The sequence below is a fragment of the Mucilaginibacter sp. GW821-FHT07H05 genome (assembly GCF_059418485.1).
The window spans coordinates 288,358-403,700 of record NZ_JBWKPY010000004.1 but is presented as its reverse complement, the minus strand read 5'-3'; the positions used below and the strand labels follow the sequence as shown (position 1 = coordinate 403,700).

Sequence of the window (115,343 nt, the reverse complement as noted above, 5' to 3'; positions counted from 1 at the left end):
CGGTTGAACTGGCCGATTTCGATCTGAATAAAAAGATCATAGACCGCTGTATTGCTAACGGCGTTATTACCGATTGGTTTTTGCATTGCAGTAATTCCATGCGCATTGCGCCGCCGCTGGTGATCACCGAAGCGCAGATTGTGGCGGCTTGTGGCGTGATATTGGAAGCTATTGAATATTATTCGCCGGTATAATTTTATCTAATTGATTTCAATCGGGCATTTCATCATTAAAAACGGTAAATTTGCTGCCGGAAACTGATCGTTTGATGCCCCATATGCGTTTTATCATATTGTGTTTTTTTTGCTTGAACTTATGCCTGCAAGCCTTTGCCCGGCAGGATACAGCGGCAATAAAACCACGCCGTGATACCATCCACACAGGCGGTATGAACGTGATCGATTCGGTAGCCGCCGTAATGGCCGCCCGTCAAAAATTTGTGGACGATTCCCTGTCCATGCAGTTTATCCGCTACCCCGATTCTACCCGTGTAAACCAAATGGCGCGGGCCATCATGAATGATAGCTCCCTGTTTTACAAAGGCTATGGTTTTTTGGATATCCAGCTTGCCAATAAAAGCGTGGTAAAAGAGGGTACCGACCGCATGAAGCGCGACCCCTGGACCATCGGCGTCATCATCTGCCTGTTGTTATATGCAGGCATCCTTAATTTTGTAATGGATAAGGATATTGATATCGTTTTCCGTTCGTTTTATAACAAGCGGTCAGTGCAATCGGGTAAAGAGGAAAGTCTGCTCAATTCGCGCGCGTTTTTAGCGCTGTTTATCCTGTTTGGCTTAATATCCGGTCTGTTTATTTACCAGGTATCCGTAGCCAAGAACAGGTATTACCCTATATCGGGCTTCCAGTTGTTTGCATTTCTATCGGTTATTATTGTGGTGTTGTTTGCATTAAAATTGCTGGTATTAAGGGCAATCGGCTTTATTTTTAACGTAAATAAAATAGTAGGCGAATACATATCCATCCTATACCTCACTTATTTTAATATCGCCTTTGTATTTTTGCCTTTAACGCTGTGTTTCTGTTTGTTACCGGCACAACTTACCCCGGTTATTTTAATAGTGGCGCTTATTTTAACTATCGTAATTTTTGTTTGGCAGTATCTGCGCAGCAGTGTAAATATTATTTCGAATTTTAGATTTCATAAATTTTATTTATTTATCTATCTTTGTGCCCTCGAAATTTGCCCTGTTTTAATACTAATAAAGGCACTGAATATATAGGACTTAGGTAATAGTTAGAACGATTATAAGTTGGAAGATAGAAAGAAAAAGGTTAAAAGCATATTGGTTACTTTGCCCAAGCCGGAAAATGACAAGAACCCTTATGCCGAACTGGCTAAAAAATACAATCTGAAGATTGATTTTAGGTCGTTTATCCACGTAGAGGGTGTACCTGCAAACGTTTTCCGTAAAGAGAAGATTAACCTGGCCGATTTTAGCGCGGTGATTTTTACCAGCCGTAACTCTGCCGATCATTTTTTCCGTATTTGCGAGGAAATGCGCTTTGAAGTACCGGTAGAGATGAAATACTTCTGCCTGACAGAGAATATCGCGCTTTACCTGCAAAAGTATATTCAGTACCGTAAACGTAAGATCTTCTTCGGGAAGCAAACCGCCGCCGATTTGGCCGAGGTGCTGAAAAAGCATCATGCCGAAAAGTTCCTGTACCCATGTTCGGATGTGGCTGCCGAAGAAACCCAGAAATTTTTGCTGGATAACGGCTACAACTTTACCCCCGCGGTTTTATTCCGCACCGTTTGCAGCGACCTGAGCGACCTGGCCGAGGTGTTTTACGACATTATCGCCTTCTTTAGTCCGTCAAGCATCCAATCGTTATATAAAAACTTCCCTGATTTTCAACAGAATAATACCCGTTTGGCTGCCTTTGGCGCTACTACCCACAAGGCATTGCTGGAAGCCGGACTGATACTGGATATACCCGCCCCAACGCCCAACGCACCATCCATGACGATGGCTATTGAGCAGTATATTAAGCAGGTAAATAAATAACAAAAGGTACCGGGCATTTAAAAACCACCCTGTTTTTTTTATAGATATTTTAACATAGCCGAAACTTTATTTCGGCTATGTTCGTATTAAGACTATCCGGGGCTTTACACGCCGCGGTTAATAATAAATGGGTGATAAATAGGTGCCAGGGGCAATAAAATGTTATTTATTTTGTTCTTTACAACAATTTCAAGCCTTTTATCAAAACATTTTTATAATTTAATTACTCAAAATTTAATATATTCGGGGGCTAATTGATGCTATTGCATATTTAACCGATTTGATTTAACGATGAAGCAGATATATTTTCTATTGGCTATACTGGCTTGTGCGGTTGTTTTTGGCTGTAAATCTTCAGGAGATGGCAGCAGGGGAGAGTTAAGGCCCCCGGCACGAAGAGCCTTTCGTGCAGAGATACCTTACGGCATGGTTTATATCCCCGGCGGCTCTTTTTTGCAGGGACAAACAGATCAGGATGTAACGTTTGCACAAATTACCCAAAACAAACAGGTTACCGTTGCTCCGTTTTTTATGGACCAAACAGAGATAACCAATGCACAGTACAAAATGTTTGTGAATTGGGTACGCGACTCTATCGCTATCACCAATTATTTAAATGATGATAAATACTATATAAAGCCCAAAGGCGCTGCTGCCGCGGCAGCCAATACCAGCGGCCGTAAATATATAGACTGGGCCAAGGTGAGGCAAATACCGATATGGCCAAGCCGCAAAGGTAAACCCAACCAAAACGGTGCTAAGTTGCAGGGTATGTATTACCAGGGTGATGACCGTGTGTTTGACCGCGACGAAGTGGATATACGCCTGCTGAAATACAACTACTCTACCCTGATATTACGCGATGCCGCTAACTGGCGTAACGATAAAACCAAAAAACGTTCGGACTTTATTTTGCGCGATACCGTGCCGGTTTACCCGGATACACTGGTATGGCTCAGCGATTTCTCTTACGCGGCTAACGAACCGATGGTACAGGGCTACTTCTCGCACCCGGCTTTCCGTAATTACCCGGTAGTTGGTGTAACCTGGAGGCAGGCAAGGGCCTTTAACATCTGGCGCTCACGTTATAACGATGCTTATAAAGATAAAATAGGGCAGGATCACCGCCAGCCTTACGGTTTACCTACCGAAACAGAATTTGAGTACGCTGCCCGTGGCGGGCGTATCGGTACCGATTACCCTTGGGGCGGTCCTTATATTAAAAATGCCAAAGGGTGTTTAATGGCCAACTTTAAGCCCGGCCGTGGTAACTATACCGACGATGGTGGTACTTATACGGTAAACGTACGTTCGTATTTCCCTAACGATTACGGCCTGTATAATATGGCAGGTAACGTAGCCGAATGGACACAATCGGCGTATGACGAATCGGCATCATCATTTGTGCACGATCTGGCGCCTACATTTAACTATGAGGCTAAAGCTACCGATCCCGAAGTGTTGAAACGTAAAGTGGTAAAAGGCGGATCATGGAAAGATATCGGCTATTTTCTGCAAAACTCATCCCGCACTTTTGAATATCAGGATTCGGCTAAATCATACATCGGTTTCCGTAGTGTAACCAGTTACCTGGGCCGCGATATTAAAGACAAGCGCTAACCGCACAATTAATAATTAATTAACTAAAATCTTTTTATAGAACTATCAAATTTACTATGGCTGGTAAGAAAAAACCTTTCGGAATTGGTAATGTCATCTCAATTGGTGCTACAGTGGTAATTATTGGACTGTTGTTCAAAATTCAACACTGGAATTACGCATCAACATTTATTACTGTAGGCTTGGGTACCGAGGCGCTTTTGTTCCTCATTCTGGGTTTACAAAGAGAAGACAAAGAGGTGGATTGGGTGAGGGTTTATCCTGAACTTGACGAAAACTTTAAGGGCGATCTGCCTGCTGCTACCGCAAAAGGCGGTGCCGGCACGGGGCAAAATACGGCTGCTTTGGATAAGATGCTGGCTGATGCCAAGATCGGTCCCGAACTGATAGGCAGCTTAGGCGAAGGCTTACGTACCTTTAGCGATAAAGTAGCTAATATTTCAAAAGTTGCCGATGCAAGCGTAGCTACCGGCGAGTTTACGGCAAGTATGAAGGCGGCAAGCGCCGGCTATCAGAATTTAAGTGTTTCGTTTGAGAAAGCCTCAGCTAACCTGAACGAAATGGCTAATTCTAATGTAGATTCAAAAGCTTACCATGATCAGGTGAATAACCTGGCTAAAAACCTGTCGGCATTGAACGCGGTATACGAACTGGAATTGCAGGATTCAAGTGCGCATCTTAAATCAATGAACAAGTTTTATTCAAACCTGTCATTAACCATGCAAAACTTTAATGAATCTATGGAAGATTCAAAACAGTTTAAGGAGGAAGTGGGCCGCTTAGCTAAAAACCTGGCGTCTTTAAATTCGGTGTATGGCAATATGCTTACAGCAATGAATCAGCCACGCACCTGATCAGTTTAATTTTTATAATTATAACAGTACAAAAGAAATTATAGCAGATGGCCGGAGGTAAAGAAACCCCAAGACAGCGAATGATCGGTATTTTGTATCTGGTACTTTTAGGCCTCATCGCTTTAAGTATACCGGATAGCTTGATGGATGCCTTTAGGAATATTACTAATAGCTTAGATAAATCCCGGACAAACGTTACAACCAGCATTAACGATACTTATACCGCGTTTGAGAGTACAAAACTCAAAGAGCAGCGTGAGAGGGCTTTGCCTTATTGGAACAAGGCACATGAGGCCAGCAAAGTTGCCGATGAACTGAATGCGTATATTGAGGATTTAAAGAAAAAATTAATTGCCGAAGGCGGCGGTATAGATACGGCTATTAACGATGTAAGCGCACGTGATAACCTTGATATATCTCCAAGGATAATGATCACTCAAAAAAATGCCGATGTTTTAAGACAAAAGATTGATGAAACCCGGGAGAAATTATTGAGTTTGTTAGGTAAGGACAGTAAAGGTGTCAACTTTTCTTTAAACGCGGTCGATCCAAGCAGTAATCATACAGGGGCTAAAAAGAACTGGCAAGAGGCTTATTTTGGCGATGGCATACCATTAGGCGCTACATTAACCACGTTGGCTAAAATACAAGCTGATAATAAAAATGCTGAAAGTGAAGTTGTTAAAAGACTATTAGGTAAAGTTGACCAGGCCGTAGTTAACCTCGACCAATTTAAGGCTGTTGTTGTGGCGCCAAGCAGCTATATTTTAGCGGGCCAGCCTTATACCGCCGAGGTGTTTTTAACGGCTTACGATTCGAAATCGAACCCTACTATTACAGTTGATGGCCGGTCGGTACCAGTAAAAGATGGTAAAGGCCAGTTTTCATCAACTTACGGCGAAGGTATGCACGAGTTTAGGGCTACTGTTACTGTAAAAGGAACAGACGGTCAATTGAAAACCTATACTTCCGATCCGCAGAAACTAATGGTGGCCCGTCCATCGGCAGTTGTATCGGCTGATAAAATGAACGTATTGTACATTGGTGTGCCCAACCCTATATCGGTATCGGCGCCAGGTGTACCTAAAGAAAGCATAAAAGCAAGCATGACATCGGGCGAACTATCCGGCTCGGGCGGCCATTATGTAGCTACGGTAAAATCAATCGGCACCACAAAAATTACCGTAACGGGCGATAAAGGCCAGGTATTAGGTTCCATGGAATTCCGTACCAAGCGTATCCCTCCGCCAAAGGCAGTATTTGCAAACAAAAGTGGTGGTGTTACCAGCGCTGCCAACATTAAAGCGCAGGAGCGTATATTTGCTAAATTAGATGGGTTTGATTTTGATGCCAAGTTTAGCATTACACATTATACACTGATCATTATTAAACCACGCCAGGAACCTTTTATTAAAACAGGTTCGGGCAATATTTTATCACCTGATATGCGTGCGGCCTTAAACGGGTTAACCCCGGGATCAACCGTAGTGTTCAGAGATATTACTGCTGTTGGTCCGGATGGGATCCAGCAGGAGATTGATCCAATTGTATTATCAGCTAATTAAGAGCGATATGAAAAAGAAACTTTTAATTATTTTACTTTGTGCGCTTACGGTTGGGGCTTTTGCCCAAAAGCGCCCGGTAAAAAAACCTGCCGCTAAAAAGGGTGCAAATGTTACTACCCCTAAAAATGCAGGGGGCGCCGCTAACCAGGGTGCAGCTAACGGCGGTAAGGGTGCCGTACCACCTGTGCAGCAGCCATCAGTAACGGATACTACAAAGAAGCAAGCCGCGCTGCCCGCCAAACCTTTTGACAGGCCACTGGATGGTTATTACAAAAAAACCAATATTCTGAGCGCTAAGGTTACGCCTTATGCCCCTCTGCGTGAGTCGGATGTGGTGTTCTCTAAGCGCCTGTGGCAGGAAATAGACCTGCGCGAAAAGATGAATACCTATATGGCATCGCCAAAATCAAGACTGATTGATGTATTGATGGATGCTATTGCCGCTGGCGAATTAACCGCTTACGATCCGAACCCAACCAAGGAAGATCCGGGAGGCGACGGTTTTTCGAAACCTTTAACCCCGGGCGAAGCTAAAGCACGCTTGGCCGATAGTTCATTAGTTACTAAAGTGGATACCGCCGGTAACGTATTAAGCAGCAACCGTGTGGCTGGCGAATTTAACCCGGATAGCATTGTTAGGTTCAGGATAAAGGAAGACTGGATGTTTGATAAACAACGTTCGGTTTTTGAGCCGCGTATTATAGGTATTGCACCACTAATTAAGCCAAAGGCAGGCGCCGGTATGGAACTTGACCCTCTGCCTGCTTTCTGGATATATTTCCCCGAAGCACGCCAGGTATTGGCTACCAAGGAAGTGGTAAACCGCGATAACGACGCCACCGGCCTTAGCTACGACGACGTATTTATGAAACGCATATTTACCGCCTATGTGGTAAAACAATCTAACAACAAAGACGAGCGTATAAAAGATTACGCCCAGGGTATTGATAAGCTTTACGAATCGCAGCGTATTAAGAAAACGCTGATGGATTGGGAGCTTGACCTGTGGCAGTATTAATAATTTGAGACCAGTACTTATAAACTTATATGTTAGCCCCCGCAACTGCGGGGGCTTTTTTGTGTTGGGTATGCTGTGCATCAAGTCATGCCGAACTTGTTTCGGCACCCCACAGGACAGGTAAATTGTTAAAGTGACTTTGCAAATGGGGTGCCGAAACAAGTTCGGCATGACCTATTATTGTTGATTCGCGTTCTGCGCTGCAAAATAATCGCGGATGGCTTTGGCTTGTTTCAGGTTCACTATTTCCAGCAACTCATCGTGCGTAGCTTCTTTGATCTTTTTTACCGATTTAAAGTACTTCAATAATTTGTCTGCGGTTACCTTGCCAATGCCGGGGATAATATGCAATTCGGTAACCAGTGTGCCTTTGTCGCGCTTTTTACGGTGGGCGGTAATCCCAAACCGGTGGGCCTCATCGCGCAGCTGCTGAATGATCTTCAACGTCTCCGATTTTTTATCGAGGTACATGGGGTACTGGTCGCCGGGATAAAAGAGTTCTTCCAGCCGTTTGGCTATGCCGATAACAGTTACCTGTTTTTCTATACCCAGCAGTTTCAGGCTTTTTAAAGCCGATGAAAGCTGGCCCTTACCGCCGTCGATGATGATTAACTGGGGCAGCTCTGTTCCTTCATCCAGCATGCGCCTGTAGCGGCGGAAAACGGCCTCTTCCATGGTGGCAAAGTCGTTAGGGCCTTCCACGGTTTTTACATTGAAAAAGCGGTAGTCTTTTTTAGATGGCCTGGCATTTTTAAATACCACAATAGCCGATACCGGGTATTTGCCCTGGAAGTTAGAGTTATCAAAACACTCGATATGCCGCGGTAGCTGGTTCATCCGCAAATCCTTCATCATCTGCGTAAGCAAACGGTCTATACGCACATCGGGGTTTAGTTTTTCGTACTGATCAATGCGTTCGGTTTTAAAGAAGATCACATTTTTTTGCGATAGGTCCAGCAGTTTCTTCTTCTCGCCCAGTTTAGGTACCGTAAACTTAATAGCCGGGTCGTCCAGTTCCAGATCAAACGGCACCACTATTTCTTTCGATGTACTGTTAAACCGCGTCCTGAACTCGGTAATGGCAAAGCTCAGCAGTTCGGCATCGCTTTCATCCAGCTTCTTTTTTAGTTCGATGGTTTGGGTTTGGGTAATGGTGCCGTTCATCACCTTCAGGAAGTTAACAAAGGCATATTTTTCCTCGGATGCTATGCTGAAAACATCCACATCCGTAATAGACGAATTAACTACCGTCGACTTACTTTGGTAGTTTTCCAGTACATCAAACTTGGTTTTTAGCCGGTGTGCCAGTTCAAAATCAAGGTTAGCTACTGCCGTCTCTATCTCGTTTTTTAAAGCCCGCACTACCGAACCTGTTTTACCATTCAGTATATTGGTGATCTCTTCCAGGTTATGGTTATAATCTTCCTCGCTCTGATAGTTTTGGCAGGGGCCTTTGCAATTGCCTAATTGATACTCCAGGCAAACTTTAAACTTGCCGGCATCAATATTTTGCCGGGTTAAGGGTAAATTGCAGGTGCGCAGTGGGTAGGTTTCGCGGATGAGGCTTAAGATGGTATGCATCATCCCAACAGACCCGTATGGCCCCAGGTATTTTGATCCATCGCGGATGATTTTTCGTGTCCAGAAAATGCGCGGGAAATTCTCGTTTTTGATGATGATCCAGGGATAGGTTTTATCATCCTTCAGGTTGATATTATACCGCGGCTGATGCTTTTTAATCAAGCTGTTTTCCAGCAGCCAGGCATCAATCTCGGTATCAACCAGCGTAAAAGTGATATTACGTATTTTAGATACCAGCATCCGCGTTTTGCCGTTCACCTGGGTATCCTTAATAAAATAGGATGCCACACGGTTGCGCAGATCTTTGGCTTTACCAATATATATCAGCTCGTTATTGCTGTCCCAATACTGGTAAACCCCCGGTTTATGAGGTATTTTCTTTAATGCTTCCCTGTAATCGAACATATGTATCGAGTCATTAGGTCATTAGGTCATTGAGTCATTAAGACAGATACAAAAAAATGACTCAATGACCCAATGACTCAATGACCTTCGTCAGAATCCTAATTTCTTATCAGCCGTGGCGGGTGCTTGTACCTGCTGGTTGTAAACGCTGCAATCGGTAATGATATCCAGGTTTGCCGGTTTCACAAAGTCAACATTCTTTTTAATACCCAGGGCTGTGTTGCCATACACTTTTTGCATATATAAGGCAAATATAGGCAAGGCCGAATTAGCGCCTTCGCCCAGGTTGATGTTATTAAAGTGGATATCGCGGTCTTCGCAGCCCGTCCAGACACCGGTAACCAATTGCGGTGTAATGCCAATAAACCAACCGTCTGAGTTATCATTTGTAGTACCTGTTTTACCGCCTATTGGGTTGGTTAAGCCATATTTGCCACGTAGTCTTCGTCCTGTTCCCTCTTCAATTACACCCTTTAGCATATAGCTCATTACATAGGCCGTTTGTGGGTTGAGTACCTGTTTAACAGCATTGTGGTGAGTATAGATTACGTTGCCGTTTTTATCTTCGATTCTTAATAAGTAAGTAGGTTGCGTCCATATGCCCTGGTTGGCAAAAATGCCATATGCACCGGTCATATCAAAAACGCTGGCATCGAAAGACCCCAGACAAATAGATGGCACCGCCGGAACGTTTGTAGTGATTCCTGCTTTTTTTATCAGTTCGGCGACGGGTAACGGGCCAACCTCTTTCATTACGTGAGCGGTTACCCAGTTTTGTGAATTTGCCAGGGCTGTACGTAATGTGATCATGCCGGCTATTGTTCCGGTTGGTGCTGACCTTGGGGCCCAGGACTGTCCATCGTAATAAATGGTATCGGGTACATTGTTTACCTGCATACAGGGCGAATCGCCCATATCAATAGCCTTGGTATAAGTAAAAGGCTTGGCTGTTGAACCTACCTGCCGTGCACCCTGCCTAACCTGATCATACTTTAAATGTTCGAAATTAATACCACCTACCCATGCTTTTATGTGGCCGGTAGTTGGGTCCATACTCATCAGGGCATTGCGCAGCAGTAACTTATAATATATGATGGAGTCGATAGGCTTCATAATGGTATCTGTTTTGCCCTTCCACGTAAATATTTCCAGCGAAGTTGGCGTGTTGAAATCCTCCATTATTTCCTCTTCGGATTTTCCCTGTGCTTCCAACATCTGGTAACGATCGGATCTTTTTATCGCATTATCAACCAGGTGCTTAAAAGTAGGGACGCGTTTATATACGTTTACCCCTTTCCATTGCTGGTTAAACTGTTTCTGCAGATCGCGCATGTACTTGGCTTGCGCTTCCTCGGCATATTGCTGCATATCTGCATTAATGGTAGTATATATTTTCAGGCCGTCGATATCAAGATTGTAAGGTGTACCGTCCGACTTGGTATAGCCACCATCAGTCAGGATCTTTTGAATATCTTTTTTAATGGTTTGACGGAAATAAGGCGCTAAACCCTCGTTATGGTCAATCCTGTGGAAATTAAGGCCTAATGGTTTGGCTTTAAAAGTATTGGCCTGTTCGTCGCTCAAATACCCTTCGGCGGCCATTCGGCCTAATATAAAGTTACGACGGGTTAAGGATTTGTCGGGGTGCCTCACCGGCGAATACAGGGCAGGTGCGTTTACCATTCCTACTAATACAGCAGCCTGGTCTGGCGTTAATTTATCAGGCGTGGTATGGAAGTAAGTAAGCGCGGCCGATTTAATACCAAATGTGTTATAATCGCCAAAACTTACGGTGTTGAAATACATGGCAATAATCTCTTCCTTAGTATAATGGCGCTCTAATTTTACCGCGGTAATCCATTCCTGCAATTTTTGCACTAAACGTTTCATCTTATTATGTGAGCGTTCCGAGAAAAGGTTAAGGGCCAGTTGTTGGGTAATGGTACTGCCGCCTTGTTTTTTACCTATCATATTATATAATACAATAGTGAATACCCTGCTAAAATCAATACCCGAATGATTGTAGAAACGGCTATCCTCGGTAGCCACCAACGCGTCAACCAGGCATTTTGGTAATTGCTTATAAGTTACCGGCGAGCGGTTTTGATAATAGTAGCTGCCCAGTGGGGTATGCCCATCGTCGGATATAATTTCGGATGCCTGATTGCTTTTGGGGTTTTCTAATTGTTGAAAGGTGGGCATTTCGCCAAAAAGGCCGAAGCCAACAGCCACAAACAACAGGATAACAATGGCAAAGCCGCCGATTACAATTTTCCAGATGGTGCGGTTATATCTTCTTATATCTTGGGAGCTAAGCCCCGAGGCTGACTTTTGGCCTTTCTTAACAATCATGTTCTAATAATTTTTTTGATAGAAGTCAATATAGCTGTCTAACGTTTTTTTGTCCGCTAATTTATCCAGATTTTCCTGTGTTATGATAAAAAAGCTGTATTTATCTGCGGGTACCTTCATTATTTGCGGCATCAGCGGGATAATAGCCCTCGCGTAGTCCTCTACAGTACCGATACTGTAAAACCGGCCTACGTATATCAGCTGGTTATCGGCCCCTGCATTTTTTAGCTGATGCAATATAGCGCCGCCCTTAAAATTAGCCCGGTTAAACTGCCCGATACCAAAACGCGATGACGATAAATTAGTTGTGCCGCTGGCCACATTCACCACAAAATAATAGTTGGTGCTATCCCGTAGGGAGAATATACTTTTTACAACCGGCGGAGTTACTGCTGCGGAAGTGTTGTTAGCCGGTTGCTGAGCTGTGGGCAAATTAGCAGCAGGCGGAGGTATAACCTGCACCTGTTGATTTTGTCCTGCAGGTTTTTGCTGTGGCTGATTTTGTACCGGCGCCTTTGCCATAACCTGTTGCGGTACGGTAGCGGGGATAAAGGGTTCTTCGGATGGGTCGGTATCCATCAGCACAAATTCGCGGGCCGACATTTTTACTTTGTTGGCCTCTATATATACAATATGCTGGTTGATGAGTGGAGTGATCAGCCTGTCGTCGGGGTATTTGGTGGTTATGGCCAGCAATTCATCCCGGAAGGGGGCAAACTTTTCCTGGTGGCCGTTGGATATGGCGCGCAGGTAAGATAACTGCGCGGCCAGTTTTTGGTTGGGATAGATCTGTAGCAGACTATCGGCTTTGGCTATTACTTCTTTATACTTACGTTTAGCATACAGATCATACACTTGATTATATAAGGCGTTAAATCCGGCGTCCTTATCATCTATCCGGCGGTTATAATCCGGGTCGAGGATCACTTTGGCATATAAGCTGTCCGGGTAATTTTTCAGCAGCAGGTTTTTATATTCATCGGCTTTAGCCGGGTTGTTGGTTTCGGTATATAGGCGGTAAAGGTTATAATATACAGCGGGCTTGTTCGGGTCGTCCGGGTAACGGCTCAGCAGGGTTTGGTAAGCCTCAATAGCCTCGTTTTTATCATCCAGTATATCGCGGTAAAAACCGGCGATATCGGCATAGGCGTTATATATACGCTTATTGCTTTGCTCCAGCTTTTGCGCGTTAAGCGGTAAATTTTGCACCAGGCTTTGGCGATAATTACCGGCCGATATTTCGTCGGTGTTTTTCTGTATTTGTTTGGGCACGGCGTCGGGGTCGGTATTCTGACTCAGGTTTGATGTATTAGCAGTCATATCGCCGCTGATATGTTTGCTGCGCCTCCAGTTATCTTCCAGCTTACGGTTACCCCAAACGCGTTTAAAATCGGTAAAACCCTGACTAATGGATGCCGGGTTATAAAAGTAAAAAGTACTGCCACCCGATGTACTTCTGTTAGCAACGCTGGTATTATTATAGTTGTTATTCAATGGATCGGGCGCCTGGTTGCTGGCGGCTGCCTGTAATTGCAGGGTATGGCGGGCTACCATTTCATCAATACGGGCATTACGGTCGGCCTCGTCCAGTTTGGCCAGTGTTTGCAGGGTATCCTCGTGCCCGATGATCTGCAGCCTGTCGGCCAGTATTTGCAGGTTATTACTTTTCTTCTGGATCTGCGTATAATTAGGATAATTGGGCGATAGGTTAAGCAGTGTACTATCGTAATACTTTTTAGCCTTTACATAATCGCCTTTGTTTTTAAAGTTAATATCGGCCATACGCAGGTAGGAGAGGCCTTTTTGGTTTTGATTTTTATTACTGTAGCGGACAGACAGCTGCAGGTTTTTAATGGCATTATCTATGTCGTTGTCTGCAAGGTATAGCAAAGCTATCTGGTAATAGATCTGATCGATAAAGTCCTGGTTTTTATCATCGCGCAGCAAACGCCTTAACCTGTCCATCCGGCTCAGACTGCGGCCTGCGCGGTTATCCTCTAAACGGATGCGGTTCAGATCGGCGTTAAAAGCCATCTCGAACGACGCGTTACTTTTTACCACCCTGCTATAATTAAGGTAGGCATCCTGCGGTTCGTTGTTTAACTCCTGTAATTGCGCCAGTATAAATGTCCAGCGCAGGCGCTGCTGTTTAGTGTTGGCATATTTAACGGCCAGCTTGGCCATGGGTTCAGCTTCGATATATTCGCCCATGTTCATGTGGTATTGCAGGGCGGTAGCATAAACATCGGCAGTAATATTCTTTTTAGGATTAACGTTTTTCAGGGCCGAATCGATCACCTCCTTAGCCTGGGGCAATTGGTTAAGGTATAATAACGAGCGCGCCTGCCAAACCCGCGCTTCCTGCACCAGCTGCTTTTGTTTTGGGAACGAAAGCGTTACATACCTGAAAAACTCCACCGAATTAAAGTAACGGCCATATAAATGGTTGGCCTTGCCTAACACCAGGTAGGCATCGCCAATATAATGGCTTTGTTCTTTTACGCTGATAATGGTATTGGCTTTGGTAATGGCGGCATCCAGTTCTTTATCGGTTGTTGTTGCGCTATGGGCAGCGGTATCCTGGTAAACGCTCAGCAATTCGTTATAGGCATCAATGTACCCGGCCTCGTAATTTTCCTGCTTTTGGCGCAGCAGTTCGTTGGCGTTAAACAGGATATTATAATGCGCGGTCAGGTTTTGCAGGCTCCGGTTAAGGCCGCTCTCTTTTTCAAGCGAACAGCCGGATGCGAGCAGCAATGCTAAAAATATAAACCCTGAAAGTTTTACACTATATATGGTTGCACCTTGCCTCAAAGCCAAAATCGGAATTTTATAAAAGTATTGCTAATTTACTAAATACTAATACAACGGTTTGCATAAATTTGCACATGATTAAAAATGAACCGGATAATTTAGGCAAACAAGGCAGTACCTATGCCAAGTTTACCGGACTGGCTTTCCAGATGATCGCTATTATTGGTATAATGGCTTATGCCGGTTATAAAATTGATGAGTCGGCGGCGCATAAAACCAAGTGGGTTACAGCGGCAATGTCGCTTGCCGGTGTGTTTATTTCCCTGTACCTTGTTATCAGATCTGTAAAAAATTGAAACTCTCCCGCATCATCTTCGGCTATCTTGTATTTGCATTGTTGATAGCCATACCGCCCGCCGTATTAATATACTTGGGCGAAACAGCATATATTATTACCCGGTTTTGGTTATTATTTGGGTATTTATCGGTTTTTACGTTGCTGGTTATTGTGACTGTAATAGTAGCGGGGCAAAAAAGCAGTGAGTTTGTAGCGCCCGCTTTTTTGGCCTCAACCACGGTTAAGATACTGGGAACGCTGTTTTTTGTGCTGATTTTTTTGCGAAAAAACCACGTAAATAAGTTCGCTTTCGCGGCCGATTTTTTTTATGTATATTTCTTAAATACGGCCTTTGAAGTTTATGGTTTGTTGCGTAACTTGCGCAACCAAAATTTAAGGTAGAAAACTTCATTTAGATGTATAACGGCTCGATTTTGAACTTAAAAAATTTTAAACTTTCGCTCTTTTCTGCGTTTTTTATACTGTTGACGGCATTTCCGGCCATCGGATTTTCCCAGGAAAACACCGCTGAGGCACCCAAAAAAGAGGTTGATACCAAGGATATCATTTTCGAACACATTGGCGATTCACACTCGTGGACGATTTTAGGCGAACATTCCTTACCCTTACCTATTATTTTATATACTGATAAGGGGCTGGAAATATTTTCTTCGGCAAAAATAAAAGCGGAAGAAGGGCATGGCGAAGAAGCCGCGCTGCACACCTACCAGGGCGCACATTATACTTATGCTTTAGAGAAAGATAAAGTGAAAGTGGTTGATGCCGCCGGTAAAGTAGATGAAGCAGCTACTAAAAAAGTGTGGGATTTTTCTATCACCCGTAACGTAGCCAGTATGTGGATGGGTATGATCATCCTGATCATTGTATTTGGCAGTGTATCATCGGCTTATAAAAAACGTGTTGGTAAAGCGCCAAAAGGTTTGCAATCGTTTTTAGAGCCAATTATCCTGTTTGTGCGCGATGATGTGGCTATCCCTAACATCGGCGTAAAGCATACTAAATACATGCCGTTACTGCTTACCATCTTCTTCTTTATATTGATCAATAACCTGTTGGGTTTGATCCCGATCTTCCCCGGTGGTTTTAACCTTACAGGTAATATCGCGGTAACGCTTACCCTATCGTTCATCGTATTAATTGTAATTAACGTTAGCGGTAATAAATATTATTGGAAGCATATTTTTGCGCCGCATATCCCGCTATGGTTATATCCTATTATGGTTCCGGTGGAGATTATCGGTATCATTTCAAAGCCTTTTGCTTTAATGATCCGTTTGTTTGCTAACATTACGGCAGGCCACATTATTGTATTAAGCTTAATATCCCTGATATACATCTTTAAAACCACCTGGATGGCCACCGTATCGGTACCGTTTGTAGTGTTTATGGATTGTATTGAATTACTGGTAGCGTTTTTACAGGCGTTTATTTTTACCATGCTTACCGCGCTGTTCATCGGGATGGCGGTTGATGAGCATCATTAATTTTTTGAATTATTAATTATCTATATATACACGTTTTAAATTAACAAACAATGATTGGAATGATCGGAATGATTGCAGAAGCTGCAACAACAGCTGCTGTTAACTTGAGCAAACTTGGTGCAATTGGTGCTGGTTTAGCAGTTATCGGTGCTGGTATCGGTATCGGCCAAATCGGTGGCAAAGCTGTTGAAGGTATTGCCCGTCAGCCAGAAGCTGCTTCTAAGATCCAAACTAACATGATCATTGCTGCAGCCCTTGTAGAAGGTGTGGCTCTGTTTGCTGTGGTAGTTGCATTGATGTAATCTGCGGATTACGCAAAAAAACAAAAGCATGACACCGGAGCGATTGGCCCCGGGTCATGTTTTTAAAAATTGAAATTGAATTTTTAATATATCTATATCATAATCATATGGACATTGTTCAACCCGCGGTAGGTTTAATTTTTTGGACACTTATATCCTTTTTGATACTATTGGTTATTTTACGTGCATTTGCATGGAAACCAATTTTAAGTGCAGTTACCGAGCGCGAGCGTTCTATTGAGGAAGCCCTGTCTAAAGCAGAAGCAGCTAAAGAAGAAATGTCGCGTTTAACTAACGAGAACGAAGCTTTGTTAAAACAAGCCCGTGCCGAGCGCGATATCATTTTAGCCGAAGCCAAGCAACTGAAAGACCAGATAGTAGGCGAAGCAAAAGACGCTGCCCAAAAAGAAGGTGCACGCATGATAGAAAATGCACGCTTAGAGATTAACAACCAGAAAGCGATTGCTATGGCTGATGTGAAAAACCAGGTAGCCAGCCTTTCTATTGAAATTGCTGAAAAGATATTACGCAAACAATTTGAGGATGCCCACAAGCAGGATCAACTGGTGAGCGATCTATTAAAAGAAGTGAAATTGAAATAGAGATTTGAGATATCAGATTTGAGATTTGAGACAGAAGATACACTGTTTGACAAATAATCTCACATCTCATATCTCGCATCTCACATCTAATAAAAGAGAATGTCTGAATTAACAGTTGCCACCAGGTACGCCAAATCACTGATAGATCTTGCACAGGAGCAAAAAGCCCTGGAGCCGGTGAAAGAGGATATGTCGCTTTTTGTACAAACCCTTAAAGCCAGTACAGAGCTTCAGGCGGTTTTGCGCAACCCTATTATAGCGCATGGTAAAAAGAAAAGTATCCTGCATGCTATTTTTGGCGAGAAGGTAAGTAAGGTTACCATATCATTTTTTGATATTATGGTAAACAAAAGCCGTGCGCAGATTCTGTTCCCAACCGCGCTGGAGTTTGTTAACCAGTATAACGTAATCAAACACATTATTAACGCTACAGTGGTAAGCGCTGCGCCTTTATCGGCCGAGAACTTGCAGGCACTGACAGCAGAGGTAAAGGAAATTACCGGCGGCAATGTAGTAATGCATGCCAAGGTTGATCCTAACCTGATAGGTGGCTTTGTATTGACCATTGGCGACCGCCAGATTGATACCAGCGTAAGCACCAGCCTGAAAACAATTAAGAAAGATTTTGCCCAAAGGGTAGTACAATAAATTAAAACTAACACTAAATAAAATTAACAAATGGTAGAGGTTAGACCAGACGAAGTATCGGCAATCCTGCGTCAGCAATTGTCGGGCTTTCAGTCAGCAACTGAGTTAGAAGAAGTAGGTACTGTATTGCAGGTAGGCGATGGTATTGCCCGCGTTTACGGATTAACAAAAGTACAATCAGGTGAGCTGGTTGAGTTTGATAATGCATTACAAGGCATCGTATTAAACCTGGAAGAAGATAACGTGGGTGTGGTATTGCTGGGCGCATCTGATGGCGTTAAAGAAGGCGATACTGTTAAACGTACCAATAAAATTGCCTCGATTAAAGTAGGCGAAGGTATGCTGGGCCGTGTGGTAAACACACTGGGCGAGCCTATTGACGGTAAAGGACCAATTGTTGGCGAAACTTATGAAATGCCTTTAGAGCGTAAAGCCCCGGGTGTTATCTATCGCCAGCCGGTAACCGAGCCACTACAAACCGGTATCAAAGCTATCGACGCGATGATCCCTATTGGCCGTGGCCAGCGCGAGCTGGTAATTGGCGACCGCCAAACTGGTAAAACAGCGGTTTGTATCGATACCATCATCAACCAAAAAGAGTTTTACAATGCAGGCGAGCCTGTAATTTGTATATATGTTGCCTGCGGTCAAAAAGCATCAACAGTTGCGAACATCGTTCGTACGCTGACTGAGAACGGCGCTATGGCTTACTCTATTGTAGTAGCCGCTAACGCGTCTGACCCTGCACCAACCCAGTTCTTCGCGCCTTTCGCGGGTGCTGCTATTGGCGAGTACTTCCGTGATACTGGTCGCCCGGCGCTGATCATTTATGACGATTTGTCTAAACAAGCGGTAGCTTACCGTGAGGTGTCGTTATTATTACGTCGTCCACCGGGCCGCGAGGCTTACCCTGGTGACGTGTTTTACCTGCACAGCCGTTTATTAGAGCGTGCCGCTAAGATCAACTCAAACGATTCTATCGCGCAGGCGATGAACGATTTGCCTGAGTCGATCAAGCATTTGGTAAAAGGTGGTGGTTCGTTAACCGCTTTGCCTATTATTGAAACACAAGCGGGTGACGTATCTGCCTATATCCCAACCAACGTAATCTCGATCACCGATGGCCAGATCTTCTTAGAGTCGAACCTGTTTAACGCGGGTGTTCGTCCGGCTATTAACGTAGGTATCTCGGTATCACGTGTAGGTGGTAACGCGCAGATTAAATCGATGAAAAAGGTAGCAGGTACTTTGAAACTTGACCAGGCGCAATACCGCGAGTTAGAGGCTTTCTCTAAATTCGGTTCAGATCTGGATGCTTCAACCAAGAACGTAATTGACAAAGGTCAGCGTAATGTGGAGATCCTGAAACAAGGCCAGTACTCACCGGTATCGGTTGAAAAACAGGTAGCTATTGTTTACGCCGGTACTAAAAACCTGATGCGTAACGTGCCTGTAAACAAGATCAAGGCATTTGAGGCTGAATATACCAGCCAGCTTGAACTGCGCCACCCTGAAGTATTAGCAGGATTAAAAGCAGGTAAACTGGACGACAACATCACCGGCATACTGGAAACAGTAGCTAAGGAATTGTCTGGGAAATATTAATGTGCGGATATGCAGATGTGCAAATGTGCAGATGCGTATCTTCATGAATTAATTAACAAATAAGTCAATTTGCATATTTGCACATAAGCACATTTGCACATTTAAAATATGGCTAATTTAAAAGAAGTAAGAAACAGGATCTCGTCGGTAAGCTCAACGCAGCAGATCACCAAGGCTATGAAAATGGTTTCGGCTGCTAAGTTAAAGCGTGCCACCAACGCCATCGTAGCTTTGCGCCCTTATGCTACCAAGCTAAAGGAACTGCTGGGTAATTTATCAGCCAGTTTAGAAGATGGTTCATCGCCGTTTTTGCAGGATCGCGAGCCGGTGAGTGTGCTGGTAGTAGTTGTAACATCAAACCGTGGTTTGGCCGGCGCTTTTAACGCTAACGCGATAAAAACCGCCAATAACCTGATAGCTGAAAAATACAGCAAGCAGTTAGCTGCGGGCAATGTATCTATCGTAGCTATCGGTAAAAAATCGCAGGAGTTTTACGAGCGTCGTAAGTACAATGTAATTGGCAACAATAACGATGTATACCTTGATCTGAATTTCATCAACGTATCTAAAATTACCGAAAGCATTATGGATGGCTTTTTAAAAGGCCAGTACGATCGTGTTGAACTGGTGTATAACCAATTCCGTAACGCGGCCATGCAGATCCTGACTTCCGAGCAATTACTGCCTGTACCTAAAACAATAGCTACAGCAAACAAGGATGCTAAACCTGCTAATACGATAGATTACATCCTGGAGCCATCGCAACAGGAGATTGTAGAGCAGCTGATCCCTAAAAACATCAAGATCCAGGTTTATAAAGCCGTTCTGGACTCATACGCGTCTGAACACGGCGCCCGTATGACCGCCATGGACAAAGCAACCGAAAACGCGGGCGATTTGTTAAAAGCCCTTAAACTGGCTTACAACCAGGCCCGCCAGGCAGCCATCACTACCGAGTTAACGGAAATTGTGAGCGGCGCGGCAGCTTTATCAAACGGATAATATTTGCTAAGTTATTACAAAGCCCTGTCTGCAAAGGCGGGGCTTTTTTTGTTTGCCTATTTTTTGTCATTGCGAGGAGCGGCGGAGGATATATGGTGGGGCGACGTGGCAATCTCGTAGCTTTGCAACTGTAAACTTACTACGAGATTGCCACGCTATCGCTCGCAATGACAATCCTATTTCATCCCTTCCAGCACCTTCTTCATCCCATCCAGTACCATGCCCCAGTTCTTTTTCATGTGCTCAACGCCGGCTTCGTTCTCAATACCATCCTGGGTAATGGTAACTTTGGAGCCATCGCCATGGGGTTCAACTTCGTAGTAAACGTTCACGTAGTTTTCGGGCTTGTCGGGTTTGCCGCTCATACCGCTCCAGTAGGTGGTGTGCAGGCGCTTAAAGGGGATCACATCCATAATCTGGCCCTTATCCTTATAGGCTTTACCCTCCCATTCGCCGGTATAGGTAATGTCGCTGCCCAGTTTCCAGTCGGATGTTACGGTGGTGCCAAACAGGTATTGTTTGATCAGGGCCGGATCGGTAAAGGCCTGCCATACCATAGGGACTGACGCGTTAATATTTTTAGTGACGGTTACACTTAATTTGCCTGACATAATATTGGTTGTTGGTATATATGAGTAACCCGTAAGCCTGTAAATAGTTTATATATTTCGTCCCCACCTGAAGGACTGAACGTTCACTCCTATCTTTTTATGCCCCGGCAGGGGCTACCTGTTTGTAGCATTTCATCGAAGGAACGTCACAGCTCCGTAGGTGCTGCCCTTAATTACGATGGATGTATAGTTCCATATTGGGTAGCCTCTACGAGGCATTTTCGCTTTCTTGTTACTTACTACAAACAGGTAGCTCCTCCGAGGCAAAAGAACTTCTGGACGCGCAGAAAGGGGGTTAACACGACTTAACATAATTCAATTTTATAATTTATTAAGTAATTAATAATCAGATATTTAATTACTTTTCGGGGTTAACATAAAATGACTTAAAAGTCACTATCAGATAGACTCTGTTACAACCAAACTTTCACCTTTCCTACCCTTAATCTATTGTAACAACACATTTTACAATTGCTTAGGGTTACATTTCGCTTTTCTGATGTATCAATTAAAAAATAAGAAACACATCCTCAAAAATAAAAGCCGGCCGGCAATAAACCAGGGGTGATTTAGAAACCACTTAAAACTAACATCATGAAAACAAAAATTTTAATGGCGCTGCTGGCCGGCTCCACATTGTTTGCCGCGTGCAAAGGTTCCGGATCTTCATCAACTGCTGATGATAGCGTGGCAAGGGAAGCTATTGATAGCCCCAAGATCATCAAAACCGCCGATATGCGCTTCAAGGTAAAGGATGTACAAAAGGCTGCCGAACAAATATCCAAACTAACGCAGGAGTGCGGCGGTATGGTTGTGCATCACGATATGCAGACTAAAATTACCGATAAGCGCGATATCGTTATGCCTAACGATTCGGTTAAGAAGCTGATCGTCTATAACACTACAGCCGACCTGGTGCTGAAGGTACCATCCGAATATGCCGAGCTTTTTATGGACTCGTTAAACCGGCTTAGCATTTTTGTTGATCAGCGGAAACTGGAGATAGAAGACCGCACACTGGATTACCTGTCGCAAAAGCTAAAAGTGCAAAACCGGGAATCATCTGTAAAGCTGCGAAGTAAAGTTAAATTAACACAACATGTTGCCGATAGTATCCTAATGTTGAAGGATGATGTGGTTGACCGAAAGATCAGTAACCTGCGCACTAATGATGCAGCCAGGTTCAGCACACTAACTTTAACACTATATCAAAACAACGCGGTAAGTAAGGAAGTGGTTGCCAGTGATGACCTGTCTGACTATAACAGCGCGCTAAGTACGCGGCTGGGCATGGCCTTAGCCAATGGCTGGAATTTCTTTGCACAAATGGTGATCGGATTGCTGAATTTATGGGCCTTTATTATTGCCGGAGCGGTTATTTGGGGCGTTATTATCCTGTACCGGCGTAAAAAACTGGCGATTAATAAAACAGATGTATAAAATGTTTAAACAAATGCCACTTATTAATTAAACATTTTTATTTTTGCACAAACAAAATACAAACAAAAATGAGCCACTCAGCAGAAAACGCAAACGACACCACCCATTACGTTCAGTTAACTTTATTTACCGTTGTTGGTTTAATTGGTGTGTACTTCCGTTTCCTTGGCGATTCGTTTATGTACACCAGTATTTCAAACGTGATCCTGGTAATCGCTATCATCTTTACCTTGCGTACCGTATTCCGTATTATGAAATAAGCGGCTGTTTACAGCATTAAAATATAAAAGCGTCCTGGTTTACCGGGACGCTTTTTTTGTACCATATTTTGTCATTTCGAACGAACCTGCGGGGGGTATAGGTTGGGGTGAGGAGAAATCTTGTACGATTTACCTATCGCGCGTAGAAGATTTCTCTTTCGCCCCATCACACAATCCCACCCCTGCTCTATCGAAATGACATCGTGGTCCCGAAATAAACAATCGAACAACTACGGCCTGTATTTCGATCCGTTCAATATCTTCTGCGGGTCATCAATGGCCATTAACTGGGGCAGGGTAACATCGCTGTTCCGTTTCATATATTCGCGCACAATTTGCCAGCCGGTCCAAATCCCCAGTTTAGGTGCCGACTCATTGCGTTCGCCTAAGCCGGGGGTAAAGGGGGCTTCGCCTACAAATTTCTGTGTTTTCTGGTCGTCACTTTCATACAGCAGGTTTTCTTCCAGAAAATATCCCCATATATTCGATTTAAAATCCTCGCACCATTTTAACTGGGCGGCAGTATAGCCAATTTTGGTAGTATCGGCTACATCGGGGAGCACCTGGTCCATAAAATACATGATCTTGCCGTTGTAGATCATCTTATCCAGCAGGGTTTTGTCTTTTTCAGGCTCGGGGTACATATCCTCGCGCACAATGGCTTCAACTACACGCGGCGTAATATTATCGGGTGTAAACCTGCGGCTAATATAGCGGGGCAACACTTTAATTAATGACGGATAAAATTTTGAATCGGCGCCCAAAAACATATCCAGCCCTATAGCAAAATAGCCATCGCCGATACTTTTTTGCACCTGGAAACCCGAGAAATAAGCATAAACTTTTGGCAGTTCTTTTTTAGGGAAGTAATACTTAATGCGGCGGAAAGCATCGGTCAGTTCGGCCTCCTGTTTATCCATATTGGGGTAAACAGCATCTACCTCGTGCTTTACATCTTTATATGCCTTATTGTTTAATACCGTGCGCAGCTTAGGAAAATATGCCGAGTCTTTGATACTACCAAGCGGCAATATGCGTTCAATAAAATCCTGGTAAAAGTTGCCGTATTTGCGTTGCAGGTACAAAGCCTGGGTAGCCATCGGTTTTTTGGTCATGTCGTCAAGGTCATGATCAAACCTTTCTATCTTTACCTCAACGGGGATATTGCTTACGTCAACTTTTTTACTGTGCGTGCAGGATGATAACAGGATGCAGGTTATAAAAATTAAGTAAATTTGTTTTGATTTGCAGGTAACCGTTGTCATATTTATGCTTTCGGCAAATTTATAGTTTTTGGACTGTATTATTTACAGTTCAGCATCAACCATATATAATGAAAATAGCTTTAGCGCAACTTAACTACCATGTCGGCAATTTTGAATCGAACACGAACAAAATTATCGATACCATAAAAAAAGCCAGAGAGGCAGGCGCCGACCTGGTGGTGTTTGCCGAACTGTGTATCTGCGGCTATCCATCGCGCGATTTCCTGGAGTTTGACGAATATATTGCCCTGGGCGAAGCCTGTGCGCTGCAAATCGCTGCCGAGTGTACCGATATTGCCTGTATCATCGGCATCCCGTCAGAAAATAATAATATCGAAGGTAAAGATCTGAACAACTCGGCCTATTTTATTGCTGATGGAAAGATCGCCGCCGTGGTAAATAAAGCATTGCTGCCCAATTATGATGTGTTTGATGAGTACCGCTACTTTGAACCATCCACTTCATTTAAATGTATCGATTTTAAGGGGCACCGTATAGCGCTTACCATTTGTGAGGACCTGTGGAATACCATCGAAAACCCGCTGTATGTAACCCGCCCGATGGATCAGTTGATTAAGGAAAAGCCTGATGTGATGATCAACATTGCCGCTTCGCCTTTTGCTTATAATCACGATGAGGAACGTATTGCCATCTTAAGCGATAATGCCCGCCGCTATAATTTGCCCCTGTTTTACGTGAACCATGTAGGCGCCCAAACCGAACTGATATTTGACGGCGGATCGCTGGTGTTTGATAACCAGGGTAATATGGCCGATGAGCTGCCGTATTTTGAAGAAGCCCTTACTTATTATAACCTGAAAAACGATGCCACGATAGAATTGCAGCAGCCGGCCACCATCAGGCAAAGCCGCCAAAGCGATATCGAACAGATCTATAATGGGCTGATTTTAGGCATCCGCGATTACTTTTACAAATCAGGTTTTAAGAGCGCTATTTTAGGGTTATCGGGCGGGATAGATTCGGCCGTGGTTTGTGCCCTGGCAGCCGACGCTTTAGGTCCGCAGAATGTAATGGCGGTATTATTGCCTTCGCGTTTCTCAACCGATCATTCTATTACCGATGCGGAAGTATTGGTACGTAACCTGGGTTGCAAATCGGAGATTGTGCCGATACGTCAAATTGCCGATTCGTTTGAGGCGGCCCTGCATCCGCAGTTCCAGGGATTGCCCTTTAATATCGCCGAAGAAAATATCCAGTCGCGCAGCCGTGCCGTGGTGCTGATGGCGATGTGCAATAAATTTGGATACATACTGCTTAATACATCTAACAAAAGCGAGGCGGCGGTGGGCTACGGTACCTTATACGGCGATATGTGCGGCGGAATCTCTGTACTGGGCGATGTTTACAAGATACAGGTTTACCAGCTGGCGCATTATATTAACCGCCATAAAGAGATCATCCCCATCAACTCCATTGTAAAACCACCATCGGCCGAGTTAAGGCCCGATCAAAAAGATAGCGACTCGCTGCCCGAGTATGACATATTGGATAGCATCCTGAAGGAATATGTTGAGAACCGCTTATCATCAACCGAAATTATTAAAATGGGGTATGATGAACAGGTGGTGCGCCGTGTGATACGCCTGGTAAACCTGGCCGAGCATAAGCGCTATCAAACCCCGCCCATCCTTCGGGTATCGCCCAAGGCATTTGGCATGGGCCGAAGGATGCCTATTGTGGGGAAATATTTGTCGTAAATACCCCTCCCAACCCTCCCCGAGGGGGAGGGCTTTCGACTTAAAAGTCCCCGCAGGGTCTCTCGGAGAGGACCCTGCGCACGTATGCAAAGTTGCCATCCCAGCCCACCGCCCCGCAGGGTCCTCTCCGAGAGACCCTGCGAAAACATGAAGTTTTCAAAGTCCTCTCCTTTGGAGAGGATTTAGGTGAGGCTTAAAACTAAACTTTTTCTCTTCTGTTGCATCTAATATTAATTAGAGAGGAGTGAAAAAAGATGAAAAAATGGATCGTTGGCAGCCTGCTCGTATTAGTGGTCTGCCTTTTAGCTGCTTGTTCGTCCTATAATTATTATTCCGTGGGGAGCAGCAGCAGTGTCAGCAAGTACAGCACTTTTGCCTGGCTGCCGCCTTTAAACAATACCAAAAACCCGTATTATGATAACGACCTGGCCGATCAGAAGATCAAAGATCAGGCTACAGCCGATTTGGAAAGCAAGGGTTTAAGGCTAAAAGCTAACCGGCCAGATTTGTTAGTGCGTTATACCATTGTGGTTGATAATAAAGTGAAAACCTACAACGAACCGGTTTATAGTTATAACTATGGTGGTTTTTATCCCAGGTATGGGTATTATCGCGGCGGGCGCGCGTTTTATTACGGTTGGCGGGGTGCATACCCGGTTTATGTAGGGAATGATGTTTACCAGGTGCCTTATAAAGAAGGGACGCTGATTATTGACCTGGTTGACCGCGTTAGCCACAAGGTAATATGGCGCGGTTATGGTGTAGGTGAGGTAGGCAACCCCGAGCGTGCTATTAATGATTTGCCTGAAGTTGTTGATGGGATACTGAATAAATTACAGGTGAATAAAACCGGGCGATAATAAAACCGGCTAAAAAGAAAAGTCTCTTGTTACAATGTAGCGAGAGACTTTTCTTTTTTCAACTGCCTGAGCGCTAAAAGCATAGCAGCGATGAGGAGGAGTACGACCCAGGAATCGATAGGACAATCGGACGAGACATCATCAGGATCGGCGCCGCCGCAGGGGTTCACATCAATTTGGGCAAAGGCGGTCCCCGCCATCAAAAATAATAAGCCCGCCAATAATACTAACCGCTTTGTTCTCATCCTCACCATTTCCTTATATTTTTGTAAACTTAGATTGTCCGACGATACTTTTGCCGGTTTTATTATTGAGTACGATGACCAGGTATACGCCCGGCATTAAATCCCTTACGCTGCCCTGCCATACCTGGCGGGCCGAATTAAATTCCCTGACCAGCCTGCCGCTGGTGCTGACAATACGGATGGTATAAGAAGGCAGGGCCGTGCCGCTGACCATATTCACCGCGATGCTGATATCCCCGTCGGTAGGGATAGGATAAATATTAACCGCTGTTGCGGAAGCGATATAATAAGTAATATCCACAATAGCCGAATAAGAGATCTCATGATTATAATCATCCTGCTTGATCCGGTACTTATAGATCCCGGTAGCGGGGTTCTTATCCAGAAACCCATAACTGCCCGAACCATCGGACTGCAGGCTGCCGATGGGATCATAAGTTTTACCGCCATCAATGCTGCGTTCTACGGTAAAGGTTAAACCGTTCTCGTCATTTTGGGTGGTCCATTTCAGCTGGATGCCGCCGGTGGCCTTAGCCCCGGTAAAGCTTAATAAACGGTAATTGTAAACCTGTTTTAAAACCAGCTTAAAGCGCTTGTTGCCAAAAGTGGCGGCAATACCCTTATCCATAGTAAAGGCATAATCAGGATTAGCCCTGACCTCCACCGAATCATTTTTATAAGCATCCTTTAACCAGATCTGGTACAGGGCGGGGATGTTCTGCAAATCGGTTAAGGACAATTTATAGGACCCGGAACTGACGGCATCAACCAGCAGGGGGATCTCCGGTGTTTTTTTAATCAGGGGCTGATAGTTGATCGACAGGTTAAAGCCATCCTGCGACAGGCTGGACAAGCTTTCCAGGGCGCCGTTGCCGCCCAGGTCGGTGGCGTCCTCAGTCTCATCATAATCAGCTTTGGCGGCCGACCGGAAGCCGAGGATGATATCATCATAGTTTAAACTGTCCTTCACCAGCTTCAGCTTTAAATAGCGGCTGGGTTCGGTATTGGTCACGGGGAGCCCCAGCAATAAACTGCTGCCGGTGTTCTGGGAAGAGATCTTACAAGCCTCGGTAAAGTTTAAGGCATTGGTACTGCTGGAAGCCTGGACAAAAAAGCCCTGCCCGCTGGCGATGACATTAGAGGCATTACTGGTACCGCTGCCGGCGCCCTGCACATAGGAGCCATACTGCCCGGTCACGGGGTCAAACTCATAAATGGTGGCCTTCACACCGGTCGAGGCGGCATAAACGGCCGTCCAGCTGATGGACGAAGGATAAGGGTTGCCCACCAGGTTTAAGCCGTTGGTGCTGGTATTGGCCGACAGGGTGCTGTTGGATAAAGAGATGGCCGGGGTTTTCCAGTATTTGACGGTGATGGGCCCCTGGTTTAACGTACCGGTGTTGGAAAAGATCACGCTTTCGGGGGCGACATAAGGGGCGGTAGTTTTAGCGGTAGTATTGGTCACTTTATCCCCCCGGAAGTAAAACAGGAAACCGGTACCGGGATACAGGTAATAAGCGGTGGCATCGCTTAAAACGGTAACAGAGGTACCCGTCCCCAAAGCATTGATACCCCTGAAGTTACCGTTGGTAAAAGAGCTGCCGGTTACATGATCATCCTGGTATAAATACAGCGTCGGGTTCCCGGCGGAGGTGGTAATGGTAGGGCTGCTGGTAGCGCCGGTGACAATGGCGTTGTTAGCGATATAATTGAGGTTATAATAATTGGCCGAACCGTTATTGGCATTCCAAACCGGGGATGACATGACGCGGTAATTGCGGTAGGTATAATTCCCCCTGGTGTTGTTATAACTACTGCCGCCTGTTACATAACGTTGCGCTACATAGGTGCCTGTTAAACTCGATGTGCTGGGGATAGCGGCAATGGTACCCGTCCCGCTGGCATCAGACATTAAGGTGAAAGTACCCAGGTTATTTACAATGGTGCTGGCCCCCAAAGTTAATACCGCCGTTGATGCTATGGAAGATGAAGACCCGCTGGCTAGCTTTAATGTACCGCCAGAAACGGTTACGCTGGCCCCGCTTGTTAAATTAAGGCCAGTATTTAATGTTAAAGTTTTGCCCGAATTAATACTAATGGTTGGCGAACTGGCAGAAGTAAAGGTAATACCGCCAATGGTAGCATCCGAATTGATTACCGGCGCGTTAGTATACGTTCCGGTAAACCGGACAACTGTTGTACTGGTAGGGGAAAAGCCACCGCCGCCATTTAATAAGGTATAATTACCCGCGTTTCCGATGTTCGAATTGCTCGCTCCGGTCCAGTTTTCGGTAGTTACTATGGTAAACGCGTTACCGGTAACGTTATAAGTATTATAATTTGTATTGTAGGGATTAGGTATCAACGCCGGCTGGCCCTGTCCGCTTGCAAAACTGCAGGTAAATGTGGTTGCCCCGCCGGTAACTACCGTATAATCGGCAACCAACCAATAGTAATAAGTTGCATTGGTAATGGTTTCATTTACAGTGGCCACAAAATATCCGCCGCCGCTAACGCTGACACTTGATGAGGTATATAAGGGCGTTCCACCGGGAAAAACATTGGCGGTAGACCTGTAGATCCTGGCATTTGAAAAATAGCTGTTTTCGCTGCCCGATGTTTTTATATTAAAAGTAACAAAGTTGAGCGATCCGCTCACTTGTATGCTAAATCCGTATAGTACAATGTCGGTTCTTCCGTAATATAAAGAGCCCGTTGTTATGCCGTTGGTTGATGTGCTGTTGGCCCCGGTTACTGTAGCGGTAGATATGGCCAGCGAAAACGTGGTGCCATTCATATTGCTGCCTACGGCAATGTTAGACGCCGTGGGACTGCTTTGTACAACCGAGTTGGTTTTGGTAGTAGAGAAACTGAATTGCGATGTTGCAGGCAACGAGCCATAATAGCCCGAATTAAAATCGCATACGATAAAATAATAAACGGGTGAAGCATTATTACTGAACGATTCGCTTAAACCTGAAATGGCTATACCCGAAGACGCGTCGTATCCGAACGATACGGTAGCGCCCGATATCAGTGTGGCTGTGCCGGTAGAAAACGTACTGGAACTGGACCGGTAGATTTTCCCGTTGTTAAAATACGATTGCGCAGCCCCGCTGTTATAAGTGTTATATAAATTAAATCCGCTATAGGTGGCTGTACCTTGTACAGTGATCCCAAACCCAAATAAAACGATACCGGTTTGGCCGGGATATAAAGACCCTTGGGTGATACCATTGCCCGATGAATTTGCAGCAGTAAAGGTTATTATCGGATTGGAAAATGTAAATGTAGTGCCGGTAATATTTGATGTAGGCGCTAAGTTTGTACTGGTTGGGGCCGATTGTACAATAGCATTAGTTTGCGATGTGCTGAAACTAAGCGTGAGGTTAGCGGGTAATGTTCCGCTTGTTTGATTAAAATCGGCCACGACAAAATAATAGACCGTTGTACTTGTGATGGATTCGGACAGGCCGGAGATGGTTACGCCCGGTGTGTGCGACCCGTTGAATGCAACAGTTGCCGTTACCTGTGTGGCGGTACCAATGGAAAACGTGCTTGAGGTTGAGCGGTACAATTTCCCGTTGCCCAGGTAACCATTCAAAGCGCTTTGTGTGCTTGATGAATTCAAATTAAACCCGCTTACCGTTGTATTTACATTAGATGACAGGCCAAATCCAAATAACACAACCCCGGTTTGGGAGGCTATGATAGTACCCGAAGTAATGCCGTTGCCGCTTGTATTAGCGCTTGTAAAAGTATATACCGGGTTTTGAAAAGTAAACGTGGTGCCGCTGATGTTTGACGGTGCGGCTATGTTGGCCACATTAGGCACCGATTGTACAATGGCATTGGTTTGTGACGTGCTGAAGCTGAGTTGCAGATTAGCCGGGAGTACACCCGATGTTTGATTAAAATCGGCTACTAAAAAATAATATACGGGGGTTGTGGTAATGGATTCGGACAGGCCGGATATGGCTACCCCCGGCGCATGCTGATAAGTACTGAATGCAATGGTGGCCCCGCTTACCAGGGTAGCCGTGCCTACCGAAAAAGTACTTGATGTGGAGCGGTAAAGCTTGCCATTGCCCAGGTAATTGGACAAATAACTTTGGGTACTTGACGAATTGATATTAAAGCCGCTCACCGTTGTAGTAACGTTTGCAGATATACCAAACCCAAACAGCACTACATCTGTTTGTGACGCCGTTATATTACCGGTAGTAATACCATTACCGGCGGCGTTGGCGCTTGTTATGGTATAAGTAGGGTTGTTTATGGTATAATTAGTCCCCGTAAAGTTACCGGGTGTACCGCTATAAGCATTATAAGGATTACTGCGGATAGCCGAAACAAATGTAAATTGTATGGTGCTGGGTAATGTGATATAAGATGGTATGCCCGAAAGGTCGCCTACAATAAAATAAGTATAACTGGTATTATTTAGCGTTTCGTTAAGCCCGGTAATATCTATATAAGTACCAAGTGTACCCAGGCTTTGCACCAGGGTGGCGCCTGTAAAAGACACACCGCCGGCGGTTGACCGGTATAGATATGCATTACCAACAAAGGCCTGGGATGCATTAAGGACAATTTCATTCACCTTTGCGGTTGACCCCGTTGCTGTAATGGTAAAGCCAAATAACACAGCGGTTTGGCCGCTTACTAAAGGACTGGCAGCAACACCGTTTACCGCGGTATTATTGGCGCTTGTAACAACTACGGTTTGCCCATAGCAATTGCAACTAACAATCAAAAAACTGCTCAGCAATAGTAGTGGAAGAATGTAGTTTTGGAGACGTTTCTTCACTTAATTAGGTTATTTTTCAGGAATATATATTGCAAATATATATTTCCATATAAAAATAGTAATAAATAATCATATTTGTTACATAATACCTTTCAGGACGAAATGGGTAATTATTAACAATTTATGAAAGCCCGGGAGACGGGGAGTGAAAGATAGTAACGCTTTTATGCTGCGATGAGTGGCTTTTTTTCTTTTTTCAACTGCCTGAATGCTAAAAGCATAGCAGCGATGAGGAGGAGCACGACCCAGGAATCGATAGGACAATCGGACGAGACATCATCAGGATCGGCGCCGCCGCAGGGGTTCACATCAATTTGGGCAAAGGCGGTCCCCGCCATCAAAAATAATAAGCCCGCCAATAATACTAACCGCTTTGTTCTCATCCTCACCATTTCCTTATATTTTTGTAAACTTAGATTGTCCGACGATACTTTTGCCGGTTTTATTATTGAGTACGATGACCAGGTATACGCCCGGCATTAAATCCCTTACGCTGCCCTGCCATACCTGGCGGGCCGAATTAAATTCCCTGACCAGCCTGCCGCTGGTGCTGACAATACGGATGGTATAAGAAGGCAGGGCCGTGCCGCTGACCATATTCACCGCGATGCTGATATCCCCGTCGGTAGGGATAGGATAAATATTAACCGCTGTTGCGGAAGCGATATAATAAGTAATATCCACAATAGCCGAATAAGAGATCTCATGATTATAATCATCCTGCTTGATCCGGTACTTATAGATCCCGGTAGCGGGGTTCTTATCCAGAAACCCATAACTGCCCGAACCATCGGACTGCAGGCTGCCGATGGGATCATAAGTTTTACCGCCATCAATGCTGCGTTCTACGGTAAAGGTTAAACCGTTCTCTTCATTTTGGGTGGTCCATTTCAGCTGGATGCCGCCGGTGGCCTTAGCCCCGGTAAAGCTTAATAAACGGTAATTGTAAACCTGTTTTAAAACCAGCTTAAAGCGCTTGTTGCCAAAAGTGGCGGCAATACCCTTATCCATAGTAAAGGCATAATCAGGATTAGCCCTGACCTCCACCGAATCATTTTTATAAGCATCCTTTAACCAGATCTGGTACAGGGCGGGGATGTTCTGCAAATCGGTTAAGGACAATTTATAGGACCCGGAACTGACGGCATCAACCAGCAGGGGGATCTCCGGTGTTTTTTTAATCAGGGGCTGATAGTTGATCGACAGGTTAAAGCCATCCTGCGACAGGCTGGACAAGCTTTCCAGGGCGCCGTTGCCGCCCAGGTCGGTGGCGTCCTCAGTCTCATCATAATCAGCTTTGGCGGCCGACCGGAAGCCGAGGATGATATCATCATAGTTTAAACTGTCCTTCACCAGCTTCAGCTTTAAATAGCGGCTGGGTTCGGTATTGGTCACGGGGAGCCCCAGCAATAAACTGCTGCCGGTGTTCTGGGAAGAGATCTTACAAGCCTCGGTAAAGTTTAAGGCATTGGTACTGCTGGAAGCCTGGACAAAAAAGCCCTGCCCGCTGGCGATGACATTAGAGGCATTACTGGTACCGCTGCCGGCGCCCTGCACATAGGAGCCATACTGCCCGGTCACGGGGTCAAACTCATAAATGGTGGCCTTCACACCGGTCGAGGCGGCATAAACGGCCGTCCAGCTGATGGACGAAGGATAAGGGTTGCCCACCAGGTTTAAGCCGTTGGTGCTGGTATTGGCCGACAGGGTGCTGTTGGATAAAGAGATGGCCGGGGTTTTCCAGTATTTGACGGTGATGGGCCCCTGGTTTAACGTACCGGTGTTGGAAAAGATCACGCTTTCGGGGGCGACATAAGGGGCGGTAGTTTTAGCGGTAGTATTGGTCACTTTATCCCCCCGGAAGTAAAACAGGAAACCGGTACCGGGATACAGGTAATAAGCGGTGGCATCGCTTAAAACGGTAACAGAGGTACCCGTCCCCAAAGCATTGATACCCCTGAAGTTACCGTTGGTAAAAGAGCTGCCGGTTACATGATCATCCTGGTATAAATACAGCGTCGGGTTCCCGGCGGAGGTGGTAATGGTCGGGCTGCTGGTAGCGCCGGTGACAATGGCGCTGTTAGCGATATAATTGAGGTTATAATAATTGGCCGACCCGTTATTGGCGTTCCAAACCGGGGAGGACATGACGCGGTAATTGCGGTAGGTATAATTCCCCCTGGTGCTGTTATAACTGCTGCCGCCTGTTACGTAGCGTTCGGCAGTTACGTTGCCGGTAATTGCAGCATCAATAGTACCTGTCGAAGTTTGATCTAACCGGGATACAGATGCCGTACTTGTTGCCGACGATTTTAACGTGAGCTTATTATTAGTAGCTAAGGTTGCATTTTGCAAGTTTAATGTTGTATACAAATTAAGCGTGGGGTTGGTACTGGCTAAAGTTAAAGTAGTAGCCTTAGCGCCCTTAATAATACTTAGCGTTCCCAATTTTGTGGTAACGCCGCTACCAATAGTAAATGTTTTACTGGCAGTCCCGGTAAAGGCTATCGTTCCATCGGCCGCAAGGCTGTTTGCAACAGTCAGATTACCATCATTAATGGTTAACGATTTACTGCTTTCAATAACTAACCCGTTCAATGTCAGATCGGTGTTGGCCGGACTTATTGGCGAATTGGTAGCCGTATTAGGTATTAATAAATACGAATTGTTTGGCGGGGCCGAGGGGGGGGTACCATTTGGCCCGTTTGCCGAGCTATACCGGTAAGCATCATAGTACCAATTGGTTTTTAAGGTATAATCGGTACTGTTGCCCAGCCATTTGTAAGCAATATGCTCGGTAAAAGTCTGCCCGTTATAGGTAGTTGTTAATGATGTATTTCCTCCGTTAAGGTTATCGTACGTTACCGCGGCATTTTGAAGATAATAGGATACATCTGCAGTATTGCTAAAATCTGAGTTGAGATCAAGGACTACAAAATAATATACATTGGTACTGGGATAAGTAGCGCTGTAGGTAGGGATGGATATGGTATTGGTTTGTGTGCCTGAACTTGTTGGGGTTAAAGTTAAAATCAAATCATCCGAGGTTGTAGAAAAAACATTATCGGCAGATTTATAAATTTTAATTGAACTAAAGTAAGTAGAAAAGTTACCCGAGCTTAAAGAAATTTTAAGCTGGGTCAGCGTATAGATGCCTCTTGCCGACAAATAAAAGCCCAGGGCAATTACGCCTTGCTGGCCCTCGGCCAAATCAGCATTGGTTATCCCATTAGCCGATCCGTTCACAGTAGCATCCGATGAAAAGGAAATATTCTCTTTATAAGCTTTAATATCATCAAACTGAAAATTTGAAGCGGTGCGCCTTTCGTCCATTTCCAGTACCGAATAAGTGTAGGTGCTTAATCCACCGTTAAAGTTTACATTTCCGCCGGTTTGGGTGCTTGTTGTACTATAAGTGGTATAAGTATCTATAAATAACCTGTATTTCCCCGAAATAATCAGCACTTTAATAATGTAAGGGGTGTTAGGGCTAACCGTATACGAAAAAACATCCCTTGTATAACTGCTGCTCTCTTTCGATTTAAAGTACAGGGTGTTACCCGATTGGAAAAAATAAAGGCCCAGGCTGCTTGAACTGGCCGATGGGGTTGTGGTATTGGTAGCTAACCAATAACGCCAGCCACCTTTACCGGATGCTACGCCACTTGAACTATAATCCACAATATCCGATCCTGAACTTGCAGTTGAGTACTGATAAATGAAATCAAATTCCCAGTTAGATCCGTCATCCAAATTAGTGCCGTTTGGTAAGGCCTGGCAATAAATAGCATTGTTATAGGGGGTTGCCCGGTTTACAGACCTGAGTGACCCGTTGCCATGTAAGGGTGAGGTTGTAGATGTGGTAATGCTTTCGTGCCCGGAGGTAGCGTCGCGTTGTGTAAAGCTGTGAAGCGAGTTATCGTCAAATACGTTACTGTAAAAATAAGTGGGCGATCCTTGTTGAGTTTCCTGTCCGAAGGCAGATTCGGCGGATGCCAAAAATCCGGCAAAAAACAGAAAGGGAAGAAGATAGCGCAGTAACCGTTTTTCCAAAATTAAAGAAATTTATTTAAGCCATGCAATAATTATGCGGCATATATAGTTTAGCGCATAAAATTAATAATAAATAATGAAAAAAGCTGAATTTATGTGCCAGAGGCTCAAATAGACTAATTTTTTACTTAAATAACTGAAGGTAAAACATTTGACAGATGTGGATACGAGCTGATTTTCCACAGTATGGGAATTAATTACCCCGAAAGTTTAACTAAAAAGAAAAATCAATAAGCGGCTTTATTATTAATAATAATATCTTTTTGGGTGAAGGTTTTAACAAATACTTCCACCGGGTTTAATATAGCTTCCCCATTACTTTCGGCGGCAAAAAACTTGCCGTTGTCTTTCACAAAAACCGAATATTTCCCCACCGGCAGATTAATATGGTACCGGCCTGTAGTATCGCTTTTGGTATGGGCAATTAAACGCGTTTTTATAGCATCAAAAACAGGGCTGGTACCTTGCGTTTGGCTCACCGAAGTGGGCTCGTAAATGTAGATATCCCGGCTAACGCCGCGTCCTTTGCTGATGGGCCTTCCCGGCGATGGCATTTGATTACCGCGTACCAGGTAAATATACCCCGAAAGCCCCTGGCTTACAGGCTGGGCAGATTTTAAGCCCGAACATGCAAAAAGAAAAATAACCAGGCCCGGTATCATGTATTTGTATTTCATATATATTTATAAACTATAACATTAACTAACGTAAACCCGTGGTAATAAATATTTATAATCCATTAAATTTACAAACTTGTTTAAAAATAACGGATAGATAAGAATTGGGTATGGGTAAACTTTTCCGCGCTTGCTTTAGTGTTTGTATGATTTTGGTGCTGGGCGCGGGGATGGCCAATGCACAGCAATTGCTGGTTAGCAATGCCAAAAAGCTGGAGCTGCAAAACCTTTCGGTACAGATGGATGAGGCCTATAAAACCAATTACCAGTCGGCTGTAGCCATGGCGAAACTGAAAGGCTGGCCATTGTACCGGAAAGAGCAGAACGGGACATTGATCTCGCTGCAAGGGGTTACACCTATGGGCTTCCCCATTTATTTACGTACAGATAATAATACCACCGCGGCCGCTACAACCGGCACCAACACGGTACAGCCCGGCGGCTTGTTAGGCCTAAACCTTACGGGATCAACCGCGGCACTGAATAATAAACTGGCTATTTGGGACGGCGGCTGGGTGTTAACCAATCACCAGGAATTTGCAGGGAAAACAATCAGTATTAAAGATGCCAACTCGCTGGTAATAGAACATGCTACCCACGTAGCGGGCACTATGCTGGCAAAAGGCGTATACGCCCCCGCAAAAGGCATGGCTTACGGCGCAACTACGCTTTCATCGTACGATTTTAATAATGATATAGCAGAAATGACCGCGGCGGCAAGCGGCTTGTTGCTGAGTAACCACTCTTACGGTGGCGTATCGGGCTGGAGCTTTAACGACAGCCAAAACCGGTGGGAATGGTATGGCCTGCCTGGCGATACTGAAGATTACACCTTCGGATTTTATGATACGCGAACCCAATCGTGGGACAAGATCGCTTATAACGCGCCTTATTACCTCATTGTAGAATCGTCCGGCAACAGCCGTACCGAAAACGGCCCGGCTGTGGGATCTGATTACTGGGGTTACCGCAGCCGTACCGATCAAACCATTGTTGATAAAGGGGCGCGCCCGGCCGGCATCAGCAGTAACGATACTTATGATGTATTAAACTCCACCGCTAACGCTAAAAATAGTTTAACGGTAGGCGCGGTTAACCCATTACCGTACGGCCCTACCAGTCGCACAGATGTAGTGGTTGCCCCATTCAGCAGCTGGGGGCCAACAGATGACGGCCGTGTTAAACCTGATATTGTAGGTATGGGCGTTAACGTATTATCAACAGATAACGCCAGTACTACGGCCTATACCACACTTTCGGGTACATCCATGGCGGCGCCTAATGTTACGGGCTCGTTATACCTTTTGCAGGAATATTACCAGCAGAAGAACTCCGGCAATTTTATGAAATCGGCCACGCTGAAAGGCCTGGTTTGCCATACGGCTTTTGATGCCGGCAATGTTGGCCCCGATTACGTATACGGCTGGGGATTGCTGGATATGAAGAAAGCCGCGCAGGCCATTACCGATAACGGCGCCAAAAGTATGATCAGGGAAAACACGTTGACGCAGGGCCAAACGCAAACCGTTAATGTGATCGCATCGGGCAACGGCGACCTGATGGCTACCATTGCCTGGACCGATCCGCAGGGTACGCCAACATCCGGCACAACGATTAACGACCGTACACCCAAACTGGTGAACGACCTGGATATCCGCGTAAGCGATGGTACTACCACTTTCAGGCCCTGGGTGCTGGACCCGGCCAACCCAAGCGTGGCCGCCACTACAGGCGATAATATCCGCGATAATGTAGAGCAGATCTATATACCGGGCGCAATCCCGGGCAAGGCTTATACCATTACCATAACGCATAAAGGGACGCTAACATCGGCGCCGCAAAATTACGCGCTGATTGTTACCGGGATAGGCGGTGCGGCCTATTGCGCGTCGGCGCCGGCATCAAGTGCCGATTCGCGCATCAATAACATCACCTTATCTAACCTGAATAATACCCCGGCGGCAGGCTGCACCAGCTATAGCGATTATACCGCCACCACCGTAACCCTGGAGCAGGGCAAAACCTACCCGCTGAGTATTACAGCCGGCACCTGCGGCGGCAATTTTAATAAAATAGCCAAAATTTATATTGATTATAATGCCGACGGTACCTTTGACCCCGTAACTGAGCTGGCAGCCACTACAACTGTAATAAGTGCTACAGGCACCTATACGGGTACTATCAGCGTGCCGGGCAGTGTGCTGGCCGGTAACTATAGCCTGATGCGCGTAGTGCTCAGCGAAACCAGCGATGCCACTACCATTACCCCCTGCGGTACTTATGCCAAAGGCGAAACACAGGATTACCGCGTACTTTTCACCAAAACAACGGCCGATGCAGGGCTGGTATCGGTAAGCAGTAGTACACCCGGCGGGGCTTGCGCGGGCCAAACCAATGTAACCGTGCGGATCAAGAATTTTGGCAGCGCCAACATCAGTAATATCCCGGTAACGGTTACGATAACCAATCCCGATAATTCGGTTGTTACGCTGAATGAAACCTATGCTTTTACGCTGCCCCCGGCCGCCGAAGACGACTTTATATTGCAGGGGACTTTCAATACCTTATCGGGCGCTACTTACCGTATTACCGCCACTACCAACCTCAGCGGCGACCCAGTTATAGCTAATAACTCGGTTACGACAAATATTGTAACCGGTACCCCGGCCGCAGCTACGGCTTTGCAGGCCTATTATTGCGATGATACCAAAAAATACATCCTTACGGGCAACAGCGATGGCGGCATTTTATGGTACAAAACCGCTGCCGACTTGCTACCTATCACCGCAGGATCACCGGCTTATACCTTGCAGGCGCCTGCAAATAATACCTTCTACGCCGGCGTGAATGATTTAAAAGGCACCGTTGGCCCGGCCACTAAAAATGTTTATACGGCAGGGGGATATAACCAGTTTACACCATCGGTTAATGTAACTACTACCGTCCCGGTAATTTTGGAGAGCGCCAGGCTGTATATCGGTAATTCGGGTAAGATCACCTTTACGGTGAATAATACCAACGGGCAAACCGTATCCAGCGCTACCATTAACGCGATAGCTACCCGTACCACGCCGGGCGCCGGCGCGCAGGTTGACGATCCGAACGACCAGGGCCGGGTGTATACCCTAAACCTGCTGTTCCCTACGGCCGGGAACTACACCGTTACCGCTAATTACGAGAACGGCGCTACCCTATACCGCAACAACGGCGGGGTAAGCGGTTATCCCTATAGTTTGGGCGGCGCGTTTACCATAACAAAGAATAATGCCACATCGCCCACTACGCCGAGCGATACCGCCTACTATAAAAACTTTTACTACTTTTTTTATAATACCCAGATAAAAAGTGCCGGTTGCGCATCAACAGCGCGGATCCCTGTAAGCCTTGCCAAGCCGGTGATCACCCAAAAAGATACCGTGCTCAGCTCCAATTTTAGCAATGGTAACCAGTGGTATTTTAACGATAGTCTTATTGTTGGCGCCACCGGGCAAACCTATATAGCTACCAGGAGTGGTAACTATAAAGTTGGCGTAACGCTCGGTACAGGCTGTACCGTTTTCTCGGATGCATACCGCTATGCGCTGGTGGCCCTGCATCCGGATAAATCAGACATTGGACTGGCGGTATTCCCGGTACCTGCCACTACCAAAATAAACGTGGTATTTAAAGCCCCGGCCGATAACAGTTTAACCCTTTCGCTGGTGAATAACGCCGGGCAAACGGTATACTCCGAAAAGCAATCTATAACGGCGGGCAACTTTAGCACCATTATGGATGTAAGCCGGCAAATTACCGGTACCTATATTTTACAGGTTACCCTGGGCGGTAAGGTTTACGGGCATAAGATATTGATAGTGCGATAGACGAGGATTTAGTGGAGATTTAACCACAGAGTGCACAGCGGTTGCACGGAGTACACAGAGCTTTGCAATTAAGATAACTCCGTGTTCTCTGTGATGCTCTCTCTGTGACCTCCGTGGTTAAATAGTCATCGTTGACAGCCTATTTAAAAATATACTTCAACCCAATCCCCGGCGCCAGGTCAAAATACGGGCCGTGGCCAAACTCCAGCCGTGGGTTCAGGTCAACGCTGATACCGATGGGCGATTCGGGGAAGATGTATTCGGCACCGACAATACCATCTGCGCCAAGCAATAAGGTGTTATTAAATTTAGGGTTGGTATTATTACCCACGCTGCCAATATGCGCGCCAAAACCGTAATAAAGTTTCAGCTTGTCTACATCAAAAATAGGCATATGCCTTTCCCACAGGCCGGTAAAAACAACACCGTGACTGCGCAGACCGATGATGCCTTCCAACGCGTCGGTTTTATCAATAAAATACTTAGCCGATGGGCCGTATTCGTAACTGAATTTCAGGCCGGCTGCTACCGTGTAATCCTGCGCCTGCGATGATTTGCTGAAGAATAAAAATGAACTGATTAAAAATAAAAGTATCGTGCTTTTTTTCATGATTAGGGTTGATGTGTAATTAATCCTTATGGCAGCATTAACGTTTGTTTTTGTGTTTTATGATGTTGGATGTGGTGATTTAACCACAAAGGGCACAAAGTTTTTTTCACAAAGGACACAAAGCAGGCTAATGGAATTATCATCAATCTTATTACAAAACAAAGCTTTGTGCGCTTAGTGTTCCTTTTCTTTGTGTACTTTGTGGTTAAATATCCAACCAGTAAAATTTAACAGAAATAGATTAAATTAGAAGCCAAATTATAACCCTATGCAGTGCAATATCCCCCGCAAATACTATTTATTAACGGTACTTATTTTATTAACCGGCATTGTTTTACCCGGCTGTGTACGCGGCCAGTTAGGGAAGGATAACAGCGACCAGTATTATAACGGTATGGTAGTTTGCGCCTACCCCGACGCGGCAAAGGTTGGGCTGGAGATACTGAAAAAAGGAGGCAACGCGGTTGATGCTGCCGTGGCTGTGCAGTTTGCCCTGGCGGTAACCCTGCCACAGGCCGGCAACATAGGTGGCGGCGGTTTTATGGTATACCGGTCGGCCAAGGGGAAAACCAATACGCTCGATTTCAGGGAAAAGGCACCGGCCGGGGCCAGCGCCAATATGTATTTAGATTCGGTGGGGAATGTGATCCCTGATATGAGTTTGGCTACGCACCAGGCATCGGGCGTGCCGGGTAGTGTGGATGGCATGGTGGCGGCGCACCGTAAATATGGCAAGCTAAACTGGGCCGAACTGGTTGAACCTGCCATTAAACTGGCCCGCGATGGTTTTAAAGTAACCAAACACCTGGCCGACGACCTGAACCGTAACGCCGCCGATTTTCAAAAAAGAAATCCCGGTAAAAAGTACTTTTTAAAAAATACCCCCTGGCAGGAAGGAGATATACTGGTACAGGATGACCTGGGCAAAACGCTGGAACTGATACGCGATAAGGGGCGCAAGGGTTTTTACGATGGCGTGGTGGCCGATCAGCTGATTGCCGAAATGCAAACCGGCAAGGGGATGATCACCAAAACCGACCTGAAAAACTATCATTCGGTTTGGCGCAAACCCATCACAGGCGAATATAAGGGCTACAAGATCATCACTATGCCGCCGCCATCAAGCGGGGGGATTGCCTTGCTGCAATTGCTGCATTCGGTAGCGAACTACCCGCTAAACCAGTGGGGCTTTAATAAAGACTCAACCGTGCAGGTAATTGTTGAGGCCGAGCGCCGGGTATATGCCGACCGCTCAAAATACCTGGGCGACCCTGACTTTTATAAAGTGCCTGTAGATAGCCTGCTGAAACCGGCTTATATCGATGCGCGGATGAAAAGCTTTGACTGGGCCGCAGCCACACCAAGCAGCAGCATACAGCCCGGCAGCTTTGCGGGATATGAAAGCGACCAAACCACTCATTTTTCTATTGTAGACCGCGAGGGCAACGCCGTTTCTATCACCACCACGCTAAACGGATCGTTCGGATCGAAGATCATCGTTGGCGGCGCGGGCTTTTTACTGAATAACGAGATGGACGATTTTAGCTCGAAACCGGGCGTACCAAATATGTATGGCCTGGTAGGGGGAAAGGCCAATAGCATACAGCCAGGTAAAAGGATGCTGTCGTCCATGACGCCAACCATTGTTGAAAAGGATGGCAAACTGTTTATGGTAGTAGGCACGCCGGGCGGATCGACCATTATCACATCGGTTTTCCAGACCATACTAAATGTGATTGAGTTTAACAAAAGCATGCAAAGCGCGGTAAATGCCAAAAGGTTTCATCACCAGTGGCTGCCCGATGTGGTAAATGCCGAAAAAGAGGCGCTGGATAGTTTAACGGTTGATAAGCTAACCAAAAAAGGTTATAAAATAACCGTGGGCGGCGGCATAGGCCGGGTAGATGCCATATTGGTAACTAAATGGGGTTACCTGCAGGGCGGTGCCGATCCGCGTGGCGATGATACTAAACTGGGGTGGTAAAGTTAAAGCCCTGTTACTGTTATTCGTCCTCCATTGGCTGAAGCTAAGGGCAATGAAATAAGAATAGCAATTCATTGCCGTCCTGTTTATGGGGCGGATTAAGTAAATAAGCAAGCGGGTTTTAGCCCAAACTATAGTATTACAATAGGGATAGTATACTGATGAAAATAATTTCTAATTTTGAAAGGTATGCCGGCAAACATTAAACACCAGGAAACGATAGACTATTTTTTAAAAATAGTTTGGCAAACTGTTGCTAACCGCTACAACCAGTTAGTAACCGAGTTTGGTATTACCCAATCTATTGGTTACCTGCTGATCAATATTGATGAGAAAGAGGGTAACACGGTATCGGAAGTGGCGGCATTGCTGGGATTAAAATCAACCAGCCTGTCGCGTATGCTTAGTCAGCTGGAAAAGATGGACCTGATCTACCGCGAATCGAACAAAGGCGATAAGCGCTCGGTTAAAATATACCTGACCGAATTGGGTAAGGAAAAACGCCACCTGGCCCGCGGCCTGGTAAAGCAATTTAACAACTATCTGAACGATCATATCTCCGAAAAAGATAAAGACCACCTCATCAGCACACTTAAAAAGATCAACACACTTACCCTGAATTACAAGCCTGAATAGGCAGGTAAAGCCGAAAGGTTAAGGGTAAAGCTTTCAGATGTATCATATCACGGTATGCGATAACTATAAATTACCGGGTTTGAAATATCTCTCCCTCAAAAAACGTTTTAAGGCTGATAAAGTCGGGGTTTTATCATCGTTTAACAGGTTTATATGTTAAAAAATGTTAACCTGCTGATTTTGCCATTTAAAAGAATAAATTTGCCGTTTGAAATAAATGACCAGGGTATTGATTATTTGTTTATGTGTGCTGGCGTTCGCGGGATGTAAAAAATCTACCGAGGGCGCTAAGCAGGCGCAGGTACAGGCCGAAATTGATGATAAGTTGATTAAAGATTATATCGCTAAGAATAATCTGACGGCAACTAAAGTAATGATAGGCTCGCAGGATACTACCGGTGTATGGTACATTAACACAGTAACCGGTACCGAAAACGCGCTGTTCACTAACTCATCGCTATTAACGGTGGGGTATACAGGCAGGGTGCTGGGCACCAGTACTGCTTTTACACAAACCAATACCTATCATCCATCCTACCATTTGGGGGATATGATAAAAGGCTGGCAATATGGTATCACTAAATCGCAAATAAGAAAGGGCGGAAAAATACGCCTGCTGATAGCTTCGAGATATGCTTACGGGCCGTATGACCAGCCCACTTTGGGGATACCCGCAAACTCGGTGCTTGATTTTGATATTGAACTTTTTGATGTAACGAACTAATTTTAAATGAAACAAATACTTTTTACGCTCCTGTTTTTTTGTGTTGCCGGTTTATACTCATGCCGTAAAAGCAACGATATTGATATTAAGCAATACGATGAGCAGCAAATACAGGCTTACATCAGCGCTAACGGACTTACCGATATGAAGCGCGATCTATCGAGCGGTGATACTACCGGCATGTATTATAAAATACTTACGCAAGGCACCGGCAAGGTTGTTGATTATCCGGATATTGTAGCGCTTGTATTTACTGTTAAAAGTTTCGACGGGCAGTTTATAGCTACCGATACTATTGTGAACCATGTGTATAACTTCCTGGGGCATATTAACAAAAACAATTTGCCAAATGGTGTTCAGTTAGCCCTGATCAATATATTAAAAAACAAAGGCGGCCGTATGCGCCTGTTGGTGCCATCTCATTTAGGTTATGGTTCTGCAGGTTTTGGATCGGGCAGCAGCGATGGTAATAACAGGATAAAAGGCAACCAGGGTTTAGATTACTATATCAACCTGATTGATGACCAGCCTAAGTATGATGATTTAACGGTTAAAAACTATATTACCGCTAATAATTTAACCGGGTATACCAAAACCGCATCGGGTTTGTGGTATAAGATCCTGCAAACAGGTTCGGGTGCAGCTATAGGTGCATCGGCACTGGTAACCATACAATACACCGGTAGTTTATTAAACGGTTTAAATACCTCAGATCAGTATAATTCAAGTGATGCCAGTACAGGTACCACAATTGATTTAGGTAATGATACCCGGGCAGGCCTGGTTGAAGGATTGCAGTTAACCACTCCAGGAGCTAAATTATCGCTGATTATGCCATCAAGATTGGCTTACGGTTATAACACTTATGGTGATAGCAGTATCCCGATTTTTAGCTGTATGAGATATGATGTTAATGTAATATCGGTACAATAATTATTTAGCCAATGCGGCTGTAAAAGCTTTAAGACAACGGTCGCGTGCAAAAGCGCGATCAATAATGGGTTTTGGATACTTGCTGAAGTCGGCATATTCCGGAACCCATTTTTTTATATACTCCAGTTTAGGATCAAACTTTTTGGTTTGCAATTCGGGGTTAAATATCCTGAAGTACGGTGCGGCATCGGTACCACTGCCGGCGGCCCATTGCCAGCCGCCTACATTACTGGCCATTTCATAATCCAGCAATTTGCGGGCAAAATAGCGTTCGCCCCAGCGCCAGTCAATTAACAGGTCCTTACTTAAAAAACTGGCTACGATCATCCGTACCCGGTTATGCATAAAACCGGTTTCGTTCAGTTCGCGCATGCCGGCATCAATAATGGGGTAGCCGGTTTGCCCGTTACACCAGGCTTCAAGCAGGTCTTCGTCATTCGCCCATTTAATCCGGTCATACTCCGGGCGAAAGGCATGGTCTATGGTTTTTGGAAAATGATCCAGTATCATCATATAAAACTCGCGCCATATCAATTCGTTCAACCAGGTTTTCTCTTTGTGGAGGTAGGCTTTACGTGCCGCCCCGCGGATACTGATGGTGCCAAAACGCAAATGCAGGCCAATATGCGAAGTGCCTTTTATGGCGGGAAAGTTGCGCTTTTCGGCATAATCGGATATTACATCCTCGTAATATTGATCGGGGAAGAGCCTGTCGCTTTTTTCAAAGCCCATCTCTTTTAATAATGGGATGGCCTGATGCTCAGTTTTATAAAGGTTGTGCAGATACTTGCTAACCGGGTACGCCTTTAAATAAAAGGGGGTAAGTTTGCTATACCATTTACGCATATAAGGCGTGTAAATGGTATAAGGCAGCCCATTATCCTTGGTAACCTCATTCTTTTCAAATATTACCTGGTCTTTATAGGTATTAAAGGGGATCTGTTTTTCTTTTAGCAGTTTGCGGATGTTTTCATCGCGGGTTTTGGCGTAAGGCTCGTAATCATGATTGGTGTAAACGGATGCTACTTCGTAATCCTTCAGTATTTGTTTCCAGGCCTGTTCGGCATCATTATAAAGTATAAGCAGGGTACTGCCATGCTTTTGCAATTGGGTTTGCAAATCCTCAATTACCTGGTAAATAAAGGTAACCCGCGCGTCATCTTTATCCTCCAGCTTATCCAATATATTTTTATCGAAAATGAACAGGCCCAGTACCGGGTGGTCGCCTTTAAGGGCATGGTACAGTCCCGCGTTGTCATCCAACCGCAAATCGCGCCTGAACCAGAATATGCTAATTGGGGTGTTAACCATAAATCTCTTTCAAGGCCCCCTCAATATCCGGGTACTTAAATTGAAAACCCGCCTGTTCAATTTTTGCAGTATCAACTTTTGTGCTTCCTAAAACAATAGTTGCCATTTCGCCTAATAGTAGTTTCAGTAAAAAAGCCGGCACATTAGGCAGCCATAAGGGCTTTTTTAGTTGCCGGGCAATGGCTTTGGTTAACTGTTGGTTAGTTACAGGCACAGGGGCCGCCATATTATAAATGCCGGTCAGTTCCTGGTGCTCAATGCCATATAAATACATGTCTGATACATCCTGGTGATGGATCCAGGACAGCCATTGCCTGCCACTGCCTAAGGCCGCTCCTGCACCCAGTTTTACAGGCATGGCTATTTTAGTTAAGGCCCCGCCATCTTTGGTTAAAGCAACGCCGGTACGGAATATTAAAATATCCAACCCTAATGCCCTGCCTGCGGTAACCGCTTGTTCCCAGGCAACGCAGCACTCGCCCATAAAATCGTGGGCGGGCAAACTGTCCTCATGCATCAATTCATCACCCCTATCGCTGTAATAGCCAATTCCCGATGCCGATATTACCTTTTTTACCTGATGAGGCTTTTGCTTAAGCAGATCATAAATAAGCGCGATAGATTTGGTCCGGCTTTCTATGATCAGTTTTTTACGGGCATCCGTCCAGCGGCTATCGGCAATCCCGGCGCCCGCCAGGTGAAGGATGATATCTATCCCATCAATGCACTTTTCATCAATAATGCCTTGCTCAATATCCCATAAAAAGGTTTTTACTTGAGGATCATGACCCGGCTTCCGGCTAAGGTGACTAACCGAATAACCTTTATCCAACAATAATTGGGTAAGCTCAGTACCTAACAAGCCCGAGCCGCCGGTAATAAGAATATGCTTTTTGGGGTGCTGCATGCGGATGGAGTGAATATGCAAATGTGCGTATATGTAAATGTGCAAATGATTAAAAATGTGAGTAGCACCAGCACTTATGCAGCTATGTTACCATACAAATGATCAGTATGCAAGTAACATTTGCATATACGCACATTTGCATATTAGCTTACCTTAACCTGTCTGCCGATTTTACCAGCTTCTCGTCCTTTTGAATAGATTTTACGGCCAGTATCATCAGCACAATGCTCAGGCTTGATAAAAATATACCGATACCGAAATTGCTTGGTTTCATTTCAAAGCCGCCGGTAGCGGTTTTAACCGCCTGCGACAGCCAAAAGCTGTAGCCTATAATAATTAATATAGCGCCATAGCACAGGTTAATTTGCTGCTTGCGGTTTTTGTACAGAAATATAATCACCAACGGTACCAGACCAACAATGACAGTAACTATGCTTAGCATAGTAAAAGGGGTGGTTAAGGTTTGCGCTCCGTTCACATCCTGGTAAATGCCGGTAACTTTTATGGTTGATGGAACATTATTAAGGTAGATGCCGTGTGCCACCGGGAACAGGAAAAGGGCCAGTATAACCAGTGCAGCGAAGAGCAGGTAAATGCTTTGTATTCTTTGTAACATATGATATGCGTGGTGTTGTGAAAAATTATTTGAAACAAAGATAGGATTGTTTGACAAATTACGGATAGGCAATAGCCAGCGGAATGTTAACTTTACACCGTGACCGATCATCAGCGTTATTTTATTGAACTGGCCTATAATGGCACCAATTACCACGGCTGGCAAATACAGCCCAACGCGGTAACCGTGCAGGAATTGCTGAACAAAGCGCTATCCACCATTTTGCGCCAGCCCATAGAAACCACCGGCTGCGGGCGGACGGATACGGGAGTGCATGCTACACAATTCTATGCGCATGTAACCCCCCAGCCCCCTGAAGGGGGAGCGAATATACTAACTCCCCCTTTAGGGGGCCGGGGGGCTGGAGTTAACGCCTTGCTCCCCCACGATATCGCTATCAAACGCATTATTCCCGTACATCCCGACGCGCATGCCCGGTTTGATGCCACGCTACGATCATACGAGTATCACCTGCATTTTCAGAAAGATCCGTTTAAGCATGGTTTTTCGTGGTTGCAGCGTGATGTGCCTGATCTGGATCTGATGAACCAGGCGGCGGAGATACTGATGGAGTATACCGATTTTAGCTGCTTCAGTAAATCTAACACGCAGGTGTTCACCAATAATTGTAAAATTAGTCGCGCCGAATGGGTTAAGCAGGGCGATGGCATGGTATTCCATATCAGCGCCGACAGGTTTTTGCGCAACATGGTGCGGGCTATAGTGGGCACACTGTTAATGGTAGGCCGCAAGGAAATTGAACCCGAAGCGGTGCGCGCTATTATCGAAAGCAAGAACCGCAGCAACGCAGGGACATCGGTACCCGCCTGCGGCTTGTATTTAACAGAGGTGAAGTATCCATTCCCCCTAACCCCCTAAAGGGGGAATAAGAAAAGGATGGTGCGAAAATAATTACGATATTCGAAAACTTAAAAATAAACCTCTTGCTCCCCCTTCAGGGGGCTGGGGGGTAGGTATTATGTCTCAGGTAACAGGAAAAGCGATAGACTGGAGTTTGCTGAAAAGGGTGATGCATTATGTAACACCTTACCGGGGTATTTTTATCCTGTCGGCTTTCCTGACTGTTTTTTTAGCGGTGGTAGCGCTGGTACAGCCCATCCTGATGCAGAAGGCGGTAGACGATTATATTGTGGTGAGCAACTATAACGGCCTGCTGTTTATTGTATGCCTGATGCTGGCACAACTGGTGGTGCAAACCATTGCGCAGTATTACCAAACTTTCCTCACCAATTCATTAGGCGAATCCGTTATCCGCGACCTGCGGATAGATATATTTAACCATATCACCAGTATGCGGCTACGGTATTTTGATAAAACGCCTATCGGGATGCTCATCACCCGTACCGTGTCTGATCTGGAAACTATTGCCGATATCTTTTCAGAAGGGCTGATCTCTATTATTGGCGACATGCTTTTGGTGATAGCCATTATAGTTTGTATGCTGCTGAAAGACTGGAAGCTGGCGCTGATCACACTGATCCCCATGCCATTGCTGATACTATCTACCTATATTTTTAAGGAGGCTATTAAATCGTCCTTCCAGGATGTGCGTACCCATGTGGCGCAGCTGAATACTTTTTTGGCCGAACATATTTCGGGCATCAGCATTATCCAGTATTTTGCCCGCGAAGACCAGGAAATGCGCAAGTTTAAAGGCGTTAACGAAAAATACCGCGATGCCAATATCCGCTCAAACTGGTACTATTCTATCTTCTTCCCGGTGGTGGAGATCCTGTTTTCCATTTGTATCGGTCTGCTGGTTTGGTATGGCTGCAAACGCATCCTGTCCGATCAGCAATTGAACAGTCTTTCGGCAACGGGCCATGTTACTGCGGGTACAGTGCTGGCATTTATCAGCTTGTTAAACTTATTGTTCAGGCCTATCCGGCAACTGGCCGATAAATTTAACACCCTGCAAATGGGCATGGTAGGCGCCGACCGTATTTTTAAAGTATTAGATACCGATGATGTGGCCCCCAATAATGGCAAGCTACAAAGCGAAATAAAAGGCGATATCCAATTTAAACATGTTTGGTTTGCCTATAACGATGAAAACTGGGTGCTAAAGGATATCAATTTCCACATCCGACCCGGCGAAACGCTGGCATTGGTAGGGGCCACGGGTGCCGGCAAATCATCAACCATCAATATCCTGAACCGGTTTTACGAAATAGGCAAAGGCGAAGTAACGGTTGATGGCATTAATATTGACGATTACGAGGTAGGTTACCTGCGCTCGCGCATTGCGACGGTGATACAGGACGTGTTCCTGTTTTCGGATACCATTGCCAATAATATCAGCCTGAATAACCCTGCCATTACCCGCCAGGAAATTATACAAGCCGCTACCGATGTAGGCGCGCACGATTTTATTATGCGCTTACCCGGCGGTTACGATTATAATGTGATGGAACGGGGCGCAACGCTTTCGGCCGGACAAGCGCAACTCATCTCCTTTATCCGCGCACTGGTTTATAACCCGGCTATTTTGGTGCTGGATGAAGCTACCTCATCCGTAGATACCGAAACCGAGGTGCTGATACAAAACGCCATTAATAAGCTGATGCAGGGCCGCACGGCTATCGTTATTGCCCACCGCCTCTCTACCATCCAAAGCGCCGATCGCATTATTGTGCTGGATCATGGCGAGATTATGGAAAGCGGCACCCACCAGGAATTACTGCGTATTGAAGACGGCTACTACCGCAAGCTGTACGATCTGCAATTTAATTCGGCGGGGATATCGAGATAGTCTTAAGTCCGAAGTCTTGAGTCAAAAGTCTTAAGACTTAGAACTCAAGACTTTCGACTCAAGACTTCGGACTCAAGACTTAGAACTATCCTTCACCGGGTGAACAGGCTGTTCTTCATTCTCACGCCTTTTCGCTACATTTTCCTGCTGCGGTTCATCGGCATGATATTCTTTGTCCTGTTTTTTCACTACGCTTTTGTGGCCCTCGTCATGTGGCCTGTCGGTTGGGGTATCCGCGGGTGATGGTTTGTCGGGGTTGTTTGCTGGCTTTGTCATGGTAGGATAACAGATGGCGGGGGATATGGTTTTAGACCCCTGCTTTAACTAAGTATCGTCCTTGCGAGTTGTTAAATCCCGGCGAGACTTTAAAGGTGCAGTGACAGAGGGGGGGCTGTCACCCTGAGCTTGTCGAAGGGTGTGTGCGTAGGCCTGCTCACCATGATTCGACAAGCTCACCATGAGACCCTGCGTGTTTGTTTTTTTGATTCCCCTCTTGAGAGGGGGCGCGTTGGAAAGTGTAGTGGCAGGGGTGTGTCCTAACCGGATTGCATATCGCCGAAAGGACACACCCCTCCACCCCTCTCAAGAGGGGAATCGCACAAGCCCCGCTTTCCCAACGTCATATCACCTTTAAAGTCCGTAGGATTTGATAACTCGCAATGACGGGGTGCGGAGTGTTACTTTTTCAATCCCAATATCGAAAAATCACTCTTCGCTTTTACAATCACATTGCTCAGCATTCCCAAACCGGTAATATCCATTTCTACCAGATCACCGGGTTGCAGCCATTGGGTAGGGTAGTTAGGATCGTTTAGTAAACCGGTGCCGTTCAGTTCCAGGAAACAGCCGGTACCAACCGTGCCCGAGCCAATTACATCGCCGGGTAAAACATCGCAGCCATAGGCGCAACGCTCAATAATCTCGGCAAATGTCCAGTCCATATCGGCCATATTACCGCTGGATACCTGCTTGCCGTTAACCGAGCAGTTCATTTTTAAATTATAAGCATTGCCGGTATGGCCATCTTTAGCGGGGACTTTGTATCGCTCCAGTTCATCGGGCGTTACCAGCCAGGGGCCAATCACCGTACTGAAATCCTTGCCTTTTGCGGGGCCAAGGTTTAGCAGCATTTCTTCCATTTGCAGGGTTCGGGCGCTCATATCGTTCATGATCATGTACCCGGCTATGTATTCGTCGGCTTCGGCAGCGGTAAAGTTGCGGCCTTTTTTACCAATCACTACAGCCACCTCCAGTTCAAAATCCAGTTTTTGGAAATGGTCGGGCATGCATTCAATCTCGCCGGTACCTTGTATAGCGTTATGGTTGGTAAAATAAAATATCGGGTACTGGTCAAATTCGGCAATCATATCTACCTTACGGTTCCGTCGCGCAGCAGCCACATGCTGGCGAAAAGCATAGCCATCGCGGCAAGAGGTAGGGTGCGGCACGGGCGCCAGCAGTTCAAAAAATAGTTCTTCCTTAGCTTCCAGCTTGCCCGACAGGATCTCGGCATTGATCTTCTTCGCGCGGTCCATCAGTTCAACGCCGCCCCATAAAAACTCGTTCATGTTATCGGGGATCAGCTTATCGCAGGAGTTGAGGTTGTAGATATGTTTGTTGGCATAGATGCCCAGGTGTTCGCGGTCTTCGGTTTTGTAGGATACTAATTTCATAGGATCTGTAAGATTGGTTAATCAAAGCTAAACATTTTAATATATCGTGCACCAAATTATTATGCTTGCATATTAAAATTATATAGTTTAATTTTGGGTATGATCCTGCGCATTGTACAAGGCTTTTATACTTCTATGGGGCTAACCTCCATGAGCGGCGCAGCCTTGTTCCGCAATGCCATGCTTTCAAAAAATATCCTCGCCCAGTATTAAGTTTTGTTAAAATAGTTAAAGAGGTTAAAACAGGTACCTGTGATACCGAAACTCTTTATCCTTCCAAACGTTTAAACTATACCAATTTACAATACCTTCTTTAACGTTTTTAACTAAAACACCATGCCTATCTATCATACATTAGGCCAAATCCCGCATAAAAGGCATACGGTTTTCCGCAAGCCCGATGGGGGATTGTACGCCGAAGAACTGGTATCAACCGAGGGCTTTTCCAGTTTGTATTCGCTGGTATATCATTGTTATCCGCCAACCATTGTAAAAACTTTAGGCGAGCCCTATTCGGTCGAGCCCAGGATAGCCCGGGCCAAACACCTGAAGCATACCAGCCTCATCGGTTTCAACATCAAGCCTGCCGATGATTACCTGGAAAGCCGCAAGGCCGTGCTGGTGAACAACGATCTGCATATCTCGCTGGCCGCACCGCGCAAAAGCATGACGGATTATTTCTTCAAAAATGCGCAGGCCGACGAGGTGATCTTCATCCACGTAGGTTCAGGCACGCTTAAAACGGGTTTCGGCGATATCAAATTTGGCTATGGCGATTACCTGGTGATTCCGCGCGGTACCATTTATCAAATGGAGTTTGATAGTGAGGATAACCGCCTGTTCATCGTAGAAAGCTTCGGTCCCATCCGTACACCCAAGCGTTACCGCAACCAGTTTGGCCAGCTAATGGAGCACTCGCCTTATTGCGAGCGCGATATCAGGCGACCGGCCAACCTGCAAACCCGAGATGAGAAAGGCGATTTCAAGATCCTTATCAAAAAACAGGGTTTGATCTATCCATACATATACGGCACGCACCCGTTCGATTTCATCGGCTGGGATGGCTTCCATTACCCATGGGCATTTTCTATTCACGATTTTGAACCGATAACAGGCCGCCTGCATCAACCACCGCCTGTCCACCAAACCTTCGACGGGCATAACTTTGTGCTATGCAGCTTTGTGCCGCGTAAGTTTGATTACCACCCCGATTCTATCCCTGCGCCATATAACCACAGCAATGTAGACAGCGATGAGGTATTGTATTATGTAGATGGTGATTTTATGAGCCGTAAAAACGTAGTGAAAGGGCAGATCACATTGCATCCGGCCGGTATTCCGCACGGACCGCACCCGGGTACGGTAGAAAAATCGATAGGTAAGGAAGCCACTGAAGAACTGGCCGTAATGATAGACCCGTTCCACCCGCTGCAGTTAACCGAAGAAGCGGTTGGGATTGAGGATGAAGAATATTATCATAGTTGGGCGGAAGGGCTCTAACACACATTGTCATTGCGAGGAGCGTAGCGACGTGGCAATCTCGTCGCACGTTTACATACTACGAGATTGCCACGCTATCGCTCGCAATGACATACTAAAAAAGACAAACAATGGACACACTAATAGCAGAGAAAAAAACACAAGCCACTGATTTTTTACCCTTAAACGGTACCGATTATGTGGAATTTTATGTGGGTAACGCCAAGCAGGCCGCACACTTTTATAAAACAGCGTTCGGTTTTCAAAACCTGGCCTATGCGGGTCCGGAAACCGGCGTGCGCGACAGGGCATCATACGTATTACAACAGGGCAAGATCAGGCTGGTACTGACCACACCGCTGCACTCGGACCACCCCATTGCCGAGCATATTAAAAAGCACGGTGATGGCGTAAAAGTGTTAGCCATTTGGGTAGACGATGCTTATGATGCATTTGAACAAACTACTAATCGCGGCGCAACACCTTATCAGCAACCGCAAACATTGAGCGATGAGAACGGCGAAGTACGCACCAGCGGCATCCAGTTATATGGCGAGACGGTACACCTGTTCATCGAACGTAAAAACTATAAGGGCGTGTTTTTGCCCGGCTATCAAAAATTAGAGAATAATTATAACCCGGCAGATACCGGCTTGCTTTATGTTGACCATTGCGTAGGTAACGTAGGCTGGCATAAAATGAATAGGTGGGTGAATTTTTATGAGGAGGTGATGGGTTTTAAAAATATCCTGACCTTCGACGATAAAATGATCTCGACCGAGTATTCGGCGCTGATGAGTAAGGTAATGAGTAATGGCAACGGTTATGTAAAGTTCCCGATAAACGAACCGGCCGAAGGTAAAAAGAAAAGCCAGATTGAAGAATACCTGGAGTTTTACGAGGGCGAAGGGGTACAGCATTTAGCCCTGGCTACCGGCGATATTGTGAAAACCGTAACCGATTTGCAAAGCCGCGGCGTGGAGTTTTTAACCGTGCCGACTACTTATTATGACGAACTAACAGACCGTGTAGGTAAAATTGATGAAGACCTTGAACCGCTTAAAAAATTAGGTATATTGGTTGACCGTGATGACGAAGGTTACCTGCTGCAGATCTTCACCAAACCGGTTGAGGACAGGCCTACGGTGTTCTTCGAGATCATCCAGCGTAAGGGCGCGCGTTCATTTGGCGCGGGTAATTTTAAAGCACTGTTTGAAGCTATTGAGCGCGAACAGGAACTAAGGGGTAATTTATAAGCCCCCTAACCCCCTAAAGGGGGAACAGAATAGAACTATTAACTGATCTATTATACCCAAAGCCGGGTAGCAATACCCGGCTTTATTATTTGCAAACTATTAACTGATCTATATCTGAGAGAGCCGGGCTTGTACCGGCTTTTTTTGTGATTGATTTTTAATGTGTGTATATTTACTTTATAAGCTAAAGTGATTTGCGATGAAAATTAAAGAAGAATTCCATCATTTAATAGATAGTATAGAAGATGAGGAGACTCTAAAAGCGTATTACCAACTTGTCCAAAATTTAAATGATAATCAAAATGGTGAATTATGGAATAAATTGACCGATGAACAAAAACAGGATCTTTTATTATCGTACGAAGAAAGTTTCGATCCCGCTAATATGGTTTCGCATGAGCAGGTTAAAGAAAGCCATAAAAAATGGTTAGAGAAGTGATCTGGAGCAAACGCGCCTGGAATAACTTTAATTTTATTATAAATTACCTTGAAAGAGAATGGGGCGAAAGTGTAACTCGGGAATTTGTTAAAAAAGTCTATTATATTATTGATCTGATAGAGCAGAACCCGGAACTTGGAAAATTAGAATTAACCGGAAAACGAATCAGAGGATTTGTAGTAACAAAGCATAACACATTATTTTATAGGATTGATAAGAGGGGAATAAGTATTCTTAATCTTTTCGATAATAGGCAAGGACCCGCAAAACGAAAATATTAGCGGATAACATGAACCTCACCCAAGCTCTCGATCACCTCAAGCAACACTCCTCGGCGCAATACCTGGCCGGTATGGCCCGCTTTGGTATCGATAGCTCAAAGGCATTGGGCGTAAAACTTCCTGAAATACGGAAGCTGGCCAAAATTATTAAAAAAGACCATGCCCTGGCCCAGGAACTTTGGGACAGCGGTATGCATGAAGCCCGGCTACTGGCAGGTATGGTTGCCGATCCGGCTAAACTCACCCCGCAGCAAATGGATAAGTGGGCAAACCAGTTTTATTCCTGGGATATCTGCGATCAGGCTTGCAGTAATTTGTTCGATCGTGCGCCCTTTGTAATGGATAAGATCTTCGAATACAGCACATCCGAACGTGAATTTGTAAAACGGGCAGCTTTTGTGCTCATGGCCGGATATGCCGTGCATCATAAAAAAGCGGCTGATGATGTATTCCTGTCCTTTCTGCCCATAATTGAGCGGGAAGCCTGGGACAACCGTAATTTTGTAAAGAAAGCCGTAAACTGGGCCTTGCGCCAGATAGGGAAGCGGAATACACTTTTACGCCACGCGGCCATTCAATGCGCCGAACGGATATTGGAGCAGGATAACAAAGCCGCTAAATGGATTGCCAAGGATGCCTTGCGGGAATTAAGCCCCCACGCCTAAAGCGGGCTGAATTTCATCCCCCTTATAGGGTGATTTTCGCACATTTCAGTTGGCGTTATCATCAAAAAAAGTATTGATTTTTAGCTTTCATTCCGCTAAATATTATATTTGATCATCACCTAATCAATCAAACATGAAAAAACTGATCCTCCTTGCATTTTTAGCTATGGCATTTGCTGGTTATGCGCAAACGGCGCCTGCAAAAACCAATCCACAATACGATGCTGCATTAGCTAAAAAACTGGGTGCCGACGATTATGGCATGCATAAATACGTAATGGCGTTCCTGAAAACCGGTCCGACTAAAATTACAGACAAGGCTAAGATGGCCGAACTGCAAAAAGCCCATCTGAAAAATATTATCAAACTGGCTGATGAAGGTAAACTGGTGGTTGCCGGTCCGTTTTTAAACCCGGGCGAGGTGGAAGGCATTTTTATTTTTAATGTGGCAACGATTGAAGAAGCTAAAACGCTAACCGAAACCGACCCGGCTATAAAAGCCGGAATACTGATTATGGAATTACGCCCGTTCTATTGCTCGGCCGCGCTGCAGGAAGTAGGCGGCATCCACAAAAAGTTAGAGAAAAAGAGCGTTGCTGATATGTAAACGGTTGTCATTCTGAGCGGAGTGAAGAATGACAAGTTGTTTTGGATATAAACCTGATATAAAATGGAAAAATTCGATCCCCGTGTTGATGCTTATATTGCCAAATCGCCGGCGTACGCGCAACCCATACTAACCCATATCCGACAATTAATCCACCAGGCATCGCCTGCGATAGTGGAAGTTATGAAATGGAGCTGCCCGCATTTTGACTATAATGGCGGTCCGTTTGTAGGCATGGCGGCTTTTAAGGAACACATGGGCCTTAACTTTTGGAAGAGCGGTTTAATGGATGATCCGCAAGGGTTGTTTGCTGAAGCCGGGACTTCGGCGGGTAGCATCGGGAAGATCAAATCATTGGCTGATCTGCCGGCTGACGATGTGTTGCTGGCGTATTTCCGCAACGCCATGGAATTGAACGATAAAGGCATTAAAGTATCCACCAAAAAGGAAGCCACCGATAAAAAGGAATTGGAAGTCCCGGCAGATTTGATCGAAGCTTTTAAGACTAACACCACCGCCATGCAGCACTTCGAAAAGTTTAGTCCATCAGCTAAAAAAGAATATCTGGAATGGCTGTATGATGCCAAAAGCGCCGATACCCGCGCCAAACGTTTAGCTACTATGATGGAATGGGTATCTGAAGGGAAGACGAGGCATTGGAAGTATAAGAAGTAGTGAATTATTAATAAAGCCGGAATTGGAGGCGAGGGAAATATATTTGACAATCTCATTAAATATAATTGATTATTTTGGCAGATATATTAATTGACGAACATGCTCGAACAGCTCGACCTGCTTAACCTGATGGTTTTGGACATTGAAACAGTGCCGCAATACAGCACGCACGACCAATTGCCCGAACACATGCAGAAACTGTGGGATGCCAAAACACAATACCAGCGCAAGGAAGAAACGTCCGAAAGCTTTTACGAGCGGGCCGGCATCTGGGCCGAGTTTGGCAAGATCGTTTGCATATCGATAGGCAAATTCACAAAGGACATCCCTACAGGGTTCAAGGTAAAATCATTTGCCGGGCACGATGAGCGCGAGTTGCTGGTAAAGTTTGCCCTGATGTTGAAAAGCCAGCCGCAAAACCTGGTACTATGTGCCCATAACGGCAAAGAATTTGATTTTCCGTACATCTGCCGGCGTATGCTAATCCATGGCATTAAGCTGCCGGTACAATTACAAATTGCGGGCAAAAAACCCTGGGAGGTAAACCATATTGATACGATGGAGTTATGGAAATTCGGCGATTATAAAAGCTATACGTCGCTGAGTTTATTGACCGCGATATTTGATATCCCAACCCCAAAAGATGATATCGACGGCAGCCAGGTGGGCCATGTATATTGGAACGAAGATCAACTGGAGCGCATTAGCACTTATTGCCAAAAGGATGTGATAGCCACCGCCCAGCTATTAAGGCGCTTCCGCGGACAGGATCTGATAGCCGACGATAACATCACCATAGTTGAATCCTGATGCTGAAAGCCGAAAACTTAAAGATAGCCTTTAAAACCCGGGATGGTTTGTTTGAAGCCGTAAAAGGTATTTCATTTCAATTGAACAAAGGCGAAACGCTGGGCATTGTGGGCGAGTCGGGTTCGGGTAAATCGGTTACCTCGCTGGCGCTGATGCGGCTGCATGATGAAAAGAATACGGTGATCAGCGGCCGGATCCTGCTGGATGATATCGACCTGCTGAACCTGAGCGAAAAGGAAATGCGCACGCTGCGCGGCAATCGCATAGCCATGATCTTCCAGGAGCCCATGACATCGCTTAACCCGGTAATTACCTGCGGCAAACAGGTTACCGAAGCCATACAGTTACATTTAGGTTTTGATAAAAAAGCCGCCAAAGCAGCAGCCATCGCACTGTTTAACGAAGTGCAGCTGCCCCGGCCCGAAGCTATATTTGACAGCTACCCGCACCAGTTATCGGGCGGGCAAAAACAACGGGTAATGATTGCCATGGCCCTATCCTGCAATCCCGAACTGCTGATAGCCGATGAACCCACCACCGCGCTGGACGTTACCGTGCAGAAAACCATTATAGAGTTATTGCATAAGCTAAAGGCCGAGCGCAACATGAGCCTCATCTTTATCTCGCATGATTTGGGTGTGATCAGCGAAATTGCCGATCGGGTGGCGGTTATGTATAAAGGCGAGATTGTGGAGCAATGTACCGTAAAACAAATATTTAACAGTCCAAAGCATCCCTATACCAAAGGCTTGCTGGCCTGCCGCCCATCGCCCGATCAGCATTTAAAGAAACTGCCCATTGTAGCCGATTTTTTGCAGGAGGGAGGCGACGCTACCGGTATCACCATTGGCAAAATCAGGGAACGTTATGCCTACGTCCCGGCCGAAATAGCCAACCGAAAAAAGGAACTATATAGTCAGTTGCCTTTATTAAGCGTAAAGAACCTTAACACCTGGTTCCCGGTGGGCGGCGGCTTGTTTGGGAATGGCAAGCAAGTGGTAAAAGCTGTAAATGGGGTCAGTTTTGATGTTTTCCCCGGCGAAACATTGGGTTTGGCGGGCGAATCCGGCTGTGGGAAAACCACTTTGGGGCGCAGTATTTTGCGTTTGATAGAGCCTACTTCGGGAGAGGTTAGTTTTGATCAAACCGATCTGCGTAAGCTAAACACCACCGGCATGCGGCAAATGCGCCGCGATGTACAGATCATTTTTCAGGACCCTTATTCGTCGCTTAATCCCCGGCTTACCGTAGGCGATTCGCTGATGGAGCCCTTGCAGGTGCACCACCTGTATAACAATAATACCGAACGCAAGCAAAAAGTACTGCAACTGCTGGATCGTGTTAATCTAAACCCCGATCATTTTAACCGCTACCCGCACGAGTTTTCGGGCGGGCAGCGGCAGCGTATCGTAATAGCCCGCGCGCTTGCCCTGCAGCCCCGTTTTATCATTTGCGATGAATCGGTATCGGCCCTGGATGTATCTGTGCAGGCACAGGTTTTAAACCTGCTGCGCGAGTTGCAGCAGGAATTGAAACTGACGTATATATTTATCTCGCATGACCTGTCGGTCATTAAACACATCAGCGACCGGATCATGATCATGAACAAGGGGCAGATAGAAGAGATCGGCGATGCTGATGAAGTTTATAACCGCCCACAAAAAGATTATACTAAACGATTGATAGCCGCGATACCGGGAAGCAACCCGAGCGTTTAAAGAGTAATAACCCATGAATAGTTATTTTAGGGTAGCCCCTGGCCGGGGCAATATGGCTTCTGTTACGTTTTCTACAAACAGGTAGTTCCTCTGGGACATAGAACCTGGCTTACCCATCTATATTCAATGATGCTTCTGTGCCCCAGAGGGACTACCTGTTTGTAGCATGGGAAGAAAAAAATGGAATTGTCCCCAGCGGAGACTACCCTTATAAACTCATATCCGTAATGTCTTTTCATGGGCCATTACTGTCTAAAGGGGAATGAAATTAAAATCGTTCTGTCCCACTTATCAATGAATGCCTAACAATAAGGCTAAAACAAATTCATTAACTTCGCGCATGAATTTTAATAAAGCCGACCTGCAAAGGGAGGTAAGCTACAAAACATCGCGCAGCGGCGGCAAGGGCGGGCAAAATGTAAACAAGGTATCTACCAAGGTAGAGCTGTTATTCCCGATAGAAAGCTCCGGGTTATTTACAGATGAGGAAAAAGCCCTGCTGGTTAATAAACTGCAAACCCGTTTTAATAAAGATGGTTACCTGCAAATTATATGCGACGAGGAACGCAGTCAGCTTTTAAACAAAGAGATTGCTTTGGAGCGCCTGGTACGGGTATTAACCCAGGCCCTGGTGGTGCCTAAAGCGCGTAAAAAGATAAAGATATCTAAAGCGAAAAAGGCCGCGAGGTTAGATAGCAAGAAACTGCATTCGGCCAAAAAAGAATCGCGCAGAAAAGGGTTTGATTTTTAATTAAACCGGTACAAGGCCGTTATCGACCCCCATTGGTGCGATTTGATCATCTCTTTAGTCTCTTTGGTATGGAACGTCATCGCGAAGCTGAAAACCCAGTGGTTAGCCGCATAAGCGCCCCCAATTTCATTACTCAATACCAATGGCTGCCTGTTAGATGTAACCTGCAGCGGGGCATCGCTATGCGCATTAAATAAGCTGCCCTGTATGGTAGCATCGTAAGCTACATAATTTAAAATGGGTTTGTAATAAGCAAAAAGTTCGTGCGGGTGCAATAGCTTTTTAGGGTTAAGCCGACTAACGGTACTTTGGGTACTTACCGAGTTGAAAAGCTGGTTAAAATTACCCGCGCGCAGCATCAGGCCCGCGCCCGCGCCGCTAAAGCCGTTGCCCAGTTCGCCATGGCTGGTGAAAGATAAGTCGATACCATTGCTACGGGTAAGCAGCCTGTTATATTCGGCCGATAGGTTAAGCTCGGCGCCATCATGGACCTGGTATTCCCAACCTGTAGGTTTATAAAAGCCAATCCAATTATGCACGGTGGTTTGCACACCCTGACCGGCGGCACCCGGACCAACAACCCCTATTTGCGCACCTAATTTCAGGTTGCTTTCGTTACTGTATAAAAAGTTCAGCGTTGCGCCGGCATATAAATACCCTGCAAACGGACGATCGATATATACCGGTGCCGGGATATTGCCGCCTTGCGGGTTAAAGATCTTTTGCCCGGCCTCGAAACCTAAAACCTTGTTTTTTAATTTGGCTGTATCCTTATCGCTGATTTTTAAAGCGTGGCGGAAGTAAACAAAAATACCATCGGTATAATACCTGTCCGAACCCTGTGCCAGGTACGAATCGTTATCGGATTGTATCCCTATCTCGTTTTTATGTGATTGCGCGAACGACTGATATACAGCGGCAAGACTGATGAACAGGCAAAAAAGTTTTATTTTCATTTATAATTTTAAGCAGGTGTAAAAATAAAAAAAGCCCCGGTATTTAGGGGCTTTACAGGTTTTATTGTCGCTTAAACAATAGTTTCTGGCTTCAAATCATCCTTAACCGTCAATACCAGCGCGTCGGCAACCAGTTCATCCAGCAGGGCCAGGTCAATTACCTCGCGCATTTCTTTTACGTAGTGGAAACGCAGGTCCTTAATATAATCTTCCTTAATTTCAAGGATATCCTTCTGGTTCGACCGGCACAGGATGATATCGGTAATATTTGCCCGTTTGGCAGCCAGGATCTTCTCTTTTATACCACCCACAGGCAATACGCGGCCACGCAGGGTGATCTCGCCGGTCATGGCTAAATGCGGCCTGAGCTTGCGCTGGGTAAAGGCTGATGTTAAAGCGGTAAGCATGGTAATACCGGCAGATGGCCCATCTTTAGGAGTGGCGCCGGCAGGTACGTGTATATGCACATCCCATTGGTCAAACAACCTTGGGTCGATATTGAAATAGCTGGCATGGGCGCGCAGGTAGGCTAAAGCGATAGTAGCCGATTCCTTCATCACATCGCCCAGGTTACCGGTTAGCGTTAAACGGCCTTTGCCGGGGCTCAGGCTCGATTCTATAAACAGGATATCGCCGCCAACCGATGTCCAGGCCAGGCCTGTTACTACACCGGCTACGTCGTTACCTTCGTACAGGTCTTTATCAAAAACAGCGGCGCCCAGTATCCGTTCTACATCCTTTTTGCTTACGGTTGGGTTGTACTCCTCTTTCATGGCTATGTTTTTAGCCACACCGCGGATCACCGATCCTATTTGCTTATCTAAAGCCCGTACGCCCGATTCGCGGGTGTAATCCTCTATCACCTTTTCTATCACGTCGTTTTTCAGCGTAACATCCTTGGTTTTTATACCGTGGGCTTCGCGCTGTTTGGGCACAAGGTGCTGTTTGGCGATCTCTATTTTCTCTTCAATTGTATAGCCGTTTACCTCGATGATCTCCATCCGGTCGATCAGGGCAGGCTGTATGGTGCTTAATGAGTTGGCAGTGGCGATGAACATTACGTTACTCAGATCGAAATCCATCTCTACATAATGATCATAAAAAGTGCTGTTCTGCTCAGGGTCTAAAACCTCCAGCAGGGCCGACGATGGGTCGCCACGGAAATCGTTGCCTACCTTATCAATCTCATCCAAAATAAACACCGGGTTAGCGGCCCCTGCTTTTTTAATCGACTGGATAATACGGCCTGGCATAGCGCCAATATAAGTTTTACGGTGCCCGCGGATCTCGGCTTCATCGCGGATGCCGCCCAATGCCATGCGCACATATTTGCGGTTTAACGCTTTGGCTATGGATTTACCCAACGAGGTTTTACCCACACCCGGAGGGCCAACAAGGCACAGGATAGGGGCCTTCATATTGTGTTTAAGCTTTAGTACGGCCAGGTATTCTATAATACGCTGCTTTACTTTATCAAGCCCGAAATGGTCCTTATCCAATACTTTTTGCGCCCGTTTCAGGTCGAAATTATCTTTGGTAAATTCGTTCCATGGCAAATCGAGCAGTAGTTCCAGATAATTGATCTGTACCGAATAATCGGCAGCAGCGGGGTTCATCCGTACCAGTTTTTCCAATTCCTTGCCGAAATGCGTTTTCAGGTCCTGCCCCCATTTCTTTTTCTGCGCGCGTTCGCGCAGGTTCTCAATTTCCAGGTCGGGGGTATTACCACCCAACTCTTCCTGAATGGTTTTTAGCTGCTGATTTAAAAAATAATCGCGCTGCTGCTTATCCAGATCGGTACGTACACGGCTTTGGATCTGGTTTTTCAGTTCCAGCATCTGTATTTCGGTGGTCAGGTGTTCCAGCACCATTTTAGCGCGTTCGCGCAGATCGGCGGTTTCCAGCATTTTTTGCTTGGCCGTCATATCCGCGTTCATGTTCGACGAGATAAAGTTGATGAGGAATGAAGTGCTTTCAATATTGCGGATAGCAATGCCGGCCTCGCTGGGGATATTGGGCGATAGCTGTATAATGCTCATAGCCATATCCTTAACCGACGATATGATGGCCTTAAACTCTTTATCTTCAGCAGGTTTAATTTCCTTAAAAGGCTCTATGGTAGCTTTAATATAGGGTTCGCTCTGTACCTCGTCCTGTAAAATAAAACGCTTTTTTCCTTGTAATATCACCGTGGTATTACCATCAGGCATCTTCAGCATTTTAATGATCAGGGCGGTAGTGCCTACCCGGTTCAGCTGGTCAAAAACGGGATCTTCAATATTTACATCCTGTTGGGAAACCACACCTATCAGTCGGTCCTTTTTATTAGCCTCGCGTATCAGGCGGATGGATTTATCGCGGCCAACGGTAATAGGCATCACAACACCCGGAAATAAAACAGTATTGCGTAAGGGCAGTATCGGCAAAACAGAAGGCATCTGTTCGTTATTCATTTCCTCTTCATCCTCTGACGACATCAGCGGGAAGAATTCAGAATCCTCATTTATGATTGGTAAAGCAGATTTAAAATCAAATGGATCAAAGCTCATCAAGTACACCTTTATGGTAAAAACGTCAAAATGTCAGCCTGTAATATTACAAACCAACCAAAATAGCAGCTATAAATACATACTGCTTTTGCACCGATATGTTTCAATCTGTATGCCAACTTACCATTTATACTTTATTTATTAGCGGATAAAAATATAAATAGCTGATTGATTGTGATTTATATTAATCAGACTTGATATTGCCAAAAAATATGAAGATAATTGGGAATGTTAAAAAGTCATGGCGAATATTTGAGTGTTTAGGCGAAAAATATTTTAAATTAAAACATTAACTCGATATAATAATTTGATACAATATAAGTTATTACTATACTATTTTGTTTAGACGAGTCGGCACTTGATGAAAATATCGGTCATACTTTCTTACTTAATCATTTCAGCCATACGCCCGGCAGTAGCGCAAAACGCTTATGTTAATTTAGGCCGGCAGGCCCTGATGGACGGCGATTTCAGAACGGCTGTAACCCACCTGGAAAAAGCATGCGTGGTTGATTCTACCAACAGCAATGCTTTATGGATGCTGGGCTATTCCTACTATCATAACGAGGCCTATAAAAAAGCTATCTCAGCGTATTCAAGGGTAATAGCCTTAAAGCCAGTTGATTATATGGCTTATTACTATCGTGCAAGGGCTAAAGCCTACCTGGCTAAAGACGCGCAGGCCACCGCTGCCGATAAAGACAAATGCATGCTGGGCGCGATAGTTGACTTTACCAAGGCTATTGAAATTGAGCCTACAGATATGAAAATATATCAAAACCGGGCTATTGCTTACCGCGAATACGGTGTGTTTAAATTGCAGAGCAGCAAACCAAACGATAAAATACGGGGCATAAATTCCCTGAAAGCCTCTATAGCCGACCTGGAAAAAGTATTGAACACAGATCCGTCGCGTTCTGATATCGAAGGACTACTATCCTTATCTAAAGAGAAACTGGCCAGCGCCCAGGGCCATCACTAATTAAAAACTCCCTTTACCGAATAAATATTTTTGCCCAGTAAACGCACTTTTTGCGATTTTTCTATCTGGTAAACAGAATCGGGGAAATAGGTAAGTTTTTCCACATTCTCATACAACAGGTTTTTGGTATGATTGAAGATCAGGATCCACTTGATCCGCCCGCTATTTCTGCCGATCAGGATGCGCCGTGTTTTTAACTCGGGCATTTTGGCTTCATACACTACGATGTCCTTACCGGTGCTTACGCTGTAGCTTGCCCGCCAGGCCGGTTTGTTAATGTCCGAATTGATAAACAATTCTAACTCCCGCCCCCAATTATCAATCTTAACCTTTTTAGTTTGCGTTACGCCGTTGTGCGTTACCGTTTTGATGATCGACCCGTGATTAGCGCTTAAACGTGCCGAATCGCTCCTGAAATAACCTTTGATATCAAAATACTGCAGGCTGTTTTTGGTTTCCTTCACCTCGGGTTTGCACGATGACAGCGCTATTACGATCGCTGTCATCATGATCATCCAATAGCCTCCAAACAGATGACGGCGGGAACAAAGGGTTTTAAACCAATACATCGCCTGTCATTTCCGGCGGGATAGCAACGCCTAACATTGTCAATACAGTTGGGGCAATATCGCCCAGCTTGCCATCTTTAACCTTGGTAACGTCTTTATCAATAATAATACAAGGCACCAGGTTGGTGGTATGCGCCGTATTTGGCGATCCATCCTCGTTAATCATATAATCAGCATTACCATGGTCGGCTATGATGATGAAGGAATAGCCGTTTTTAAGGCCCGTCTCCACAACCGCCTGCGTACAGGCATCAACGGTTTCGGCAGCCTTAACCACCGCGCTGTAAACGCCTGTATGGCCCACCATATCGGTATTGGCAAAGTTAAGGCAGATAAAATCGGCCCAGCGGCTTTCCAGTTCGGGTAAAATGGCGTCGCGGATCCCTTCGGCGCTCATTTCGGGTTGCAGATCGTAAGTGGCAACCTTGGGCGATGGCACCAGCAGGCGCTTCTCATTAGCAAATTCTTTTTCACGGCCACCCGAGAAGAAGAAGGTTACGTGCGGATATTTCTCGGTTTCGGCAATGCGGATCTGGTTTTTACCGGCATCCTGTAATATTTCGCCTATGGTTTTAACCAGGTCATCCTTATGGAATACCACATCAACGTTTTTAAAGGTCTCGTCATAGGTAGTCATGGTGATATAACGCAGGTTAAGCGGGTGCATGTTTTGCTCGGGAAATGCCTTTTGCGTTAAGGCCATGGTGATCTCGCGGCCGCGGTCGGTACGGAAGTTGAAGCAAAGCACCACATCTCCGTCTTTTATTAAAGCCAGGGGCTGTCCGTGCGCGTCGGTTTTTACTATTGGCTCAATAAACTCGTCGGTTACACCGGCCGAGTAGGAGTGGCTGATGGCGGTGAGTATATTATCGGTATGTTCGCCAACGCCGTTCACCAGCAGATCGTAAGCTTTTTTAACCCGTTCCCAGCGGTTATCGCGGTCCATTGCAAAGTAGCGGCCAATAACTGATGCTATTTTTACCGGGGTTTGGCTCACATAATCCTGCAGGTCGGTCATAAAACCAATGCCCGAGTTAGGGTCGGTATCCCGCCCATCTAAAAAGGCGTGGATAAATACCTTGTTCAGGCCGTATTCTACAGCGCTATCGCATAAACCTTTTATGTGTTTAATATGGGAGTGCACGCCACCATCGGATACCAGCCCTATAAAGTGGACTGCCTTATCATTGGCCCTTGCATATTCAAAAGCATCCTGTATTACCTGGTTAGATGAAAATTCCTTATCCTCAACCGCTTTATGGATGCGGCCCAGTTCCTGGTAAACTACGCGGCCGGCGCCCAGGTTCATATGGCCAACTTCCGAGTTGCCCATTTGTCCGTCGGGTAAACCAACGGCCATGCCCGATGCCTGTAGTTTACTGTTTGGATATTGCGCCAGCATCGATTTAAAAAACGGCGTATTGGCGTTATAGATAGCGTTTGATTGGTCCTGGCGGCCGTATCCCCAGCCATCCAGTATAAGTAATGCAACTTTTTTTTCGTTTTTCACAATGCAAATATAAAACCAGCGTTGTAACATTGTGAATTATTAAATTAATAAACGTACTTTATTTGCTTAACGGTCAGTATCGTCTTTGTTTTAAGTGCCATGATTAAATTATTTACGTTGTTGTTCCTTTTTATTCCGTTTGCCAAAGCCGGTATTGATGCAAACGGGCCGATTGATAATGCCGCCGGGCTATTAAAGACCGGTAATATCCGCGAATTGGCAAAAATGTTTGCCTCCACAGTGGAGATCACCATCCTGAACGAGGAAAATATTTACTCGGCCACCCAGGCCGAACTGGTTTTGCAGAATTTTTTTAAAAGCAACCCGGTAAAATCGCTCACTATTGTACACCGGGTAACTTCCAACCCCAATATCCGTTACGCGGTACTATCGCTGGTAACCGCTACTGCTACCTATCGCACATCCGTATCCCTGAAATTGGTTAACGGCCAGTTTTTGCTGAACGAGATTAAGATAGAGAATGAGAAAAAGGAGTAAAAACCATTTACCTATTGTTTGGCTAAAGCCTTGTTATTAATATCTTTATCCGTTGGCCAACGGCAATCAGCCGGATTTGGTTGAATAAAACCGATGTTTTAAATTCATTGCCGCCCCATTTATGGGACGGACGAAATAGAAACTTCAGCGGGCTTTAGCCTAATATTGCTTTTACGATAAATACTCATGAAATACACCTGCCTCTTCCTCATCATAACCTTATTCATCGCTTGCCATTCATCAGATAAAAAGATGAATCGTATAAAAGCAAAAACCAACCTGCTTAAGCCAAATAACATCAATAAGTTGGTGATAGTCAATCACGTTAAGTTAAAAAGGATATCCGGCAATTTTATTTCATTTAAGGCATACCTAACGGGATTAGAGGATACCGACCCGGCCGCGATACCTTACGCACTGGATTATATTAAAACCTGCCTGCCCGTTAATTTGGCCGAAAGGGACTCGGTAATGTTGCTTTTTAATGTGAAGTTTTTTAAGATCGCCAATGGGTTGACAGATTCATTGGAAATGAAGTATGCTTCGATAGTTAAACTAATGGATACTGATTCTAATTCGGTTAAGCTGAAGGTATTTCAAAAAAATCTGAAAAATTGCGGTATCGGCATTTTTAGCACCGAAGGCAATTATTATCTGGATGTATTACCTGATTATTTTTACAACAATTTTAAAAACCGGGTGTCGCCGGGGGTGAGGGCATACCTGGAGATCCGCAGGCATGAATTAGCTGAAGGATTTTCGGAAGATGCCGGTTTACTGATCAGTTTTGAGCAATTGTACCAAAGGGTGAAACATTGGGAAAAGTATTTGAGCGATTTTCCTCATACTGTTTATACTGCCCAGGCCCGTAATTACTATACTACTTACCTGGAAACCTTATTAACGGGCATGGCTAATTCAAGAGTATTTGAAATGGATGATGATGTAATTACATCCGAAGTAAAAGCGGTTTATGAAAAGGCTATGAAGCAAGACCCGAATATGCAGACGGTTAAGATCATTACGGATTACTATAACCTGCTTGCCCGCCACGGGTTTAAGGATAACGATAGTGTGGCCGTATTTTTAAAGGAGCATAAGCTTTCTACCATGCTGGGGGTACAGCCGGATACGAGGTGAGCCCAAGTGTTGGATAGAGATGCCCGTCCATTCCTACCGCAAGTTTAGCGAAGCGTAACTTGTGGTTACCCATCGCTGAAGTCTCAGACTTCAGGTATCCCCGGCACAAGTTAAGCCACCACGCATTCCTTCCCTTAAACTTACGTCGGCATTAAGAAACAAATAAGCATACGCCCAAAAAACTATAAATCATAAATGTTGTTACTTTTGTGGCAAAAACCACCATAGTTTTGGACAAACATATTATCCATCAGTTTATAAAAAATGCCCTTGCCGAGGATGTTGGCGATGGCGATCATACCTCATTATCCACCATTCCGGCAGGTACACAGGGAAAAGCAAAACTCATTATTAAAGATACCGGTATCCTGGCAGGTGTTGAACTGGCGCTGGAGATCTTCCGCGAAGTTGATGATCAGCTAATAGTAAACGTATTCCTGAATGATGGCGCCGAAGTAAAATATGGCGACATAGCCTTTGAAGTTGAAGGCAGCGCGCACAGCATTTTAGTAGCCGAGCGTTTGGTGCTGAACTGCATGCAGCGGATGAGCGGCATTGCTACCACCACTAACGAGGTAGCCGATATTTTGCGCGGTACCAATACCCGCGTGCTGGATACCCGGAAAACTACCCCCGGCCTGCGCTACCTGGAAAAGTGGGCGGTTAAAATAGGCGGCGGTGTTAACCACCGTTTTGGTTTGTACGATATGATCTTGATTAAGGACAATCATGTGGATTATGCCGGCGGTATTGCCAATGCTATTACCAACGCCAAACAATATTTGATCGACACGAATAAGAAACTGCAAATAGAGATTGAAGTACGCAACCTGGAAGAGGTGGAAGAGGTGCTGCGAACAGGCGGGGTAGATCGTATTTTGCTGGATAATTTTAAATTTGATGTGCTGAAACAAGCTGTTGCCATGATTGAAGGCCGGTATATTACCGAGGCATCGGGCGGTATAACGGTTGATAATGTGCTTGATTATGCCTTATGCGGGGTAGATTATGTATCGATGGGGGCCTTAACCCATTCGGTTAAAAGCCTGGATATGAGTTTAAAGGCGGTTAAACAATAAATAATAGCTGTATTGATCTATCATTTTAGTATTATTGTGGTGAGATGATAACTATCTACTCAATTTCATCCCTGATATTGGCGTACCTGTTAGGTTCCATTCCAACGGCTGTTTGGATCGGTCAGTTTTTTTATAAAATTGATGTGAGGGAATATGGCAGTGGTAATGCAGGCGCTACCAACACATTTCGTGTTCTTGGAAAAAAAGCGGGTATCCCGGTTATGCTTATCGATATCCTGAAGGGTTTTAGCGCCACTAACCTGGCCTATCTTAGTATTTTAGGCATGCCATCGGCTGTAAACGCCCATTCGGTAGTTTTTACCAATTACGAACTGGCTTTAGGCATCACCGCTGTTATGGGGCACTTGTTCCCTATTTTTGCGGGGTTTAGGGGCGGTAAGGGGGTAGCCACATTATTTGGAATGGTTTTGGCTGTGCATTTACAGGCTGCTTTGCTTTGCGTAATTGTATTTATTATTATACTATTAATTACCGGATACGTATCGCTTAGTTCAATAGTGGCCAGTTTTACTTACTTAATAGGTGTTACGTTTGTTTACCCGGTATCCGTTCGGTCGGTTGTGATATATGGCATGTGTATTTGTGTGCTGATTTTGGTTACCCATCAAAAAAATATAGAACGCTTGCTCCACGGCCGGGAATCAAGAGTAAACCTGTTTAAAAAAAAACAACAGGTGTATGAAAAACTATAAACCCTTTTTAACAATCTTTAGCGCGGTTATATTATTTGGCTGCGCAACCGTTCCCCTAACCGGCAGGAAACAAGTTAGCTTGGTTGATGATACCCAGGTTAACCAATCGGCCGCGGCAAGCTATTCCCAGTTATTATCCGATCCTAAAACAAAAGTGATTACCGGTACTGCCGATGCCCAGCGGGTTAAACGTATAGGCAACCAATTGTCGGTCGTTATCGAAAAATATTTAAACGATAACGGTTATGCCGGCAAGTATAATTTTAAATGGGAGTTTAACCTGATACAAAGCAACGAAGTTAATGCCTGGTGCATGCCCGGCGGTAAGGTAGCCGTATACAGCGGGATATTACCATTAACTAAAGATGACGCCGGCCTGGCCACGGTAATGGGGCACGAGATAGGCCACGCCATAGCGCGTCACTCGGCCGAACGGGTATCGCAGCAAATGCTTACACAAACAGGTGGTGCGCTGGTTGGCGTAGCATCCAGCAATCAAAGTAGCACCACGCAAACTATCGTTAATCAATTATACGGCGTGGGCGGGGGATTAATGCTACTGCATTATTCCCGTGGACAGGAATCGGAAGCGGACAGGCTGGGACTTACCTTTATGGCTATGGCCGGGTACGATCCGCATAATGCCGTTACCTTTTGGCAACGTATGGCTGCCCAAAGCAAAGGCAGTACCCCCGAGTTTTTAAGTACCCACCCGGCTGATGCAACCCGTATTGCCGATATACAGGCCCGCATACCTGAAGCTATGAAATACTATCGCAAGTAAGTTGAAAGGTTTTTGATTAGATCCCGAAAGGTGAGGTAATAAACATGGATTCAAAATGCCAAAGCGGGAGTTTTTAAGAGCCAAATGGACAAACCTCCTGATGTTAAATTACGAGGTTGATCCGGAGATATTAAAACCGCACCTGCCGCCGGGGACAGTATTGGATACCTGGCAGGGTAAAACACTGGTGAGTATGGTAGGTTTCCTTTTTCAGGAAACCAGTATGTTGCGGATAAGGTGGCCTTTTCATATTAATTTTGAGGAAGTAAACCTGCGCTTTTACGTGCGGTATTTTGATGGTGCCGAATTGAAGCGGGGCGCGGTATTTATTAGCGAGATAGTACCTAAGTACATGATAGCGCTTGTGGCAAACTCGCTGTATAACGAGCATTATATGGCCATGCCTATGCGCCATTCCATTACACCGATTGATGATAACCATATCGGTTTTAATTATGAATGGAAGTATAAGGGCAAATGGAGCCGGCTTGGCGGTACAGTAAATAATCAGCGCAAGCTTATTGAAGCCGGTAGTGCCGAGGAGTTTATATTTGAACATTACTGGGGCTATAATAAGCTAAGCGAAACCCGAACCATAGAATACCAGGTTGAACACATTACCTGGCAGGTTGGCGAGGTAACAGATTACGTGTTTGACGCGCCCATAGCCCGCCTATATGGCGCTGAATTTGAGCCATGGCTGAAACAAAAGCCGGTATCAGCCTTTTTTGCCGATGGATCGGATGTAATAGTAAGGGCGGGGAGTAAGTTTAGTACTTGATACCCAAGATTACGCATTACTGGTCGAAGTTTAGCGAAGCGTAACTTCGACCTATGATGTATCAAGCATCCTGCTTGCGAAACATTGAGTTTTATCCCTTAAGCTGAAAGCTTTTGATATTTAGGTCGAAGTTACGCTTCGCTAAACTTCGACCAGATAAAGAATTATCAATTCCCCAACACCTCAAACATCGCCGAAGCCTTCACCAAACACTCTTCATACTCCTTTTCAGGATTGGCATCGTAAGTGATTGCGCTGCCTACATGCAAGGATAAATATTTATTTTCGGCATTATACAATAAAGTGCGGATTACAACGTTAAAGTCAAAATCGCCAGCGGGACTAAAGTACCCTATCGCCCCCGAATACACCCCACGTTTACTGCGCTCATATTGTTCCATCAGCTGCATACTGCTTATTTTTGGCGCTCCGGTCATGCTGCCCATCGGGAAGGTGTTTTTAATGGCCTGTACATCGCTTACGCTATCATTTAATTCGCATACTACGGTCGATATCATTTGATGCACCTGGTTAAAGCTATAAATGCCAAAAAGTTCTTCGGTTTTAACCGTGCCTGGCTTTGCGGATAGGGTAAGGTCGTTACGTACCAGGTCTACTATCATTACGTTTTCCTGCCGTTCTTTTTGGTTGGTTTGGAGTTGGTGTTTAATGATCTCATCCTGCGCCGGGTCGGGCTGTCTTTTTGCGGTCCCCTTGATGGGTTGGGAGATCAGCTTATTACCGCGCTTAGCCAAAAAGCGTTCGGGCGAGGCGCAGATGATATACTGTTTGTAATGTTTAAAAAAGCAGGAAAAAGGGTTAGGCGATAGCTGATTAAGCTGATTAAAAACACTCAGCGGATCAATTGTTGCCTCCTCCGCATAAAACTCCTGGCAAAAGTTGCTGACGTAAATATCACCGCGAACAATGTGCTGCTGGATCTCCTGCACAGTTTTTACATAATCGTTTTTGCTGAAACGCGGGTGTAGTTTTATTGTGGGACGTGCCTCCGATGGCTTTAGTTTTTGCTTTTCAATTTCATACAATACGCTACTTGGATTATCGGATATCATATTCACTTGATCGCCTTTTACGGTGATCAGATTTTCGGGTACAAAAAAATATAAGTCGGGGAATTGCAGGTGGTCAGGATTTGATGAGGACAGGTTTTCTATCTCGTTCTTTAGATCGTAAGTAAAAAAACCGGTCATCCAGCCCGGATGTAATTGGCGAAACTGTTCCAGTTCAGCGAAAGCTGTACCAATGCTCGCCTTTAACTCATGCTTTACACCAACAGCGATCAATAAATCAAAATTAGAATATGGGTCGTTGAAGTTGTTGGAATCTAAATAACACAGCACATCAAAGCCATTAGCCCATTGCAGGGCTTTTTGTTTAAAGGCAGCTATGTCGGTCACGGTAAAAGTCACGGGGTGTAAAGATAAAACAAATGAAATTGGTCTCTGTGAACTTTGTGTTTCTCTCTTTGCGAACTTTGTGGTTAAATTCTAAACAAAACAAAAATGCCCGCCGTAAGGCAGGCATCTTAAATATTGTATTCGATATATGTTAGGGTGTCATGGTGAGCCTGTCGAACCATGGTGGGCAGGCCTCTGCACCATCCTTCGACAAGCTCAGGATGACAGCCTCCTGTTTATACGGGTAATACCAAAGTCTGCACCCTGTCCGGGCCAACCGAAAGATATTTAACCGGTACGCCTAATTGTTCTTTCAAAAATTCCATATAACGGTTTAACGATGCCGGGATCTGGTCTAATTCGGTAATGCCGGTAATATCCTCGTTCCAGCCCTCAATTTCCTGCAAAACAGGGATAGGGGTAATAGAGCAGATATCGTAAGGCATATAATCAATTACCTCGCCGTTGTAGTTATAATGGGTGCATGCGTAGATCTTTTCAAAACCGCTTAATACATCGGCCTTGGTCATTACCAGTTGGGTAACGCCGTTCAGCATAATGGCATATTTAAGGGCAGGGATATCTATCCAGCCGGTACGGCGCGGGCGGCCTGTGGTGGCGCCAAACTCGTGACCAATCTGGCGCAGTTCTTCGCCCATTTCGTTATCCAGTTCGGTAGGGAAGGGGCCGCCGCCTACACGGGTGCAATAAGCTTTAAATATACCAATTACCTCGCCAATTTGACTTGGAGCAATACCTAAACCGGTACAAGCACCGGCAGATGTGGTGTTTGATGAAGTAACAAAAGGGTACGATCCAAAATCAATATCCAGCATAGCGCCTTGTGCGCCTTCGGCTAATACCTTTTTGCCTTTGCGGATGTAGTCATTCACAAAGTGTTCCGAATCAACCAGCGGGAATTGCTTAATAACGTCCAGCGCTTCAAAAAACGCGGCTTCGCGTTCGCTGAAATCAATCACCTCGCCGTATAAGGCTTGCAGCATGGAGGTATGCTTGGCAACCAGCTTGTTATAACGCTCTTTAAAATCGGGCAGGGTGATATCGCCAATACGCAAACCATTGCGGCCGGTTTTATCCATATAGGTTGGCCCAATGCCTTTCAGTGTAGAACCAATTTTGCTGTCGCCCATTTTCTTTTCAGATGCGGCATCCAGCAATTGGTGCGTAGGTAATATCAGGTGCGCTTTTTTAGCAATTACCAGGTTCTTTTTAGCCAGCAGGTCGTGCCCGGCGGCTTTCAGTTTATCCAGTTCCTTTTTTAGGGTGATAGGATCAATTACCACACCGTTGCCGATCAGGTTGAGTGTGTTATCAAAAAATATACCTGAAGGGATGGTGTTCAGTACAAATTTCTGCCCGTCAAACTCCAGCGTATGCCCGGCATTCGGGCCGCCCTGGAAACGCGCGATCAGATCGTAATCGGCACTCAGTACATCAACAATTTTTCCTTTACCTTCGTCGCCCCATTGCAGGCCTAATAAAACGTCAACAGCCATTTATTTTTTATTGATTGAATTGAAAGGGGGCAAAGTTAGACTTTTCTATCACAATAACCTGCTTTAAGTTTACTGCAGTTACCATAAAGATTAAGCGAGTGGTGCCTGATCTCGAATTTCAACAGGTCGCCCATCATACTTTGGATCTGCTGAATACGCGGATCGCAAAACTCAACCACCTTACCACAGTCGATACAAATGATATGATCATGCTGTTTATAGCCGTATGATTTCTCGAACTGGGCCATGTTTTTGCCAAACTGGTGTTTGGTCACCAGGTCGCACGATACCAGCAGCTCCAGCGTATTGTATACCGTGGCGCGGCTTACCCGGTATTTTTTATTTTTCATGTGGATGTAAAGCGACTCTACATCAAAGTGATCACTGCGTGAATAGATCTCTTCCAAAATGGCAAAGCGTTCAGGAGTTTTCCTGAGGCTTTTATTTTCGAGGTAAGCTTCGAAAATCTTTTTAACCATACCTATGGTTTCCTGTTGCGACATGTTTTTTTATTAATCGTTCAAAGGTATTAAAATAGTCCGTAAGTCGGAAAGATCGAAAGTCCGGAAGATGTCATTAAGCGATGACAGTTTACTGATCACTAATCTACTAATCTCCAATCACTAATTAACTAATCTCCAATCAAGCTTACGATGCCTTCTCCACTACCGGCGCCGAGTCGAAACGTGTTACGGCGGTAATGCCCCGGATCTCTTTTAAGCGTTTGATCAGGTTATCCAAATGTTCGGTATCGTTTACATATACCATAATGGAGCCTTCAAAAATGCCGTTATCGCTGTCTACAGTGATCGAACGGATATTTACCTTAAAATCGGTAGAAATAACCGTAGTTAACTTATTGATCAATCCCACATCATCAATACCCGTAATGCGCAGGCCGGTTAAAAATGCCAGCTCCTGCTGATTGGTCCAGCGGGCTTTCACTACCCGATAACCATAGTTAGACATCAGTTTGGTAGCATTAGGGCAGTTGGTACGGTGTATCTTAATACCCTCGCTCACGGTAATAAAGCCAAACACATCATCGCCGGGGATGGGGTTGCAGCAATTGGCCAGTTTATAGTCAATTTTTTGCATATCCTCGCCAATCAGCAGCATATCGCTGTCTTTGGTCTTGATGCTTTTGAGCAGGCTTTGTACCTGATCGTTATCTATTTTATCCTGCGGCTTATTTTCAATCGTTTTCTCTGATGCCTGGTATTCCTTCAGGTCTTTCAGGTCTATCAATCCTTTGGCTACATTATAAAACAGGTCCTGGGTCGATGCCAGTTTAAAGTAGTAACTCAGCTTATGGATATTGTCCGAATTGTAGGTGATCTTAAGCGACTTCATCTTACGCTCCAGTATTTCCTTGCCATCTTCGGCTATCTTGCGCTTTTCCTCTTTCAGGGCCGATTTAATTTTGGCCTTGGCTTTGGCGGTCACTACAATGTTCAGCCAGTCTTCCTTAGGGCTTTGCTTACCTGATGTAATGATCTCTACCTGATCGCCGTTTTGTAGCTTATAGCTCAGCGGAACTAGCTTGTGATTTACTTTAGCGCCAATACAGCTGGCGCCCACATCAGTATGGATCTCGAAGGCGAAATCCAATGCAGTAGCGCTGGATGGCAGCTGAATAAGGGCGCCTTTAGGTGTAAAAATGAAGATCTCATCGCTGAAGAGGTTCATCTTGAAATCATCCAGGAAGTCCAACGCGTTTGAATCGGGGTTCTTCAGCATATCGCGTACCTTTTGTACCCATTGATCCAGGCCGCTATCGGTTGACGATTCCTTATATTTCCAATGCGCCGCGAAACCCTTTTCGGCAATCTCATTCATCCGCATGGTGCGAATCTGTACCTCTACCCATTGCCCGCGCGGCCCCATTACAGTAGTATGTAAAGATTCGTACCCGTTAGCCTTGGGCGATGATATCCAGTCGCGCAGCCTGTCGGGATTAGGGCGGTAAAGGTCGGTTACGATGGAATAAGCCTTCCAGCAATCCGATTTTTCGTTTTCGCTGGTGCTATCCAAAATAATCCGTATCGCAAAAAGATCATACACCTCCTCAAAGGGGATGGCCTTTTTCTTCATCTTGTTCCAGATGGAGTGGATAGATTTTGGCCGCCCAAACATATCGGCATGCAGGCCTTGTCCCTCTAAAACCTTTTTAATCGGTTCAATAAAGTCGCGAATGAACTTCTCGCGTTCGGCCTTTTTCTCGTTCAGCTTATTTTTAATGAACTGGTAAGTTTCGCTCTCCATGTATTTCATGGACAGGTCTTCCAGTTCTGACTTTATGGCATATAAACCCAGTCGGTGTGCCAATGGGGCATACAGGTATACCGTTTCTGACGATAGTTTCAGCTGCTTATCGCGCGGCATAAACTCCATGGTACGCATGTTATGCAGGCGGTCGGCCAGTTTAATCAGGATCACCCGCACGTCATCGGCCAGGGTAAGCAGCATTTTACGGAAGTTTTCGGCCTGCAGCGAACTGTTGGTATCAAAAACCCCTGATATTTTGGTTAGCCCATCTATAATTTTGGCTACTTTTTTACCAAACTCGCGCTCAATATCATCTAAAGTAACATCGGTATCCTCTACCACATCATGCAAAAGCGCGCATACAATGGAGGTAGTGCCCAGGCCAATCTCTTCGGCAGCAATTTGGGCAACGGCTATGGGGTGGTAAATATAAGGCTCGCCCGATTTGCGGCGCATATCCTTATGGCTCTCCAGCGCCATGTCAAAGGCCTTGCGTATCATGCGTTTATCCCCTTTTTGCAAAGTTGATTTTGATGCGCGCAGCAAAGCCCTGTACCTTTTAAGTATCTCGTTCTTTTCGGCTTCTATATCTATCACTAATTCTTTCATTTATAACCCTAATATATGGCCCGTCTTTTCTGCCAAAAAATTTATTGCAAATATTTTATGAAATACCACAAAAAATAGCATTATTTTTGTAATACGTAAAATTATGAAATTAATTGGCTTTGTACTGCTGTTTTGTTGCCTCTCAACCATCGTGTTGTCGCAAAGCTCATTGCCACGCCCTAAAATGGGCAAAAATGATACCATTAAAACTTACCTGACAGAATATCAAGGCGAACTGATCCCCTGGACAGTTACCCCCGAAGTTAAGATAGTTGACTCCCGTATTTTTAAAAGCGAAAAGGAAAGGATGGATTACAGCCGCCTGCGTTATAATGTATATAAGGTGCTGCCTTACATGCGTTTTGCCAGTGGTAAATACCAGCAGCTACAGCGCGATCTGGCTACTACAGGCGATAAAAACAAACAGAAAGAAATGATAAAAGCCTGCGAAACCCAGGTGAAAGATCTTTTTAATAAAGAAATAAAAAACCTTACGATTACGCAGGGCGAGATATTGATAAAATTAGTTAACCGCGAAACAGGAAATACAAGTTATGAAATGCTGAAAGAATTAAAGGGCGGACTGAACGCATTTATGTTCCAGTCGATAGCCCGGATATTTGGCCATAACCTGAAAGAGACTTACAATCCCGAGGAAGAACGGGATATCGAATCTATTCTGCAATCGGCAGGGTATATTTCCTACAATAATTAAATAATGGACGATAAGAGCATTTACCAGTTTAACGTTAAAAAGTTAAACGGTGAAGAGGTTAACCTTGGCGCATATAAAAACAAGGTGTTATTGATCGTAAATACCGCATCGCAATGTGGTTTTACCCCCCAGCTGAAAGAGCTTGAAGAGTTAAGAAAGGCATATAAAGACCAGGATTTTGAGATACTGGCCTTCCCATCCAACGATTTTGGCGGACAGGAACCTTTAGAAGGTAGTGCCATCGGTACATTTTGCGCCATTAACTTCGGTACCCATTTCCAGCTTTTTGAAAAACTAAGGGTGAGAGGGCAGTACAGCCATCCTTTGTTTAAGTTTTTGGCTGATAAAAAATTGAATGGTAAAGTGAATACCGCCCCAAGGTGGAATTTTCATAAATACCTGATTGATGCGCATGGTTTAGTGGCCGACTTTTTTTACCCGTTCACCAAACCTACGTCATCAAAGATCAGGAAAAAGATAGACCGCCTGCTGGCAGCGGGGCATTAGTAAATACACACTACTAAACAGCTTGTCATTTCGATAGAGCAAGAGGTGGCATAGTGCGATTGGGCGAAAGAGAAATCTTATACATTTGAAAACCGGATCGTATAAGATTTCTCCTCACGCAACACACAACCCGCCCCGGTTCGTTCGAAATGACATAGTGATGAATGTAAAAAGCCTAACAAAACAATATGCTTAAATTAGATATTTTGGTTTTAGCCGTCCACCCGGACGACGCTGAACTGGGCTGTGGCGGCACTATGGCCAAACACGTAGCTATGGGTCACAAAGTAGGTATTGTCGATCTTACCCGCGGCGAGTTGGGTACCCGTGGTTCGGCCGAGATCCGCGACCGGGAAGCCGCCGCCGCAGGTGAAATATTAGGCCTTGCCGTACGCGAAAATTTAAGTATCCCCGATGGCTTTTTTGAAAACACTAAAGCGTACCAGCTAAAGGTTATTGCCGCCATTCGCAAATTTCAACCCGAAATAGTAATTACCAATGCCTACCATGATCGCCACCCCGACCATGGCCGGGCCAGTCAGCTGGTAGAGGCTGCTACTTTTTTGGCCGGTTTAAGAAAGGTTGAAACGCTGGATAACAACGGCCAGCCACAGGAAGCCTGGCGCCCAAAGCAAGTGCTGCATTTTATACAGGATAATTATATCCACCCCGATATTGTAGTTGATGTAACCGATTATTGGGATAAAAAAATGGCCAGCGTATTTGCCTATGGCTCGCAGTTCCACAACCCCGAATGGAGCGGCGACGAGCCCCAAACTTATATTTCATCGCCCCAGTTTACCGCGGTAGTTGAAGGCCGCGGCCGCGAGTTTGGCAAAGCCATCGGCGTTAAATTTGCCGAAGGGTTTACCAGTAAAAAAATATTGGGTGTGGATAGTTTGATGGATTTGCGGTAGGTGAGGCATGCGTTGTGGTGATTTAACCACAAAGGGCACGGAGAGAGAAGCACAAAGAACACGGAGTTAATAAAAAACAAGGAAAAGGCTCGATACATTGAGCCTTTTCCTTGTGATGTTATTTATAGCTATCGGCTACGCTAATTAACTCATCTGAAAAACTATAGATATCATCTAAAAGAGCAATATCCTTTTTTTGGAAATTTTTAGCTTCATCAGGAATCCCTATCGACAATTTCTTTCCATTAAAATAGAAACGACACAAAGGCCTTCTATTGTTGTCATCAAGTAGTATGGCGCAATAAGACAAAGCATCCCTCATAATTATTCGCTTAACATCTACAGTCTTTCTTAATATAGATTTAAGAATCATAAACGCTTCCAATTCCTCTTCTGTAGTGACAATTCCCGAATTTGCCGCCCCTAATTCAACTGCTTCTGTCAAGGGCTCTTCCTTAACTGCTTCGACATGCAATGCGGATTTTAATCTTTCGCTAATAAGATCACTTATTAGGATGCTGCATGTTTTCTTTGTAATTGACGTAAACTGTTCTAACACTTTTTGGGTAATTGCGCTTGGATAAACTCTTTTGGCAAAAAGTCTTACAAAATCTTCCGATGGTTCAATAAGTTCCTTATTTAATAAGCTTTTTATTTCATTCAGATATTTTAATTCACTTGCCGTATTAGTTATATTCTCCTGATCAAAATATGATTTATGGAACTTTTTTAGTTCAGCAATTTCGTTATCTTTTATCTCTGTTATTTTAAATTCAAAAAATGGTTTATCATCCATTTTATTAGGAGATATCAAATCGGTATAGAATTTAAAAATAAGACCATTGGTTAACAGACCAAATTTTGCATCTGTAGTATGGAAATACCTGAATAATTGAGAATTATGAGGATTTAAGTCTTCTGTATGATGCTTGCATTCTATTAAAAGAATAGGTTTATCCTTATTAAGGATTGCATAATCAACTTTCTCACCTTTCTTTATTCCAATATCTGCGATAAATTCAGGATTGACTTCAAAGGGATTAAATACATCATAGCCTAACAATTGAATAAAAGGCATAATTAATGCATTTTTTGTGGCTTCTTCGGTTTTTATTTGTGGGCAAAGTTTGTCCACTCTTGAGGCGAACTGTAGAATCGAATCTTTAAAATCCATGATAAGTAAAAATTAGGTTAAGGTTTGTAATATACAGAATATTACTTATATAAATATTTGATTTTTAGGATTTTAATTTCCGATGAATCGTAGGGCCTACCTGTTTGTAGCCGATAAGTAAACCCTATTACTTTTCGCTTTTTTCTCTACAAACAGGTAGCCCCGATGGGGCATAGAAAGAAGGGTAGACCCTACGGGTCAAAAAAACTTTTCGCCTGGCTTGCTACAAACAGGTAGCCCCGATGGGGCATAGAAACAATTCCTCTGATCTCGTAACACAAAGCTATCCTATCCCACATCAATTGCCTGAGTAAGTTTATACGGGGTTACCGGATCAAAGAAATAACGTTGTTATTCTGGATAACAAGTTCAATCAAATCTCCGGCCTTTTGGGGTATTCCAGGTAGTCATATCCATAACGCCGATTACAAATATGATACCCCCTAAAAAGATGGGCCAGCGGAATGATTTATAACCATTAATATAAATCGTCCACGGATTCGAATCAACCATGTTTACATGGTTAAGATGCGGCCATATCAAACTCCCAACAATCATCAGTATAAGCCCGATTGCCATAAAGGTGTAGCTAAACTTTTTCATCGTATTGGTTTTAAGGATATTAGATAAACATATGAAGTTACTAATTAGTTTGGTTTTTATACAACAAAAAACCCCGCGGCAATTACCGCGGGGTTTCCCCTTTAATGTGATTTACAGTAAATTACGCTTTTACATACTCAAAGCGATTGTTGGTATTGCTGCGCTCGCGCTTTAGCTTATGCTCGTTAGCTAATTTTAAAAGGATCCCGGATAATTCGGATGTTTTAAAATCAGAGTCGTAGTTAGTTTTGCAATAATCGGCTATGGATGATATGGAGCGATGAGTATCAAAAAAATCGGTGCCGGTTAATAACTGGTTCAGCACTTTGGTAGCTCCCGGTTTTTTACGGGATGTTGCATGCTCATAGTGCGAGCCGTTTATTCTTTGTTTTGGGCCCCGTTTGTTAAATGTTTCCGTATCGGCTTCAGATCTTTCCGCATCAATCATCACATCAAATAATCTGTCAATCACTTTAACCTGCACGGCTTCGGATTTAAACAGGTTAACCACCTCGGAAATCTCAATTAATTGTTTCTTTAATTTTTCAGTTTGTTTACTCATGATAAATAGTGTAGTAGCTCCCTAATTAAAATTAGAAAATAGATAGTATCAATAGCACAATACATTAGGATATTGCTTATTAAATAGTAGTAGTGTAGTGAGCGTTTATCGGAAAACGCTTGTGGAGGCAATTATAGTATTCTTACGCGTAAAAAAAGTATTATTTGAGTTGAAATAGCATGCCTGTAGCAATATTATTACACTATGTTAACACTATAGCCTGCTTATTATTTTCTCCATAACATCCAGCCCTTCATCTATGTGTTTTTGCTCCATAATCAGCGCCGGCCTAAAACGTATGGTTTTATCGGCACATCCTAAAAACATCACGTTGTGCTCAAGCCCCTGTGTAATAAACTGGTCGCGTTGCTCCTTGCCGGGGAAATCAAAAGCAGTTAACAAGCCCTTGCCACGTACGTTGCTGATGATGCCGTGTTTTTGAGATAATTTTAGCAATTGTTGCTGCAGGTAAGCGCCCATTTGCGCGGCATTATTACAAAGGCCATCCTCGTCCATAATTTCCATAATTTTGGATGAGCGTACCATATCAACCAAATTACCACCCCAGGTAGAGTTAATGCGCGACGATACTTTAAACACATTCCCCTCTACTTCATCAATCCGTTTCCCGGCCAGTATGCCGCATACCTGCATCTTTTTGCCAAAGGCGATGATATCAGGCCGGGCATCGGGCCCAAAGTGCTGGTGGCACCAGAATTTGCCGGTAAGGCCAACGCCGGTTTGTATCTCATCATAAATCAATAAGGCTTCATGCTCGTCGGCCAGTTGGCGCAGGGTTTGCATAAACCGCGTGCTGATGTGGTTATCTCCGCCTTCGGATTGTACGGGTTCAATAATAATGGCGCAAATATCGTCGGGATTATCGGTAAAGGCCTGTTTAATTTGTGCGATAGATGCGGCTTCAAGATTTAATAACTCCTGCTGATTTTGTTCCGTCTCCGGGAACTGCATAATAGGGGTGCTTACCCGTGGCCAGTCAAATTTGGCAAACCATTTGGTTTTGACTGGTATAGTGTTGGTTAAACTTAAGGTATAGCCGGTACGCCCATGAAAAGCATGTTCAAAATGTAAAACCTTAAAACCCTTTTCGGTAGTATACCCCCTGGCAAAGTTTTTCTGTACTTTCCAGTCCATAGCGGCCTTTAGGGCATTCTCTATAGCTAAGCCTCCGCCGGCCACAAAAAAGGCGTGCGGCAAATAGTCGGGTATACCCACCCGATCGAAAGTATCCACAAACTGGGCGTATTGCTCGGTATAAATATCCGAGTTGGAAGGATTGGTTAACGCGGCCAGCATCAGGCTTTTGGTGAAGGCGTCGTCGGCCAGCATTTTGGGGTGATTATAACCTAATGGCACCGAAGCAAAGCAGGTAAAAAAATCGAGTAGGCGGCGTTTATTTTTCGAATCGTAGATGTGTACGCCCTCGCTTTTTTCCATATCAAAAGTAAGGTCGAACCCATCGGCTAAAATGTGTTTGCTTAATGATGCTTTAACGTTCTCCGGACTGATTTTCAGGTTATACATGGGCTTAACGGTTTATGCAAATTTACCTAAAAACCCTTAAATAAGCTAATTCAGGCGGTTTTTGAACCGAAGTGCCAAAAAGTAGGTTTAAACAATTTAAAGTTAGTTTTTGAACTGATAATAGATTTGGTTTTGCCGGCAGATATATTTTTAGTGTATATTTAATGTGAAAAAAGCGCTGAAAATAACGCTCAATACCCATGAAAATAACCAACTGGTTTGATATTACCGACGTTCATAAAATAGATACCCCCGCACTTATTGTTTATCCCGATAGGGTGCGCCATAATATTGCTGCTGCTAAAAAAATCATCGGCGATTTATCGCGGTTACGGCCACATGTAAAAACGCACAAGTGCGCACAGGTGGTGCAGATGATGCTTGATGCCGGTATAACCAAATTTAAATGCGCCACCATTGCCGAAGCCGAAATGCTGGCTATGTGTAAAGCGCCAGATGTATTGTTGGCCTATCAGCCGGTGGGGCCTAAAATAGAAAGGCTGTTGCAGTTGATCCGGCATTATCCGGATACAGCATTTGCTTGTTTGGCAGATGATGCCGATAACGCCGCGTTAATGGCCGCGGCCGCGCGAAGCCGGCAATTGACCTTACCGGTTTATATCGATTTAAACGTAGGGATGAACCGAACCGGGATTGATGCAGATAACGGCGCTTTGCAACTATATCAAACCTGCCTTACCTTACAAGGCATTAAACCGATAGGCTTACACGCTTACGATGGACATGCAGATACGGCTGATTTAAGCGAGCGGCAAGATCAAGTCAACAAGATCCTTGATACAATAAACAACTTAAAAAAAGAAATAACCAATGCCGGTATTGCCATGCCGGTAATTGTAATAGGCGGTAGCCCCAACTTTGGGATCTACGCGCAAATGCCTGATGTGGAATGCAGCCCGGGCACGTTTGTATACTGGGATGCTAACTACCGGCAGGCCTATCCCGAATTGGATTTTTTACCGGCTGCTTTGGTGCTTACCAGGGTGGTATCATTACCAGGGCCGGGTTTGCTTTGCCTGGACCTGGGCCATAAATCGGTAGCGGCCGAGCAGCCGTTAACCAGGCGTGTAGCGTTTATCAATGCGCCGCAACTCACTATCGTTAGCCAAAGCGAAGAGCATTTAATTGTTGATGCCGGTATAGAGCATCGGTATAAGGTGGGCGATGTATTTTACGGTTTGCCGGCACATATTTGCCCAACGGTTGCATTGTATGGCAGTATGGCTACGGTAGAAGATCACCAGGTAACCGGCGAATGGCAGGTGATAGCCCGTGAGCGGAAGATTAATTTTTAGGGCTGCGATTGTATAAACTTATCCTTCATCCCCAATAAACCCCAAATGCCGCCGCTATGGATGGCGAGTATACTGCTACCCGGCATAAAGTGATCTTTACGTGCCAGGTCAAAAATAGCGTAAAGCATTTTGCCGGTGTAAATGGGTTCAATTAATATCCCGGTATCGGCTACAAATTCCTTAATAAAATCAATCAGCTCAGGGGTAGTTTTTCCGTATCCGCCAAAGTGATAATCGGTATGGATAATATAAGAACCCTCTTCTTTGGAGAGGGCAGGGTGAGGTATCAGGTATTTGCCAATCTCATCCCGCATAAACTCCCCGTTTTTAAAAACAGGTACGGCGTGAAATTGGGTAGGTAATTGCTGCTGATGCAATCCATTGATGATACCTGCTGCGGTAGTCCCCGTTCCGCAGGCGCAAAACAGGTGCTGGTATGGTTGGGGTAGTTCGGCAATTAGTTCACTGCAGCCCTGTGCCGCTTCAATCGACGCGCCACCTTCGTCAATAAAAAAAGCATCGCTATCATCCCCGAAGTGTTTTTGAAAAAGCGCCGGCTTATCGCGGTAGCTTTCCCTGTCGGTAAATAACAGTTGCATACCATGCAGGCGGCACATAAACAGCGTATCGTTTTGCACATCCTCGCCACGCACAATGCCGGTTGTTTTAAAGCCGAACCTTGCCGCCGCGGCGGCAGTAGCCAGTAAGTGGTTAGAATAAGCGCCGCCAAAGGTTACCAGGTGATTTTTGCCTTCGGCTTGTGCTTTTATCAGCAGGTATTTTAGCTTGCGCCATTTATTGCCCGATATAACGGGGTGTATCAGGTCGTCGCGTTTGATAAAAACTTTCAGCCCCTTTTCATCAAACAGTTGATGCTGTAGCTGATGAACGGGGCTGAAAATTTCGAGATCTATTTTGTGCATTCAAATATTAAAAACCAAAGCCTATGCCTGCATTGCCCGACGCGTATTTGCCGGTACTGACAGATACATAGATGCGCAATATAGCTAAGTTCATTTGAAAACCGATATCGGCGCGCATACCGCTGATGCTGGTTTCGTTAATGTGCACAGGATCGGTAATGGTGGTATAAAAGGCGCCCTGGCCCGGAACAGTAGAGGTAATAGGGTAATTACCCAATACACCAAACTCGGTGCTGGAAGTTTGGTAAGCTACCGCCAGGAATGGTGTAAAGAACATTAATTTTTTAGAGATAATTGCCTGTACGTTGGTGCCGCTAAAGTGCGCGTCGATACTTTGATTACTGAAGTTTGTATTAGTATTGCCAGGCGCAGGCAACGCGGTTCCTGGTTGTACACTTAGGGTTTTGCTGTAATTAATACGGTTATAGTTTACCGCGATAGCCAGATCGAACGGTTTTGGCACGCCTGCCTTTGCAAAATCCTGCATAATATTATGCTTAACACCAAAGCCTATCATGCCAACTTTACCGGCATCATCGCCAAGATTGATTTTGGGTATGGTACGGATAGTAATATCGGTGTTATGTACAAGGCCAATAGTTAACTGAACATTGGGTGCAGGAACATATTTAAATATACCCTTAGGCATAGTGAACGTGCTGATCTTAGCGCCATTATCATCATTAATACGCATAACGGGGCCATCAACATCATCGCCACCAAAAGTAGGGGCAATGGTTTTTGAAGCATCGTTAGGTGTAAGGTGGTTCGATAAGCCGATCTTGGTGACATCAAAAGTACGGTCGCTGGTTGGTACCTGGGCGCCGCTAACGGTAATACGTAAATCAAAATGTAATAACGACTTGGTTTTGGCGGTATTATTCCAGCCTCCGTTTAATCCCGTACCAAAGCCCCTGAACATGGGTTCGGCATAAGCCTGCAATAGTTTGGTGGCATCAGCCGGACTGGATTTGATCAGCTGACTAAAGCCGTCATCGCTGTTTTGCGCATAGGTTTTTAGTGCCGGCGTTAACAATAACGCGGCAATAATCAGGAAGTAAAGTTTTTTCATAAATAATTAGGTTGGTTTATAATTAAACAATATTGAGGTATTTAATATTAAAAAACAAGTATTTTTGCAATCCATGGTAAATAACACCGACCTGCAAGATATTGAGGAACAGGACTTTTATGAGCATTTAAGGGTAATTGTAGATAAAGGCCAATCGCTGCTGCGGATAGATAAGTTTTTAATGCACCGCATTGAAAACGCATCGCGCAACCGCATACAAAACGCAATTGATGCCGGCAATGTGCTGGTGAACGATAAAGCTATTAAGGCCAGCTATAAAGTTAAACCGCTGGATGTGATATCGGTAGTGCTGCCGCACCCACCGCGCGATACCGAAGTTTACCCCGAAAATCTCCCCATTAATATTGTTTACGAGGATGATGATGTGCTGATCGTAAACAAAGCCGCCGGTATGGTGGTGCATCCCGGCTATAATAATTATACCGGTACGTTGGTGAACGCGCTGGTATATCACTTTCAGCAATTGCCTACGCTGCCGGGTAACGATGGCCGCCCCGGGCTGGTGCACCGCATTGATAAGGATACCTCGGGCTTGCTGCTGATCAGTAAGAACGAGCGCTCTATGACCTACCTGGCCCATCAGTTTTACGAGCATACCATTAATCGTAAGTATATAGCCCTGGTTTGGGGCGATTTACCCGACGATGGCACCGTTACCGGCTATATTGGCCGCAGTGTTGGCGACAGGCGCGTGATGGCTATTTACGATGACGAGGAGAAGGGCAAATGGTCGGTTACACACTACAAGGTGTTAGAACGCATGGGCTATGTTACCCTGATAGAATGTAAGCTGGAGACCGGCCGCACGCACCAGATCCGCGCGCATATGAAGCATATTGGGCACCCATTATTTAGTGATGCTACCTATGGTGGCGATAAAATTTTAAAAGGCACGGTGTTTACCAAATACAAACAGTTTGTAGAAAACTGCTTTGAGCTGATGCCACGCCAGGCGCTTCACGCGCAAAGCTTAGGGTTTAAGCATCCCACAAAAAAAGAAAATATTTATTTTGAAGCACCTTTGCCACAGGACTTTGAGTCGGTTTTAAAAAAATGGCGTAATTATACTGCAACATCGGCAGAATAAAATGGTTAATCAGTAGTTTATAATCAGGAAATGCAACCCACATTTATCAATTTTAACGACGAGATTTTACCTGCCGACAGCAAAGTATTGAGCGTGTCCAATCGTGCATTTAAATATGGCGATGGCTTGTTTGAGAGCATGCGGTTGATGAAAGGAGAGCTGAAGTTTGCCGATTTGCACGCCGACCGCCTGCAACGCGGAATGAAGGCGCTTAAAATTGATGGCTACTCGCAAATGGACACCTGGTTTTTAAAAGACAGGACAGAAACATTGGCTGCACGTAATAAGTGTAAACATGGCCGTATCAGGCTCACCGTTTACCGGGATGCCGGTGGTTTGTATACCCCAACCCAAAACAAAGCCGGCTTTTGCATGGAGCTGCAGCCCATGGATGAGCCACGATATTTTTTGAACGAGAAAGGCCTGATTATGGATGTATTTACCGAATTGGGTAAACCGCTGAATTACCTCTCCAACATCAAATCGTGCAATTCCCTTACTTATGTAATGGCGGGTATCTTTAAAAATCAGCAAAAGCTGGAGGATGTTTTTATCCTGAACCAAAATAAATTTTTGTGCGAAGCCAGCAGTTCAAACGTATTTGTATGGTATCAAAACCACCTGTATACGCCTGCCTTAAGCGAGGGTTGTGTAGAGGGTGTAATGCGGCAGGTGGTGATCGATCTGGCCCTTAAAAACAATATCCCGGTTACCGAAGCCCAGATCAACCCCGAAATTTTATACGAGGCCGATGAAGTGTTTTTAACCAATGCCACCCGTGGTATACAATGGGTAATGGGCTACGGCGTTAAACGCTATTTTAACAAGTTAAGTAAAGACTTAATGGACGAGTTGAATAAGTTGTAATGGTAAAATCCCCGGTATCTAAATGTCTTATTGGCCGAAAAATACAATTTTAGGGTAAGTCTGCAAGCTAATTTTGCTTCATTATATGAACAAACTTATGAAAACGAATATAGCATCAGGTTTTAATAAAATAACAAGGTCGGTAATGCTTGTAATGGTTTTTTGCATGGCCGCTACCACAGCTTTTGCCCAAAAGAAAACGGAGCTTAATACCGCATTGGCAGATAGCCTGGCCAATTGGGTAACCATTGACCAGATTGCGGCCAACGTAAAGCCGGCCACCGGCAGGTTTGCAAATATGGATCAGCAGCAATGGGCTTTATATAAAGATAGTGTGTTTACTACCCACCAGAAGATCTTAGACAAAATATTTAACCAGTATGGATACCCCGGTTACGACCTGGTAGGCAAAAAGGGTTCTAATCATTTTTGGCTGATGGTGCAGCACTGCGATAAAAACCCGGATTTTCAGCGTAAAATTTTAACCGCCATGAAAAAGGAGGTTGATAAAGGCAATGCCGACCCTAAAAACTTTGCGTATTTAACCGATAGGGTAAACCTGAATACCGGTCACAAACAACTTTATGGCACACAGGTAACCTATAATCTTAGTACTTGCCAGGCATTACCCAGGCCGGTAGCAGATAGTTCGGCTTTAGATGAGCGAAGAAAACAAGTGGGCCTGGAACCCATTAATGTTTACCTGAACCAGATGTCGGAATTTCATTTTACAATGAACCGGGAGGTTTATGAAAAGAAGGGGATCTATAAGGCAAAGCTGTATCCGGTTGCCAATTAATTTGATAGCAACTACAAACCCGCGCCCCGCAAAAATGCTTCCACATCCATGCGTTTTTTACCTTCTAACTGCAAATCTGTTACACATACAAAACCATCCTGGCAGGCAAACTTAAGATAAGTTTTGCTGTCGGTTAAAAAACCGCCGGGTTGTATGCCGGGTTCTTTTATTTCTTTTGTAGCCTTATAGATCTTCAGGGTTTTACCATTCAGGGTAGTATAAGCGGCGGGCGATGGGCTTAGGCCGCGTATCAAATTATAAACCGTTTCTACGGGTTGCAAAAAGTCTATGTTCCCTGTTTCCTTAGATAGTTTGGGCGCGTGTTTAATATCCGCAGCCTCAAAGCTATCCTGCGGATGTTCGTGGTAACGGCCGCTTTCAATGGCCTTAACTGTTTTCACCAGCAGACCGGCGCCTTTATGCATCAGGCGGTCGTGTAATTCGCCGGCGGTTTCTTCCCCGGTAAGGGTAACCTTTTCTGTGAAGAGCACATTGCCGGTATCAATATCATGCTTCAGCAAAAAAGTAGTTACGCCGCTTTCTTTTTCGCCGTTAATAATAGCCCAGTTAATAGGGGCCGCGCCACGGTATTGCGGCAATAGTGAAGCATGCAGGTTAATGGTGCCTTTTGGGGGCATATTCCAAACAGCTTCGGGCAGCATGCGGAATGCCACCACTACCTGCAGATCGGCTTTTAACGCTTTTAGTTCTTCTAAAAATTCAGGACTTTTCAGCTTTTCGGGCTGCAGCACTTTAATGCCCCTGGCCACTGCGTTTTGCTTCACAGCCGATTCACTAAGCTTTCGCCCGCGGCCCGCCGGTTTATCCGGAGCGGTTACTACGCCTACAATATCAGCGCCCGAATCTATCAAAGCTTCCAGTGATGCTACCGCGAATTCGGGCGTACCCATGAATACTATTCTCATATATACAGTAATGCTACGTTTTAAGTGTGAATTTTTAGTGAACCGTATATTATTTATATAACAAGTACTTTTGCCTCATCAGCTTATACCGGCTTAACGCGGGTTCCCAGCTCAATCTTATTTCCTCTTCAGTTTTACCGGTCTCTATCTGCTTGCGCATTTCTTCCGACCCGGTTAGCTTGGTAAAATAAGCTGTAAAAAAGTGCGCCTTGTCCGGAAATACCTTGTACAGGTCCATTATCCACGACAGGTTTAATTTACCACTTTTCCAAAACTTATCCGTGTCATATTTACGTAAATCAATGCCATAGCAGGTAACATCTTTTTGCGGCGGATTATCGCTTACGCCGGGGATGCTATGCGGTGTAAAGCTGAACTTATATTTATCCTTTAACAGTGGGTGCCCTGCCACCTGGAACGGAAATTCGGTACCCCTGCCCAGGCTAAGGGTAGTGCCCTCAAACAAACAAATGCTGGGGTATAGCAATACCGATTGATTGGTACTTAAGTTTGGCGATGGGTTAATAGGTACTTTGTACAGCATAGCGTGCTCGTAATTAGCCACTTTAATAATCTTCAGTTTGCATTTAATATGGCCCTTCAACCAACCCTCGCCGTTGATCATTTGCGCGTATTCGCCCAGCGTCATCCCGTGACTAATGGGTATAGGGTGCATCCCGACAGATGAGCGGAACGCGGTATCCAACACCGGCCCGTCAACCAAATAGCCGTTAGGGTTGGGCCTGTCCAGTATCATCAGCTCCAGGTTGTTTTCGGCACAGGCTTCCATTACATAATGCAGGGTGGTGATATAAGTATAAAAGCGCGCGCCTACATCCTGCATATCAAATATCAGCAGGTCAAGGTCTTTCAAATCGGCAGGGCGGGGTTTGTGCTTACGGCTACCGTACAGGGATAATGCGGGGATACCAGTTTTAGGGTCAACCGTATCCTCTACCTTGCCGCCATCGGCCGCGTTACCTCTAAAGCCATGCTCGGGCCCGAAGATCTTTTTCACATTAACCCCCAGCTTTACTAAACTATCTACGCTAAAGCCCAGATTTTTACCTATTACCGATGTTTGGTTAATCACCATACCCACGCGCTTGCCTTTTAAATAAGGCAGGTAAAGCGCGGTTTGGTCGGCGCCGGTTTGGATGTTCTTGCTGCTGGGCGGTGTGGTTGCCTTAGTAGTATTTGAATGATATACCGGATCACCGTGCAATGGTGCAGGCAAACTTGCACTATTGCTGTTTTGGGTATTTTGAGCACAGGCACCCAACATGCAAAATATGGCCGGTAATAAAATCAACGTATTTTTATTCATTATCTAAAAAAATTATAACCCTGTTCGATATTTCAAAGAAGCCGTTCAAATCGCCACCATACAAATTGGAGTTTAACTACATAGTCACAGCGCTTTTATTCAATCAATTCCTAATAAAATCTCTGTGCCCTTTGTGGTTTCTTTCTTTGTGGCCTTTGTGGTTAAATCACCACCATATTAAAAACGATTTCCTTCTTGACGCAAAATACGGCCATTTTCGCCTTAATTCTGCATATTTGCTAAAATACAAAAAATCATCTGCATTGAGTTTTTCAAGGTTCATAGCTGCCCGTATCAGTTTCAAATCAAAACGTACTTTTTCTAAGCTAATCGTACGGATAGCCATTATTGGCATTATGCTGGGTTTGGGAGTAATGATCTTGTCGGTAGCCATTGTAAAAGGATTTAAACAAGAGATCAGGGAAAAAGTTCGGGGTTTCTCGGGCGATATCACCATTTTTAAATACGATCTGAATAACTCGTTCGAAAACTCACCCGTGCAGGTAGACAGCCAATTTATCCAGCGCATAAAATCAAGTCCATACATCACCCATATGATGCCTTTTGCCACCAAACCGGGCATTATTAAAGCACATAACGAAATTGAAGGCGTAGTGCTAAAGGGGGTAGATAAAAATTACGATTGGTCGTTCTTTAAAAAAAACCTGGTTGCCGGTAAAGTGATCGATTTTACAGATACGGACGCCCGCAAGCAGATCATCATCTCAGTTTATACAGCCAACAGGTTAAAACTGAAATTAGGCGATAAGTTTATCATGTATTTTGTGCAGGAAAACCTGCGCAGGCGCCCGTTTACCATTACCGGTATTTATGACGCCGGGGTAGAAGATGTGAACAAAGCTTTTGTGGTAGGCAGTTTATCCCTGATCCAGACACTGAATAACTGGAAACCGAACGAGATTGGCGGCTATGAGTTGCGTGTGCGCGATTTTGAAAAAATAGATCAGGATAACGGGCAAATAAGGGACATCATGCCTGTAGAGCTGAAATCGTATACGGTAAGCGATAATTATCCTACTATTTTTGGCTGGCTGCAATTGCTGGATACCAATACGCAGGTAATATTAGGGCTGATGCTGGTAGTAGCGGTGATCAATATGATATCGGCCCTGCTGATTATGATACTGGAACGTACCACCATGATAGGCATGCTAAAAGCCATGGGCTGCACCAACTGGAAGATCCAAAAGATATTTTTATATAACGCCCTGTACCTGATTGGCCTGGGCTTATTATTGGGCAATATTTTAGGCATAGGTTTGGGCTTGCTGCAGTTTAAAACGCATCTGTTTAAGCTGGATGAAACATCCTATTACATGAAATTTGTACCCGTACAATTAGAATGGCTGGATGTGCTGCTGCTGAATGCGGGCACTTTGGTCATATCGTTACTGGTGCTCATCATTCCTTCTATGCTGGTGAGCCGCATATCTCCGGTGAAGGCAATTAAGTTTAAATAAAATTTGAAAAAATGAGACGGATTTCGCTTTTCCTGTTATTCGCTTTACTCACTGTCAGGTCGTTTGCGCAGATGGACGCCCTGGTAGATAGCGCTACGGCTGCCAGGGTAATTAACAATTGCGCTACTAAATTTCCCAAGTTTTACCGTGAGTATAAATTCATTGTAGCTCATGATAGCCTCATCAAAAGAGTGATCTTTGTACGCAGCACGGGGGCCGATGCCGGGCCGGCTAAGGCAGGGCCTAAAGGCAATATTTTTATTGATATTAAATACCTGGAAAACGAACAGCCCAATTTTGGCGATGACCGGCTGATTGTAGTGCTATATCATGAAATTGGCCACCTGCATTACTTTATGACTGTACCCCCGGCTAACCGCAATACTAACGATAGCGAGCAGGCTGCTTTTGAGTACTCCTTACTAAAAACAAAGGAGATAGCCGAAAACGGCGATTGCCTGCCCTTAAAAACCGGACTTAAATTTATGAAGCTAAGGAGCGAGGGCACTAACCTGGCTGATCCGCATGTGGTTGCCTTAAAGCGCATGGTACAGCAACCATTATATGCCGGTTACCTGAAATATGTGCGCGAAAAGTGCCCTTAAGCTATTACCAGATTACTTTTTTGCCGCGTTAAAATTCAGTTTCAGGTTGATACCGCCCGCCCCGAACTTGATCTGTTGCGATCCTAAACCATCCAGCGGATATTTCAAAAACGGTTCAACAATTAAGCGATTGCTTTTACCCAGCGGGTAGCCAACGCCAAAAGAAACATTAAGGGTTTTTGCAAAATCGAAACCGCTAAAGCTGGTGCGTGTGGTATTTTGCTCTTCGCGCTGTGCCGAAGTATAGTTCAGTATATAAGTTTCATTAATAAACGTTCCCGAACTTAAACCAGCCGATATATACGTGTCGCTTTTTTGCGGATTAAACTGGTATTTTAAATTGATAGGCAGATCCAAACCTATTAAACTGGCATTGTAATTTTTTAAAGTCGGCACTATAGCAAACGCATTAGCCGTACCGGAAGATACGCCGGCTACCTGGTTGAGCGCACCTTGCGCCGGAGTAGATACCACATCGGCTGCAGCGGCGGAATTAGCCCGGCCGTTGTTAGGTACCGCTGGCTGACTATTATTGTACTTCAATGAGTTTTGCGCTATAGCCAAACCGGTTGATAGCTTCAGCTTATTGCTGATGCGGAAATCGGAACTGAAACCGGCGCCTATGTTAATATTATTCTCGCTCCCCTGCGCATAGTTAAAATAGGTTGCCGCGTATACGCTGATCATACCTCGTTTAATATTTTTCGTTGGTTCTTTATTAGCCGGGCCTTTTTCGGCCAACAGCCTGTTCATCGCCTCGGCCGAGTTTGTTTTGGCCGCATCTGCCGGTTTAGGCGCGTCAACAGGTTTCGCGGCAATGTATTGGCCTGCATTGTTAGCATTAGCGGCGGTATCTGCCGGTTTAACAGATGCGCCAGGTTTTTGCTGGTTGCTGGCGATGATATTTGTCGCGGTGTTTTTATTCAATATGGAATCTATACCTGTTTTTGCAGTGGATGCGCCCACAGGCGGCACATTTGCCGGATTGGTTGACGATCCTTTTTGAACCTGGTTATTGGCCAATTGATTAACCTGTGTTTGTACCTGCTGCAAACCTGGCGAAGGTTGCATCTGCTGCTGTTGCGCTATGGGGTTTGCTTGCTGCTGCTGTTGTTGCGTGCCGCTTTGCGCCATCGTGTTTTCGGCGCGGTTAACCGACGAATCAACAGGAGCAGGCCCGTTAGTTTTATGATCCGGTTGCACTGTCGTTTTTGAATTTTTAACTACCAGGTTTTTGTTTTCAACCGGTTTTTCCATAAACCATAAGCCTATACCAAGCAACACTATAGCGGCGGCGGCATACCATAACCAGCCCAGTCCGCGGTCTTTCTTCTCTTCCGGGAATTTTTGGCGCAGCAATGCCCAGCCTTCATCTGCGGTGGTATCCTCGTAATTATCGAATACCCTTTGGATGCGGTTGTTCAGTTCGTTATGTAATTTATCCTCGTCCATCATGGGGCCGCAACTAATAATTTCCTTAATTTTTCTTTTGCCCTGGTTAAATAAACCCGGCTGCTGCTTACCGCGATGTTTAGCATATTGGCAATCTCATCGTGGCTGTAACCATCAATTTCATACAAGTTAAAAATGGCTCGTTGTATGCCCGGCAGTGTATCCATCAGTTTTAAAATATCCTGGGCATTAATGGTTTCAATAATATAGGTACCACCGCTAATAGGCATAGCGCTGTCCAGTTCTATATTTAACTGGTGTTTCAACTCCTTGCGGCGCCTGTCTATCGCTGTATTTACTACAATGGTGCGCAGCCAGGCTTTAAAAGGCTTGTCCATATTATAATTTTCAATGGTTTTAAACACCTTTATAAAACCATCGTTCACCACCTCCATAGCATCATCTCGGTTTAGGCAATAACGCTGGGCAATACCCATAGTAAACCCATAGTAATGCTTATAAAGCATTTCCTGGTGTTTAAGATTGCCTTTTTTGCACAGACCTATCAATTCAAGTTCGGCTGTGCCCGTTGGTGGATGCATTAATTGTGTTTAGTCCCTGTTTTTTTAAGTAATTGTCTGTCAACATGCAGATGCACCAGTCGTTCCTACGGAGCGAAACAAAATTATTGCTACGTTGCTACCAACCAGTCGTTCCTACGGAACGGTTTGCATTGTTCATCCCGTAGGGATGTTTGGTTGGTAGAAAATTGAAGCAAAACCGATACGTTCCAGCGGAACGTTTGGTGAAATTGTCCTCCCATTTATTGACGGAATGCTGCTCTTTTTTGATGAACCTACTATACCATTTATAACCCATACGTAAGCCGGGGTTTAAATGCTACAAGCGTTATCTAAAATTTACAACTTTTTAGCTTCATTCCAAAAAATATCCATTTCGGCTAAGGTCATGTCCTGTAGTTTCTTGCCGCTTTCCTGGGCTTTGGCTTCTAAATACTGGAAACGTTTGATGAATTTCCGGTTGGTTTTTTCCAGCGCGTTCTCGGGGTTGATGTTGATGAAACGGGCATAGTTAATGAGCGAGAACAGCAGGTCGCCAAATTCGCCTTCGGCTTTTTCATGGTCGATATCGCTTTCATCTTCGGCGTTAAACTCGGCCTTAAATTCCTGCATTTCCTCTTCCACCTTTTCCCAAACCTGGTTTTTGTGCTCCCAGTCAAACCCAATACCCCGTGCTTTCTCCTGTATGCGCGATGCCTTTACCAATGCCGGCAGCGAATTAGGCACACCGCCTAAAACCGATTTATTGCCTTCCTTTAGTTTGAGTTTTTCCCAGTTGCGTTTCACATCGTCCTCGTTATTTACTTCGGTATCGCTGTAAATATGCGGGTGCCGGCTAATCAGCTTGTCGCAGATACCGTTCAGCACATCTGTAATCGTAAAATCATTAGTTTCCGACCCGATACGGGCGTAAAAAACCAAATGGAGCATAATGTCGCCCAGTTCCTTCCTGATCTCCTGCATATCGCCGCTTAAAATCGAGTCCGATAGTTCGTAAGTTTCCTCAATGGTGAGGTGGCGCAGGCTCTCCATGGTTTGCTTCATATCCCAGGGGCAGTTAGTCCGCAGATCGTCCATAATTTTTAATAATCTTTCAAAGGAAGTGGCCGGCGTAAGGCCGGTACCGGGAGGTATAAGAGGCATAGATATTTGTTTTTGATAAAGGTAGGGAGAAAGTGTGGAAGTCCGAAAGACGGGAAGTCCGGAAGCAAAAGTTTACCACCACGTCATTGCTTCGTCGTATCACCTACCTATGGCTTTTTTTAGTTTTCCGACAGCAAAGGAGCTTCCGGATGAAAGCGGGCAGAACAATGGTGGCCTGTGCGGTTGGAAAGGGCATTAGCTTGGTGCTGAAGCGCTGGCTTGTGGGTGCGATAGCGGAGCATCAAGGTGCGGCCCTGTGGTTCTGCCCGGTTTGCAGGGCAAAGGCTCAGTGCGGCAAAGGAAGCATTTTTGCTGTCTTGAATTTTGCTACTTTTTTTCAAGAAAAAGTAGTAGGCCACTGTGGCCTTGAGCAGATCGACGATAATAATGCAGAGCCGTACAGCTACGAGATTGCCACGTCGCCCCATTTCACATTCCCCTCCGCTGCTCCTCGCAATGACAATCTTTTTAACGTCATCCCACCTTCAAAGTCCCGCCGGGATTCCAAAACTTGCAATGGCGGTGTTTTGATTATACCGACTTAACCGCCCTCAACATCTCACGTTTGCCCGGCGCGCCCGGCGCTTTCTCTACCTTCAGTCCCAAAGCTTTCAGCATGCGTTTCAGGTTGCCCGTTATGGCGTAGGTGACAAATACGCCGCCGGGTTTTAAAAATTGGATGGTATGGTTAATGGCTTCTTCGTTCCACATTTCGGGTTGGTGGGCAACGGCAAAGGCATCAAAATAAATGACATCGTAAAGTTCTGGGCTTTCAAAGGCGGGTAGTTTGCAGTGGGCGGTTTTGAGTTTGCAATATTCGTTTACAGCTACCAAATGATTGATGGATGACGGGTACCAGCTATTAAAATCTTCCCACAATTGGGATGCGATATATTCCTGGTAGCCGGTTTCACCGATCATTTCTGTACTGAGCGGGTAGGCTTCAATGCCGGTATACTCCAGGTGGATCTGCTTACTGCTACAAAAATCAGCGCTAAGCAAAAAGTTGAGGCCTGTGCCTAAACCAACTTCCAGTATGGAAACCTGTTGGGCATCGGTACCTGCCAAAAAATAGCGCAGGCCCGAATTCAGGAAAACATGGGTGCTCTCCTGCAAAGCCCCGTGCCGCGAGTGATAATTTTCGCCGACAGTTGGGTTATAGATGGTTTTAGAACCGTCGCCGGTGATGACAAAACTTAAGCCCCCCGACCCCCTAAAGGGGGAGTTAGTATCTGATAAATTGCTTCGGTCGCTCTCCATAAATTCTATTCCCCCTTCAGGGGTTAATGGGCTATGTACTTCGTTACTACCTCGCCCATATCGTAAACCGGTACGTTGGTTATTTTTGCAGCAATAATGCTGCTGCCCGCTGCCGAGCGGTAACCGGCGGCGCAATGTACTACAATGGGTTTATCGGTTGGGATCTCGCCAATCCGCTCGCGTAATTCGGGCAGGGGGATGGTTAAAGCGTGTTGAAATGCTTTGCCTTCATTTATTTCTGTCCAGTTGCGGGCATCTACAAGGGTATATTTATCAGGGTGCAATTCAAAATCGGCCAGGTTAAATGTTGGCGATGTAGTGTCGGCCCCATCCGGTACCAGTTGTGCCGATTTGATATTCTTCTCGTAACCAATCTTAGCTGTTTTCCTGATCACATTATTTAAGCTATCCTCATCGGCGGCCATTAAATAAAATTGCTCGCCAGGATTGATTACAGAACCTAACCAGGTTTCAAACTTGCCGCCATCCTGTAAATTGATGGCGCCGGCAATATGGCCTTTTTTAAATTGGGCAGAGGGGCGGGTATCTACTATAAGCGTGCCGTTTTTAAATACTTTATGGTTAATGCGGGGTACCGAGGCAATGTTTTCGTCCATACCTTCGGCGCCTTTTTTATTCAGTTCTACATCGTACCCAAAATAGCGCGGCGCAAAAGGCTGATCGGCGGTGAGGAGTTTTACAAATTGCAGCTCATCCATCAGTTGCAGGGCATAGTTCTCACGAATCTCGCGACCAATAGTACTGCTCAGATCCGGACTCATGTTTTTACCGCAAAGCGAGCCGGGGCCGTGCGCGGGATAAACCTTTACATGGTGCGGCAACTTCATCAGCTTATCGCGGGTACTGTGGTACATTTGCCTGGCCAGGTCTTCTTTTTGGGCGGTGATATTGCCCGCGCTCTCGCGCAGATCGGGGCGGCCTACATCACCTACAAACAGGGTATCGCCTGTAAACAGGTCGGTTTGCCGGCCGTTCTCGTCTTCCACCAAAATGCAGATCGAATCGGGCGAGTGACCCGGGGTATTCATGGATATTAATTTAATATCGCTCAGGTTAATCACATCGCCATCGTCAAAAGTTTCGTGCGGGTACTCGGCACCCACCAGTTTGCTCACATAAATGGTTGCGCCGGTAGCCTGGTGGATCTCCAGGTGCGAGCTTACAAAATCGGCATGGGGATGCGTTTCGATCACGCCGGTTATCTGCGCTTCGTGCAGGGTAGCGAAATCATAATAAGGCTGCGGATCGCGGGCGGGATCGATAACCACCATACTGCCATTGCGGATAACAGCGTAGGATGCATGGGCCAGCCCGGTATCGTAAAATTGATGTATGATCATGAGCGGGCAAAGATAACGCTTTAGTTAAAAGTGCAAAAAAGGTTAAATGGTTTGATTGTCAATATTTGTCTTTTAATTATCAGATGGTTGCGGTACAATATGTTGATTTTTAAGCGTGAGGCTGTCTTTAGAAATAGCTAAAGCTTTTTCGGTATAGTTCCACACCAGTTCATCATCAAACGATAATCTTCTGCGGATATAAATTTTACCATTCTTAAGCTTATAATCAACATCATACTTTTTTAATATAAATCCTAAGCTTACCTGGAAATTATCATCAACACTAATAGAATAGTAGCCACTATTTTGCCCTGTACGTAATAATTTAGGTTGAAAAGGTACATACGAATAAAGATAGTATACTGCTACGATCAGAATTATTATTAAGGGCAAAAGGTATTTTTTCATGTGATTAATATTAATAATGTTGCCCCAACAACAAAGCCCCCCAACCGTAGTTAGAGGGCTTATTTTTGATTGGATTCAAAATTTAAGACCGGCAGTTATGAACCTACCAAATCTTAATGCGGTCTTCCGGCTTTTTATATAGTTTGTTAGTCGGTTTAATATCAAAGGCCTTGTACCAGGCATCCATATTGGTTAACGGCGCGTTGGTACGGAACAATTCCGGCGAATGCGGGTCGGTCAGGATACGCTGACGGGCCGCTTCATCACGCTGAGAACTGCGCCAAACTTGTGCCCAAGATAAGAAAAATCGTTGATCCGGCGTAAAACCGTCAATTTTTTCGTTGGATTGTCCTTCTTTGGTCTTTTTAAACGCTTCGTAGGCAATGTTCAGGCCGCCTAAATCGGCCAGATTTTCGCCTAAGGTTAGTTTACCGTTCACATGTGTGGCTGTATCTACAACAGTGTAGGCGTTATATTGTTCAACCACCTTGTTGGCGCGGGCTTTAAATTTATCGGCATCGTCTTTAGTCCACCAATCGCGCAGGGTGCCGTCATAATCATACTGGCGGCCCTGATCGTCAAAACCATGGGTCATTTCGTGGCCGATAACAGCGCCAATACCACCATAGTTCAGGGCGTCATCCGCATTAAAATCAAAGAAAGGGAACTGCAAAATCCCGGCCGGGAAAACGATCTCGTTATTCACCGGGTTGTAATACGCGTTCACGGTTGGCGGCGTCATCCCCCAGCGGGTTTTATCTATCGGCTTGCCTAACTGACTTACATTATAGTTATAACGCCATTGCGATACACGTTTCAGGTTGCCAAAATAATCATCGCGGTTAATCACCAGGCCATCATAGTTTTGCCATTTATCCGGATAAGCAATTTTTACAGTAAAGGCATCCAGCTTTTTCAGGGCGCGTACTTTAGTTTCGGCACCCATCCAATCCAGCCTTTTAATACGATCGCCTAAAACAACCTTCAGGTTGTTTACCAGCTTGGCCATATAAACCTTAGCCTCGGGCGGGAAAAAGCGCTGCACATAAATCTGACCTAACAACTCGCCTACGCTGCCATCAACCAGGTTAGCCATGCGCTCGTTACGCGGGGCCTGCACCTGCTGGCCGGTGAGCACTTTGTTAAACTCGAAACCGGCTTTTACAAACGGCGCGCTTAACTGCCCCGCCGAGCCTTTCAGCGCGTTCCAGGCCAGGTAGGTTTTCCAGTCTTTCACCGGCACGGCGCCTAACAGACTATCCAATACTTTAAAATACGGCGGCTGACCAACCAGCAGACTGTCTTGTCCGCCCATTTTTAATTTGGCCGTAATATCTACCCAATTTAAATGAGGCGTTTTCTTGCTGAAATCGGCTATGCTGAATTTGTTATAGGTTTTATTCGGGTCGCGCTGATCTACACGGCTCCACTGGGCGGCTGCCAGTTGTTTTTCGATGCCGAAAACGGTATTGGCATTAGCTTCGGCCTCGGCAGCCGGGGTGCCGGTTAACGTAAACAGGGTGACTACATATTTATGATAAGCATCCTGTATGGTTTTGGTACGGGCGTCGCTCTTCAGGTAATAATCCCTGTCGGGCAAGCTGGTGCCGCCCTGGCCCATTTGGATAATGTTTTGCGATGGATGCCTCGAATCCTGACCAACGCCGATACTATACATGGGGCCCGAAACCGAGTTTAACCTGTCGTAAATGGTTTCGCCGATCACGCCGTCCAGACTGTTGATCTGGCTGATGCGCTGCAGATCGGGCTTAATGGGGTTGTAGCCGCGCTTATCTATGGCAATGCTATCCATGGCGCTGGCGTACAGATCGCCTACGCGTTGCTTGATGCTGCCTTTAGGCTGACCAGGTTTGTTGACAGTCGGGTCGTTCAGGATGGTTAAAACCTGTTTGGTGTTATTCTCGGCCAGGATACCGAAACTGCCCCAGCGGGTAGCCTTGGCGGGGATAGGGTTATCCTTTACCCAGTTGCCGTTGGCGTATTCAAAAAAGTTATCGCCGGGGGCAACCGTTTCGTCGAAGTTCTTTTTAACGATGAACTTACCGGCTACAGATTTCGGCGAATCGTGCTGGGCACTGGCCGTAAATGTGCTCAACGAAGCGGCAGCAAAGCAAGCCGCGGTAACAGCACTTGTTAAATTTTTTAATTTATTGGTCATTGATTTTCCTTAGGAAGGTAAATTTATGTTTTTAGCGGCTTACCTGCAAGGTTTTGGCAAATATCCCCCGTATAGGGTGGTGTTGGGGGTATTCGCTCTCACTCACTAATTGTCAATTGCGAGCGCAGCGCGGCAACCGCGAACAGGCAGAGCATTCCAGTTCCCTCCCCCTGGGCCTCGTGCGCCATAGCTTTAGCGGCGGAGCAAGGGGTGCGGTTGCCCAAGCGGTAGCAGGGAGGGGTTTCGCCAATCCAACATAACCACCCTGTCATTGCGAGGTACAAAGCAATCGCGAACAGGCAGAGCCGCTAAAAAGGTATTGGTAAACGAACGTTCAGCATTTCATGGCAGCCGGTAGCCCCGCTTTCTGTCCAAGTTTTGCCCCTGCGCAGCGGCCACCCCTCGCAAAAGCTTTCCCGCCAATCGGGTTTAGGGTGGGAGGAGGGGTTGGTGCGCTAAGGAAACACGCCGCAAGCGTGCGCCAGTAACGAGATTCGGAAAGTTGAATATTATTTTTTATTAGTAAGTATATCAGAGAATATATATCGCAAATATTCTTTAGTTTCCAAATTTGAAACAATTAAATCAACCTTGCTCATTATAACCAATAAATCAGACATCGTATTAATTCGCGTTTCTAGCATCCTTAAAATAGACTGTTTGTGAGTTTTGATATCTTCATTTTTCGTTTTCTGAACCTTTCTCATTAACATAAATCGTAATTCGTCCGGATCTTTTACGCTATTAAGATCTTGAATGTCATTTATAATTTCAATTTCAGCTTGTTCAATAAATTCGTTAAGATTTGAAAGATATTTGAAGACGGTAGCCGGTGTGAAATTATGTTGAATTGAAACTAATTCAGTTTTTAGTTTCTCAGGTTTAACATAAACCTCATAATTATCAGAACTGATCGAGTATACTGCAGAAAAACGCATCGCTTCCCTTTTGATTTCATCATTAGACATTTCGATAATGAATTTAACAGTCCCAATTCCTTTTATGTATTTAGCGGAAACCTTTTCAAAAAATACTTTTATAACAGATTCATCATATTCCGCTCTATTTATTTTAAACTCCCATTGCTTCGTTTTTATTAAATTGTTTAAAGTAATTATTGAAACAAATAATGAAAATCTAATGCTGTAATTGTTGTAATGTGTTGTTGATGTTATTGCCCTAACATATAAGACTCCATCATTATCTTTTAAAAGCCTGAAATTTCGATCGAAACTAATAGAGTTTCTGTAATGCTCATTTAAAATTTCAATATTCTGTTGTAATAATTTTATGTGATTTTCTTTGAAGCAAAACTTCGCAAATTGGTCTATTTTATAAACGCTTTCAAAATAGTCCGATTTTGTATTATAAGCTGTTTCAACTTTGATTAATTGCGTCTCGCCATATTGTTCAGAGTCTAATATTACGCTAAGTATAGCTGATCCAGTTTGAGTGAAGCTGTTTAAAGAAACATTGCAAAGACTTACATTGTAATCAAATTTTTCAAATTGACTATCTTTATATATAATGGACGTGATTAATTTGTTTAAACCTAAGATTGGAATGGGCTCATTTGATTGTACATCAATTTTAAATAGTTCAATAAGTTCATCATAATATTCACTGTGTTCAATCAAATTCAGGGACTTTTTTATTGTAACTAAAAAGTTGTCGTCAGCTAATTCCTGATGACTTAAAGATTGTCTGTAAAATTTTGACATGTTTTTGGAGGTTTAGATTTAATTGTAAATATATAATATATTAAACAAATAATATAAATAATATGCTGTAAATATTTGTTTAATAAATGTTTATAGTCTATCTATGTAATAGATAATATCTAAAAGTCGTTTATAACTTTAATATATACTTAATCTATTAACCTATTCACAATGCAACCATCTTCAATTTTGATTTCAGTCGTTACAATTGCTTTTATATTAATAGTAATTCTATATATGCATGGAACGTTTTGCGTTTAAGTGCAAAAAATATATTTACTGGTTCCGGGAAACCCATAACCATGGCCAAAATTGTAGTTAGTCAAATGCATATTACTGCTCAAATATTGTTTGGTGTTTTAGTTATTGGTGTGATTTCTACCATGATATTGGAAGATAAAATCAAATCCGATGCTGGACTGCCTGTTATTTCGGGTATAGTGGGATATCTGTTAGGAAAATCTTTCAAAGACGTTTATGATGGAGGGACACCCAAGGGTAAGAAAACTTCTGCAAGTAGCTAAAATAAAATTTGCTGCTTTGCCTGTTGCTGTTAGGTGTGTCCCTTACAGCAATGACGTTGTGGTGAGGATGCGGCCACATCGTTCGGCCGTAGGCCAATTAAAAAGAGCGTCGCCCCGTCATAAAAGCGGGCCAGCGTTGGCGGGAATGCCCGTGGCAACCGCCTCCGGCGAGTAGTTGCCTCGGCAGGGCGGGCAGAAGCTTTTTTATGACTTGGGTTTTTGGATACTTTTGGGCCCAAGCCAAAAGTATCTTGGCCCCTGCGGCTAAGAGCAGACCGACGATAATATCGTAGTAACTTACATAGTTGCTCTGCCTGCCGGGGATAGCCACGCTGCCGCTCGCTATGACGGGGTGGTGAATGTAGGGATGACGAAACCCCTCCCTGCAACCGCACTGGCATCGCACCCCTCCCAAGGGAGGGAACTGGTTGGCTACTCTGCCTATTCGCGATTGCCGCGCTACGCTCGCAATGACAAGGTTGTTGGGGATTTGCGTGATTGCTCTGCTCATCGGGAGATTGCTTCCTACCCCGCAATGACCTGGTGGTGAGGATGCGGCCACATCGTTCGGCCGCAGGCCGGTTAAAAAGTGCCGGCCTGTCATAAAAGTTGGATGGTGATGGTGGCACAACCTTGTCAGTCTGTGTTTTGTCGCAAAGAGCCCTTATGGGTGGTGAAATATTAAATAATTGGGTTAACACTATTTTGGCTGTTTTTTCTATAATAAATTGATTATTAATTATTTACAAAAAATTTTTCTTGAATTGTGTTAAGTTGTGTTAACCCCCTTTACACCCCCTAACCCCCTAAAGAGGGAACCGCTTTCGCTCTCAAAACACCATGTCATGCTGAACTTGTTTCAGCACCCCACGCGCAAGGTGGCCACTATTGCAATCTGACCTGATTGATGGGGTACCGAAACAAGTTCGGTATGACTTGGGGGGGATTGGGTTTGTGGCTAACCCCTCCCTGCCACCGCACAGTCAGCCGCACCCCTTGCTCCGCCGCTAAAGCTATAGCGCACGAGGCCCGTGGGAGGGAACTTTAGGAGCAGGCCGGGCAGGCCGCTGCATGCACCCTTCGACAGGCTCAGGCTGACAGGCCATTTATAAAAGCAGAACGCCCCGAAACATTCGTTTCGGGGCGTTCTGCAATACTATCTTCCGGACTTTCGGTCTTGCCGTCTTCCGGACTACCTTACCAAATCTTAATCCGGTCCTCGGGCTTTTTGTAAAGCTTGTTGGTAGGTTTAATGTCGAAGGCCTGGTACCAGGCATCCATATTGGTAATAGGCGCGTTGGTGCGGAACTGCTCGGGCGAGTGCGGGTCGGTTTGGATGCGTTGCTGGGCCGACTCCGGGCGCTGCGAACTGCGCCATACCTGCGCCCACGACATAAAGAAACGCTGATCGGGCGTGAAGCCGTCTATCTTGGTATTGCTTTGTCCCTCCTTGGTTTTCTTAAAAGCGGCATAGGCCACGTTCAGGCCGCCCAGGTCGGCCAGGTTTTCGCCCAGGGTTAGTTTACCGTTTACGTGGATGCTGTCCAGTATCACAAAGGCATTGTACTGGTCTACCACTTTTTGGGCACGGGCCTTAAATTTGTCGGCATCCTCTTTGGTCCACCAGTCGCGCAGGGCGCCATCGGCATCATACTGGCGGCCCTGGTCGTCAAAACCATGGGTCATTTCATGACCGATCACGGCGCCAATACCGCCATAGTTCATGGCGTCATCCGCATCAAAATCAAAGAAGGGGGCCTGTAAAATACCGGCCGGGAAGGTGATCTCGTTACGGTTAGGGCTGTACGACGCGTTTACGGTTGGCGGGGTCATGCCCATGCGGGTTTTATCAACCGGTTTGCCTAAGTGGCCAATGTTTTCGTTATAGCGCCATATGGCAATACGGCGCAGGTTACCATAGTAATCGTCGCGGTTAATCACCAGGCCATCATAAGTTTGCCATTTATCAGGGAAGGCAATTTTAACCGAGAAGGCTGCCAGCTTTTTCAGGGCGCGGGCCTTGGTTTCGGCGCTCATCCAGTCCAGGCCCTGGATCCGTTCGCCTAAGGCAATTTTCAGGTTGTTCACCAGGTTCACCATATAGGTTTTGGCGGCCTGCGGGAAGTATTTCTGTACATAAAGCTGCCCTAACAGATCGCCCAGGCTACCGTCAACCAGGTTAGCCATCCGCTCGTTACGCGGGGTTTGTACCTGCTGACCGCTCAATGTGCTGCTATAAGCAAAGCTGGCCTTAACAAACGGCGAGCTTAACGAACCGGCATTACCGCTGATGATCTTCCATTTTAAAAACGTTTGCCAATCGGCCACCGGGACAGCGCTTAAAAGGCTATCCACTTTTTTTATCACCCTTGGCTGCGATGCCAGCATACTATCCTGACCGGTAATTTTTGAATTGGCCAGGATCTGCCTGAAGTTGAAGTTTTTATAATTGGTGCTAAAAGCATCAATGTTCACCTTGTTGTAGTTGGCATTAGGGTCGCGCAGTTCAACACGGCTTTTTTGCGATTTGGCAATCTCCTTCTCAATAGCGAAGATGATTTCGGCATTTTTAACACCCTGCTCGGTTGGTACACCGGTTAACGCGAACAAGTCGGCAATGTATTTTTTATAGGCGGCCTGTATTTTTAAGCTTCGTGGGTCGTTCTTCAGGTAGTTATCCCTATCCGGCAAGGCGGTGCCGCCTGCGCCAACACTTACAATATAAGTATCCGGGTGTTTAGAGTCTTGACCCACACCCACATTAATCAGGCTGCCGCCAAGTCCGTTCACACGCTCGTAAGTGATCTCGTTGATCACACCTTCAACGGTCTTGATCTGGCTAATACGTTCTAAATCAAAACGGATAGGGGCGTAGCCGCGTTTCTCGATAGTTAAGCTGTCCATAGCGCTGTAATACATATCGCCCACGCGCTGTTTAGCGCTGCCTTTGGGCTGGCCGGGTTTGCTGGCCTCAACCAATATGCTTTGCACTTTTTTGTTATTGGCATCGCGCAGCACGGCAAAAGTACCGTAGCGGGTTTCCTTAGCGGGGATAGGGTTATCCTTTACCCAGTTGCCATTGGCGTATTCAAAAAAGTCATCGCCGGGAGGCACGGTTTTATCCATGTTTTTTTCGACAATGAAACGGCCCGCTATTGATTTTGGCGAATCGTGCTGGGCCTGCGCCTCAAGGCTGCCCAGCATACCTGCCGCCAGGCAAGCGGCCCCAATAGTTAGTAAAGGTTTTAGTTTCATACTTAATAGGTGATACTTAAATAGTAAAGCTAATATTTAAACCGGTCGACCGCAAGAGGGTAGGCCTGTATGCAGTTAATTGAAAGGATATTGTTACAATTCGACTAACCCAGACGGCGCTACGGAAAGAAGGCAGGAGGAAATATGGTACCGGCTTTATAATCCCCTCTTTCCGCCGCAGGCGAAGAGAGGGTGCCCCAGCGAAGCGATGGGCGGGTGAGTCAGCCCGTTTGAAAAGCAAGGCTACTGCTGCTATTTACGTTTGTTCCTGCTATCCGCTGCAACTCCTCCTTCGTCCGGGGTTTCCGCTGCTATCAGGTTTAGGGATGAACGTCTGAACCCTGATTAAGCGGATTTTGATGATTTACAGGTTTTTTAGAAGCGGAGCATCCTGGCTCTCGTGTAAATCGGTTTAATCCCGGTTCAGACAAACAAAAAACGCCGCCCGGAAACCGGGCGGCGTTTTATATCATCAAGGTTAACTAATCTCTAATTAACCAATCTCTAATCACTCACTTACAAGTGGATCACTTCGCCATAAGCATCGGCGGCAGCTTCCATTAATGCCTCGCTCATGGTTGGATGCGGGTGAATGGTTTTGATCATCTCGTGACCGGTAGTTTCCAGCTTGCGGGCGGCTACTACTTCGGCAATCATTTCGGTTACGTTATGGCCCAGCATGTGCGCGCCTAAAAATTCGCCATATTTAGCATCAAAGATCACTTTAACAAAACCATCTTTAGCGCCTGCGGCAGCAGCTTTGCCCGATGCCGAGAACGGGAACTTACCCACCTTAATTTCATAACCAGCTTCCTTAGCCGCTTTTTCGGTATAACCAACCGAGGCAACTTCGGGCAGGCAATAAGTACAGCCGGGGATATTATTATAGTTAATAGGCTCGGGGTTTAAACCGGCAATTTTCTCTACACAGGTAATACCTTCGGCCGATGCTACGTGAGCTAAGGCCTGGCCTTTTACAATATCACCGATGGCGTAAACACCTTCCACATTGGTGCGGTAGTAATCATCAACCAATACCTTGCCTTTGTCGGTTTTAACACCGTTCTCTTCAAGCCCGATACCTTCAATATTGGTAGAGATACCGATGGCCGATAAAACGATCTCGGCTTCCAGCACTTCAACACCGGTTGCTGTTTTTACATTCACCTTGCACAATTCGCCGCTTGAATCAACCGACTCGACAGTTGAACCGGTCATGATATTGATGCCTTGTTTTTTAAGGATACGGCCCAGTTGTTTCGAGATCTCCTCATCCTCAAGCGGAACGATGTTATCTAAAAACTCAACAACAGTTACCTTAGTGCCGATAGCATTATAAAAATAAGCAAACTCGATACCGATAGCGCCCGATCCAACCACCACCATTGATTTTGGTTGTTTTGGCAACACCATGGCCTGGCGGTAACCGATAACCTTTTTGCCATCCTGTTTAAGATTAGGCAATTCGCGGCTGCGGCCGCCTGTAGCCAGTATAATATGTTTAGCGGTGTACACCTTAGCGCCACCATCATTGGTCACTTCAACCTGGCCTTTTGCCTTTAGTTTGCCCGTACCAACAATTACGTCGATCTTATTTTTCTTCATCAGGAACTGAACGCCCTTGCTCATGCCGTCGGCTACGCCGCGGCTGCGTTTTACAACGGCTTCAAAATCCACTTCGCCGCCGGCTACTTTTATGCCGTAATCGGCCGCGTGGTTTAAATATTCAAAAACCTGGGCGCTTTTTAACAAAGCCTTGGTGGGGATACAACCCCAGTTAAGGCAAATGCCACCCAGTGATTCTTTTTCTACTACCGCGGTTTTTAAACCCAGTTGGGATGCGCGGATAGCGGCTACATAGCCACCCGGGCCCGACCCTATAACAATTACATCGTAATCCATAATATCGATTAAATATGCTTTTTTGAATTTGAGCCAAAGCTAAACAAAAACCACGGAATGAAAAATATTGTGCCCGCTTATACAGCAATATATTACCCGCGAATGGCATAGCTTATGATGGAGACAATATAAGCATCGGCTATTCAAAAAAAGCCAGAATATCGCCGCCCTGGACAAAGAAGATTTTGCCTTACGGTGATTTTGCAATACTAACGGACTGGATAGCAAGTTATTTTAGCATATTTTGTCGTGATATTAACAATTAAAAACAATGTTATTTGGAGAGTTGCGCGCAATAACATAAAGGTATAATAGGCATGTATGCCTAAAAATATTAATATTATTGCGAAAATTATTAAAAAAACAAATTTTGTTTCGTTATGATATTAATCCGGTAGGTTAAATGTTGAAAAGTGTGAAATTTTGTTAACAATAACTTAACATAAGCTATTGAGTGTTTACTTATATTTGCCCCCAAAATATTTAAACTAAAACCCCAACAAGTATGAGGAAGTCTTTACTTTTTTTAATTATGGCCCTTTTTACTACTGCTGCAGCCTTTGCCCAGGTTACAACCAGTAGCTTAACAGGTACCATTAAGGATGCAAAGGGTATTACCCTGCCCGGTGCAACCATTGTAGCTACACACGTGCCTACAGGTTCGGTGTACAGCACATCAACCAGGGCCAATGGCCAGTACACCATCCCTAATATGAAGGCAGGTGGCCCGTACACGGTAAAAATCTCATTTATTGGTTACGAATCAAAAACTGAAACCGACCTTGTACTTTCGTTAGGTACACCATTAAGGTACGATGCTGTTTTAGCCGAAACCGGTAAAACACTATCTGAAGTAACCATTAAAGGTGCAAAAAAAGGTAGTGTGATCAGCCCTGAAAGAACTGGTGCATCAACCAACCTTTCGTTAGCTGAAATCCAGAACCTGCCAACGGTTAGCCGCAGTATCCAGGATTACACCCGTTTAACTCCGCAAGCTATCTCTACTAACAGCAGTACCGACGGTAGCCCGCTGGGTATTAGCTTTGCTGGTCAAAGCAACAAGTATAACTCTTTCACCATTGACGGTGCTATGGCGAATGACGTTTTTGGTTTGAGCGCTACAGGTACAAATGGTGGCCAGTCTGCTTCTAACCCAATTCCATTGGAATCTATCCAGGAGTTACAGATATTGCTTTCGCCGTATGATGTTACCCAAAGTAACTTTACAGGCGGCGGCATTAACGCGGTTACCAAAAGTGGTACCAATGCGTTCCACGGTTCGGTTTACGGATTTGGCCAAAACCAAAATTTTATTGGTAAAAGCGTTACCACCGGTCTTAAATACCAAACTTATAAGAACCAAACATTTGGAGCCAGCTTAGGTGGTGCCATTATCAAAAACAAGTTGTTCTTTTTTGCCAACTATGAGAAACAAAAAAGCACTACTCCGTTGGCTTTCGACCCGACTGAAGCTAATTCAGGTTCGAAATTTGATGTTGCTACTCTGCAATCGCTACATGATTATGTATTAAATACCTACAAATTTGATGTAGGTGGTTTTGGCGCTATCAATAAAACTATTGAATCGGAAGATGCTTTCGGCCGTTTAGACTGGAACATTAACGATAAAAACAAGCTGACTATCCGTCATAACTATGCTATCAGCCATAACGATGTGATCAGCCGTACTGCAACTACCATGACTTTTGCTAACAGCGGTTATGTAATTAACAACACTACCAACTCAACCGTTGCCGAATTAAACAGTTCGTTCAGCAGCCAAATGTCAAACGTTTTGCGTTTAACTTATACTAACATTAAAGATTACAGGACTACAGCTTTGTTCCCTTCAGTGTTTATTTCTGATGCTGCTTCAGGTACAGGTTTAAATTATAACCTGGGTGCCGAAAGTTCATCTCCAAAAAATAGCCTTGATCAGAACGACTTTACCCTAACTGATAACTTAACTATCTACAAAGACAACCACACCATTACTGTTGGTACCGATAACTTGTTCTATAACAGTAATAACGTATTTGTTCAGTACTATTATGGTTATTATAACAGGTATAACAGTATAGCTGCATTCCAAAATAATACCGCTGCCCCAACAGGTTATAGCGCTTATTATTCGGTAGCAGGTGGTAGTGATCTTGCGCCTTCACAAATACATGCCGCGCAATTAGGTATTTACGGTCAGGATGTTTGGACTATTAAACCAAACTTTAAATTAACTTACGGCATACGTTTTGATATGCCTGTTTATTTTAACAAACCAGCAGAAAACGCTGCATTTAACGCATCAGATATTGCACAGGCTAATCACGTTTCTACAAACGTATTGCCTAAATCACAAATTATGGTTGCGCCACGTGTAGGCTTTAACTGGGATGTATACGGCGATGCAACTACACAGATACGTGGTGGTGCCGGCTTGTTCACTGGCCGTATCCCTTTTGTTTACCTAAGCAACCAATACGGTGCAACTGGTGCAACGTTAGTTAGATACTCTGCTACAGGTACAGCTTTAACTCCTATCCGTTTCAAATATGATCCAACCGACCCGCATTTGGGCGCTACATTAGGTTCAGCTAATGCCCCGGGCGAGATTGACGTTACCGATCGTAACTTCAAATTCACTAAAACTTTGCGCGGTAACTTAGCTATCGACCAAAAATTGGGTATCTGGGGTTTAGTTGGTAGTTTAGAAGGTATTTATACCAAAAAGATCAACGATGTACTTTGGAAAAATATCAACTTAACTTCAAATCCTACTTTAACTACTGCTATTGGCCCAACTACGAGGCCATATTATAACTTTACAAGGGTTAATACTAACTATACCGATGTGCTGATGTTAACTAACACCAGCAAAGGTTATGCCTACAACGTAACAGCTCAAATTCAAAAACCAATCAGTAACGGCTGGTCTGGTTCATTAGCTTATACTTATGGCCACTCAACTTCGGTTAGTGATGGTACCAGCTCAACAGCTATTTCTAACTGGAGGTTTGTATACAATATCAACGGTTTAAATAACCCTGATGAGGCAACTTCAAACTTTGATCCGGGATCACGCATTGTTGGTTATGTATCAAAAAGGTTTACTTATGCAAAAGGCCGTTTATCAACCACTATTGGTTTAGTTTACATTGGCCAGTCAGGTCAGCCGTTCTCTTATCAGTATGGTGCTAACATCAACGGTGACGACGTTACTACCCGTACCAGCGTAGCTGCCTTAGCTTACATACCTGCATCTGCTGCTGAAGCTCAGTTTGTTCAGTTTACTAACTCAGCCGGTGTAGTAGTTTCTCCAGCACAACAATGGGCAGATTTTTACTTATTTGCTGAGAAAAACCCATATATTAAAGAGCACATGGGCCAGGTTGCTAAACGTAACAGCGCACGTTTACCATGGGAAAACCATATCGATTTGAAAGTAAGCCAGGATATTTACCTGGTTAACAAACACAAAATATCTGTGAGTGCCGATATATTGAACGTAGGTAACTTAATTAACCAAAAATTTGGCCGCGCATACTTCCTGGCTAACCAGGGCGGTAACTTATTTGGTGTAGTATCGCAAACTGCAACCCCAACCTTTACCTTTGATAAAACAAGGTTAAACACAGTTGACGGTAAATTGCAAGTGTATAACTACAGCGATTACTTGTCACGTTTCCGTGCACAATTCAGCGTACGTTACAGCTTCTAATACATAGAGATTTTAAAATTGAAAGCCCCGTTTGCATTTGCAAGCGGGGCTTTTTTGTGGGATTAATATGTCATGCTGAACTTGTTTCAGCACCCCACTTGCAAAGTGGGGTGCAAATCTGACCTTAGGATGGGGTGCCGAAACAAGTTCGGCATGACAATCTATGTATTAATTATACACAAACTCCCCAAACTCCGAGCGTACAGTTACCTGTTTGCTTTCGGCAGCTTCAACGCGGCCGATGATCTGTGCATCTACATTAAAGCTTTGGGATATGGCTATTAAATCGGCTGCTATGGCTTCAGGTACGTATAGTTCCATCCGGTGGCCCATATTAAATACCTTATACATTTCGTGCCAGCTGGTGCCCGATTCGGTTTGGATCAGCTTAAACAGCGGTGGCACGGGGAACAGGTTATCCTTAATAATATGCAGGTTATTAATAAAGTGCAGCACTTTGGTTTGCGCGCCGCCGCTGCAATGTACCATGCCGTGTATCTGCGGGCGGTAGGCGTCTAATATTTGTTTAATGATTGGCGCATAAGTGCGGGTAGGGGATAATACCAGCTTACCGGCTGTAATGCTTTGGCCGTTACCAATCTCTACCAGATCGGTTAATTGCTTGCTGCCCGAAAATACCAGGTCCTGCGGAACAGCCGGATCATAACTTTCAGGGTAATTATTAGCTATAGATTTGTTAAACACATCATGACGGGCAGACGTTAAGCCATTTGAGCCCATGCCGCCATTGTATTCCGTTTCGTAAGTAGCCTGTCCGGATGATGCCAGGCCCACAATTACATCGCCTGGCTGGATGGTATGGTTAGATATCACATCGTTGCGCTGCATGCGGCAGGTAACGGTCGAATCGACAATGATGGTACGCACCAGGTCGCCCACATCGGCAGTTTCGCCGCCGGTAGAATAAATGCCTATACCAGCTGCGCGCAGATCGGCCAAAACCTCCTCGGTGCCATTAATAATGGCTGCAATCACCTCGCCAGGGATCAGGTTTTTATTACGGCCAATGGTTGACGACAGCAGGATATTATCAGTGGCGCCTACGCAAAGCAAATCGTCCAAGTTCATGATGACGGCATCCTGGGCAATGCCCCGCCAAACCGAGATATCACCGGTTTGTTTCCAATAGCTATAGGCCAATGACGATTTGGTACCTGCCCCATCGGCATGCATAATATTGCACCAGTTGGGGTCATTACTTAAAATATCGGGAATTATTTTGCAGAAAG

At 45.0% G+C, this 115,343-nt stretch carries 98 protein-coding genes (2 of these 98 only partly in view); 55 read left to right on the top strand and 43 right to left on the bottom strand.

Translation table 11 applies throughout. From position 1 onward, the window contains the following. The 7 genes from AC07M6_RS12905 to porN all read left to right on the top strand — a co-directional run. A protein-coding gene (locus AC07M6_RS12905; RefSeq protein ID WP_494889986.1) for an aspartate aminotransferase family protein crosses the window boundary here: on the top strand, positions 1–194 show its 3' end. 1,000 nt of this gene lie to the left of the window's left edge; 194 of the gene's 1,194 nt are visible here — the last part of the coding sequence; the start codon falls outside the window, past its left edge; its stop codon occupies positions 192–194. A gap of 83 nt (positions 195–277) precedes the next feature. After that, complete coding sequence (locus tag AC07M6_RS12900; protein ID WP_494889984.1) at positions 278–1,243, top strand: DUF4271 domain-containing protein; 966 nt, start codon at positions 278–280, stop codon at positions 1,241–1,243. A gap of 30 nt (positions 1,244–1,273) precedes the next feature. Continuing rightward, entirely contained in the window at positions 1,274–2,032 is a 759-nt protein-coding gene (locus AC07M6_RS12895) for a uroporphyrinogen-III synthase (protein WP_494889982.1), read from the top strand. Between the two features lie 291 nt (positions 2,033–2,323). Next, positions 2,324–3,652: a T9SS ring complex lipoprotein PorK/GldK gene (gene porK, locus AC07M6_RS12890; RefSeq protein WP_494889980.1), complete on the top strand. Its 1,329-nt coding sequence runs from the start codon at positions 2,324–2,326 to the stop codon at positions 3,650–3,652. A 56-nt stretch (positions 3,653–3,708) separates the two neighbouring features. Continuing rightward, the gene (gene porL / locus AC07M6_RS12885; protein ID WP_494889978.1) at positions 3,709–4,506 is read left to right on the top strand and encodes a type IX secretion system motor protein PorL/GldL; all 798 of its coding nucleotides are present in this window, start codon (positions 3,709–3,711) and stop codon (positions 4,504–4,506) included. A 47-nt stretch (positions 4,507–4,553) separates the two neighbouring features. Then, a complete protein-coding gene (gene porM / locus AC07M6_RS12880; RefSeq protein ID WP_494889976.1) occupies positions 4,554–6,071 on the top strand; it encodes a type IX secretion system motor protein PorM/GldM in 1,518 nt (505 codons plus the stop codon). A gap of 7 nt (positions 6,072–6,078) precedes the next feature. Beyond that, positions 6,079–7,089, top strand: a complete 1,011-nt coding sequence (gene porN, locus AC07M6_RS12875; RefSeq protein ID WP_494889974.1) for a type IX secretion system ring subunit PorN/GldN — start codon at positions 6,079–6,081, stop codon at positions 7,087–7,089. A 177-nt stretch (positions 7,090–7,266) separates the two neighbouring features. On the opposite strand, the gene uvrC is transcribed toward porN, so the two are convergent. From uvrC to porW, 3 genes are all read right to left on the bottom strand, one after another. Beyond that, entirely contained in the window at positions 7,267–9,075 is a 1,809-nt protein-coding gene (gene uvrC / locus AC07M6_RS12870; protein WP_494889972.1) for an excinuclease ABC subunit UvrC, read from the bottom strand. 90 nt (positions 9,076–9,165) lie between these two features. Then, positions 9,166–11,427: a penicillin-binding protein 1A gene (locus AC07M6_RS12865; RefSeq protein ID WP_494889970.1), complete on the bottom strand. Its 2,262-nt coding sequence runs from the start codon at positions 11,425–11,427 to the stop codon at positions 9,166–9,168. A gap of 3 nt (positions 11,428–11,430) precedes the next feature. Further along, a complete protein-coding gene (porW, locus tag AC07M6_RS12860) occupies positions 11,431–14,247 on the bottom strand; it encodes a type IX secretion system periplasmic lipoprotein PorW/SprE (protein WP_494889968.1) in 2,817 nt (938 codons plus the stop codon). Positions 14,248–14,315: 68 nt separating this feature from the next. Between porW and AC07M6_RS12855 the strand changes: the two genes are divergently transcribed. The 8 genes from AC07M6_RS12855 to atpG all read left to right on the top strand — a co-directional run bounded on the left by AC07M6_RS12855 (position 14,316) and on the right by atpG (position 20,182). Beyond that, a complete protein-coding gene (locus tag AC07M6_RS12855; protein WP_494889966.1) occupies positions 14,316–14,537 on the top strand; it encodes an AtpZ/AtpI family protein in 222 nt (73 codons plus the stop codon). After that, positions 14,534–14,920 carry a hypothetical protein gene (locus AC07M6_RS12850; RefSeq protein ID WP_494889965.1) on the top strand — a complete coding sequence of 129 codons (387 nt, stop codon included), beginning with the start codon at positions 14,534–14,536 and terminating at the stop codon, positions 14,918–14,920. The genes AC07M6_RS12855 and AC07M6_RS12850 overlap by 4 nt, the downstream gene beginning before the upstream one ends. Positions 14,921–15,003: 83 nt before the next feature. Then, positions 15,004–16,023 carry a F0F1 ATP synthase subunit A gene (gene atpB / locus AC07M6_RS12845; RefSeq protein ID WP_494889963.1) on the top strand — a complete coding sequence of 340 codons (1,020 nt, stop codon included), beginning with the start codon at positions 15,004–15,006 and terminating at the stop codon, positions 16,021–16,023. A 59-nt stretch (positions 16,024–16,082) separates the two neighbouring features. Then, complete coding sequence (gene atpE / locus AC07M6_RS12840) at positions 16,083–16,325, top strand: ATP synthase F0 subunit C (RefSeq protein WP_494890438.1); 243 nt, start codon at positions 16,083–16,085, stop codon at positions 16,323–16,325. A gap of 107 nt (positions 16,326–16,432) precedes the next feature. Then, complete coding sequence (gene atpF, locus AC07M6_RS12835) at positions 16,433–16,927, top strand: F0F1 ATP synthase subunit B (RefSeq protein ID WP_494889962.1); 495 nt, start codon at positions 16,433–16,435, stop codon at positions 16,925–16,927. 99 nt (positions 16,928–17,026) lie between these two features. Then, positions 17,027–17,575 (top strand): ATP synthase F1 subunit delta, encoded by a 549-nt coding sequence (gene atpH / locus AC07M6_RS12830; RefSeq protein WP_494889960.1) that lies wholly within the window; start codon positions 17,027–17,029, stop codon positions 17,573–17,575. Positions 17,576–17,605: 30 nt separating this feature from the next. Further along, positions 17,606–19,180 carry a F0F1 ATP synthase subunit alpha gene (atpA, locus tag AC07M6_RS12825; protein ID WP_494889959.1) on the top strand — a complete coding sequence of 525 codons (1,575 nt, stop codon included), beginning with the start codon at positions 17,606–17,608 and terminating at the stop codon, positions 19,178–19,180. A gap of 108 nt (positions 19,181–19,288) precedes the next feature. Then, positions 19,289–20,182 (top strand): ATP synthase F1 subunit gamma, encoded by an 894-nt coding sequence (gene atpG, locus AC07M6_RS12820; RefSeq protein ID WP_494889957.1) that lies wholly within the window; start codon positions 19,289–19,291, stop codon positions 20,180–20,182. A gap of 176 nt (positions 20,183–20,358) precedes the next feature. Here the strand turns inward: atpG and AC07M6_RS12815 are convergent, their stop codons facing one another. Continuing rightward, a complete protein-coding gene (locus AC07M6_RS12815; protein ID WP_494889956.1) occupies positions 20,359–20,793 on the bottom strand; it encodes an SRPBCC family protein in 435 nt (144 codons plus the stop codon). A gap of 594 nt (positions 20,794–21,387) precedes the next feature. On the opposite strand from AC07M6_RS12815, the gene AC07M6_RS12810 reads away from it, so the two are divergent. Then, entirely contained in the window at positions 21,388–22,233 is an 846-nt protein-coding gene (locus AC07M6_RS12810) for a DUF4349 domain-containing protein (RefSeq protein ID WP_494889955.1), read from the top strand. A gap of 68 nt (positions 22,234–22,301) precedes the next feature. Further along, positions 22,302–22,493 (top strand): hypothetical protein, encoded by a 192-nt coding sequence (locus AC07M6_RS12805; RefSeq protein ID WP_494889953.1) that lies wholly within the window; start codon positions 22,302–22,304, stop codon positions 22,491–22,493. Positions 22,494–22,723: 230 nt separating this feature from the next. Here the strand turns inward: AC07M6_RS12805 and gldB are convergent, their stop codons facing one another. Further along, the gene (gene gldB, locus AC07M6_RS12800) at positions 22,724–23,758 is read right to left on the bottom strand and encodes a gliding motility lipoprotein GldB (protein WP_494889951.1); all 1,035 of its coding nucleotides are present in this window, start codon (positions 23,756–23,758) and stop codon (positions 22,724–22,726) included. 68 nt (positions 23,759–23,826) lie between these two features. Here gldB and AC07M6_RS12795 point away from each other — a divergent pair, with 68 nt between their 5' ends. Both AC07M6_RS12795 and AC07M6_RS12790 read left to right on the top strand, forming a co-directional pair. Then, the gene (locus AC07M6_RS12795) at positions 23,827–25,476 is read left to right on the top strand and encodes an NAD+ synthase (RefSeq protein ID WP_494889949.1); all 1,650 of its coding nucleotides are present in this window, start codon (positions 23,827–23,829) and stop codon (positions 25,474–25,476) included. Between the two features lie 254 nt (positions 25,477–25,730). Continuing rightward, a complete protein-coding gene (locus AC07M6_RS12790; protein ID WP_494889947.1) occupies positions 25,731–26,336 on the top strand; it encodes a DUF4136 domain-containing protein in 606 nt (201 codons plus the stop codon). A gap of 29 nt (positions 26,337–26,365) precedes the next feature. Here the strand turns inward: AC07M6_RS12790 and AC07M6_RS12785 are convergent, their stop codons facing one another. From AC07M6_RS12785 to AC07M6_RS12765, 5 genes are all read right to left on the bottom strand, one after another. Further along, on the bottom strand, positions 26,366–26,590 hold the full coding sequence (locus AC07M6_RS12785) for a hypothetical protein (protein ID WP_494889945.1): 225 nt from the start codon (positions 26,588–26,590) through the stop codon (positions 26,366–26,368). Positions 26,591–26,594: 4 nt separating this feature from the next. Further along, complete coding sequence (locus AC07M6_RS12780) at positions 26,595–31,391, bottom strand: beta strand repeat-containing protein (RefSeq protein ID WP_494889943.1); 4,797 nt, start codon at positions 31,389–31,391, stop codon at positions 26,595–26,597. Between the two features lie 164 nt (positions 31,392–31,555). Further along, entirely contained in the window at positions 31,556–31,783 is a 228-nt protein-coding gene (locus AC07M6_RS12775) for a hypothetical protein (protein WP_494889941.1), read from the bottom strand. A 4-nt stretch (positions 31,784–31,787) separates the two neighbouring features. Then, the gene (locus AC07M6_RS12770; protein ID WP_494889939.1) at positions 31,788–35,444 is read right to left on the bottom strand and encodes a DUF8693 domain-containing protein; all 3,657 of its coding nucleotides are present in this window, start codon (positions 35,442–35,444) and stop codon (positions 31,788–31,790) included. A 227-nt stretch (positions 35,445–35,671) separates the two neighbouring features. After that, positions 35,672–36,121 carry a hypothetical protein gene (locus AC07M6_RS12765; RefSeq protein WP_494889938.1) on the bottom strand — a complete coding sequence of 150 codons (450 nt, stop codon included), beginning with the start codon at positions 36,119–36,121 and terminating at the stop codon, positions 35,672–35,674. 110 nt (positions 36,122–36,231) lie between these two features. Here AC07M6_RS12765 and AC07M6_RS12760 point away from each other — a divergent pair, with 110 nt between their 5' ends. Then, positions 36,232–39,984, top strand: a complete 3,753-nt coding sequence (locus AC07M6_RS12760) for a S8 family serine peptidase (RefSeq protein WP_494889937.1) — start codon at positions 36,232–36,234, stop codon at positions 39,982–39,984. Between the two features lie 139 nt (positions 39,985–40,123). Here AC07M6_RS12760 and AC07M6_RS12755 read toward each other — a convergent pair whose 3' ends face one another. Next, positions 40,124–40,594, bottom strand: coding sequence for a hypothetical protein (locus AC07M6_RS12755; RefSeq protein WP_494889935.1), 471 nt, complete (start codon positions 40,592–40,594; stop codon positions 40,124–40,126). A gap of 268 nt (positions 40,595–40,862) precedes the next feature. Here AC07M6_RS12755 and ggt point away from each other — a divergent pair, with 268 nt between their 5' ends. From ggt to AC07M6_RS12735, 4 genes are all read left to right on the top strand, one after another. Next, positions 40,863–42,578, top strand: a complete 1,716-nt coding sequence (gene ggt / locus AC07M6_RS12750) for a gamma-glutamyltransferase (RefSeq protein WP_494889934.1) — start codon at positions 40,863–40,865, stop codon at positions 42,576–42,578. 201 nt (positions 42,579–42,779) lie between these two features. Next, entirely contained in the window at positions 42,780–43,214 is a 435-nt protein-coding gene (locus tag AC07M6_RS12745; protein WP_494890436.1) for a MarR family winged helix-turn-helix transcriptional regulator, read from the top strand. Between the two features lie 217 nt (positions 43,215–43,431). Next, positions 43,432–43,938: an FKBP-type peptidyl-prolyl cis-trans isomerase gene (locus AC07M6_RS12740; protein ID WP_494889932.1), complete on the top strand. Its 507-nt coding sequence runs from the start codon at positions 43,432–43,434 to the stop codon at positions 43,936–43,938. Positions 43,939–43,944: 6 nt separating this feature from the next. Continuing rightward, complete coding sequence (locus AC07M6_RS12735) at positions 43,945–44,871, top strand: FKBP-type peptidyl-prolyl cis-trans isomerase (protein WP_494889931.1); 927 nt, start codon at positions 43,945–43,947, stop codon at positions 44,869–44,871. Here AC07M6_RS12735 and AC07M6_RS12730 read toward each other — a convergent pair whose 3' ends face one another. The 3 genes from AC07M6_RS12730 to AC07M6_RS12720 all read right to left on the bottom strand — a co-directional run bounded on the left by AC07M6_RS12730 (position 44,872) and on the right by AC07M6_RS12720 (position 47,705). Next, positions 44,872–46,182 carry a cryptochrome/photolyase family protein gene (locus AC07M6_RS12730; protein ID WP_494889930.1) on the bottom strand — a complete coding sequence of 437 codons (1,311 nt, stop codon included), beginning with the start codon at positions 46,180–46,182 and terminating at the stop codon, positions 44,872–44,874. It lies immediately after the preceding gene. Continuing rightward, positions 46,175–47,089, bottom strand: a complete 915-nt coding sequence (locus AC07M6_RS12725) for a TIGR01777 family oxidoreductase (protein ID WP_494889928.1) — start codon at positions 47,087–47,089, stop codon at positions 46,175–46,177. Before AC07M6_RS12725 ends, AC07M6_RS12730 begins: the two co-directional genes overlap by 8 nt. 148 nt (positions 47,090–47,237) lie before the next feature. Next, positions 47,238–47,705: a DUF4293 domain-containing protein gene (locus AC07M6_RS12720; protein ID WP_494889926.1), complete on the bottom strand. Its 468-nt coding sequence runs from the start codon at positions 47,703–47,705 to the stop codon at positions 47,238–47,240. Positions 47,706–47,804: 99 nt separating this feature from the next. Between AC07M6_RS12720 and truA the strand changes: the two genes are divergently transcribed. Together truA and AC07M6_RS12710 are read left to right on the top strand one after the other, a co-directional pair. Continuing rightward, positions 47,805–48,584 carry a tRNA pseudouridine(38-40) synthase TruA gene (gene truA, locus AC07M6_RS12715; RefSeq protein WP_494889924.1) on the top strand — a complete coding sequence of 260 codons (780 nt, stop codon included), beginning with the start codon at positions 47,805–47,807 and terminating at the stop codon, positions 48,582–48,584. 100 nt (positions 48,585–48,684) lie between these two features. Further along, positions 48,685–50,478 (top strand): ABC transporter ATP-binding protein, encoded by a 1,794-nt coding sequence (locus AC07M6_RS12710; protein WP_494889922.1) that lies wholly within the window; start codon positions 48,685–48,687, stop codon positions 50,476–50,478. Between the two features lie 72 nt (positions 50,479–50,550). Here the strand turns inward: AC07M6_RS12710 and AC07M6_RS12705 are convergent, their stop codons facing one another. Then, positions 50,551–50,754, bottom strand: coding sequence for a hypothetical protein (locus tag AC07M6_RS12705; protein WP_494889921.1), 204 nt, complete (start codon positions 50,752–50,754; stop codon positions 50,551–50,553). A 401-nt stretch (positions 50,755–51,155) separates the two neighbouring features. After that, positions 51,156–52,151, bottom strand: a complete 996-nt coding sequence (locus AC07M6_RS12700; RefSeq protein ID WP_494889920.1) for a fumarylacetoacetate hydrolase family protein — start codon at positions 52,149–52,151, stop codon at positions 51,156–51,158. Between the two features lie 336 nt (positions 52,152–52,487). Here AC07M6_RS12700 and AC07M6_RS12695 point away from each other — a divergent pair, with 336 nt between their 5' ends. From AC07M6_RS12695 to arfB, 10 genes are all read left to right on the top strand, one after another. Next, a complete protein-coding gene (locus AC07M6_RS12695) occupies positions 52,488–53,651 on the top strand; it encodes a homogentisate 1,2-dioxygenase (RefSeq protein ID WP_494889919.1) in 1,164 nt (387 codons plus the stop codon). Between the two features lie 110 nt (positions 53,652–53,761). After that, positions 53,762–54,886, top strand: coding sequence for a 4-hydroxyphenylpyruvate dioxygenase (gene hppD / locus AC07M6_RS12690; protein ID WP_494889918.1), 1,125 nt, complete (start codon positions 53,762–53,764; stop codon positions 54,884–54,886). A gap of 199 nt (positions 54,887–55,085) precedes the next feature. Next, positions 55,086–55,325 (top strand): hypothetical protein, encoded by a 240-nt coding sequence (locus AC07M6_RS12685; RefSeq protein ID WP_494889916.1) that lies wholly within the window; start codon positions 55,086–55,088, stop codon positions 55,323–55,325. Beyond that, positions 55,310–55,606: a type II toxin-antitoxin system RelE/ParE family toxin gene (locus tag AC07M6_RS12680; RefSeq protein WP_494889914.1), complete on the top strand. Its 297-nt coding sequence runs from the start codon at positions 55,310–55,312 to the stop codon at positions 55,604–55,606. Before AC07M6_RS12685 ends, AC07M6_RS12680 begins: the two co-directional genes overlap by 16 nt. 8 nt (positions 55,607–55,614) lie before the next feature. Continuing rightward, complete coding sequence (locus AC07M6_RS12675; RefSeq protein WP_494889912.1) at positions 55,615–56,271, top strand: DNA alkylation repair protein; 657 nt, start codon at positions 55,615–55,617, stop codon at positions 56,269–56,271. Between the two features lie 133 nt (positions 56,272–56,404). Next, positions 56,405–56,878, top strand: a complete 474-nt coding sequence (locus AC07M6_RS12670; protein ID WP_494889910.1) for a YciI family protein — start codon at positions 56,405–56,407, stop codon at positions 56,876–56,878. A 63-nt stretch (positions 56,879–56,941) separates the two neighbouring features. Then, positions 56,942–57,553 carry a YdeI/OmpD-associated family protein gene (locus AC07M6_RS12665; RefSeq protein WP_494889908.1) on the top strand — a complete coding sequence of 204 codons (612 nt, stop codon included), beginning with the start codon at positions 56,942–56,944 and terminating at the stop codon, positions 57,551–57,553. A gap of 99 nt (positions 57,554–57,652) precedes the next feature. Then, positions 57,653–58,363 (top strand): 3'-5' exonuclease, encoded by a 711-nt coding sequence (locus AC07M6_RS12660; RefSeq protein WP_494889906.1) that lies wholly within the window; start codon positions 57,653–57,655, stop codon positions 58,361–58,363. Continuing rightward, complete coding sequence (locus AC07M6_RS12655) at positions 58,363–60,081, top strand: ABC transporter ATP-binding protein (RefSeq protein ID WP_494889904.1); 1,719 nt, start codon at positions 58,363–58,365, stop codon at positions 60,079–60,081. The genes AC07M6_RS12660 and AC07M6_RS12655 overlap by 1 nt, the downstream gene beginning before the upstream one ends. A gap of 340 nt (positions 60,082–60,421) precedes the next feature. Beyond that, entirely contained in the window at positions 60,422–60,832 is a 411-nt protein-coding gene (gene arfB / locus AC07M6_RS12650) for an alternative ribosome rescue aminoacyl-tRNA hydrolase ArfB (RefSeq protein ID WP_494889903.1), read from the top strand. On the opposite strand, the gene AC07M6_RS12645 is transcribed toward arfB, so the two are convergent. Then, positions 60,829–61,788 (bottom strand): lipid A deacylase LpxR family protein, encoded by a 960-nt coding sequence (locus AC07M6_RS12645; RefSeq protein ID WP_494889901.1) that lies wholly within the window; start codon positions 61,786–61,788, stop codon positions 60,829–60,831. The two genes, arfB and AC07M6_RS12645, sit on opposite strands and share 4 nt — an antisense overlap. A gap of 71 nt (positions 61,789–61,859) precedes the next feature. After that, positions 61,860–64,337 (bottom strand): endopeptidase La, encoded by a 2,478-nt coding sequence (lon, locus tag AC07M6_RS12640; protein ID WP_494889899.1) that lies wholly within the window; start codon positions 64,335–64,337, stop codon positions 61,860–61,862. A gap of 361 nt (positions 64,338–64,698) precedes the next feature. On the opposite strand from lon, the gene AC07M6_RS12635 reads away from it, so the two are divergent. Beyond that, positions 64,699–65,319 (top strand): tetratricopeptide repeat protein, encoded by a 621-nt coding sequence (locus AC07M6_RS12635; RefSeq protein ID WP_494889897.1) that lies wholly within the window; start codon positions 64,699–64,701, stop codon positions 65,317–65,319. On the opposite strand, the gene AC07M6_RS12630 is transcribed toward AC07M6_RS12635, so the two are convergent. Together AC07M6_RS12630 and gpmI are read right to left on the bottom strand one after the other, a co-directional pair. Further along, positions 65,316–65,828, bottom strand: coding sequence for a hypothetical protein (locus AC07M6_RS12630; protein ID WP_494889895.1), 513 nt, complete (start codon positions 65,826–65,828; stop codon positions 65,316–65,318). The genes AC07M6_RS12635 and AC07M6_RS12630 overlap by 4 nt on opposite strands. A 46-nt stretch (positions 65,829–65,874) precedes the next feature. Then, positions 65,875–67,428, bottom strand: coding sequence for a 2,3-bisphosphoglycerate-independent phosphoglycerate mutase (gene gpmI / locus AC07M6_RS12625; RefSeq protein WP_494889893.1), 1,554 nt, complete (start codon positions 67,426–67,428; stop codon positions 65,875–65,877). Between the two features lie 69 nt (positions 67,429–67,497). Here gpmI and AC07M6_RS12620 point away from each other — a divergent pair, with 69 nt between their 5' ends. The 6 genes from AC07M6_RS12620 (at position 67,498) to AC07M6_RS12595 (ending at position 72,393) form a co-directional block, all read left to right on the top strand. After that, positions 67,498–67,896, top strand: coding sequence for a DUF4783 domain-containing protein (locus tag AC07M6_RS12620; protein ID WP_494889891.1), 399 nt, complete (start codon positions 67,498–67,500; stop codon positions 67,894–67,896). A gap of 252 nt (positions 67,897–68,148) precedes the next feature. Beyond that, entirely contained in the window at positions 68,149–69,036 is an 888-nt protein-coding gene (locus tag AC07M6_RS12615) for a hypothetical protein (RefSeq protein WP_494889889.1), read from the top strand. Between the two features lie 230 nt (positions 69,037–69,266). Then, complete coding sequence (gene nadC, locus AC07M6_RS12610; RefSeq protein ID WP_494889887.1) at positions 69,267–70,115, top strand: carboxylating nicotinate-nucleotide diphosphorylase; 849 nt, start codon at positions 69,267–69,269, stop codon at positions 70,113–70,115. A 44-nt stretch (positions 70,116–70,159) separates the two neighbouring features. Then, positions 70,160–70,828 (top strand): glycerol-3-phosphate 1-O-acyltransferase PlsY, encoded by a 669-nt coding sequence (gene plsY / locus AC07M6_RS12605; protein ID WP_494889885.1) that lies wholly within the window; start codon positions 70,160–70,162, stop codon positions 70,826–70,828. Then, on the top strand, positions 70,815–71,612 hold the full coding sequence (locus AC07M6_RS12600; RefSeq protein ID WP_494889883.1) for a M48 family metallopeptidase: 798 nt from the start codon (positions 70,815–70,817) through the stop codon (positions 71,610–71,612). The genes plsY and AC07M6_RS12600 overlap by 14 nt, the downstream gene beginning before the upstream one ends. A 55-nt stretch (positions 71,613–71,667) precedes the next feature. Continuing rightward, positions 71,668–72,393, top strand: coding sequence for a YqjF family protein (locus AC07M6_RS12595; protein WP_494889881.1), 726 nt, complete (start codon positions 71,668–71,670; stop codon positions 72,391–72,393). 167 nt (positions 72,394–72,560) lie between these two features. Here the strand turns inward: AC07M6_RS12595 and AC07M6_RS12590 are convergent, their stop codons facing one another. The 4 genes from AC07M6_RS12590 to AC07M6_RS12575 all read right to left on the bottom strand — a co-directional run bounded on the left by AC07M6_RS12590 (position 72,561) and on the right by AC07M6_RS12575 (position 78,205). Then, positions 72,561–73,823 (bottom strand): anthranilate synthase component I family protein, encoded by a 1,263-nt coding sequence (locus AC07M6_RS12590; RefSeq protein WP_494889879.1) that lies wholly within the window; start codon positions 73,821–73,823, stop codon positions 72,561–72,563. A 224-nt stretch (positions 73,824–74,047) separates the two neighbouring features. Next, entirely contained in the window at positions 74,048–75,328 is a 1,281-nt protein-coding gene (locus tag AC07M6_RS12585; protein WP_494889877.1) for an adenylosuccinate synthase, read from the bottom strand. Between the two features lie 35 nt (positions 75,329–75,363). After that, complete coding sequence (locus tag AC07M6_RS12580; protein ID WP_494889875.1) at positions 75,364–75,831, bottom strand: Fur family transcriptional regulator; 468 nt, start codon at positions 75,829–75,831, stop codon at positions 75,364–75,366. A 145-nt stretch (positions 75,832–75,976) separates the two neighbouring features. Next, positions 75,977–78,205, bottom strand: coding sequence for a RelA/SpoT family protein (locus AC07M6_RS12575; protein ID WP_494889873.1), 2,229 nt, complete (start codon positions 78,203–78,205; stop codon positions 75,977–75,979). A 103-nt stretch (positions 78,206–78,308) separates the two neighbouring features. Here AC07M6_RS12575 and AC07M6_RS12570 point away from each other — a divergent pair, with 103 nt between their 5' ends. The 3 genes from AC07M6_RS12570 (at position 78,309) to bshB1 (ending at position 80,344) form a co-directional block, all read left to right on the top strand. Next, positions 78,309–78,920: a DUF4294 domain-containing protein gene (locus AC07M6_RS12570; RefSeq protein ID WP_494889871.1), complete on the top strand. Its 612-nt coding sequence runs from the start codon at positions 78,309–78,311 to the stop codon at positions 78,918–78,920. Between the two features lie 3 nt (positions 78,921–78,923). Then, entirely contained in the window at positions 78,924–79,427 is a 504-nt protein-coding gene (locus tag AC07M6_RS12565) for a glutathione peroxidase (RefSeq protein ID WP_494889869.1), read from the top strand. Positions 79,428–79,615: 188 nt separating this feature from the next. Next, the gene (gene bshB1 / locus AC07M6_RS12560; protein ID WP_494889867.1) at positions 79,616–80,344 is read left to right on the top strand and encodes a bacillithiol biosynthesis deacetylase BshB1; all 729 of its coding nucleotides are present in this window, start codon (positions 79,616–79,618) and stop codon (positions 80,342–80,344) included. Between the two features lie 118 nt (positions 80,345–80,462). On the opposite strand, the gene AC07M6_RS12555 is transcribed toward bshB1, so the two are convergent. From AC07M6_RS12555 to lat, 4 genes are all read right to left on the bottom strand, one after another. After that, positions 80,463–81,518: a type I restriction endonuclease gene (locus AC07M6_RS12555; RefSeq protein ID WP_494889865.1), complete on the bottom strand. Its 1,056-nt coding sequence runs from the start codon at positions 81,516–81,518 to the stop codon at positions 80,463–80,465. Positions 81,519–81,887: 369 nt separating this feature from the next. Next, entirely contained in the window at positions 81,888–82,121 is a 234-nt protein-coding gene (locus tag AC07M6_RS12550; protein ID WP_494889863.1) for a hypothetical protein, read from the bottom strand. Positions 82,122–82,242: 121 nt separating this feature from the next. After that, positions 82,243–82,683 carry a hypothetical protein gene (locus AC07M6_RS12545; protein ID WP_494889861.1) on the bottom strand — a complete coding sequence of 147 codons (441 nt, stop codon included), beginning with the start codon at positions 82,681–82,683 and terminating at the stop codon, positions 82,243–82,245. A 213-nt stretch (positions 82,684–82,896) separates the two neighbouring features. Continuing rightward, on the bottom strand, positions 82,897–84,228 hold the full coding sequence (gene lat / locus AC07M6_RS12540; protein WP_494889860.1) for an L-lysine 6-transaminase: 1,332 nt from the start codon (positions 84,226–84,228) through the stop codon (positions 82,897–82,899). 200 nt (positions 84,229–84,428) lie between these two features. Between lat and AC07M6_RS12535 the strand changes: the two genes are divergently transcribed. Next, positions 84,429–85,544, top strand: coding sequence for a D-TA family PLP-dependent enzyme (locus AC07M6_RS12535; protein WP_494889858.1), 1,116 nt, complete (start codon positions 84,429–84,431; stop codon positions 85,542–85,544). On the opposite strand, the gene AC07M6_RS12530 is transcribed toward AC07M6_RS12535, so the two are convergent. Together AC07M6_RS12530 and AC07M6_RS12525 are read right to left on the bottom strand one after the other, a co-directional pair. Next, complete coding sequence (locus tag AC07M6_RS12530) at positions 85,541–86,467, bottom strand: 1-aminocyclopropane-1-carboxylate deaminase/D-cysteine desulfhydrase (protein WP_494889856.1); 927 nt, start codon at positions 86,465–86,467, stop codon at positions 85,541–85,543. The genes AC07M6_RS12535 and AC07M6_RS12530 overlap by 4 nt on opposite strands. 7 nt (positions 86,468–86,474) lie before the next feature. Beyond that, a complete protein-coding gene (locus tag AC07M6_RS12525; protein WP_494889854.1) occupies positions 86,475–87,539 on the bottom strand; it encodes a DUF6588 family protein in 1,065 nt (354 codons plus the stop codon). 73 nt (positions 87,540–87,612) lie between these two features. On the opposite strand from AC07M6_RS12525, the gene AC07M6_RS12520 reads away from it, so the two are divergent. From AC07M6_RS12520 to AC07M6_RS12510, 3 genes are all read left to right on the top strand, one after another. Then, positions 87,613–88,647, top strand: a complete 1,035-nt coding sequence (locus tag AC07M6_RS12520; protein ID WP_494889852.1) for an RluA family pseudouridine synthase — start codon at positions 87,613–87,615, stop codon at positions 88,645–88,647. A 30-nt stretch (positions 88,648–88,677) separates the two neighbouring features. Next, a complete protein-coding gene (locus AC07M6_RS12515) occupies positions 88,678–89,514 on the top strand; it encodes an aminotransferase class IV (protein ID WP_494889850.1) in 837 nt (278 codons plus the stop codon). Between the two features lie 97 nt (positions 89,515–89,611). Beyond that, positions 89,612–90,313, top strand: a complete 702-nt coding sequence (locus tag AC07M6_RS12510; protein ID WP_494889848.1) for a DUF6624 domain-containing protein — start codon at positions 89,612–89,614, stop codon at positions 90,311–90,313. 11 nt (positions 90,314–90,324) lie between these two features. Here AC07M6_RS12510 and fmt read toward each other — a convergent pair whose 3' ends face one another. Together fmt and AC07M6_RS12500 are read right to left on the bottom strand one after the other, a co-directional pair. Then, entirely contained in the window at positions 90,325–91,239 is a 915-nt protein-coding gene (fmt, locus tag AC07M6_RS12505; RefSeq protein WP_494889846.1) for a methionyl-tRNA formyltransferase, read from the bottom strand. 49 nt (positions 91,240–91,288) lie between these two features. Beyond that, the gene (locus AC07M6_RS12500) at positions 91,289–92,566 is read right to left on the bottom strand and encodes an exo-beta-N-acetylmuramidase NamZ family protein (protein WP_494889844.1); all 1,278 of its coding nucleotides are present in this window, start codon (positions 92,564–92,566) and stop codon (positions 91,289–91,291) included. A 236-nt stretch (positions 92,567–92,802) separates the two neighbouring features. On the opposite strand from AC07M6_RS12500, the gene AC07M6_RS12495 reads away from it, so the two are divergent. Both AC07M6_RS12495 and AC07M6_RS12490 read left to right on the top strand, forming a co-directional pair. Beyond that, positions 92,803–94,047 (top strand): ABC transporter permease, encoded by a 1,245-nt coding sequence (locus AC07M6_RS12495; RefSeq protein ID WP_494889842.1) that lies wholly within the window; start codon positions 92,803–92,805, stop codon positions 94,045–94,047. An 11-nt stretch (positions 94,048–94,058) separates the two neighbouring features. Beyond that, the gene (locus AC07M6_RS12490; protein ID WP_494889840.1) at positions 94,059–94,652 is read left to right on the top strand and encodes a hypothetical protein; all 594 of its coding nucleotides are present in this window, start codon (positions 94,059–94,061) and stop codon (positions 94,650–94,652) included. Positions 94,653–94,664: 12 nt separating this feature from the next. Here AC07M6_RS12490 and AC07M6_RS12485 read toward each other — a convergent pair whose 3' ends face one another. The 3 genes from AC07M6_RS12485 to mazG all read right to left on the bottom strand — a co-directional run bounded on the left by AC07M6_RS12485 (position 94,665) and on the right by mazG (position 97,768). Beyond that, entirely contained in the window at positions 94,665–96,107 is a 1,443-nt protein-coding gene (locus AC07M6_RS12485) for a hypothetical protein (protein WP_494889838.1), read from the bottom strand. After that, entirely contained in the window at positions 96,104–96,646 is a 543-nt protein-coding gene (locus AC07M6_RS12480; RefSeq protein WP_494889836.1) for an RNA polymerase sigma factor, read from the bottom strand. The genes AC07M6_RS12485 and AC07M6_RS12480 overlap by 4 nt, the downstream gene beginning before the upstream one ends. Before the next feature lie 318 nt (positions 96,647–96,964). Then, positions 96,965–97,768, bottom strand: a complete 804-nt coding sequence (gene mazG / locus AC07M6_RS12475) for a nucleoside triphosphate pyrophosphohydrolase (protein WP_494889834.1) — start codon at positions 97,766–97,768, stop codon at positions 96,965–96,967. Between the two features lie 149 nt (positions 97,769–97,917). Here mazG and AC07M6_RS12470 point away from each other — a divergent pair, with 149 nt between their 5' ends. Next, positions 97,918–98,313 (top strand): hypothetical protein, encoded by a 396-nt coding sequence (locus tag AC07M6_RS12470; RefSeq protein WP_494889832.1) that lies wholly within the window; start codon positions 97,918–97,920, stop codon positions 98,311–98,313. Here AC07M6_RS12470 and mnmC2 read toward each other — a convergent pair. The 5 genes from mnmC2 to AC07M6_RS12445 form a co-directional block, all read right to left on the bottom strand. Next, the gene (mnmC2, locus tag AC07M6_RS12465; RefSeq protein ID WP_494889830.1) at positions 98,300–99,028 is read right to left on the bottom strand and encodes a tRNA (5-methylaminomethyl-2-thiouridine)(34)-methyltransferase MnmC2; all 729 of its coding nucleotides are present in this window, start codon (positions 99,026–99,028) and stop codon (positions 98,300–98,302) included. The two genes, AC07M6_RS12470 and mnmC2, sit on opposite strands and share 14 nt — an antisense overlap. 23 nt (positions 99,029–99,051) lie before the next feature. After that, complete coding sequence (locus AC07M6_RS12460; protein WP_494889828.1) at positions 99,052–100,389, bottom strand: MBL fold metallo-hydrolase; 1,338 nt, start codon at positions 100,387–100,389, stop codon at positions 99,052–99,054. Between the two features lie 72 nt (positions 100,390–100,461). Next, a complete protein-coding gene (locus tag AC07M6_RS12455; protein WP_494889826.1) occupies positions 100,462–100,797 on the bottom strand; it encodes a hypothetical protein in 336 nt (111 codons plus the stop codon). 103 nt (positions 100,798–100,900) lie between these two features. Then, complete coding sequence (locus tag AC07M6_RS12450; protein WP_494889824.1) at positions 100,901–102,976, bottom strand: M13 family metallopeptidase; 2,076 nt, start codon at positions 102,974–102,976, stop codon at positions 100,901–100,903. A 509-nt stretch (positions 102,977–103,485) separates the two neighbouring features. Further along, positions 103,486–104,697 carry a hypothetical protein gene (locus AC07M6_RS12445; protein WP_494889822.1) on the bottom strand — a complete coding sequence of 404 codons (1,212 nt, stop codon included), beginning with the start codon at positions 104,695–104,697 and terminating at the stop codon, positions 103,486–103,488. A 302-nt stretch (positions 104,698–104,999) separates the two neighbouring features. On the opposite strand from AC07M6_RS12445, the gene AC07M6_RS12440 reads away from it, so the two are divergent. Then, the gene (locus AC07M6_RS12440; RefSeq protein WP_494889820.1) at positions 105,000–105,221 is read left to right on the top strand and encodes a hypothetical protein; all 222 of its coding nucleotides are present in this window, start codon (positions 105,000–105,002) and stop codon (positions 105,219–105,221) included. Between the two features lie 1,197 nt (positions 105,222–106,418). On the opposite strand, the gene AC07M6_RS12435 is transcribed toward AC07M6_RS12440, so the two are convergent. Both AC07M6_RS12435 and lpdA read right to left on the bottom strand, forming a co-directional pair. Next, a complete protein-coding gene (locus AC07M6_RS12435; RefSeq protein WP_494889818.1) occupies positions 106,419–108,476 on the bottom strand; it encodes a M13 family metallopeptidase in 2,058 nt (685 codons plus the stop codon). A 516-nt stretch (positions 108,477–108,992) separates the two neighbouring features. After that, a complete protein-coding gene (lpdA, locus tag AC07M6_RS12430) occupies positions 108,993–110,378 on the bottom strand; it encodes a dihydrolipoyl dehydrogenase (protein ID WP_494889816.1) in 1,386 nt (461 codons plus the stop codon). Between the two features lie 505 nt (positions 110,379–110,883). Between lpdA and AC07M6_RS12425 the strand changes: the two genes are divergently transcribed. After that, positions 110,884–114,093 (top strand): TonB-dependent receptor, encoded by a 3,210-nt coding sequence (locus AC07M6_RS12425; RefSeq protein ID WP_494889815.1) that lies wholly within the window; start codon positions 110,884–110,886, stop codon positions 114,091–114,093. 168 nt (positions 114,094–114,261) lie between these two features. Here AC07M6_RS12425 and AC07M6_RS12420 read toward each other — a convergent pair whose 3' ends face one another. Then, positions 114,262–115,343, bottom strand: the 3' portion of a protein-coding gene (locus tag AC07M6_RS12420) for an AIR synthase related protein (protein ID WP_494889813.1). 100 nt of this gene lie beyond the right edge of the window; 1,082 of the gene's 1,182 nt are visible here — the last part of the coding sequence; the start codon falls outside the window, past its right edge; the stop codon is at positions 114,262–114,264.

Excerpts from the sequence above, each read along its gene's own strand:
- atpA (WP_494889959.1), top strand. The coding sequence starts at position 17,606 with ATGGTAGAGGTTAGACCAGACGAAGTATCGGCAATCCTGCGTCAGCAA.
- AC07M6_RS12620 (WP_494889891.1), top strand. The coding sequence starts at position 67,498 with ATGATTAAATTATTTACGTTGTTGTTCCTTTTTATTCCGTTTGCCAAA.
- AC07M6_RS12450 (WP_494889824.1), bottom strand. The coding sequence starts at position 102,976 with ATGACCAATAAATTAAAAAATTTAACAAGTGCTGTTACCGCGGCTTGC.
- AC07M6_RS12510 (WP_494889848.1), top strand. The coding sequence starts at position 89,612 with ATGAAAACGAATATAGCATCAGGTTTTAATAAAATAACAAGGTCGGTA.
- hppD (WP_494889918.1), top strand. The coding sequence starts at position 53,762 with ATGGACACACTAATAGCAGAGAAAAAAACACAAGCCACTGATTTTTTA.
- AC07M6_RS12635 (WP_494889897.1), top strand. The coding sequence starts at position 64,699 with ATGAAAATATCGGTCATACTTTCTTACTTAATCATTTCAGCCATACGC.
- AC07M6_RS12755 (WP_494889935.1), bottom strand. The coding sequence starts at position 40,594 with ATGAAAAAAAGCACGATACTTTTATTTTTAATCAGTTCATTTTTATTC.
- AC07M6_RS12765 (WP_494889938.1), bottom strand. The coding sequence starts at position 36,121 with ATGAAATACAAATACATGATACCGGGCCTGGTTATTTTTCTTTTTGCA.
- AC07M6_RS12670 (WP_494889910.1), top strand. The coding sequence starts at position 56,405 with ATGAAAAAACTGATCCTCCTTGCATTTTTAGCTATGGCATTTGCTGGT.
- AC07M6_RS12810 (WP_494889955.1), top strand. The coding sequence starts at position 21,388 with ATGAAAACAAAAATTTTAATGGCGCTGCTGGCCGGCTCCACATTGTTT.
- AC07M6_RS12665 (WP_494889908.1), top strand. The coding sequence starts at position 56,942 with ATGGAAAAATTCGATCCCCGTGTTGATGCTTATATTGCCAAATCGCCG.
- AC07M6_RS12900 (WP_494889984.1), top strand. The coding sequence starts at position 278 with ATGCGTTTTATCATATTGTGTTTTTTTTGCTTGAACTTATGCCTGCAA.
- AC07M6_RS12555 (WP_494889865.1), bottom strand. The coding sequence starts at position 81,518 with ATGGATTTTAAAGATTCGATTCTACAGTTCGCCTCAAGAGTGGACAAA.
- lpdA (WP_494889816.1), bottom strand. The coding sequence starts at position 110,378 with ATGGATTACGATGTAATTGTTATAGGGTCGGGCCCGGGTGGCTATGTA.
- AC07M6_RS12545 (WP_494889861.1), bottom strand. The coding sequence starts at position 82,683 with ATGAGTAAACAAACTGAAAAATTAAAGAAACAATTAATTGAGATTTCC.
- AC07M6_RS12855 (WP_494889966.1), top strand. The coding sequence starts at position 14,316 with ATGATTAAAAATGAACCGGATAATTTAGGCAAACAAGGCAGTACCTAT.
- uvrC (WP_494889972.1), bottom strand. The coding sequence starts at position 9,075 with ATGTTCGATTACAGGGAAGCATTAAAGAAAATACCTCATAAACCGGGG.
- lat (WP_494889860.1), bottom strand. The coding sequence starts at position 84,228 with ATGTATAACCTGAAAATCAGTCCGGAGAACGTTAAAGCATCATTAAGC.
- atpF (WP_494889962.1), top strand. The coding sequence starts at position 16,433 with ATGGACATTGTTCAACCCGCGGTAGGTTTAATTTTTTGGACACTTATA.
- mnmC2 (WP_494889830.1), bottom strand. The coding sequence starts at position 99,028 with ATGGAGAGCGACCGAAGCAATTTATCAGATACTAACTCCCCCTTTAGG.
- AC07M6_RS12720 (WP_494889926.1), bottom strand. The coding sequence starts at position 47,705 with ATGTTACAAAGAATACAAAGCATTTACCTGCTCTTCGCTGCACTGGTT.
- AC07M6_RS12455 (WP_494889826.1), bottom strand. The coding sequence starts at position 100,797 with ATGAAAAAATACCTTTTGCCCTTAATAATAATTCTGATCGTAGCAGTA.
- porL (WP_494889978.1), top strand. The coding sequence starts at position 3,709 with ATGGCTGGTAAGAAAAAACCTTTCGGAATTGGTAATGTCATCTCAATT.
- AC07M6_RS12480 (WP_494889836.1), bottom strand. The coding sequence starts at position 96,646 with ATGCATCCACCAACGGGCACAGCCGAACTTGAATTGATAGGTCTGTGC.
- AC07M6_RS12595 (WP_494889881.1), top strand. The coding sequence starts at position 71,668 with ATGCCAAAGCGGGAGTTTTTAAGAGCCAAATGGACAAACCTCCTGATG.
- AC07M6_RS12570 (WP_494889871.1), top strand. The coding sequence starts at position 78,309 with ATGAAATTAATTGGCTTTGTACTGCTGTTTTGTTGCCTCTCAACCATC.
- AC07M6_RS12535 (WP_494889858.1), top strand. The coding sequence starts at position 84,429 with ATGAAAATAACCAACTGGTTTGATATTACCGACGTTCATAAAATAGAT.
- atpE (WP_494890438.1), top strand. The coding sequence starts at position 16,083 with ATGATCGGAATGATTGCAGAAGCTGCAACAACAGCTGCTGTTAACTTG.
- AC07M6_RS12575 (WP_494889873.1), bottom strand. The coding sequence starts at position 78,205 with ATGAAAGAATTAGTGATAGATATAGAAGCCGAAAAGAACGAGATACTT.
- porK (WP_494889980.1), top strand. The coding sequence starts at position 2,324 with ATGAAGCAGATATATTTTCTATTGGCTATACTGGCTTGTGCGGTTGTT.
- AC07M6_RS12805 (WP_494889953.1), top strand. The coding sequence starts at position 22,302 with ATGAGCCACTCAGCAGAAAACGCAAACGACACCACCCATTACGTTCAG.
- plsY (WP_494889885.1), top strand. The coding sequence starts at position 70,160 with ATGATAACTATCTACTCAATTTCATCCCTGATATTGGCGTACCTGTTA.
- AC07M6_RS12645 (WP_494889901.1), bottom strand. The coding sequence starts at position 61,788 with ATGAAAATAAAACTTTTTTGCCTGTTCATCAGTCTTGCCGCTGTATAT.
- bshB1 (WP_494889867.1), top strand. The coding sequence starts at position 79,616 with ATGCTTAAATTAGATATTTTGGTTTTAGCCGTCCACCCGGACGACGCT.
- AC07M6_RS12790 (WP_494889947.1), top strand. The coding sequence starts at position 25,731 with ATGAAAAAATGGATCGTTGGCAGCCTGCTCGTATTAGTGGTCTGCCTT.
- AC07M6_RS12615 (WP_494889889.1), top strand. The coding sequence starts at position 68,149 with ATGAATCGTATAAAAGCAAAAACCAACCTGCTTAAGCCAAATAACATC.
- lon (WP_494889899.1), bottom strand. The coding sequence starts at position 64,337 with ATGAGCTTTGATCCATTTGATTTTAAATCTGCTTTACCAATCATAAAT.
- gpmI (WP_494889893.1), bottom strand. The coding sequence starts at position 67,428 with ATGTTACAACGCTGGTTTTATATTTGCATTGTGAAAAACGAAAAAAAA.
- AC07M6_RS12865 (WP_494889970.1), bottom strand. The coding sequence starts at position 11,427 with ATGATTGTTAAGAAAGGCCAAAAGTCAGCCTCGGGGCTTAGCTCCCAA.
- AC07M6_RS12435 (WP_494889818.1), bottom strand. The coding sequence starts at position 108,476 with ATGAAACTAAAACCTTTACTAACTATTGGGGCCGCTTGCCTGGCGGCA.
- AC07M6_RS12785 (WP_494889945.1), bottom strand. The coding sequence starts at position 26,590 with ATGGTGAGGATGAGAACAAAGCGGTTAGTATTATTGGCGGGCTTATTA.
- AC07M6_RS12445 (WP_494889822.1), bottom strand. The coding sequence starts at position 104,697 with ATGTCAAAATTTTACAGACAATCTTTAAGTCATCAGGAATTAGCTGAC.
- porM (WP_494889976.1), top strand. The coding sequence starts at position 4,554 with ATGGCCGGAGGTAAAGAAACCCCAAGACAGCGAATGATCGGTATTTTG.
- fmt (WP_494889846.1), bottom strand. The coding sequence starts at position 91,239 with ATGAGAATAGTATTCATGGGTACGCCCGAATTCGCGGTAGCATCACTG.
- AC07M6_RS12760 (WP_494889937.1), top strand. The coding sequence starts at position 36,232 with ATGGGTAAACTTTTCCGCGCTTGCTTTAGTGTTTGTATGATTTTGGTG.
- ggt (WP_494889934.1), top strand. The coding sequence starts at position 40,863 with ATGCAGTGCAATATCCCCCGCAAATACTATTTATTAACGGTACTTATT.
- atpG (WP_494889957.1), top strand. The coding sequence starts at position 19,289 with ATGGCTAATTTAAAAGAAGTAAGAAACAGGATCTCGTCGGTAAGCTCA.
- AC07M6_RS12600 (WP_494889883.1), top strand. The coding sequence starts at position 70,815 with ATGAAAAACTATAAACCCTTTTTAACAATCTTTAGCGCGGTTATATTA.
- AC07M6_RS12490 (WP_494889840.1), top strand. The coding sequence starts at position 94,059 with ATGAGACGGATTTCGCTTTTCCTGTTATTCGCTTTACTCACTGTCAGG.
- AC07M6_RS12520 (WP_494889852.1), top strand. The coding sequence starts at position 87,613 with ATGGTAAATAACACCGACCTGCAAGATATTGAGGAACAGGACTTTTAT.
- atpH (WP_494889960.1), top strand. The coding sequence starts at position 17,027 with ATGTCTGAATTAACAGTTGCCACCAGGTACGCCAAATCACTGATAGAT.
- AC07M6_RS12795 (WP_494889949.1), top strand. The coding sequence starts at position 23,827 with ATGAAAATAGCTTTAGCGCAACTTAACTACCATGTCGGCAATTTTGAA.
- AC07M6_RS12700 (WP_494889920.1), bottom strand. The coding sequence starts at position 52,151 with ATGAAATTAGTATCCTACAAAACCGAAGACCGCGAACACCTGGGCATC.
- AC07M6_RS12710 (WP_494889922.1), top strand. The coding sequence starts at position 48,685 with ATGTCTCAGGTAACAGGAAAAGCGATAGACTGGAGTTTGCTGAAAAGG.
- AC07M6_RS12515 (WP_494889850.1), top strand. The coding sequence starts at position 88,678 with ATGCAACCCACATTTATCAATTTTAACGACGAGATTTTACCTGCCGAC.
- AC07M6_RS12565 (WP_494889869.1), top strand. The coding sequence starts at position 78,924 with ATGGACGATAAGAGCATTTACCAGTTTAACGTTAAAAAGTTAAACGGT.
- arfB (WP_494889903.1), top strand. The coding sequence starts at position 60,422 with ATGAATTTTAATAAAGCCGACCTGCAAAGGGAGGTAAGCTACAAAACA.
- AC07M6_RS12530 (WP_494889856.1), bottom strand. The coding sequence starts at position 86,467 with ATGCACAAAATAGATCTCGAAATTTTCAGCCCCGTTCATCAGCTACAG.
- AC07M6_RS12655 (WP_494889904.1), top strand. The coding sequence starts at position 58,363 with ATGCTGAAAGCCGAAAACTTAAAGATAGCCTTTAAAACCCGGGATGGT.
- AC07M6_RS12585 (WP_494889877.1), bottom strand. The coding sequence starts at position 75,328 with ATGGCTGTTGACGTTTTATTAGGCCTGCAATGGGGCGACGAAGGTAAA.
- gldB (WP_494889951.1), bottom strand. The coding sequence starts at position 23,758 with ATGACAACGGTTACCTGCAAATCAAAACAAATTTACTTAATTTTTATA.
- AC07M6_RS12695 (WP_494889919.1), top strand. The coding sequence starts at position 52,488 with ATGCCTATCTATCATACATTAGGCCAAATCCCGCATAAAAGGCATACG.
- AC07M6_RS12425 (WP_494889815.1), top strand. The coding sequence starts at position 110,884 with ATGAGGAAGTCTTTACTTTTTTTAATTATGGCCCTTTTTACTACTGCT.
- AC07M6_RS12725 (WP_494889928.1), bottom strand. The coding sequence starts at position 47,089 with ATGCAGCACCCCAAAAAGCATATTCTTATTACCGGCGGCTCGGGCTTG.
- AC07M6_RS12730 (WP_494889930.1), bottom strand. The coding sequence starts at position 46,182 with ATGGTTAACACCCCAATTAGCATATTCTGGTTCAGGCGCGATTTGCGG.
- AC07M6_RS12680 (WP_494889914.1), top strand. The coding sequence starts at position 55,310 with ATGGTTAGAGAAGTGATCTGGAGCAAACGCGCCTGGAATAACTTTAAT.
- AC07M6_RS12525 (WP_494889854.1), bottom strand. The coding sequence starts at position 87,539 with ATGAAAAAACTTTACTTCCTGATTATTGCCGCGTTATTGTTAACGCCG.
- AC07M6_RS12460 (WP_494889828.1), bottom strand. The coding sequence starts at position 100,389 with ATGATCATACATCAATTTTACGATACCGGGCTGGCCCATGCATCCTAC.
- AC07M6_RS12735 (WP_494889931.1), top strand. The coding sequence starts at position 43,945 with ATGAAACAAATACTTTTTACGCTCCTGTTTTTTTGTGTTGCCGGTTTA.
- AC07M6_RS12775 (WP_494889941.1), bottom strand. The coding sequence starts at position 31,783 with ATGGTGAGGATGAGAACAAAGCGGTTAGTATTATTGGCGGGCTTATTA.
- mazG (WP_494889834.1), bottom strand. The coding sequence starts at position 97,768 with ATGCCTCTTATACCTCCCGGTACCGGCCTTACGCCGGCCACTTCCTTT.
- AC07M6_RS12675 (WP_494889912.1), top strand. The coding sequence starts at position 55,615 with ATGAACCTCACCCAAGCTCTCGATCACCTCAAGCAACACTCCTCGGCG.
- AC07M6_RS12470 (WP_494889832.1), top strand. The coding sequence starts at position 97,918 with ATGAAAGCGGGCAGAACAATGGTGGCCTGTGCGGTTGGAAAGGGCATT.
- AC07M6_RS12485 (WP_494889838.1), bottom strand. The coding sequence starts at position 96,107 with ATGATGGACGAGGATAAATTACATAACGAACTGAACAACCGCATCCAA.
- AC07M6_RS12500 (WP_494889844.1), bottom strand. The coding sequence starts at position 92,566 with ATGAATAAAAATACGTTGATTTTATTACCGGCCATATTTTGCATGTTG.
- AC07M6_RS12815 (WP_494889956.1), bottom strand. The coding sequence starts at position 20,793 with ATGTCAGGCAAATTAAGTGTAACCGTCACTAAAAATATTAACGCGTCA.
- AC07M6_RS12630 (WP_494889895.1), bottom strand. The coding sequence starts at position 65,828 with ATGATGACAGCGATCGTAATAGCGCTGTCATCGTGCAAACCCGAGGTG.
- AC07M6_RS12580 (WP_494889875.1), bottom strand. The coding sequence starts at position 75,831 with ATGTCGCAACAGGAAACCATAGGTATGGTTAAAAAGATTTTCGAAGCT.
- AC07M6_RS12550 (WP_494889863.1), bottom strand. The coding sequence starts at position 82,121 with ATGAAAAAGTTTAGCTACACCTTTATGGCAATCGGGCTTATACTGATG.
- AC07M6_RS12440 (WP_494889820.1), top strand. The coding sequence starts at position 105,000 with ATGGCCAAAATTGTAGTTAGTCAAATGCATATTACTGCTCAAATATTG.
- AC07M6_RS12705 (WP_494889921.1), bottom strand. The coding sequence starts at position 50,754 with ATGACAAAGCCAGCAAACAACCCCGACAAACCATCACCCGCGGATACC.
- AC07M6_RS12740 (WP_494889932.1), top strand. The coding sequence starts at position 43,432 with ATGACCAGGGTATTGATTATTTGTTTATGTGTGCTGGCGTTCGCGGGA.
- AC07M6_RS12685 (WP_494889916.1), top strand. The coding sequence starts at position 55,086 with ATGAAAATTAAAGAAGAATTCCATCATTTAATAGATAGTATAGAAGAT.
- AC07M6_RS12660 (WP_494889906.1), top strand. The coding sequence starts at position 57,653 with ATGCTCGAACAGCTCGACCTGCTTAACCTGATGGTTTTGGACATTGAA.
- porN (WP_494889974.1), top strand. The coding sequence starts at position 6,079 with ATGAAAAAGAAACTTTTAATTATTTTACTTTGTGCGCTTACGGTTGGG.